The sequence below is a fragment of the Pseudomonas sp. RV120224-01b genome (assembly GCF_003208145.1).
GTDB lineage: Bacteria > Pseudomonadota > Gammaproteobacteria > Pseudomonadales > Pseudomonadaceae > Aquipseudomonas > Aquipseudomonas monteilii.
Map to the genome: position 1 here is coordinate 285,758 of NZ_QKMQ01000002.1, position 108,131 is coordinate 393,888.

At 61.8% G+C, this 108,131-nt stretch carries 106 protein-coding genes, 1 other RNA gene and 1 pseudogene (1 of these 108 cut by a window edge); 47 read left to right on the top strand and 61 right to left on the bottom strand.

The window, feature by feature from the left end; translation table 11 throughout:
* The 4 genes from rsmH to rsmI form a co-directional block, all read right to left on the bottom strand.
* Positions 1–100: the start of a 16S rRNA (cytosine(1402)-N(4))-methyltransferase RsmH gene (rsmH, locus tag N436_RS04540; RefSeq protein WP_019097348.1), read on the bottom strand. It extends 848 nt beyond the left edge of the window; the window shows 100 of its 948 coding nt (coding positions 1–100); it begins with the start codon at positions 98–100; its stop codon lies beyond the left edge, outside the window.
* Positions 97–552: a division/cell wall cluster transcriptional repressor MraZ gene (gene mraZ / locus N436_RS04545; protein WP_004575120.1), complete on the bottom strand. Its 456-nt coding sequence runs from the start codon at positions 550–552 to the stop codon at positions 97–99. Before mraZ ends, rsmH begins: the two co-directional genes overlap by 4 nt.
* 308 nt (positions 553–860) lie before the next feature.
* Positions 861–1,235, bottom strand: an RNA gene (rnpB, locus tag N436_RS04550) — RNase P RNA component class A.
* Between the two features lie 67 nt (positions 1,236–1,302).
* Complete coding sequence (rsmI, locus tag N436_RS04555; RefSeq protein ID WP_016713554.1) at positions 1,303–2,178, bottom strand: 16S rRNA (cytidine(1402)-2'-O)-methyltransferase; 876 nt, start codon at positions 2,176–2,178, stop codon at positions 1,303–1,305.
* Between the two features lie 186 nt (positions 2,179–2,364).
* Between rsmI and N436_RS04560 the strand changes: the two genes are divergently transcribed.
* From N436_RS04560 to N436_RS04580, 5 genes are all read left to right on the top strand, one after another.
* Positions 2,365–4,182: a penicillin-binding protein activator gene (locus tag N436_RS04560; protein WP_105945739.1), complete on the top strand. Its 1,818-nt coding sequence runs from the start codon at positions 2,365–2,367 to the stop codon at positions 4,180–4,182.
* Entirely contained in the window at positions 4,182–4,553 is a 372-nt protein-coding gene (locus N436_RS04565) for a YraN family protein (protein WP_110740497.1), read from the top strand. The genes N436_RS04560 and N436_RS04565 overlap by 1 nt, the downstream gene beginning before the upstream one ends.
* Before the next feature lie 86 nt (positions 4,554–4,639).
* Positions 4,640–5,233, top strand: a complete 594-nt coding sequence (locus N436_RS04570; protein ID WP_016713550.1) for a phosphoheptose isomerase — start codon at positions 4,640–4,642, stop codon at positions 5,231–5,233.
* Positions 5,230–5,808 (top strand): BON domain-containing protein, encoded by a 579-nt coding sequence (locus N436_RS04575; RefSeq protein WP_016713549.1) that lies wholly within the window; start codon positions 5,230–5,232, stop codon positions 5,806–5,808. The genes N436_RS04570 and N436_RS04575 overlap by 4 nt, the downstream gene beginning before the upstream one ends.
* 131 nt (positions 5,809–5,939) lie before the next feature.
* Entirely contained in the window at positions 5,940–6,158 is a 219-nt protein-coding gene (locus N436_RS04580) for a YgdI/YgdR family lipoprotein (RefSeq protein ID WP_012274072.1), read from the top strand.
* Between the two features lie 50 nt (positions 6,159–6,208).
* Here N436_RS04580 and N436_RS04585 read toward each other — a convergent pair whose 3' ends face one another.
* The 7 genes from N436_RS04585 to rplM all read right to left on the bottom strand — a co-directional run bounded on the left by N436_RS04585 (position 6,209) and on the right by rplM (position 11,073).
* Complete coding sequence (locus N436_RS04585; protein WP_082426418.1) at positions 6,209–6,637, bottom strand: ClpXP protease specificity-enhancing factor; 429 nt, start codon at positions 6,635–6,637, stop codon at positions 6,209–6,211.
* A 10-nt stretch (positions 6,638–6,647) separates the two neighbouring features.
* Positions 6,648–7,271 (bottom strand): glutathione S-transferase N-terminal domain-containing protein, encoded by a 624-nt coding sequence (locus N436_RS04590; protein ID WP_105945738.1) that lies wholly within the window; start codon positions 7,269–7,271, stop codon positions 6,648–6,650.
* 119 nt (positions 7,272–7,390) lie between these two features.
* A complete protein-coding gene (locus N436_RS04595; RefSeq protein WP_110740498.1) occupies positions 7,391–8,170 on the bottom strand; it encodes a cytochrome c1 in 780 nt (259 codons plus the stop codon).
* Entirely contained in the window at positions 8,170–9,381 is a 1,212-nt protein-coding gene (locus N436_RS04600; RefSeq protein ID WP_003251825.1) for a cytochrome bc complex cytochrome b subunit, read from the bottom strand. The genes N436_RS04595 and N436_RS04600 overlap by 1 nt, the downstream gene beginning before the upstream one ends.
* Positions 9,381–9,974, bottom strand: a complete 594-nt coding sequence (petA, locus tag N436_RS04605; RefSeq protein ID WP_003251823.1) for a ubiquinol-cytochrome c reductase iron-sulfur subunit — start codon at positions 9,972–9,974, stop codon at positions 9,381–9,383. The genes N436_RS04600 and petA overlap by 1 nt, the downstream gene beginning before the upstream one ends.
* Positions 9,975–10,237: 263 nt before the next feature.
* A complete protein-coding gene (gene rpsI, locus N436_RS04610; RefSeq protein WP_003260797.1) occupies positions 10,238–10,630 on the bottom strand; it encodes a 30S ribosomal protein S9 in 393 nt (130 codons plus the stop codon).
* 14 nt (positions 10,631–10,644) lie between these two features.
* A complete protein-coding gene (rplM, locus tag N436_RS04615) occupies positions 10,645–11,073 on the bottom strand; it encodes a 50S ribosomal protein L13 (protein ID WP_003251819.1) in 429 nt (142 codons plus the stop codon).
* Positions 11,074–11,330: 257 nt separating this feature from the next.
* On the opposite strand from rplM, the gene N436_RS04620 reads away from it, so the two are divergent.
* Together N436_RS04620 and N436_RS04625 are read left to right on the top strand one after the other, a co-directional pair.
* A complete protein-coding gene (locus N436_RS04620; protein WP_110740499.1) occupies positions 11,331–12,371 on the top strand; it encodes an NADP(H)-dependent aldo-keto reductase in 1,041 nt (346 codons plus the stop codon).
* Positions 12,372–12,583: 212 nt separating this feature from the next.
* Positions 12,584–13,504 carry a GlxA family transcriptional regulator gene (locus N436_RS04625; RefSeq protein WP_174442268.1) on the top strand — a complete coding sequence of 307 codons (921 nt, stop codon included), beginning with the start codon at positions 12,584–12,586 and terminating at the stop codon, positions 13,502–13,504.
* A 132-nt stretch (positions 13,505–13,636) separates the two neighbouring features.
* Here N436_RS04625 and zapE read toward each other — a convergent pair whose 3' ends face one another.
* From zapE to N436_RS04640, 3 genes are all read right to left on the bottom strand, one after another.
* Positions 13,637–14,731, bottom strand: a complete 1,095-nt coding sequence (gene zapE / locus N436_RS04630; protein ID WP_060499786.1) for a cell division protein ZapE — start codon at positions 14,729–14,731, stop codon at positions 13,637–13,639.
* Between the two features lie 199 nt (positions 14,732–14,930).
* Positions 14,931–16,280, bottom strand: a complete 1,350-nt coding sequence (locus tag N436_RS04635; protein WP_110740500.1) for a tryptophan--tRNA ligase — start codon at positions 16,278–16,280, stop codon at positions 14,931–14,933.
* 25 nt (positions 16,281–16,305) lie between these two features.
* Positions 16,306–16,941 carry an alpha/beta hydrolase gene (locus tag N436_RS04640; RefSeq protein WP_105945734.1) on the bottom strand — a complete coding sequence of 212 codons (636 nt, stop codon included), beginning with the start codon at positions 16,939–16,941 and terminating at the stop codon, positions 16,306–16,308.
* Between the two features lie 135 nt (positions 16,942–17,076).
* On the opposite strand from N436_RS04640, the gene N436_RS04645 reads away from it, so the two are divergent.
* A complete protein-coding gene (locus tag N436_RS04645) occupies positions 17,077–17,514 on the top strand; it encodes a YhcB family protein (protein ID WP_016713539.1) in 438 nt (145 codons plus the stop codon).
* A gap of 69 nt (positions 17,515–17,583) precedes the next feature.
* On the opposite strand, the gene N436_RS04650 is transcribed toward N436_RS04645, so the two are convergent.
* Both N436_RS04650 and N436_RS04655 read right to left on the bottom strand, forming a co-directional pair.
* Positions 17,584–17,970, bottom strand: a complete 387-nt coding sequence (locus tag N436_RS04650) for a tail fiber domain-containing protein (RefSeq protein WP_110740501.1) — start codon at positions 17,968–17,970, stop codon at positions 17,584–17,586.
* A 142-nt stretch (positions 17,971–18,112) separates the two neighbouring features.
* A complete protein-coding gene (locus N436_RS04655; protein ID WP_105945732.1) occupies positions 18,113–19,312 on the bottom strand; it encodes a methionine gamma-lyase in 1,200 nt (399 codons plus the stop codon).
* A gap of 127 nt (positions 19,313–19,439) precedes the next feature.
* Here N436_RS04655 and N436_RS04660 point away from each other — a divergent pair, with 127 nt between their 5' ends.
* The 4 genes from N436_RS04660 to N436_RS04675 all read left to right on the top strand — a co-directional run bounded on the left by N436_RS04660 (position 19,440) and on the right by N436_RS04675 (position 21,269).
* Positions 19,440–19,919: an Lrp/AsnC family transcriptional regulator gene (locus tag N436_RS04660; protein WP_016498026.1), complete on the top strand. Its 480-nt coding sequence runs from the start codon at positions 19,440–19,442 to the stop codon at positions 19,917–19,919.
* Positions 19,920–20,031: 112 nt separating this feature from the next.
* Complete coding sequence (locus N436_RS04665) at positions 20,032–20,352, top strand: S-type pyocin (protein WP_105945731.1); 321 nt, start codon at positions 20,032–20,034, stop codon at positions 20,350–20,352.
* Positions 20,346–20,612 (top strand): bacteriocin immunity protein, encoded by a 267-nt coding sequence (locus N436_RS04670; protein ID WP_105945730.1) that lies wholly within the window; start codon positions 20,346–20,348, stop codon positions 20,610–20,612. The genes N436_RS04665 and N436_RS04670 overlap by 7 nt, the downstream gene beginning before the upstream one ends.
* A 12-nt stretch (positions 20,613–20,624) precedes the next feature.
* Positions 20,625–21,269: an RES family NAD+ phosphorylase gene (locus N436_RS04675; protein WP_105945729.1), complete on the top strand. Its 645-nt coding sequence runs from the start codon at positions 20,625–20,627 to the stop codon at positions 21,267–21,269.
* 34 nt (positions 21,270–21,303) lie between these two features.
* On the opposite strand, the gene N436_RS04680 is transcribed toward N436_RS04675, so the two are convergent.
* The 4 genes from N436_RS04680 to N436_RS04695 all read right to left on the bottom strand — a co-directional run bounded on the left by N436_RS04680 (position 21,304) and on the right by N436_RS04695 (position 25,984).
* Complete coding sequence (locus tag N436_RS04680) at positions 21,304–21,936, bottom strand: hypothetical protein (protein WP_177410250.1); 633 nt, start codon at positions 21,934–21,936, stop codon at positions 21,304–21,306.
* 197 nt (positions 21,937–22,133) lie between these two features.
* Positions 22,134–24,035 (bottom strand): sulfate adenylyltransferase subunit CysN, encoded by a 1,902-nt coding sequence (gene cysN, locus N436_RS04685; RefSeq protein WP_105945727.1) that lies wholly within the window; start codon positions 24,033–24,035, stop codon positions 22,134–22,136.
* 15 nt (positions 24,036–24,050) lie between these two features.
* Positions 24,051–24,968 carry a sulfate adenylyltransferase subunit CysD gene (gene cysD / locus N436_RS04690; protein ID WP_013974136.1) on the bottom strand — a complete coding sequence of 306 codons (918 nt, stop codon included), beginning with the start codon at positions 24,966–24,968 and terminating at the stop codon, positions 24,051–24,053.
* Between the two features lie 257 nt (positions 24,969–25,225).
* A complete protein-coding gene (locus N436_RS04695) occupies positions 25,226–25,984 on the bottom strand; it encodes a Nif3-like dinuclear metal center hexameric protein (protein ID WP_105945726.1) in 759 nt (252 codons plus the stop codon).
* Positions 25,985–26,141: 157 nt separating this feature from the next.
* Here N436_RS04695 and algW point away from each other — a divergent pair, with 157 nt between their 5' ends.
* On the top strand, positions 26,142–27,302 hold the full coding sequence (algW, locus tag N436_RS04700; protein WP_019098030.1) for a Do family serine endopeptidase AlgW: 1,161 nt from the start codon (positions 26,142–26,144) through the stop codon (positions 27,300–27,302).
* 31 nt (positions 27,303–27,333) lie between these two features.
* Here the strand turns inward: algW and N436_RS04705 are convergent, their stop codons facing one another.
* From N436_RS04705 to N436_RS04720, 4 genes are all read right to left on the bottom strand, one after another.
* A complete protein-coding gene (locus N436_RS04705) occupies positions 27,334–28,098 on the bottom strand; it encodes an amino acid ABC transporter ATP-binding protein (protein ID WP_003251792.1) in 765 nt (254 codons plus the stop codon).
* Between the two features lie 10 nt (positions 28,099–28,108).
* Complete coding sequence (locus tag N436_RS04710; RefSeq protein WP_016713533.1) at positions 28,109–29,206, bottom strand: amino acid ABC transporter permease; 1,098 nt, start codon at positions 29,204–29,206, stop codon at positions 28,109–28,111.
* Between the two features lie 10 nt (positions 29,207–29,216).
* Positions 29,217–30,395 carry an amino acid ABC transporter permease gene (locus N436_RS04715; RefSeq protein ID WP_110740502.1) on the bottom strand — a complete coding sequence of 393 codons (1,179 nt, stop codon included), beginning with the start codon at positions 30,393–30,395 and terminating at the stop codon, positions 29,217–29,219.
* A gap of 67 nt (positions 30,396–30,462) precedes the next feature.
* Positions 30,463–31,491: an amino acid ABC transporter substrate-binding protein gene (locus N436_RS04720; RefSeq protein WP_016713531.1), complete on the bottom strand. Its 1,029-nt coding sequence runs from the start codon at positions 31,489–31,491 to the stop codon at positions 30,463–30,465.
* Between the two features lie 332 nt (positions 31,492–31,823).
* Here N436_RS04720 and N436_RS04725 point away from each other — a divergent pair, with 332 nt between their 5' ends.
* Together N436_RS04725 and rhlB are read left to right on the top strand one after the other, a co-directional pair.
* Positions 31,824–32,480: an alpha/beta hydrolase gene (locus N436_RS04725; protein WP_060499778.1), complete on the top strand. Its 657-nt coding sequence runs from the start codon at positions 31,824–31,826 to the stop codon at positions 32,478–32,480.
* Between the two features lie 101 nt (positions 32,481–32,581).
* The gene (gene rhlB, locus N436_RS04730) at positions 32,582–34,045 is read left to right on the top strand and encodes an ATP-dependent RNA helicase RhlB (RefSeq protein ID WP_105945724.1); all 1,464 of its coding nucleotides are present in this window, start codon (positions 32,582–32,584) and stop codon (positions 34,043–34,045) included.
* Between the two features lie 161 nt (positions 34,046–34,206).
* Here the strand turns inward: rhlB and moaE are convergent, their stop codons facing one another.
* The 5 genes from moaE to N436_RS04760 form a co-directional block, all read right to left on the bottom strand.
* Positions 34,207–34,653, bottom strand: coding sequence for a molybdopterin synthase catalytic subunit MoaE (gene moaE / locus N436_RS04735; protein WP_105945723.1), 447 nt, complete (start codon positions 34,651–34,653; stop codon positions 34,207–34,209).
* 2 nt (positions 34,654–34,655) lie between these two features.
* Positions 34,656–34,901, bottom strand: a complete 246-nt coding sequence (gene moaD / locus N436_RS04740) for a molybdopterin converting factor subunit 1 (protein WP_105945722.1) — start codon at positions 34,899–34,901, stop codon at positions 34,656–34,658.
* Positions 34,901–35,371, bottom strand: a complete 471-nt coding sequence (moaC, locus tag N436_RS04745) for a cyclic pyranopterin monophosphate synthase MoaC (protein WP_105945721.1) — start codon at positions 35,369–35,371, stop codon at positions 34,901–34,903. The genes moaD and moaC overlap by 1 nt, the downstream gene beginning before the upstream one ends.
* A 224-nt stretch (positions 35,372–35,595) precedes the next feature.
* On the bottom strand, positions 35,596–36,990 hold the full coding sequence (locus tag N436_RS04755) for a PhoH family protein (protein ID WP_012274097.1): 1,395 nt from the start codon (positions 36,988–36,990) through the stop codon (positions 35,596–35,598).
* Positions 36,991–37,262: 272 nt separating this feature from the next.
* Positions 37,263–38,399 carry a polysaccharide deacetylase family protein gene (locus N436_RS04760; RefSeq protein WP_105945719.1) on the bottom strand — a complete coding sequence of 379 codons (1,137 nt, stop codon included), beginning with the start codon at positions 38,397–38,399 and terminating at the stop codon, positions 37,263–37,265.
* A gap of 138 nt (positions 38,400–38,537) precedes the next feature.
* Between N436_RS04760 and yaaA the strand changes: the two genes are divergently transcribed.
* The 13 genes from yaaA (at position 38,538) to N436_RS04830 (ending at position 56,230) form a co-directional block, all read left to right on the top strand.
* Positions 38,538–39,317: a peroxide stress protein YaaA gene (gene yaaA, locus N436_RS04765; RefSeq protein WP_110740503.1), complete on the top strand. Its 780-nt coding sequence runs from the start codon at positions 38,538–38,540 to the stop codon at positions 39,315–39,317.
* 798 nt (positions 39,318–40,115) lie between these two features.
* A complete protein-coding gene (locus N436_RS04770; RefSeq protein ID WP_016713524.1) occupies positions 40,116–41,432 on the top strand; it encodes a nucleotide sugar dehydrogenase in 1,317 nt (438 codons plus the stop codon).
* Between the two features lie 74 nt (positions 41,433–41,506).
* The gene (locus tag N436_RS04775) at positions 41,507–42,988 is read left to right on the top strand and encodes a glycosyltransferase family 2 protein (protein WP_025753970.1); all 1,482 of its coding nucleotides are present in this window, start codon (positions 41,507–41,509) and stop codon (positions 42,986–42,988) included.
* Positions 42,989–43,024: 36 nt separating this feature from the next.
* Positions 43,025–44,191, top strand: a complete 1,167-nt coding sequence (locus N436_RS04780; RefSeq protein WP_110740504.1) for a PilZ domain-containing protein — start codon at positions 43,025–43,027, stop codon at positions 44,189–44,191.
* A 12-nt stretch (positions 44,192–44,203) separates the two neighbouring features.
* Positions 44,204–45,631 carry an alginate biosynthesis TPR repeat lipoprotein AlgK gene (algK, locus tag N436_RS04785; protein WP_110740505.1) on the top strand — a complete coding sequence of 476 codons (1,428 nt, stop codon included), beginning with the start codon at positions 44,204–44,206 and terminating at the stop codon, positions 45,629–45,631.
* On the top strand, positions 45,628–47,106 hold the full coding sequence (locus N436_RS04790) for an alginate export family protein (protein WP_110740506.1): 1,479 nt from the start codon (positions 45,628–45,630) through the stop codon (positions 47,104–47,106). Before algK ends, N436_RS04790 begins: the two co-directional genes overlap by 4 nt.
* 16 nt (positions 47,107–47,122) lie before the next feature.
* Complete coding sequence (gene algG, locus N436_RS04795; RefSeq protein WP_105945715.1) at positions 47,123–48,682, top strand: mannuronan 5-epimerase AlgG; 1,560 nt, start codon at positions 47,123–47,125, stop codon at positions 48,680–48,682.
* A 13-nt stretch (positions 48,683–48,695) separates the two neighbouring features.
* Positions 48,696–50,138, top strand: a complete 1,443-nt coding sequence (locus tag N436_RS04800) for an alginate O-acetyltransferase (protein ID WP_110740507.1) — start codon at positions 48,696–48,698, stop codon at positions 50,136–50,138.
* An 8-nt stretch (positions 50,139–50,146) separates the two neighbouring features.
* The gene (locus N436_RS04805; protein ID WP_110740508.1) at positions 50,147–51,250 is read left to right on the top strand and encodes a mannuronate-specific alginate lyase; all 1,104 of its coding nucleotides are present in this window, start codon (positions 50,147–50,149) and stop codon (positions 51,248–51,250) included.
* Between the two features lie 196 nt (positions 51,251–51,446).
* Entirely contained in the window at positions 51,447–52,904 is a 1,458-nt protein-coding gene (locus tag N436_RS04815) for an MBOAT family protein (protein ID WP_105945712.1), read from the top strand.
* Between the two features lie 10 nt (positions 52,905–52,914).
* Positions 52,915–54,072, top strand: coding sequence for an alginate O-acetyltransferase (locus N436_RS04820; protein WP_110740509.1), 1,158 nt, complete (start codon positions 52,915–52,917; stop codon positions 54,070–54,072).
* 14 nt (positions 54,073–54,086) lie between these two features.
* Complete coding sequence (locus N436_RS04825) at positions 54,087–54,740, top strand: alginate O-acetyltransferase AlgF (RefSeq protein WP_177410868.1); 654 nt, start codon at positions 54,087–54,089, stop codon at positions 54,738–54,740.
* Positions 54,741–54,775: 35 nt separating this feature from the next.
* Entirely contained in the window at positions 54,776–56,230 is a 1,455-nt protein-coding gene (locus N436_RS04830; protein WP_110740511.1) for a mannose-1-phosphate guanylyltransferase/mannose-6-phosphate isomerase, read from the top strand.
* Positions 56,231–56,291: 61 nt separating this feature from the next.
* Here the strand turns inward: N436_RS04830 and N436_RS04835 are convergent, their stop codons facing one another.
* Positions 56,292–57,083 carry a hypothetical protein gene (locus N436_RS04835; RefSeq protein ID WP_110740512.1) on the bottom strand — a complete coding sequence of 264 codons (792 nt, stop codon included), beginning with the start codon at positions 57,081–57,083 and terminating at the stop codon, positions 56,292–56,294.
* A gap of 137 nt (positions 57,084–57,220) precedes the next feature.
* A complete protein-coding gene (locus N436_RS04840) occupies positions 57,221–57,670 on the bottom strand; it encodes a hypothetical protein (RefSeq protein WP_110740513.1) in 450 nt (149 codons plus the stop codon).
* A 192-nt stretch (positions 57,671–57,862) separates the two neighbouring features.
* Here N436_RS04840 and N436_RS04845 point away from each other — a divergent pair, with 192 nt between their 5' ends.
* Positions 57,863–58,327, top strand: a complete 465-nt coding sequence (locus tag N436_RS04845; protein WP_110740514.1) for a multidrug transporter — start codon at positions 57,863–57,865, stop codon at positions 58,325–58,327.
* A gap of 142 nt (positions 58,328–58,469) precedes the next feature.
* Entirely contained in the window at positions 58,470–59,294 is an 825-nt protein-coding gene (locus tag N436_RS04850) for an SDR family oxidoreductase (RefSeq protein ID WP_110740515.1), read from the top strand.
* A gap of 129 nt (positions 59,295–59,423) precedes the next feature.
* On the opposite strand, the gene N436_RS04855 is transcribed toward N436_RS04850, so the two are convergent.
* The 4 genes from N436_RS04855 to N436_RS04870 form a co-directional block, all read right to left on the bottom strand.
* The gene (locus N436_RS04855) at positions 59,424–60,875 is read right to left on the bottom strand and encodes an efflux transporter outer membrane subunit (protein ID WP_110740516.1); all 1,452 of its coding nucleotides are present in this window, start codon (positions 60,873–60,875) and stop codon (positions 59,424–59,426) included.
* Positions 60,872–61,933 (bottom strand): HlyD family secretion protein, encoded by a 1,062-nt coding sequence (locus N436_RS04860; protein ID WP_019098854.1) that lies wholly within the window; start codon positions 61,931–61,933, stop codon positions 60,872–60,874. The genes N436_RS04855 and N436_RS04860 overlap by 4 nt, the downstream gene beginning before the upstream one ends.
* Before the next feature lie 28 nt (positions 61,934–61,961).
* Positions 61,962–63,503 carry an MFS transporter gene (locus N436_RS04865; RefSeq protein WP_110740517.1) on the bottom strand — a complete coding sequence of 514 codons (1,542 nt, stop codon included), beginning with the start codon at positions 63,501–63,503 and terminating at the stop codon, positions 61,962–61,964.
* Between the two features lie 116 nt (positions 63,504–63,619).
* Positions 63,620–64,525: a LysR family transcriptional regulator gene (locus N436_RS04870; RefSeq protein WP_019098852.1), complete on the bottom strand. Its 906-nt coding sequence runs from the start codon at positions 64,523–64,525 to the stop codon at positions 63,620–63,622.
* A 260-nt stretch (positions 64,526–64,785) separates the two neighbouring features.
* Here N436_RS04870 and N436_RS04880 point away from each other — a divergent pair, with 260 nt between their 5' ends.
* Positions 64,786–65,235 carry a universal stress protein gene (locus N436_RS04880; RefSeq protein WP_110740518.1) on the top strand — a complete coding sequence of 150 codons (450 nt, stop codon included), beginning with the start codon at positions 64,786–64,788 and terminating at the stop codon, positions 65,233–65,235.
* A 15-nt stretch (positions 65,236–65,250) separates the two neighbouring features.
* Here the strand turns inward: N436_RS04880 and N436_RS28670 are convergent, their stop codons facing one another.
* Both N436_RS28670 and N436_RS28675 read right to left on the bottom strand, forming a co-directional pair.
* A complete protein-coding gene (locus N436_RS28670) occupies positions 65,251–65,700 on the bottom strand; it encodes a hypothetical protein (RefSeq protein WP_256589886.1) in 450 nt (149 codons plus the stop codon).
* A 120-nt stretch (positions 65,701–65,820) separates the two neighbouring features.
* Positions 65,821–66,036 (bottom strand): annotated as a pseudogene (locus N436_RS28675) (RHS repeat-associated core domain-containing protein); the annotation flags it as partial.
* 235 nt (positions 66,037–66,271) lie between these two features.
* Between N436_RS28675 and N436_RS04890 the strand changes: the two are divergent.
* Together N436_RS04890 and N436_RS04895 are read left to right on the top strand one after the other, a co-directional pair.
* Complete coding sequence (locus N436_RS04890; protein WP_019098850.1) at positions 66,272–66,598, top strand: type II toxin-antitoxin system PrlF family antitoxin; 327 nt, start codon at positions 66,272–66,274, stop codon at positions 66,596–66,598.
* A complete protein-coding gene (locus N436_RS04895) occupies positions 66,595–67,065 on the top strand; it encodes a type II toxin-antitoxin system YhaV family toxin (RefSeq protein ID WP_110740520.1) in 471 nt (156 codons plus the stop codon). The genes N436_RS04890 and N436_RS04895 overlap by 4 nt, the downstream gene beginning before the upstream one ends.
* 7 nt (positions 67,066–67,072) lie before the next feature.
* Here the strand turns inward: N436_RS04895 and N436_RS04900 are convergent, their stop codons facing one another.
* Genes N436_RS04900 through N436_RS04915 form a run of 4 tightly spaced genes read right to left on the bottom strand, consistent with a single transcriptional unit; the run spans position 67,073 to position 71,837 of the window.
* Positions 67,073–67,933: an HlyD family secretion protein gene (locus N436_RS04900; RefSeq protein ID WP_016713502.1), complete on the bottom strand. Its 861-nt coding sequence runs from the start codon at positions 67,931–67,933 to the stop codon at positions 67,073–67,075.
* 10 nt (positions 67,934–67,943) lie between these two features.
* Positions 67,944–68,144, bottom strand: a complete 201-nt coding sequence (locus tag N436_RS04905) for a DUF1656 domain-containing protein (protein ID WP_009685040.1) — start codon at positions 68,142–68,144, stop codon at positions 67,944–67,946.
* Positions 68,134–70,311, bottom strand: coding sequence for an FUSC family protein (locus N436_RS04910; RefSeq protein WP_016713501.1), 2,178 nt, complete (start codon positions 70,309–70,311; stop codon positions 68,134–68,136). The genes N436_RS04905 and N436_RS04910 overlap by 11 nt, the downstream gene beginning before the upstream one ends.
* A complete protein-coding gene (locus N436_RS04915) occupies positions 70,308–71,837 on the bottom strand; it encodes an efflux transporter outer membrane subunit (protein WP_110740521.1) in 1,530 nt (509 codons plus the stop codon). The genes N436_RS04910 and N436_RS04915 overlap by 4 nt, the downstream gene beginning before the upstream one ends.
* A 191-nt stretch (positions 71,838–72,028) precedes the next feature.
* Between N436_RS04915 and N436_RS04920 the strand changes: the two genes are divergently transcribed.
* Together N436_RS04920 and N436_RS04925 are read left to right on the top strand one after the other, a co-directional pair.
* On the top strand, positions 72,029–72,976 hold the full coding sequence (locus tag N436_RS04920; protein WP_016713499.1) for a LysR family transcriptional regulator: 948 nt from the start codon (positions 72,029–72,031) through the stop codon (positions 72,974–72,976).
* Positions 72,977–73,054: 78 nt separating this feature from the next.
* Positions 73,055–74,029 carry a D-glycerate dehydrogenase gene (locus N436_RS04925; protein ID WP_110740522.1) on the top strand — a complete coding sequence of 325 codons (975 nt, stop codon included), beginning with the start codon at positions 73,055–73,057 and terminating at the stop codon, positions 74,027–74,029.
* Between the two features lie 134 nt (positions 74,030–74,163).
* Here the strand turns inward: N436_RS04925 and N436_RS04935 are convergent, their stop codons facing one another.
* Complete coding sequence (locus N436_RS04935) at positions 74,164–75,066, bottom strand: DMT family transporter (protein ID WP_110740523.1); 903 nt, start codon at positions 75,064–75,066, stop codon at positions 74,164–74,166.
* 275 nt (positions 75,067–75,341) lie between these two features.
* Between N436_RS04935 and N436_RS04945 the strand changes: the two genes are divergently transcribed.
* Both N436_RS04945 and N436_RS28365 read left to right on the top strand, forming a co-directional pair.
* Entirely contained in the window at positions 75,342–76,217 is an 876-nt protein-coding gene (locus N436_RS04945; RefSeq protein WP_110740525.1) for a helix-turn-helix domain-containing protein, read from the top strand.
* 146 nt (positions 76,218–76,363) lie between these two features.
* Complete coding sequence (locus tag N436_RS28365) at positions 76,364–76,771, top strand: hypothetical protein (protein ID WP_146232411.1); 408 nt, start codon at positions 76,364–76,366, stop codon at positions 76,769–76,771.
* A 123-nt stretch (positions 76,772–76,894) separates the two neighbouring features.
* Here the strand turns inward: N436_RS28365 and N436_RS04950 are convergent, their stop codons facing one another.
* The 6 genes from N436_RS04950 to N436_RS04975 form a co-directional block, all read right to left on the bottom strand.
* Positions 76,895–79,285, bottom strand: coding sequence for a TonB-dependent siderophore receptor (locus N436_RS04950; protein WP_110740526.1), 2,391 nt, complete (start codon positions 79,283–79,285; stop codon positions 76,895–76,897).
* A gap of 136 nt (positions 79,286–79,421) precedes the next feature.
* Positions 79,422–80,402, bottom strand: coding sequence for a FecR family protein (locus N436_RS04955; RefSeq protein WP_110740527.1), 981 nt, complete (start codon positions 80,400–80,402; stop codon positions 79,422–79,424).
* Positions 80,399–80,974 carry an RNA polymerase sigma factor gene (locus tag N436_RS04960; RefSeq protein WP_060499754.1) on the bottom strand — a complete coding sequence of 192 codons (576 nt, stop codon included), beginning with the start codon at positions 80,972–80,974 and terminating at the stop codon, positions 80,399–80,401. Before N436_RS04960 ends, N436_RS04955 begins: the two co-directional genes overlap by 4 nt.
* A gap of 4 nt (positions 80,975–80,978) precedes the next feature.
* Positions 80,979–81,305 carry a DUF3325 domain-containing protein gene (locus N436_RS04965; RefSeq protein ID WP_110740528.1) on the bottom strand — a complete coding sequence of 109 codons (327 nt, stop codon included), beginning with the start codon at positions 81,303–81,305 and terminating at the stop codon, positions 80,979–80,981.
* Complete coding sequence (locus tag N436_RS04970) at positions 81,305–82,879, bottom strand: PepSY domain-containing protein (RefSeq protein WP_110740529.1); 1,575 nt, start codon at positions 82,877–82,879, stop codon at positions 81,305–81,307. Before N436_RS04970 ends, N436_RS04965 begins: the two co-directional genes overlap by 1 nt.
* A complete protein-coding gene (locus N436_RS04975) occupies positions 82,876–83,181 on the bottom strand; it encodes a DUF3649 domain-containing protein (RefSeq protein WP_019098838.1) in 306 nt (101 codons plus the stop codon). Before N436_RS04975 ends, N436_RS04970 begins: the two co-directional genes overlap by 4 nt.
* Before the next feature lie 139 nt (positions 83,182–83,320).
* Here N436_RS04975 and N436_RS04980 point away from each other — a divergent pair, with 139 nt between their 5' ends.
* From N436_RS04980 to N436_RS05000, 5 genes are all read left to right on the top strand, one after another.
* On the top strand, positions 83,321–83,833 hold the full coding sequence (locus tag N436_RS04980) for a sigma-70 family RNA polymerase sigma factor (RefSeq protein WP_177410249.1): 513 nt from the start codon (positions 83,321–83,323) through the stop codon (positions 83,831–83,833).
* Positions 83,830–84,756: a FecR domain-containing protein gene (locus N436_RS04985; RefSeq protein WP_110740530.1), complete on the top strand. Its 927-nt coding sequence runs from the start codon at positions 83,830–83,832 to the stop codon at positions 84,754–84,756. Before N436_RS04980 ends, N436_RS04985 begins: the two co-directional genes overlap by 4 nt.
* Positions 84,757–84,850: 94 nt before the next feature.
* A complete protein-coding gene (fecA, locus tag N436_RS04990; protein WP_110740531.1) occupies positions 84,851–87,175 on the top strand; it encodes a TonB-dependent Fe(3+) dicitrate receptor FecA in 2,325 nt (774 codons plus the stop codon).
* A gap of 178 nt (positions 87,176–87,353) precedes the next feature.
* Positions 87,354–87,701 carry an HPF/RaiA family ribosome-associated protein gene (locus N436_RS04995; protein WP_105945688.1) on the top strand — a complete coding sequence of 116 codons (348 nt, stop codon included), beginning with the start codon at positions 87,354–87,356 and terminating at the stop codon, positions 87,699–87,701.
* A gap of 121 nt (positions 87,702–87,822) precedes the next feature.
* Entirely contained in the window at positions 87,823–88,113 is a 291-nt protein-coding gene (locus tag N436_RS05000; protein WP_105945687.1) for a DUF3509 domain-containing protein, read from the top strand.
* Positions 88,114–88,116: 3 nt separating this feature from the next.
* On the opposite strand, the gene N436_RS05005 is transcribed toward N436_RS05000, so the two are convergent.
* Positions 88,117–88,587 (bottom strand): phosphate-starvation-inducible protein PsiE, encoded by a 471-nt coding sequence (locus tag N436_RS05005; RefSeq protein ID WP_016713487.1) that lies wholly within the window; start codon positions 88,585–88,587, stop codon positions 88,117–88,119.
* Between the two features lie 222 nt (positions 88,588–88,809).
* Here N436_RS05005 and N436_RS05010 point away from each other — a divergent pair, with 222 nt between their 5' ends.
* Entirely contained in the window at positions 88,810–89,073 is a 264-nt protein-coding gene (locus tag N436_RS05010; RefSeq protein WP_105945686.1) for a YebG family protein, read from the top strand.
* A gap of 127 nt (positions 89,074–89,200) precedes the next feature.
* On the opposite strand, the gene N436_RS05020 is transcribed toward N436_RS05010, so the two are convergent.
* A complete protein-coding gene (locus N436_RS05020) occupies positions 89,201–90,220 on the bottom strand; it encodes a Glu/Leu/Phe/Val dehydrogenase dimerization domain-containing protein (protein WP_025753991.1) in 1,020 nt (339 codons plus the stop codon).
* A gap of 123 nt (positions 90,221–90,343) precedes the next feature.
* Here N436_RS05020 and N436_RS05025 point away from each other — a divergent pair, with 123 nt between their 5' ends.
* On the top strand, positions 90,344–91,150 hold the full coding sequence (locus N436_RS05025) for a SirB1 family protein (protein WP_105945685.1): 807 nt from the start codon (positions 90,344–90,346) through the stop codon (positions 91,148–91,150).
* On the opposite strand, the gene maiA is transcribed toward N436_RS05025, so the two are convergent.
* From maiA to hmgA, 3 genes are read right to left on the bottom strand one after another with little or no spacing between them, the layout of a single operon-like run.
* Entirely contained in the window at positions 91,144–91,776 is a 633-nt protein-coding gene (gene maiA / locus N436_RS05030; RefSeq protein WP_105945684.1) for a maleylacetoacetate isomerase, read from the bottom strand. The two genes, N436_RS05025 and maiA, sit on opposite strands and share 7 nt — an antisense overlap.
* A 12-nt stretch (positions 91,777–91,788) precedes the next feature.
* Positions 91,789–93,081 (bottom strand): fumarylacetoacetase, encoded by a 1,293-nt coding sequence (gene fahA, locus N436_RS05035; protein WP_105945683.1) that lies wholly within the window; start codon positions 93,079–93,081, stop codon positions 91,789–91,791.
* Between the two features lie 3 nt (positions 93,082–93,084).
* Positions 93,085–94,386, bottom strand: coding sequence for a homogentisate 1,2-dioxygenase (gene hmgA / locus N436_RS05040; RefSeq protein WP_060499739.1), 1,302 nt, complete (start codon positions 94,384–94,386; stop codon positions 93,085–93,087).
* A gap of 174 nt (positions 94,387–94,560) precedes the next feature.
* Between hmgA and N436_RS05045 the strand changes: the two genes are divergently transcribed.
* A complete protein-coding gene (locus tag N436_RS05045; protein WP_060499738.1) occupies positions 94,561–95,343 on the top strand; it encodes an IclR family transcriptional regulator in 783 nt (260 codons plus the stop codon).
* A gap of 305 nt (positions 95,344–95,648) precedes the next feature.
* Here N436_RS05045 and alaC read toward each other — a convergent pair whose 3' ends face one another.
* From alaC to hmpA, 8 genes are all read right to left on the bottom strand, one after another.
* Entirely contained in the window at positions 95,649–96,857 is a 1,209-nt protein-coding gene (alaC, locus tag N436_RS05050; protein WP_105945681.1) for an alanine transaminase, read from the bottom strand.
* Between the two features lie 328 nt (positions 96,858–97,185).
* Positions 97,186–98,073: a heme o synthase gene (gene cyoE / locus N436_RS05060; protein WP_110740533.1), complete on the bottom strand. Its 888-nt coding sequence runs from the start codon at positions 98,071–98,073 to the stop codon at positions 97,186–97,188.
* An 11-nt stretch (positions 98,074–98,084) separates the two neighbouring features.
* Positions 98,085–98,417: a cytochrome o ubiquinol oxidase subunit IV gene (gene cyoD / locus N436_RS05065; protein ID WP_003248599.1), complete on the bottom strand. Its 333-nt coding sequence runs from the start codon at positions 98,415–98,417 to the stop codon at positions 98,085–98,087.
* Entirely contained in the window at positions 98,417–99,043 is a 627-nt protein-coding gene (gene cyoC / locus N436_RS05070) for a cytochrome o ubiquinol oxidase subunit III (RefSeq protein ID WP_012051225.1), read from the bottom strand. The genes cyoD and cyoC overlap by 1 nt, the downstream gene beginning before the upstream one ends.
* 3 nt (positions 99,044–99,046) lie before the next feature.
* The gene (gene cyoB / locus N436_RS05075; protein ID WP_016713238.1) at positions 99,047–101,065 is read right to left on the bottom strand and encodes a cytochrome o ubiquinol oxidase subunit I; all 2,019 of its coding nucleotides are present in this window, start codon (positions 101,063–101,065) and stop codon (positions 99,047–99,049) included.
* A gap of 3 nt (positions 101,066–101,068) precedes the next feature.
* Positions 101,069–102,010: a ubiquinol oxidase subunit II gene (gene cyoA, locus N436_RS05080; RefSeq protein ID WP_012270558.1), complete on the bottom strand. Its 942-nt coding sequence runs from the start codon at positions 102,008–102,010 to the stop codon at positions 101,069–101,071.
* 559 nt (positions 102,011–102,569) lie between these two features.
* Positions 102,570–103,076 carry a disulfide bond formation protein B gene (locus tag N436_RS05090; protein ID WP_016713239.1) on the bottom strand — a complete coding sequence of 169 codons (507 nt, stop codon included), beginning with the start codon at positions 103,074–103,076 and terminating at the stop codon, positions 102,570–102,572.
* 430 nt (positions 103,077–103,506) lie between these two features.
* A complete protein-coding gene (hmpA, locus tag N436_RS05095) occupies positions 103,507–104,685 on the bottom strand; it encodes an NO-inducible flavohemoprotein (protein WP_110740534.1) in 1,179 nt (392 codons plus the stop codon).
* 154 nt (positions 104,686–104,839) lie between these two features.
* On the opposite strand from hmpA, the gene norR reads away from it, so the two are divergent.
* Positions 104,840–106,396, top strand: coding sequence for a nitric oxide reductase transcriptional regulator NorR (gene norR, locus N436_RS05100; protein WP_110740535.1), 1,557 nt, complete (start codon positions 104,840–104,842; stop codon positions 106,394–106,396).
* Positions 106,397–106,587: 191 nt separating this feature from the next.
* A partial coding sequence (locus N436_RS05105) for an Ig-like domain-containing protein (protein ID WP_146232675.1) occupies positions 106,588–108,131 on the top strand: 1,544 nt, incomplete at its 3' end.

Sequence of the window (108,131 nt, forward strand, 5' to 3'; positions counted from 1 at the left end):
AGGTGCCGTCCAGATAGCAACCGTCGGCGCGCAGGGCCAATGCCTCGACAGCTTCGTCGAGCAGGACGGTAATGTGGTTGAAGCCGCTATCTATGGTCACAGGATCAGGTCACGCAATTCGTCGGGCATGGCGCCCGGTTGTTGAATAGCTGCAAGGTCGGCTGCCGAAACCGCGTTCCAGGCATCTTCATCCCACAGCTGGAATTTGTTCAGCTGCCCCACCAGCATCGCCTTCTTGTCGAGCTTGGCGTACTCACGCAGGCGGGGCGGTACCAGGAAACGGCCACTGCCATCGAGCTCCAGGTCAACCGCATTACCGATCAGCAAACGCTGCAGGCGACGGTTTTCCTCACGCAACGACGGCAAGGCACGCAACTTGGCTTCTATCTGCTCCCACTCATCGAGGGGATAAACACACAAGCAGGGGTCCACGGCGTCGATGGTCACGATCAGCTGACCATTGCAACGCGAATCGAGCTCGTCACGGTACCGGCTCGGCATGGCGAGACGGCCCTTGGCATCGAGGCTGACGGCGTTGGCTCCGCGGAACACGGCTGCGATTCCCCACAATGTTAGCTTTTTTGTGCCAGAAAACCCACTTCATCCCACTTTCTGCCACTTGCGCACACTATAGGAATCCGCCCGCAGCACCGTCAAGGCACGTTCATAAGGAAAAGCCTTACAGGACCGAGATTTAGCGCGTTAAGAGAAGGTGGAAGCACTACCAAGGAGAAAAAAAGACGAGAAAAATCAAACCCACGCAAGCGAATGGAGTTCGAAGTTAAAGTGATTTATCAAGAGTAAGATTTTTTCGGTATTACCAGAGAGGATCTGCTATCGAATGAAGCAGAGAAGGAAAGGTGGAGAGTCGATCTGTAAGCCGGGTTTTGTCGAGGACAGTCATTCCTCTACGACGGCCATCACTGGACGCCTCTAGCAACCTACCCGGTTCCGACGCGGGCCACGCCTGATGGAACCCTATTTGGTCTTGCTCCGAGTGGGGTTTACCTAGCCACGCACTGTTGCCAGCCGTGCGGTGCGCTCTTACCGCACCTTTTCACCCTTACCGGCACCGAAGTGCTTAGGCGGTTATTTTCTGTGGCACTTTCCGTAGGCTCACGCCTCCCAGGCGTTACCTGGCACTCTGCCCTATGGAGCCCGGACTTTCCTCCCCCTGCTGCTCACACAACAAAAGTTGCGGAACAAAAACAGGCAGCGACTGTCCGATCGACTCTCCGCCGACAAGGTTACCGGCACGCGCGCTTGAGAACAAGCAATACCGGCATTTATATCAATTTGCCACTATTCGGCTTTCTGCTTTTCAAGGGCAAGTTGATACAACAGGTTCTTGCGCACCCCGGTAATTTCAGCCGCAAGTGCAGCCGCCCGCTTCAGCGGCAACTCGGCCAACAACAGGTCGAGCACCCGCTGGGCCTCGGCACTGATGGCCTGCTCGCCCTCCGGCGCACTCCAGCCACCCACCAGTACCACGCACTCACCGCGCTGCTGGTTGCTGTCGCCGGCCACAAAGGCACGCAACTCAGCCAGCGGCAGGCCCTTGAGGGTCTCGAACGTCTTGGTCAGTTCGCGCGCCAGCAATGCCGGGCGGTCGCCACCAAAAACCGCTTCCATGTCTTCAAGGCACTCCAGGATTCGGTGCGGGGCTTCATAGAAGATCAGCGTGCGCGGCTCTTCCTTTACCTGCTCCAGGCGTGCCCGACGCCCCGCCTGCTTGGCAGGCAGGAAACCTTCGAAGATGAAGCGATCCGACGGCAAGCCGGCCGCCGACAGCGCAGCGATCAAAGCACAGGCACCCGGCACCGGCACCACATTCACCCCAGCGGCCCGCGCCTGGCGCACCAAGTGGTAGCCCGGGTCGGAAATCAGCGGCGTACCGGCATCAGAGACCAATGCCACGTTCTCGCCAGCCAGCAGCTTGGTGAGGAAACGCCCGCCTTCGTCGCGCTCGTTGTGCTCATGACAGGCCGCCAGCGGCGTGTCGATGCCAAAGTGCTGCAGCAGCCGGACCGAATGGCGGGTGTCCTCGGCGGCGATCAGCGCCACGTCCGCCAGCACCTTCAACGCCCGGGCGCTCATGTCATCGAGGTTGCCGATAGGGGTTGCCACCACATACAGCGTCCCCACCGTGGATTTCGAAGCCCCTGCCACATCAGTCACTGCGCACACCTGTCATTCGGATCAAAGGCGCCATTGTAGCCCGAGCGCCTGCAACAGGGCGCAAAGAACTTCACCAGCGACCAGCGGCAAGCCACCTATAGTGAAGGATCTATACGGCGACATCGCGCCCCGGCCAGTGCTTGGGTACAATTGCCGGCCAACTTGATCGAGTAACAGGACCTTTACATGATCGCTTGCCTGCGGCTGCTCACAGCCCTCTGCCTCGCTGCCCTGCTGGCGGCCTGCGCCAGCTCGCCCTCATCCAGCCTGGGCGAACTGCCACGCACCCCGGATGCCAGCATCGAGCAACTGCTCGAAAAGGCCGCTTCCAGCAAGTCTGCGGAAGACGCCGCCCTGCTGCGCCTGAGCGCAGCCGACCTGGCCTACAAGCAGAAGGACTTCCCACGCGCCGCACGCATTCTCGAGCAAGTCCCGCTGGACACGCTCAAGCCGGCCCAGCAAGTGTTCGCCAGCACCCTCGCTGCCGAACTGGCCATGAGCCGCAACCAACCCAAGGCCGCCCTGACTGCACTGGCTCACCCTAGCCTGCAGCGCGTCGCCGAGCTTCCGGCAGAGCAGCAAGCACGCACCTACAGCGTGCACGCCGCCGCCCTCGAAGCCGACGGCCAGGCCCTGGCTGCTGCGCAACAGCGTGTACTGCTGGCCCCGCTGCTCAGCGGCCAGGCCGCCAGTGCCAACAACGATGCCATCTGGGCACTGGTCGCCTCGCTGCCGGCAGAGCAACTGCAGCAGCCAGCCAACGACCAGACGCTGAGCGGCTGGACCAGCCTGGCCTTCGCCGTGAAAAGCGCCGGCACCCTGGAGCAGCAACAAGCGGCTATCGAAGCCTGGGTCAAACAGCACCCGGACCACCCGGCAGCCCTGCAACTGCCGCAGGCACTGACCAAGCTCAAGGAACTGGCCAGCCAGCCGCTGACCAAAATTGCCCTGCTGCTGCCGCAGGAAGGCCCGCTGGCCGGTGTTGCCCGCGCGTTGCGCGACGGCTTCATGGCCGCCCACTTCCAGGCCCAGCAGGCCGGCCAGCCAGCGCCTGCAGTGCAGGTGTTCGACAGCTCGCGCATCGGCTCGCTCGATGATTTCTATCGCCAGGCACAGGCCGCTGGCGTGCAACTGGTCATCGGCCCGCTGGAAAAACCGCTGGTGAAGCAACTGGCCGCCAAACCTCAGCTGCCCATTACCACCCTGGCCCTGAACTACGCCGACGCCGGTCAGAAGGCGCCACCGCAGCTGTTCCAGTTCGGCCTGGCTGCCGAAGACGAGGCCCGCGAAGTTGCCCGCCGCGCACGCGCAGACGGCATGGTTCGCGCCGTGGCCCTGGTACCGAGTGGCGAATGGGGTGACCGCGTACTGGCCGCCTTCCGCCAGGATTGGGAAGGCAATGGCGGCACCCTGCTCGCCGCCGAGCGCATTGCCCAACCCGTCGCCCTGGCCCAGCAAATTGCCGACCTGTTCCAGCTGCGTCAAAGCGAGGGCCGCGCCAAGAGCCTGCAAAGCACGGTAGGCGGTAGCATCGCAGCACAACCGTCGCGCCGTCAGGACATCGACTTCATCTTCCTCGCCTCGACCCCACAACAGGCACAGCAGATCAAGCCGACCCTGAACTTCCAGTACGCCGGTGACGTGCCTGTCTACGCGACCTCGAACCTGTACAGCGCCAGCGGCGACGTCAACCAGTACAATGACATGAACGGCATTCGCTTCTGCGAAACGCCGTGGTTGCTCGACTCCAGCAACAGCCTGCGCCAGCAAGTCGTGCAACAGTGGCCGCAAGCCGCTGGCAGCCTGGGCCGCCTGTATGCCATGGGCGTCGATGCCTACAGCCTGGCACCGCGCCTGGGCCAGCTGAAAGCACTGCCAGACAACCGCGTAATGGGCCTTTCGGGCAGCCTGAGCATCAACGCCAACCAACGCGTCGAGCGCCAGTTGCCATGGGCCGAATTTGCCGGCGGCCAGATCAAGCGCCTGCCTGACACCGCGCGTTGATGGCCGCAGCATCACCAACCCGCGCCGGGCAAGCGGCAGAAAACCAGGCCCTTGAGTACCTTCAGGGGCAAGGTCTGCAGCTGCTGGCGCGCAACTGGCGATGCAAAGGCGGTGAGCTTGATCTGGTCATGCTTGACGCCGATACAGTAGTATTCGTCGAAGTCCGCTACCGGTTGCACGCGGGCTTCGGAGGCGCCCTCGACAGTATCGACGGGCGCAAGCAGAAACGGCTGGTGCTTGCCGCCACCCTGTTCCTGCAGAAGGAGCACCATTGGGGCAACCACCCCTGCCGCTTCGACGTAGTCGCCCTGCAGGGCAGCCACCATGCAGGCAGACCGCTTCAATGGCTGAAAAACGCCTTCGAATGCTGAACCCACTTCGTTTTTTTTGCTCTATGTATCGCGGGCCGGTCGTTGTTGCGCGTAGCAAAGGCCACCGCCCTACTTAAGGTCACCAGATGGACATGCAATCCCGAATTCGCCGGCTGTTTCAGGCCAGCATCGATACCAAGCAACAGGCAATGGACATCCTGGCACCGCACATCGAGCAGGCCAGCCTGGTCATGGTCAATGCGCTGCTCAACGAGGGCAAGATGCTCGCCTGCGGCAACGGCGGATCGGCTGGCGATGCCCAGCACTTTTCCTCCGAGCTGCTCAACCGATTCGAACGTGAACGCCCGAGCCTGCCTGCCATCGCGCTGACCACCGACAGCTCGACCCTGACCTCGATCGCCAACGACTACAGCTACAACGAAGTCTTTTCCAAGCAGATCCGCGCCCTGGGCCAACCCGGCGACGTTCTGCTGGCGATTTCCACCAGCGGCAACTCGGCCAACGTGATCCAGGCGATCCAGGCCGCACATGACCGCGAAATGATTGTCGTAGCATTGACTGGCCGCGACGGCGGCGGCATGGCTTCGCTGCTGCTGCCCGAGGACGTGGAAATCCGCGTACCTTCCGCCGTTACCGCGCGTATCCAGGAAGTCCACCTGCTGGCGATCCACTGCCTGTGCGACCTGATCGACAGCCAACTGTTCGGGAGTGAAGAATGACCCCAATGCGCCTCGGCCTGATGGCCCTGACCCTGTGCCTGAGCGTCACCGGTTGCAGCTCGGTACTTACCTCTACACGCAATTCGCCGATCGAGGACGATCGCGGCACGCGCACCATCGGCAGCAAGATCGACGACTCGCTGATCGAGACCAAGGCCGCCGTGAACATTTCCAAGGCCAGCCCTGACCTGGACAAAGGCTCGCACATCGTTGTCAGCAGCTACAACGGCATCGTCCTGCTGGCCGGGCAAACCCCGCGCGCCGACCTCAAGAGCCTTGCCGAGCAAACCGCCGGCCAGGTGCAGCGGGTCAAGAAAGTGCACAACGAACTGCAGGTGATGCAGCCCTCCTCCATCCTGGCACGCAACAATGACGCCTGGCTGACCACCAAGATCAAGACCCAGATGCTGACTGACAATGCCGTGCCCAGCTCGCGCATCAAGGTGATTACCGAAAACGGTATCGTCTACTTGCTCGGCCTGGTAACCCAGCAGGAGGCCAACTCGGCCACTGCCGTGGTACAGGGCGTGTCGGGCGTGCAGAAGATCGTCAAGCTGTTCGAATACATCGACTGACTCACTGGCCTCTTCGCGGCTAAAGCCGCTCCTACAGAGGTACGCGATACCTGTAGGAGCGGCTTTAGCCGCGAAGAGGCCGGCACAGACAACATCAATGCCCCACCTTCAAGAAACCCAGGAAACACTGCATGAAAAAGCTTCTGCTGCCTGCCCTGTTGATCGGCACCTTCGCCACCCTGGCCGGCTGCTCCACCCCAAGCCTGATCACCCTCAACGATGGCCGTGAAATCCAGGCTGTCGATGCACCGAAGTTCGACCGCGACGCCGGCTTCTACGAGTTCCAGCAACTCGATGGCAAGCGCACCCGCATCAACAAGGACCAGGTCCGCACCATCAGCGACCTGTAATCCCGCGCTGCAACAAAGAAAAAGGCGATCCGGTTGGATCGCCTTTTTTGTTACTTGACCACTTTCAGGCTCGGTCGGCCACTTGGGCGTGGCGGCTGCCCACCACCCTCTGGCGGCCCGTCGTCGTCCGGCTGCACGTCATCGTCTTCCGGCTCGTCGCCATCCATTGGCGACTCCAACTCGAAGACCATGCCCTGGCCATTTTCGCGGGCATAGATACCCAGAATGGCGCCAACCGGCACGAACAGCGAGTGGGCCACACCACTGAAACGGCCCTCGAAGCTGACCGCTTCATTGTCCATGTGCAGGTGGCGCACGGCACTTGGCGAGATATTCAGGACAATCTGGCCATCACTGGCGAAACCATCCGGCACCTGAACTTTCGGGAATTCGGCATTGACCAGCATATGGGGCGTGCAATCGTTGTCGACGATCCACTCGTACAGTGCTCGAACCAGATAGGGGCGACTGGAGTTCATCAACGGCTCCTTAAAGCTTGCGCATTTCACGTTCTACGGAGGACAGGCTCGCCTGGAAAGGCTCGCGGGCGAACTGACGCTCCATGTAATCCAGCAGCGGCTTGGCTTGCCGCGGCAACTCGATACCCAACACCGGCAAACGCCAGAGTATGGGCAGTAGACAGCAATCGACCAGGCTTTGCTCATCGCTCATGAAACAGGCGAATTCATTGAACAGCGGCGAAACGCCGGTCAGGCTTTCGCGCAAGGCCTTGCGCGCTTCGGTTCTGGCAGCCTCACTGCTGCGCGAATCGAGCACGGTATCGGCCAGGGCACACCAGTCGCGCTGAATGCGGTGCATCAGCAAACGGCTGTTGCCGCGCGCAACCGGGTATACCGGCATCAGCGGCGGGTGCGGGTAACGCTCCTCCAGGTATTCCATCACCACGGTCGACTCATACAACGCCAGGTCACGGTCGACCAGGGTCGGCACGCTGCCGTAAGGGTTCACCTCGGCCAGCTTGGGCGGCAGGCGGGCGGGGTCGACATCAATGACCTGTACGGTAACGCCCTTCTCGGCCAGCACCAGGCGTACCCGATGAGAATAGTGATCAGCGGGATCGGAATAGCAGGCTAACCTGTTGGTTGCGCCCATGTAGCGGCTCCTCGCACGGGATGCTTGTGCAACTGTAAATGAAAACGCGCCCGGGGCGCCCCCGGCATTTCTGCTGGGGGCGCCCCGGGCGCGTTCAACAACCAGAAACTACTGCGTGATCAGTGCACGTCCTTCCAGTATTCACGCTTGAGCAAATAGGCGAATACGAAGAAGAAAGCCAGATACAGCAACACATAGGTACCGATGCGCTGGCTTTCCAGTTTGACCGGGTTGGCCGAATAGGCCAGGAAGGTCACCAGGTTCTTGACCTTCTCGTCGAACTGCTCGGTCGTCAGGGTACCGGATTTCGGCGTAATGGTCAGCTGGTCGCAGGCTTCATGGGTGATCGGGCTACCGGTCAATGGGTCGAACTGCTTCTTGCCATCGGTCACGGTCTGCACCTGCTTGCAACCAATCACCTGATTGCCTTGCAAGCCAACCAGCACGTTGGGCATGCCGACGTTCGGGAACACCTTGTTGTTCACCCCATAAGGCCGCGACGGGTCCTCATAGAAGCTACGCAGGTAGGTGTACAGCCAATCGGTACCGCGCACCCGAGCCACCAGCGTCAGGTCGGGCGGCGCGGCGCCAAACCAGGTCTTGGCGTCACTGGGTTTCATGCCGATCTGCATGTGGTCACCAATCTTGGCACCGGTGAACACCAGCTTCTCCAGCATCAGTTCGTGAGGGATGCCGAGGTCATCGGCCACACGCTCGTAACGCTGGAACTTGGCACTGTGGCAACCCATGCAATAGTTGGCAAAGGTGCGCGCACCGTCCTGCATGGCGGCCTTGTCGGTCAGGTCGATATCGACCTTGTCCAGCTCCAGACCGTGTTCGGCAGCGAAGGAAAAGGCAGGCATCACTGCCAGCAAAAATACTGCAATCAACTTTTTCATCAGCCAGTCACCCTTTCCGGAACCGGTTTGGTCTTCTCGAGCCTTGTGTAGAACGGCATCAGCAGGAAGTAGGCGAAGTACAACACCGTGCATACCTGCGACAGCAAGGTGCGCCCAGGTGTCGGCGCCAGTACGCCCAGCACGCCGAGAATGACGAAGGCCACGCAGAACACCAGCAGGAAGACCTTGCTGATCCAGCCCTTGTAACGCATGGAACGCACCGGGCTACGGTCGAGCCAGGGCAGTACGAACAGCACGGCGATGGCCGCACCCATGGCGATGACACCCATCAGCTTGTCAGGCACCGCACGCAAAATGGCGTAGAACGGTGTGAAGTACCACACAGGCGCAATGTGCTCAGGCGTCTTGAAGGCGTTGGCCTGCTCGAAGTTCGGTTTCTCCAGGAAGTAACCACCCATTTCAGGGAAGAAGAACACCACGGCACAGAACACGAACAGGAACACCACCACGCCGACGATGTCCTTGACGGTGTAGTACGGGTGGAACGGAATGCCGTCCAGCGGAATGCCGTTTTCGTCCTTTTTCTTCTTGATGTCGACGCCATCGGGGTTGTTCGAACCCACTTCGTGCAGGGCGAGGATGTGCAGCACCACCAGGCCGAGGATGACGATGGGCAGTGCAACCACATGCAAGGCGAAGAAGCGGTTCAGGGTGATACCCGAGATCAGGTAGTCGCCGCGGATCCACTGAGTGAGGTCGTCGCCAATCACCGGAATGGCGCCAAACAGCGAGATGATCACCTGGGCCCCCCAGTACGACATCTGCCCCCACGGCAGCAGGTAGCCCATGAAGGCTTCAGCCATCAGCGCCAGGTAGATCAGCATACCGAACAGCCAGACCAGCTCGCGTGGCTTCTGGTAGGAGCCGTACAGCAGGCCACGGAACATGTGCAGATAGACCACGATGAAGAACGCCGACGCACCGGTGGAGTGCAAATAGCGCAGGATCCAGCCGTATTCCACGTCACGCATGATGTACTCGACCGAGGCGAATGCCTCTTCCGCCGAGGGCGTAAAGCTCATGGTCAGCCATACGCCGGTGACGATCTGGTTGACCAGCACCAGCAGCGCCAGGGAGCCGAAGAAGTACAGGAAGTTGAAGTTCTTGGGCGCGTAATACTTGCTCAGGTGGTCTTCCCACATCTTGGTGGCGGGGAAGCGAGCATCAATCCAGTCCATGAACTTGCTCATCATGCGTTCTCCTGGTCGACGCCGATGACGATGATCTCGTCCGACTCGTAAGAGTGCGGTGGCACTGGCAGGTTGAGAGGCGCCGGCTGCGACTTGTAGACGCGGCCAGCGAGGTCGTAGTGGGAGCCGTGGCACGGGCAGAAGTAGCCACCTACCCACTTTGGACCGAGATCGGCAGGCGCCACTTCCGGGCGGAAGGTGGGCGAACACCCCAGGTGCGTGCACAGGCCGACGAGAATGAGGATTTCCGGCTTGATCGAGCGAACCTCAGGGTCGACGTAGGCCGGCTGCACCGAGGCCTTGGACTCTGGATCAGACAGGTCGCCGGTGATTTTTTTCAGGTTACCGAGGATCTCCTCCGTTCGCCGCACAATGAACACCGGCTGGCCACGCCACTCGGCCACCATCTGCTGCCCGGCCTCGACCTTGGCGATATTGACCTTCACCGGTGCACCCGCGGCTTTCGCCTTGGCACTGGGAAACCATGACCCCACGAACGGTACCGCAGCCCCCACTGCTCCCGCTGCCCCGACCACGGATGTCGCGGCTACGAGGAAGCGGCGCCGGCCTGCGTTGACGCCGTCATTGCTCATTCAGTCCTCTCCCATCAGCTTGCTTGGCCTGTTGAACCAGGCTTGTACTTAGGTTGTGTCAATGGCACTAAAAATTGGCCGCCATGTTAAGAAACAAATCCACACACTGACAAGGTGATTACCCCGGCAAGGGGCGACAACCCGCGCTTTGCTTGATCTGCGTCTATGCGACAAGTGGCCACTGACATGCTGACAGGTTAGTTCAAGCCAAAAAAAAAGCCCGGTTCCAAGGAACCGGGCTTTTCTCAACTGCCGAAGCGGTATTAACGCTTGGAGTACTGAGGACGCTTACGCGCTTTACGCAGACCCACTTTCTTACGCTCGACTTCACGAGCATCGCGGGTGACGTAGCCAGCACGACGCAGAGCGCCACGCAGGGTTTCGTCGTATTCCATCAGAGCGCGGGTGATACCGTGACGGATCGCACCGGCCTGACCGCTGACACCACCACCGGAAACGGTGACGTAGATGTCGAATTTCTCAACGGTTTCGGTCAGCTCGAGTGGCTGGCGAACAACCATGCGAGCGGTTTCGCGACCGAAGAACACGTCCAGAGAACGGTTGTTGATGGAAATGTTACCAGTACCCGGACGCAGGAATACGCGAGCGGTTGCGGTCTTGCGACGGCCAGTGCCGTAGTTTTGAGTCGCCGACATAATGAACCTTCCCGTTAGATCTTCAGTTCTTGAGGCTGCTGAGCAGTGTGTGGGTGAGCAGCACCCGCGTACACTTTCAGCTTGCGGTACATGTCGCGACCCAGCGGGTTCTTAGGCAGCATGCCTTTGACCGCGGTTTCGATAACACGCTCAGGGGCCTTGGCGATCAACTTCTCGAAGTTGATTTCCTTGATACCGCCCGGGAAGCCGGAGTGGGAGTAGTACATTTTGTCGGAAGACTTGGCACCAGTCACACGAACCTGCTCGGCGTTGATAACGACGATGTAGTCGCCGGTGTCAACGTGAGGGGTGTATTCTGGTTTGTGTTTGCCACGCAGACGGGTAGCGATTTCGGTAGCCAGACGACCCAGGGTCTGGCCAGCGGCGTCAACTACGAACCACTCGCGCTTTACTGTTTCCGGTTTAGCAGTAAAAGTTTTCATTCTCTAAAGCCTCAGAGGCCGCCCAGCGAAAAATAGACGGCGAATCTTACTGGATAGTGCACAGCTTGCCAAGGGCAAACGCGCAGCCGAACGCTGACGCTTTTGGGGGCTCGGGTCGGGCACGCCAATGTTCGACGGGGTTCTTCCTGCGTGGTGGTGCATCACTTCCGCCACACGGAGAGGGGCCGAATTATCCAGATTGCGCGAAAAATTTCAACCTGCTTTGATGGGCTTCTTTGCCAAGGAGTGTCTACCTGATGGAATACCGCCAGCTCGGCCGTACCGACCTCAACGTCAGCGCCCTGTGCCTGGGCACCATGACCTGGGGCGAACAGAACGTTCAGGCCGAAGCCTTCGAACAGATCGCCCGGGCCAAGGCCGCCGGGATCAACTTCATCGACACCGCCGAGATGTACCCGGTGCCGCCCCGCCCGGAAACCTACGCGGCTACCGAGCGCATCATCGGCAACTGGTTCCGTGAACATGGCGACCGTGACGACTGGGTGCTGGCCAGCAAGGTCGCAGGCCCCGGCAACGGCATCAGCCACATTCGCGACGGCCAGCTCAAACACAACCGTCAGCACATCGTCGCAGCACTGGACGAGAGCCTGAAGCGCCTGCAGACCGACCGCATCGACTTGTACCAGTTGCACTGGCCGGAGCGCAGCACCAACTTCTTCGGCAAGCTGGGCTACCAGCACCTGCCACAGGACCACTTCACCCCGCTGGAAGAAACCCTCGAAGTACTCGACGAACAGGTACGTGCGGGCAAGATCCGTCACGTCGGCCTGTCCAACGAAACGCCGTGGGGCACCATGAAGTTTCTGCAACTGGCCGAAAGCCGTGGCTGGCCGCGGGCGGTATCGATCCAGAACCCCTACAACCTGCTCAACCGCAGTTTCGAGGTGGGCCTGGCGGAAGTGGCCATCCGTGAGCAGTGCGGCCTGCTGGCCTACTCGCCGCTGGCCTTCGGCATGCTCTCGGGCAAATACGAGAACGGTGCACGGCCGGAAAATGCCCGCCTGACCCTCTTCAGCCGCTTTGCCCGCTATTCCAACCCGCAGACCGTGGCGGCCTGCAGCCGCTACGTGCAACTGGCCCGCGAGCATGGCCTGGACCCGGCGCAGATGGCCCTGGCATTCGTGACCCGGCAGCCTTTCGTGACCAGCAACATCATTGGCGCGACCAGCCTCGAACAACTGGAGAGCAACCTGGCCAGCGTCGAGTTGAGCCTGAGCGACGAGCTGCTGGCAGGGATCGAGGCGATTCACCAGGAGCAGCCCAACCCTGCGCCTTGAGCGCAATCCTGTAACGCCCTCTTCGCGGGTAACCCCGCGAAGAAGCCGCGTGCTGTACCGGGGTAGACACCATCGCCAAAAAATAAGACGATCCAGCCGGTGATTGACCACTCTACCCTATAAGAACAATGACAATGATGTTTACCCAACCCTCCGCGTCGCTGCGGCGCGTCAGCATCCTGGCCATTGACAAGGTGTTCGCTTCGACCTTGATGCAAGCCAAGGATTTCTTCCACCTCGCCAGCCTGCGCTACAGCAAGCAGCTGGGCCTGGGCCTGCAGCCCATGTTCGAAATCCGCCTGGTGAGCCCCGACGGCCAGCCTGTGGACAGTTTCAGCAATGTGCAGCTACCGGTCGACGGTGGCCTGGACGACGCCGATGTGATCATCCTCCCGGCCTACTGGGACGACTTCGACAACCTGCTGCAACGCTACCCACAGGTGCTACCGTGGCTGCGTGACCAGCATGCGCGCGGCGCGGTGCTGTGCGCCGAGGCCAGTGGAGTGTTCTGGCTGGCCGAGTCCGGCCTGCTCGATGGCAAGGAGGCGACCACCTACTGGCGCTTCTTCAACAGCTTTGCCGAGCGCTTTCCGAAGATCCGGCTGAACCAGGACAAGCACCTGACCGACGCCGACAATATCTATTGCGCGGGCGGCGCTACCTCGGCCTGCGACCTGTACATCTACCTGATCGAACGCTTCTGCGGCGCCAACGTGGCCCGTGCCGTGGCCCGCGACATCCTCTACGAAGTCCAGCGCAACTACACCCCGGGGCGTATGGGCTTTGGCGGGCAGAAGCTGCACCAGGACCTGATCATCCTGCAGATCCAGCATTGGCTGGAAGAGCACTTCGCCGACAAGTTCCGCTTCGAGGATGTGGCCCGCAACCACGGCATGAGCATCCGCAACTTCATGCGCCGTTTCCAGGGCGCGACGGGCGACAAGCCGCTGCACTACCTGCAACGGCTACGGATCGAGACAGCCAAGGGGTTGCTGTCGAGTACGCGCAAGAGCATCAAGACCATCAGCTATGAGGTCGGTTATGACGATGCCAGTTTCTTTGCGCGGCTGTTCCGTCAGCACACCGAGTTGTCGCCGAACCAGTATCGGCAACAGTTCATGCAAGAGGCTTGAGGCCAATGGGGCTGCTTTGCAGCCCATCGCCGGCAAGCCAGCTCCCACAGGTATTGCACACACATCAAGGGCTGCGCTGAACCTGTGGGAGCTGGCTTGCCGGCGATGGGCCGCAACGCGGCCCCAAAAAACTTACGGCTTGTGCGCGCGCGACAGGAATTCGTGCGACTGCATCTCCAGCAACCGGCTCAGGGTGCGCTGGAACTCGAAGCTCAGACGCCCACCGGTATACAGATCCTTCAGCTCCACCTCAGCCGAAATGATCAACTTGACGTTACGGTCGTAGAACTCGTCCACCATGTTGATGAAACGGCGGGCGATGTCGTCGGTGGTCACGCCCATCTGCTCCACGTTGCTCAGCAGCACGGCATGGAAAATCTTGCCCAGCTCGATGTAGTCGTTCTGGCTGCGCGGCCCGTCGCACAGGGCGCGGAAGTCGAACCAGGCAACGTCATCGCAAGTACGCAGCGCATTGATCGGGCGGTTCTCGATCATCAGCACATCGTTCTCGACCGCCTGGGTGCACTCAGGGGTCAGCGCCTTGAAGCTGGCGCGCATGCTCTGGTGCGCCGCATCGTTGAGCGGGAAGTGGAACAGCTCGGCCTGCTCCAGGTGACGCAGGCGGTAGTCAACGCCGCTGTCGACGTTCACCACGTCGGTATACTGCTTGATCATGGCGATGGCCGGCAGGAAGCGCGCACGTTGCAGGCCGTCCTTGTACAGGCCGTCCGGCACGATGTTGGAGGTGGCCACCAGCGACACGCCGTTCTTGAACAGCTCTTCCATCAAGGTGCCGAGAATCATGGCATCGGTAATGTCCGACACGAAGAATTCGTCGAAGCAGATTACCTTGGCTTCTTCGCTGAAGCGCTTGGCAATGATGGTCAGCGGGTTCTTCTCGCCCTTGAGGGTTTTCATTTCCTCGTGCACACGCTTCATGAAGCGGTGGAAGTGCGTACGCATCTTCTGCTTGAACGGCAGCGCTTCGTAGAAGGTATCGACCAGGTAGGTCTTGCCTCGCCCTACCCCACCCCAGAAGTACAGGCCCTTGACCGGGGTCTGCTCCTTCTTGCCGAACAGCTTGCCGAACACGCCCGGCTTGTTGTTCTGCGCGTGCACCAGGTCGTCGTACAGGCGCTGCAGGTGACGCACCGCAGTTTCCTGCGCCGCGTCATGGAAGAAGTCGGGACGTTTCAGATCTGCTTGATAGCGTTCTAAGGGAGTCATGATTCGTTAGCGAGGCAACAAAAAACGGGCCGTCACTGTAGCGACAGGCCCGCTTAATGGCAATGAGACTTGCGTCAATATGCCTCAGCCCGAGTGGAATACCTGTGGGAGCGGGCGCGCCCGCGAACACCGGCGAAGCCGGTGCCACGCACCGCGGTGCCTGCTTCGCGAGCTTGCCCGCTCCTACAGATAAACATCCTCAGTCCTGCTGGGGTGCCAGGGCATCACGCAGGCTTTGAATGGCCGCATCACGGGCCTCGGCGCTGTCGAACTGCGGCCCGTCGGCAACCTGTTCGCCGTTCAGCCACAGGCCGAAGCCCAGGCCTTCGACGCGCACATCCGCCTCGCCACCTTGTTGCAGTTGCTTGCTGACGGCACCGGCGCTCTTACCGTCGGCGAAGCTGCGCGACAGCAGCAGTTGCTCGCCATCAGCGGCCAGCAGGCGGAAGCGGAAGCTGCCGTCTTCGTCACGGAAGCTGACGAAGCGCGCGCTCTTGGCGGCTTTCTTCTTCACTTCGGTATTGGCCTGCACGCCACTGCGGAACGAACGCAGGCCAACGGACTCGCGCAGTTGTTCGAGGAACGGCGTGGCGATCTTGCGGGCCTTGGCGGCGCCGGCCAGCAGGATGTCTTCCAGGTCCGCCGGGCGGGCGATCAACTGGTGGTAGTACTCGCGTTTTTCGGCCAACTGGCCGTCCAGCAGCTGGAACAGGCGTTGCTTGGCATCACCCCAGCCCAAGCCCTGCAACAGCTCTTCGCGGAACCCGGCACATTGTTCAGGCGTCGAGAAGGCCTGGAACAGGGTGAACAGGTGCGAATTGTCCGGGTCTTTCGCTTCGCCTGGGGCGCGCGAGTCGGTGACGATGCGCGAGATGGCGTCTTTCATGTCCTTGGCGCTGGTGAACAACGGGATGGTGTTGTCATAGCTCTTGGACATCTTGCGCCCGTCCAGGCCCGGCAGGGTCGCCACGCTTTCCTCGATCACCGCCTCCGGCAGGGCGAAGAAGTCCTTGCCTTGGCCGAACAGGTGGTTGAAGCGCTGGCCGATGTCACGGGCCATTTCCACGTGCTGGATCTGGTCGCGGCCGACCGGCACCTTGTTGGCGTTGAACATCAGGATGTCGGCAGCCATCAGCACCGGGTAGCTGAACAGGCCCATGGTCACGCCAGCGTCCGGGTCTTCGCCGGCCTCGACGTTCTTGTCCACCGAGGCCTTGTAGGCATGGGCACGGTTCAGCAGGCCCTTGGCAGCAACGCAGGTCAACAGCCAGGTCAGCTCGGGGATTTCCGGGATGTCGGACTGGCGGTAGAAGGTCACTTTGTCCGGGTCCAGGCCACCGGCCAGCCAGGTCGCGGCGATTTCCAGGCGCGAACGCTGGATGCGCAGCGGGTCGTCGCACTTGATCAGGGCGTGGTAGTCGGCCAGGAAGTAGAACGAGTCGACACCGGGCTGCTGGCTGGCACGGATCGCCGGGCGGATGGCGCCGGCGTAGTTGCCCAGGTGCGGTGTGCCGGTGGTGGTGATACCGGTAAGAATGCGCGTGGTCATGGGTGTTCGCTTATTCAGGCTTGGCTCAGTTCGAAAGGCGCGGCAGCAGCAGATCCTTCAGATCGGTCAGCTTGCCATGGAAGAAGTGTCCGCATTCTGCCACTTTCAGCAGCTCATGGGGGCGCGACAGGCTGTCGGACCATTCGTAAACCAGCTGCGGCGCAACGACTTCGTCGGCATCCGGCTGCACCACGGTGATCGGGCAGCGCTGCGGCAGCGGGAATTCGGCCGTCAGGCGCATGACTGCCGGGGCGATCATGAACAGGTGCTGCAACTCGGTGCCTGCAGCCTCCAGGCGGCCGGCCAGGCTGGTGGCGACGAAGCCGCCGAACGAGAAGCCCATCAGCACCAGCGGCAGTTCAGGATGTCTGGCCCGCAGCCAGGCTGCGGCAGCCTCGGCATCGGCCACTTCGCCTGCGCCCATGTCATGGCTGCCGGCGCTTTGGCCAACGCCACGGTAATTGAAACGCAGGGTGACGTAACCGGCATCGCGGGCGGTGCGTTGCAGCGTCGAGACCACCTTGTTGAGCATGGTGCCGCCCTGAACCGGGTTGGGGTGGCAGATCAGCACCGCGCCACGGGCATCGGCCACATCAAGGTACAAGGCTTCCAGCTGGCCACTGGGGCCATCGATGAACAAGGGGGTTTCGCGGACAAGCAAGGCACTACTCCGTGACCTCGGGAGGGGTCGATTCGTCTAGGTGAGGAATTCTGTTCTGATTTGCGATCGCTCGCGGTATACAGCGCAGGTCTGAGCCGTTAACGTAAAGCAAAGCCGTTTATAGAGGAAGGACTCGTGGAACTCTCGCTCCTTGTTTGGTTGTTGCCAACCCTGGCCCTGGTCATTGGCGTGGTCGTCGGTTTCGTCGTGGCCCGCCTGCTGCCCAATGCCGCGCCCAGCAGCACACAGCGTCAGCTGGATGACATCCAGAAGCGTTTCGACAGCTACCAGAACGAAGTGGTCACCCACTTCAACAGCACCGCCGTGCTGGTCAAGAAACTGACCCAAAGCTACCAGGACGTGCAGGATCACCTGGCCGAAGGCGCCAACAGCCTGGCCCTGGATGAAGTCACTCGCCAACGCCTGCTGGCTGCACTGCACTCCGAAGCGCCGCAAGGCCCACGTGACCGTCTGACCCCGCCGAAAGACACCGCCGAAGTGCCACGCGACTATGCGCCCAAAGCGCCCAACTCGCCGGGCATGCTGGATGAGAGCTACGGGCTCAAGCGTTAATCCGCTGAACATGAAAAAGGCCTCGCAAGAGGCCTTTTTTGTGCAACCTGCATTAACCAGATACGCTTGTTACAGCGCCTTGGCTTGACTCTTTTCCAGCACGTCGATGCGCTGATTCAGCTCGCGTATCGATTCAATCAACGGCGCCACCAACTTCTGGTAGTCCACAGTTAACATTTCACTCTTTTGATGAACGAGCTCTGGATAAACCGCTTGGACATCTTGAGCCATCAAGCCAATATCTTTTCGCCCCGTTTCTTTCCAGGTGAACGTTACGCCTTGCAGCCTCAGCAACTGCTCAGTAGCCCCCTGCAAGACCTCGGGAGAGGTCTTCAGCCGTGCATCACTGAAAGGACAGCATGGCTGGCCTACATCACCGCTGGCCAGAACCGCTCCGCTGGCAGCGACAGATACGAGAACCAGAGCGATGCGAGAAACTGCATTTTTAAACTTCATGATTATGCCTTCAGGTGATCAACGGATACGGAGTAATTTCCGTCTGCACACCCAAACTAAGCCCCCACTTTAACTTCCTCCATGAGAGCATTCTTAAGATACTCGTGAAAAACGAAGCGATTACGTAGGAATTTTATGGGGCTCAAGCGACACAGCAGCTGAGCGCCTGCTCCACATCAGCCAGCAAATCGTCGATATCCTCTAACCCAACCGAAAGCCGAACCAGTCCCTCGGAAATACCATGATGCTCGCGCTCTTTAGGCGTATAGCTAGAGTGCGTCATGCTCGCCGGATGCTGCGCCAACGACTCGGCATCCCCCAGGCTCACCGCCCGTGCAAACAGCTGTAGCGCATTCATGAAGCGCCGCCCCGCCTCGATACCGCCCTTGAGCTCGAAAGCGATCATGCCGCCCGGCAAACGCATCTGCCGTTGCGCCAGTTCGTACTGGGCGAACGACGGCAAACCCGGGTAATGAATCAGCTCCACCTGCGGCTGCCGGGCCAGAAACTCGGCCACCTGCCGGGCATTGCTGCAATGCCGGTCCATGCGCAGGGCCAGGGTCTTGATCCCGCGCATCAGCAACGCCGCATCGTGTGGCGACATTACTGCCCCGGTCATGTCTTTCAGCCCTTCCAGGCGAATACGGTCGACCAGCGCCTTGCGCCCCACAACCAGGCCGGCGGTGATGTCACCATGGCCACTGAGGTACTTGGTTGCCGAATGCACCACTAGGTCCGCACCCAGTTCAAGTGGCCGCTGCAAGTAAGGCGTGCAGTAGGTGTTATCCACCACGACATGCACATCATGCCCCTGCACGGCCTGGGCGACCGCCGCGATGTCCACCAGTTGCATGTTGGGGTTAGCCGGTGTTTCGAAGTAGATCATCCGTGTTTTACTGTTGATCGCCGCTTTCAATGCCTTGGCATCGTTCAGGTCGACATGGCGGACCTTCACCCCGAATTCACCAATACCGTGGTGCAGAAAAGCGAAGGTACAGCCATACAAGGTGCGCCCGACAATCAGTTCATCACCCGGCCGCAACAGGGTCCAGATGGTCGAGGTAATAGCGCCCATACCCGACGCCAACGCCAACCCCGCCTCACCGCCCTCCAGTGAAGCCATGCGTTGTTCCAGCAGGGCCAGGGTGGGGTTGGAGATGCGGCTGTAGAAATGCCCCGCCTCCTCCCCAGCAAAGCACGCAGCGCCGTATTCAACAGTGGGGAAGGCATAGGTAGCGGTCTGGTACACCGGCGGCACCAACGCACCACCGTGGGAAAGCGGGTCGTAGCCATGGTGAATGGCCCGTGTGGAAAAACCGGTGTTGTTATGGGAGTCGCGCATGGCAACAGCCTCTTGTGGTTTGCTATAAGCTTATGCCACCGAGCTGCCCGATTTTTTCCAAAGTAGCCCACGCATCTGCGTGCATACTGGAACAAAAACAATAAATAACGGATCAGGAGGGCAAAATATGCCTTCAAGCCTCGACCGCACCGACCGCGCCCTGCTAGCCGCTCTGCAGGACAACGCCCGCCTCACCGTCGCCGAGCTCGCCGACCAGGTGGCACTCACCACCTCGCCCTGCTGGCGCCGGGTAAAGCTGCTGGAAGACAACGGCTACATCACCGGCTACCAGGCCATCCTCTCGCCCAAGTCGCTGGGGTTTGGCGTGACCGCGTTCGTTAGCATCATGATGGATTCGCACACCAAGGACATGGCACTGGCGTTCGAGCAGCGGCTGATGGAAATTCCCGAGATCGTGGCCTGCCACAACATCTCCGGGCGCTATGACTTTTTGCTGGAAATTCTGGCTAGGGACCTGGAGTCGTTCGGGGAATTCACCCGGGAAGTGCTGCAGCGGTTGCCGGGGGTGAAGGAGATCTATTCGAGTTTTTCCTACAAGGCGGTGAAGGAAAGACGGGTGATACCTGTGTCGGAGAAACACATCTAGGACAGCTCCCTCCAATCACCAGGAACGTTCCTACTGACATACAGCCTGCATCTGACATACAGAAAACTCGCCCCCGGGCACACTTCCCTGCCTTTCACCCAGGGACGACTCCATGGCCAGCCTTCTTCCAGAATTCATCATCCGTAAACTCGAAGGTCGAACATTCGACAGCTTCGACCATTTCTCCCAATGCTTCTGGCTGGCGATCGCAGAGGACCCAATCTACAGCCAGCAATTCATCCCCGCCCAACTCAACCGCCTCAAGAAAGGCTGGCCCCCTCGTGCGCCATTCCATGAGACGGCAAAGGGTCTGCGCTCCTATCAGCTATGCCACCTGAACCCGCCCGAGTGGGGTGGGTTGATGTACGACGCTGAAAACCTACGGATCATGAGCGCCATGCAATACGCGCTTTCATCGGAGACACCATGGTGATCAGCCTGAAACCTTGCCTCGCCGACTATTCATACGATGAGTTCCGGTCGATTGTTGAGGCGTTGATTCAGGCGACAGGCTCACGTGATTGGCAGGACCGATTGCTGGAACACTTTATCGAAGTGGTTGCGCACCCTGAGGGCTCTGACCTTATCTATAACCCAGAGCAGCAGCAGGCTAGCTGCGCCGAGCAGATAGTGGCGCGCATCGTGGCGTGGCGCAGGTCAAAAGAGCTCTCCGTATTCAGTGACTTGCGGTGAGCAACCCAAGCCATGAACGAGTTGACTGATCAAGTACTCGAAGCGTTGTACAAGTACCCGGAACTGCTGAAGCAGGTACCTGCGGGTTCACTTCTGCACAGGGTTCAAGCGTCTCGCTACGATACCAACCCAGTGAACTACCGCGCCGATTCCGATACCCGCTACGCCGACCCTTCCAAACAGGTTGGCGTCTACTACTTGGGCTGTTCTGCAGAAGTTGCCGTCGCCGAGTCGTTCCAGCCGGGCCAAGGCATTGATGATCAACCGGTACGTCTTTCGCGACTGGAACAGACGTCGCTACATTTACTCAGGACGGCACGCGAATTGTACGTGGTCGACGTTGCTGCTCTGGCGAACCGAGCGACTCATCACAAAATACGGGATATCGTTCAGGCTAAGGGCCAAGGCAAAGAAGGTTATGCCTTCACACGAAAGCTCAGCCAAGTGTGCATGAGCCAAGGGCAAGTTGATGGCCTGCTTTATCCGTCAGCGGTCTATAGCGTTACCGGGTCCATGGACGGATGCAACATCGTGCTGTTCGAAGGTCGCTCAATCCAGATCGAAGCGATACGCCATCAGGCTGTGAGCTTGGCAGTGTTGCAAAATGGTGAAACGGTAGTAGAGTTTCTTTACAGCCTGGGCGTAGCGCTGGAGTAGACGCGAAGCCCGACTTTCCTTGAAAGATCAGAATTCACTGCCCAGCTTCGAATGCGTTCAAAAAGTCGCGCTTGATGACTTCCACTGCCGCAGTGTTATCCAGCAAATGAAAGCGTGGCAATACGTTGCTCGGTTCACCGGGCTCTGAATAATCCATGTTGCCGACCAGGTGCTGAACCAGAAAATTCATGGCTTCGGTATCCGCAGGGTCCACTTCGAGCGACTGAATCAACCCGTCGACAAATGGCCTCGGCTTGTTCTCGGCGAACTGGAAAGACGGGTAGTATTTTCTGCGATTGCCAGTGTTCGTGTATGCGAGCAACTTACCGGCTTTTGTCTTCTGACTCAGTGCCTGCTTGGAAATGCCCAGTATTTCACAGGCCGTTCTGGCATCCAGCAACTCGCAACGGCTGATCACACGCTCGAACGCGCGTGCTTTCATCTTGGCCATGGCCTCCTGGTTACGTGTTGCAACACTGCGCTTCGCTTCGACGTCCACCTTGGCGAGGGCAGCAAAAGCTTTTTCGTCTGCGAGGGCCACGGCTTTCAGCACTACAGCTTCCGACGCACGTGCAAGGTGCTCCTCAAAGCGCTGTCTTAGTGCGTCTTTGGCAGCCTCTAGGCAAGCGAATGCAGGGTGAGTCGCTGTGTGGGTAGCGGTTGTCATCGGGCCTCCTCCAGCCTGAGCAGCCTTCTTGCACACAAAGTATGCTTACAATCACGAACTGTCAACTTGTCAACAAGTCAATATGTAAATAGATCGCTACTCGTCGCGATGCAACGCCGCTACAAGGGACCGAGCAGACCTTTGGGACAAGAAATAAAAAACCCCGCCGAAGCGGGGTTTTTATTGCAGGCCAGCGCTTAGATCGCGCCACGCTGACGCAGCACGTCCAGCACCAGCTTCACGCCTTCATCCACGCTGGTGGACTGGGTGTCGATCACCAGGTCAGCATCCAGCGGCACATCGAACGGGAAGCTTTCGCCCGGGATGTTGTCGCCGCCGGCAGCATACAGCCCTTGCGGGTCGCGCTCGCGGCAGGCCAGTGGCGAGGCCTGGACGTAGACGGTTACCAGACGGTCTTTGCCGATCAACGCCTTGGCCTGTTCGCGGCCTTCGGCGTCCGGAGCCACGAACGCAGCCAGGGTCAGCAAGCCGGCTTCGTTGAACTGGCGCGCCACATGGGCGGCGCGGCGCCAGTTCTCGGTGCGGCCGGCGCGGTCCTGTGGCAGGCCCTTGTTCAGGTCGTGGCGCAGGTTCTGGCCGTCGAGCACGTAAACCGCACGGCCCATGTCGAACAGCTTGCGCTCCACGGCGTAGGCCAGGGTGCTCTTGCCGGCGCCAGACAGGCCGCTGAACAGCACGGTGGCTGGCTGCTGACCGAAGCGCAGTGCACGCTCTTCAGTCGACACGTGAGCCTGCTTGCCATGCTGGCCGGTGCTGCCGTGCGGCAGTACTGGCGGGGCGATGATCATGCCGGCGCCGACAGTGCCGTTGGTCAGGCGGTCGATGACGATGAACGCACCGGTGGTGCGGTTGCTGTCGTAACCGTCCAGCGCGATCGAAGCGTCCAGGGCAACCTTGACGCGGCCGATCTCGTTCAGTTGCAGTGCGCTGGCAGCGCCCTGCTCCAGGGTATTCACATCAACCTTGTGGGTGATGCTGGCAATCGAGCCCGGCACGTAGCTGGTGGCGCGCTTGATGTCGTACTTCTTGCCCGGCAGCATCGGCTCTTCGGCCATCCACACCAGCATGGCGTCGAACTGGTCGGTTACCGGCGGTACGTTGTCGGCGTGTACCAGCAGGTCGCCACGGGAGATGTCGATCTCGTCTTCCATGGTCAGGGTCACGGCCTGGCCTGGGCCTGCGTTTTCCAGTTCACCCTCATAGGTGACGATGGACTTGACGCGGCTGCTCTTGCCCGACGGCAGCACGACGATTTCGTCGCCCTTGTGTACCACGCCGCTGGCGATGGTGCCGGCGAAGCCACGGAAGTTCAGGTTCGGGCGGTTCACGTACTGCACCGGGAAGCGCAGGTCGGTGAAGTTGCGGTCGGCCGACACTTCGACGGTTTCGAGGATTTCCATCAGCGTCGGGCCGGCGTACCACGGCGAACGCTCGCTGTGGTTGACCACGTTGTCGCCCTTGAGCGCCGACATCGGCACGAAGTGCAGGCTGCTCGGGGTCAGGTTGATGGCGTCGGCAAACTTCAGGTAGTCGGCCTTGATGGATTCGAAGACTTCCTGGTCGAAGCCCTTCAGGTCCATCTTGTTGACCGCGACCACGATGTGCTTGATGCCCAGCAACGAAGCAATGTAGCTGTGGCGGCGGGTCTGGGTCTGCACGCCGTAGCGGGCATCGACCAGGATGATCGCCAGGTCGCAGGTGGACGCACCGGTGGCCATGTTGCGGGTGTACTGCTCGTGGCCCGGGGTGTCGGCGATGATGAACTTGCGCTTGGCAGTGGAGAAGTAGCGGTAGGCGACATCGATGGTGATGCCCTGCTCGCGCTCGGCCTGCAGGCCGTCTACCAGCAGCGCCAGGTCGACTTCTTCGCCGGTGGTGCCGACTTTCTTCGAATCACGGGTGATGGCCTCGAGGTGGTCCTCGTAGATCATCTTCGAGTCGTGCAGCAGGCGCCCGATCAGGGTGCTCTTGCCGTCGTCAACGTTGCCGCAGGTCAGGAAGCGCAGCAGTTCCTTGCGCTCGTGCTGGGCCAGGTAGGCGAGGATGTCCTCGCTGATCAGATCAGATTGGTGCGACATGGAGTAACCCTGAAATTAGAAGTAGCCTTGGCGTTTCTTGTCTTCCATGGAACCGGCGCCATCGTGGTCGATGACACGGCCCTGGCGCTCGGACGTACGGGTCAGGAGCATTTCCTGAATGATGTCCGTCAGGGTCTCGGCTTCCGACTCGACAGCACCCGTCAACGGGTAGCAACCGAGGGTACGGAAACGCACCTTCTTCTTGACGATGCGCGCTTTCTCTTCATCGGTGAGATGCTCGAGGATGCGCTCGTCGTCGATCATGATCAGGGTGCCGTTCTTCTCGATCACTTCGCGCTCAGCGGCGAAGTACAGCGGCACGATCGGGATGCCTTCGAGGTAGATGTACTGCCAGATGTCCAGCTCGGTCCAGTTCGACAGCGGGAAGACGCGGATCGACTCGCCCTTGTTGACCTTGCCGTTGTACACGTTCCACAGCTCGGGGCGCTGGTTTTTCGGGTCCCAGCGGTGCTTGCTGTCCCGGAACGAATACACACGCTCCTTGGCCCGCGACTTCTCTTCGTCGCGGCGCGCGCCACCGAAGGCGGCGTCGAAACCATGCTTGTCCAGTGCCTGCTTCAGGCCCTGGGTCTTCATGATGTCGGTGTGCTTGGAGCTGCCATGGGTGAACGGGTTGATGCCCTGCGCCACACCCTCGGGGTTGACGTGGGTGATCAGTTCCAGGCCCATTTCCTCGACCATCTTGTCGCGGAAGCTGTACATCTCCTGGAATTTCCACTGGGTGTCGACGTGCATCACCGGGAACGGCAGCTTGCCCGGGAAGAAGGCCTTGCGCGCCAGGTGCAGCATCACGGCGGAATCCTTGCCGATCGAGTACAGCATCACCGGGTTATCGAACTCGGCGGCCACCTCGCGGATAATGTGGATGCTCTCCGCCTCCAGCTGTTTCAAGTGCGTCAGTTTGTCGACCATGGCTACTCACGAAAAACGATCTTATGGACGGCCTGCGGGCCGTGTTCGAGCGAGCCACTTTATCACAGCGGCTTCTTCTATTTAGGCGGCGGGCTAGATCGAAAAGGTCTAACGATATGACTGGGGGTTTGGGCTGAAACGGGGGCCGCCCTGCGGCCCTTCGCGGGCATGCCCGCTCCCACAGAGACCGCATCGCTCTCAAATCCTGTGACGATCCTGTGGGAGCGGGCGCGCCCGCGAAGAAGGCAACATCGATCTCAGATGGGGTTCGGGCAATCGATGAACAGGTGCTCCACGGCAAAGCGCCGCGCCAGGTAATCACCCAGTGCCTGCACCCCGTATCGCTCGGTCGCATGGTGCCCGGCCGCGATGAAGCTGACGCCGTTCTCGCGTGCACTGTGGTAGGTCTGCTCGGATGCCTCACCCGTCAGGTACAGGTCCACTCCGGCCGCAATCGCCGTATCGATGTAACCCTGCCCGCCCCCGGTACACCAGCCGACCCGACGGATCATCTCGTCGCCTTCGATCAGCAACGGCTCACGTCCCAGCACTTCCTGCACGCGCCGGGCAAAGTCGCGGGCCGTCATCGGTTCGACCAGCGAGCCGACCAGTCCCACCACCTTGGGGTTTTCCGGGTCCAGCGGCCCTTCGACGGTGATGTCCAGTTGCCGTGCCAGCTGCACGTTGTTGCCCACGTCCGGGTGCACATCCAGCGGCAGGTGAAATGCCAGCAGGCTGATATCGTTGTTCAGCAGGGTCTTCAGCCGACGCTGACGAATGCCTGTGATGCACGGGTTCTCACCCTTCCAGAAGTAACCATGGTGCACCAGTACCAGGTCGGCCTCGGCCTCGACTGCGGCATCCAGCAACGCCTGGCTGGCGGTAACACCGCTGACGATGCGGCTGACCTGCGGCCGGCCTTCGACCTGCAGGCCATTGGGGCAATAATCCTGGATCTTCGCGCTGCCCAGGTAGCGTTCGGCTTCCTCGACCAGGGTGTTGAGAGCGACGGCCATGAAAATCTCCTCGAAAACTGCGCTTTTCTCGGGCGCAACGCCCGTATAATGCCGGCCATTATGGGCCGTCGCCGGCACTGGGGGAACCGGTGTATGATCGCGCGCGCTCATGCCCCACTGCGCGGCCAATGGCCCCTGCTCTTTCCAGGATTCGTTCATGTTCAAGGCGTTTCGTTACTTTGGCTGGCCCCTGCTCACCGGCGTGCTGATCGCCATGCTGATCATCCAGCGCTTCCCGGAATGGGTCGGCCTGCCCAGCCAGGACGTCAACCTGCAACAGGCGCCGCAAACCACCCGCATCATGCAGGGCCCGGTATCTTACGCCGACGCGGTGACGCTGGCCGCGCCTGCGGTGGTCAACCTGTACACCACCAAAGTGGTGAACAAAAGCGCCCACCCATTGTTCGAAGACCCACAGTTCCGCCGCTTCTTCGGCGACAACCTGCCCAAGCAGCGCCGCTGGGAGTCGAGCCTGGGCTCGGCAGTGATCATGAGCCCCGAGGGCTACCTGCTGACCAATAACCATGTCACCAGCGGGGCCGACCAGATCGTCGTGGCGTTGAAGGATGGCCGCGAAACCCTGGCCCGAGTGATCGGCAGCGACCCGGAAACCGACCTGGCAGTGCTGAAGATCGACCTGAAGAACCTGCCGGCGATCACCATCGGCCGTTCTGACACCATTCACATCGGCGACGTGTCGCTGGCCATCGGTAACCCGTTCGGCGTCGGCCAGACCGTCACCATGGGTATCATCAGCGCCACCGGCCGTAACCAGCTGGGCCTGAACAACTACGAAGACTTCATCCAGACCGACGCCGCCATCAACCCGGGTAACTCGGGCGGCGCCTTGGTCGATGCCAATGGCAACCTGGTCGGTATCAACACCGCCATCTTCTCCAAGTCGGGCGGTTCGCAAGGCATCGGCTTCGCCATCCCGGTGAAACTGGCATTGGAGGTGATGAAGTCGATCGTCGAGCATGGCCAGGTGATCCGTGGGTGGCTGGGCATCGAAGTACAGCCGCTGAGCCAGGAACTGGCCGAGTCGTTCGGCATGAAGGACCGCCCGGGTATCGTGGTGGCGGGCATCTTCCGCGAAGGGCCGGCGGCCAAGGCCGGGCTGCAACTGGGTGACGTGATTCTGAGCATCAACGGGGAACCGGCCGGTGACGGGCGCAAGTCGATGAACCAGGTGGCACGGATCAAGCCCAACGAGAAGATCACCATCGAGGTGATGCGCAATGGGCAGCAGTTGAAGCTGATTGCCGAGGTGGGGCTGCGGCCACCACCTGCTCCGGCAGCCACACAAGAAGAGAAGTAAAAAATGGGGCCGCTTAGCGGCCCCATTTGCATCAGTGCAGGATCTGGCTGAGGAACAACTTGGTCCGGTCACTGCGCGGCCGGTCGAAGAAGTCATCCGGCGCCGCCTGCTCCACGATCTCCCCCTTGTCCATGAAGATCACCCGGTTCGCCACGGTGCGGGCAAAGCCCATTTCGTGGGTTACACAGAGCATGGTCATGCCATCCTCGGCCAGGCCCACCATGGTATCGAGCACTTCCTTGACCATTTCCGGGTCCAGCGCCGAGGTCGGTTCGTCGAACAGCATGATCTTCGGCTTCATGCACAGCGCACGGGCAATCGCCACGCGCTGCTGCTGGCCACCGGACAACTGCCCCGGGTACTTGTGCGCCTGCTCCGGAATGCGCACGCGCTCCAGATAATGCATGGCAATTTCCTCGGCCTTGCGCCGTGGCATCTTGCGCACCCACATCGGTGCCAGGGTGCAGTTTTCCAGAATGCTCAGGTGCGGGAACAGGTTGAAGTGCTGGAACACCATGCCCACCTCGCGGCGGATGGCCTCGATCTGCTTGAGGTCGTTGGTCAGCTCCACGCCATCCACCACGATGCGCCCCTGCTGGTGTTCTTCCAGGCGGTTGAGGCAACGGATAGTGGTGGACTTGCCCGAACCGGACGGCCCGCACAGCACGATTCGCTCGCCCTGGCGCACGTTCAGGTTGATGTCCTTGAGCACATGGAACTGGCCATACCACTTGTTCACACCCTGCATCTGGATGATGCCTTCGGGGCCAGCAGGCTGCTTGATCGCTTCACTCATTTCGAAACTCCTAACGCTTGTGGCCAGTGTCCAGCTTGCGCTCCAGGTGCATGGAGTAGCGGGACATACCGAAACAGAAAATCCAGAACACCAGGGCGGCGAACACATAGCCCTCGGTGGCCATGCCCAGCCAGGCCGGGTCGGCGGCGGCTTGCTTGACGCTGTTCAGCAGGTCGAACAGGCCGATGATGATCACAAGGCTTGTGTCCTTGAACAGGGCAATGAAGGTGTTGACTATGCCGGGGATCACCAGCTTGAGCGCCTGCGGCAGAATCACCAGGCCCATCGCGCGCCAGTAGCCCAGGCCCATGGCCGCAGCGGCTTCGTACTGGCCCTTGGGAATGGCTTGCAGGCCCCCGCGTACCACTTCGGCGATGTACGCCGACTGGAACAGGATCACGCCGATCATCGCCCGCAGCAGCTTGTCGAAGCTCATGCCTTCAGGCAGGAACAACGGCAGCATCACCGACGACATGAACAGCACGGTGATCAACGGCACGCCGCGCCAGAACTCGATGAAGGTCACGCACACCACCTTCACGGCCGGCATCCGCGAACGCCGGCCCAGGGCCAGCAGGATGCCCAGCGGCAAGGCGCCGACGATGCCCACGGTGGCGATCACCAGGGTCAGCATCAGCCCGCCCCACTGGCTGGTGGCCACGGTTTCCAGGCCAAGCACGCCGCCATGCAGCAGGGTGTAGGCCAGGATCGGGTACAGCACCAGGAACCCCAGGCCATAGAAGGCCTTGCGCGGGAAACGCTTGATGAACAGCGGTGCAGCGCCGAGCACGGCAAGCCACACGGTCAGGTCCACGCGCCAGCGCAACTCAGCCGGGTAATAGCCGTACATGAACTGGCCGAAGCGCTGCTGCACGAACACCCAGCAGGCGCCTTCCTTGGTGCAGTCGGCGCGGGTGGTGCCGACCCAGTTGGCATCGATCAACGCCCACTGGATAAGCGGCGGCACGATCAGCCACACCAGGTAGATGGCAAACAGGGTCAGCAGCGTGTTGAGCCAGCTGGAAAACAGATTGGCACGCATCCATGCGAGCACGCCGACGGTTTTCACCGGTGGCGGCATGTCGGGTTTGAAAACATGGGCATTCACGGGCGTATCCTCACCGCTCGATCAGCGCAATGCGCTTGTTGTACCAGTTCATCAGCAGCGAAATGCTGATGCTGATGGCGAGATAGACACTCATGGTGATCGCAATCACCTCGATGGCCTGGCCGGTCTGGTTGAGCACGGTACCGGCGAACAGCGAGACCATCTCCGGATAACCGATACCGGCCGCCAGCGACGAGTTTTTCGCCAGGTTCAGGTATTGGCTGGTCAGCGGCGGAATGATCACCCGCAGTGCCTGGGGGATGATCACCTTGCGCAGGGTCGGCCCCTCGCGCAGGCCCAGCGAGCGTGCGGCTTCGGTTTGGCCGTGGCTGACCGAACGGATGCCGGAACGCACGATTTCGGCAATGAAGGCGGCCGTATAGATCGTCAGGGCCAGGGTCAGCGCCAGCAGCTCGGGGATCAATACCCAGCCACCGACGAAGTTGAAGCCTTTCAGTTGCGGCACTTCCCAGGTCACCGGGCTGCCGAACAGCAGCACGCTCAGGCCCGGAATGGCGACGAACAACGCCAGCCCCACCCAGAACTTGTGAAACGGCACGCCGGTCTCGTCGAAGCGCTTGTTGGCATAACGCACCATCACCACGATCGCCATCACCGCCACGGCCAAGGCAACGACGAACGGCCAGAAGCCGTCGGCCATCGAAGCGCCGGGCATGTTCAGGCCACGGTTACTGATAAAGAAGGTGTCGTCGATGTTGATGCTGCCCCGCGGTCCCGGCAGGGTCAGAAACACGGCGAAGTACCAGAACAGGATCTGCAACAACGGCGGAATGTTGCGGAAGGTTTCCACATACACGGTCGCCAGCTTGTTGATCATCCAGTTAGGCGACAACCGAGCCACACCGATGATGAACCCCAGGATCGTCGCCAGAATGACACCGATGAAGGTCACCAGCAGGGTATTGAGCAGGCCGATGACGAACACCCGCGCATAGCTGTCGGATTCGACATACGGGATCAGGTGCTGGGCGATGCCGAAGCCGGCACTGCGGTCGAGAAAGTCGAAGCCCGAGGTAATCCCCCGGTGTTGCAGGTTGGTTTGCGTGTTGTGGAACAGGTACCAGCCCAGGCCGACCACGAAAACGATCGTGAGGATCTGGAACAGCCACGCGCGCACACGCGGATCGTTAAGGGACAAGCCCTTGGGTGCGCCGATTTGATTTTGCATGAAGTGCCCCGGACAGTAGGGATTCGAACAGCCTGCGGCGGCGGGATGCCGCCGCAGGGTGCAGCCATCAGCGCACAGGTGGCGCGTACTGGATGCCGCCGTTGTTCCACAGGGCGTTCATGCCACGGTCGATCTTCAGGTCGGTGCTCTGGCCCAGGTTCTTCTCGAACACTTCGCCGTAGTTGCCGACTTGCTTCACGATTTGCACTACCCAGTCTTTGGGCAGCTTGAGGTCCTTGCCGTACTCACCGTCCGCGCCCAGCAGGCGAGCGACGTCCGGGTTTTTGGTGGCCTTGGCTTCGGCCTCGACATTCTTCGAGGTGATGCCCGCCTCTTCGGCGTTGAGCATGGCGAACAGGGTCCACTTGACGATGCTGAACCACTCCTCGTCACCTTTACGCACCACCGGGCCCAGTGGCTCCTTGGAGATGGTCTCCGGCAGCACCACGTACTCGGTCGGCGCGGCCAGCTTGGAGCGCTGGGCGAACAGCTGCGACTTGTCCGAGGTCAGCACGTCGCAACGGCCCGATTCCAGCGACTTGGCGCTTTCGTCCGAGGTGTCGAAGGTGATCGGCGTGTACTTGAGGTTATTGGCGCGGAAGAAGTCCGACACGTTCAGCTCGGTGGTGGTACCGGCCTGGATACAGATGGTCGCGCCATCGAGCTCCTTGGCGCTGGAAACACCCAGCTTCTTGTTGACCAGGAAACCTACGCCGTCATAGTAGGTGACACCGGCAAACACCAGGCCCATGCCGGCATCGCGCGAGCTGGTCCAGGTGGTGTTGCGCGACAGCACGTCGACCTCGCCCGACTGCAGGGCGGTGAAGCGTTCCTTGGCGTTGAGCTGGCTGAACTTGACCTTGGTCGCATCGCCGAACACGGCGGCGGCCACGGCGCGGCACACATCGGCGTCGATACCGACGATCTTGCCCTGTGCATCAGGGACCGAGAAGCCCGGAAGACCGTCGCTCACGCCACACTGGACGAAGCCCTTCTTCTTTACCGCATCGAGGGTGGCGCCAGCCTGGGCGTTGCTCACGGCGCCCAGCGCGGCGGCAGCGGTCAGGACTGCCAGGGTGGTTTTCAACATCTTCATTCACAACCTCCAAATCGCTCTTGTTGTATCGAGCCGGAATTGCACCGCACCCTTTTGAGGCGTATCCGACCCGTATTGGCTTGTTATTGGGTCAATTGGCGCAATGGGCTGTTCTATGACAGCCTTCGCGTGCAAAGGGTGTTACCGTCACGGCCTGCCCTTTGCATCACAGGTTGAATTGCAAAGCGCGTACCAAAATTTCTGGCAGTAGCGTTTAAGCGCTCGTCAAGTAGGGAAAGTTGTATCGTTGCGACATTCTTTTTCCGACAATCATTTCCAGTGCCTTCTTTTCACGCACGCCATAACAAGACCCGCACACTTTCGGAGCAGTCATGACCAACCCGCTGATTCTCGAACCGCAGAAAACCGCTGATGCCTGTGTGATCTGGTTGCACGGTCTGGGTGCAGACCGTTACGACTTCCTACCTGTGGCCGAATTCATGCAGGAGCGCCTGGCCACCACCCGCTTCATCATGCCCCAGGCCCCAACCCGCCCGGTGACCATCAATGGCGGCTACGCCATGCCCAGCTGGTACGACATCAAGGCCATGACCCCGGCCCGCGCCATTGACGAAGCGCAGCTGGAGGAATCGGCCGAACAGGTGATTGCCCTGATCAAGGCCGAGCAGGCCAAAGGCATCAACCTGTCGCGTATTTTCCTGGCCGGTTTCTCCCAGGGTGGCGCGGTGGTGCTGCACACTGCCTATATAAAGTGGCAAGAAGCACTGGGCGGGGTGATTGCCCTGTCCACCTATGCCCCCACCTTCAACGACCAGCACCAGTTGAGTGCGTGCCAGCAACGCACCCCGGCCCTGTGCCTGCACGGCGTGCACGACCCGGTGGTCATCCCGTCCATGGGCCGCACCGCCTTCGAGTACCTGAACACCTGGGGCGTGGCCGCCCGCTGGCACGAGTACCCGATGGAGCACGAGGTGGTGGTCGAGGAGCTGAACGACATCCACGAATGGCTGGCCAAGCAACTGCAATAAGCGAGGGCCGCCTGTAGTTGTAGGGCTATTCCACTACGCCGCGCCCGGTTCTTGCATTACACTGCCCGGCGTACATTCCTTAACCAGTTGATGAGACGATCGTGCTCAAGGCACTCAAGAAAATATTCGGCAAGGGAGACGCCGCGCCACAAGCCGCCGCTCCTGCTGCCAGCGTGACGCCGCCTGCGCCCGCCCCGGCCACAGAGGCCCGGCCCGCGCCCAAACCGGCCGCCCCACGCGCCAAACCTGCCCCTAAGGCCGAACAGCCAACCGCCGCCACGCCAGCCGCCGACACCCCGGCCAAGGAAAAACCGCGTCGCGAGCGCAAGCCCAAGCCGCAGGCCAGCCTGTGGAAGCCGGAAGACTTCGTGGTCGAGCCACAGGAAGGCAAAACCCGCTTCCACGACTTCAAGCTGTCCAACGAGCTGATGCACGCCATCCACGACCTGGGCTTCCCGTACTGCACGCCGATCCAGGCGCAAGTGCTGGGTTACACCCTGCGTGGCCAGGACGCCATCGGCCGGGCGCAGACCGGTACCGGCAAAACCGCCGCGTTCCTGATTTCGATCATTTCCCAGCTGCAGCAGACGCCGCCGCCCAAAGAGCGTTACATGGGTGAACCGCGTGCGCTGATCATCGCGCCCACCCGCGAGCTGGTGGTGCAAATCGCCAAGGACGCCATCGCCTTGACCAAGTACACCGGTCTGAACGTGATGAGCTTCGTCGGCGGCATGGACTTCGACAAGCAGCTCAAGGCCCTGGAAGCGCGCCACTGCGACATCCTGGTCGCCACCCCGGGTCGCCTGCTGGACTTCAACCAGCGCGGCGAAGTGCACCTGGACATGGTCGAGGTGATGGTGCTGGACGAAGCCGACCGCATGCTCGACATGGGCTTCATCCCGCAGGTACGCCAGATCATTCGCCAGACGCCGCCGAAAAGCGAGCGCCAGACCCTGCTGTTCTCGGCCACCTTCACCGACGACGTGATGAACCTGGCCAAGCAGTGGACCACCAACCCGGCCATCGTCGAGATCGAGCCGGAGAACGTGGCCAGCGAAACGGTCGAGCAGCACGTGTATGCCGTAGCCGGCAGCGACAAGTACAAGCTGCTGTACAACCTGGTGACCCAGAACAAATGGGAACGGGTGATGGTGTTTGCCAACCGCAAGGACGAAGTGCGGCGCATCGAGGAAAAACTGGTACGCGACGGCATCAATGCCGCCCAGCTGTCGGGCGACGTGCCGCAGCACAAGCGCATTCGTACCCTGGAAAGCTTCCGCGAAGGGCGCATTACCGTGCTGGTGGCGACTGATGTGGCGGGGCGTGGTATTCACATCGATGGCATCAGCCATGTGATCAACTTCACCCTGCCGGAAGACCCGGATGACTACGTGCACCGCATTGGCCGCACAGGGCGTGCGGGAACCAGTGGCGTGTCGATCAGCTTTGCCGGGGAGGATGACTCCTACCAGCTGCCGGCGATCGAAGAATTGCTGGGGCGCAAGATCAAGTGTGAGATGCCGCCGGATGAGCTGCTGAAGCCGGTGCCGCGCAAGCATCACTGACCTGTCAGTGGGCTACATACCCCCTGTGGGAGCGGCCTTGTGTCGCGAAAGGGCCGCAAAGCGGCCCCATCAATTTTTGCATCATCGCTAATATCCTGGGGCCGCTTCGCGGCCCTTTCGCGACACAAGGCCGCTCCCACAAGGGGCCAATAATGCCTTGACTACCAGCGCCCCGCCGCATCCTGGTCACTCTGCCTGCCTTCAACCCACCGCGGCCCTTCCTGGGTATTCTCCTTCTTCCAGAACGGCGCCCGGGTCTTCAGGTAGTCCATGATGAAGTTGCAGGCATCGAACGCCGCCTGCCGATGGGCACTGGCCACCCCCACGAACACAATCGGCTCGCCCGGCTCCAGCGCCCCTATGCGGTGCAGCACCTCTACCTTGAGCAACGGCCAACGCTGCTCGGCCTCGACCACGATCTTGGCCAAGGCCTTTTCGGTCATCCCCGGATAGTGCTCCAGGAACATCCCTGCCACCTCGCGACCGTCGTTGAAATCCCGCACATACCCGACAAAACCGACCACCGCGCCCACGCCGACGTTGGCCGCATGCATGGCATTGATCTCGGCGCCCGGGTCGAACGCGCCTTCCTGCACTCGCACTGCCATGTTCAGCCTCCGGTCACCGGCGGGAAGAATGCCACTTCATCACCCTCTTCCAGTGGTTCATCCAGCCTGCACAGCTCTTCGTTGCGCGCACACATCAAGTTTTGCTCAGCCAGCAGCTCATACTTCCCACCCTTGGCCACCAACGCCTTACGCACATCGTCGAGCACATTGAACGCACCTTCCACGCACTCGGCATCCACGCCCAGCTGTTCGCGGTAACGGGCGAAGTACATCACCTTGACCTTCATCATGCCTCCACCTTGTAGTGCCCGCTCTTGCCACCGAGCTTTTCCAGCAGGCGTACCTGCTCGATGACCATGCCCTTGTCCACGGCCTTGCACATGTCGTAGATCGTCAGCGCAGCGACGCTGGCGGCGGTCAGCGCCTCCATCTCGACGCCGGTCTGCCCGGCGAGCTTGCAGCGGGCGACGATGCGCACGGCGTTCTGCCCTTCTGCACTGAGTTCGACTTTGACGCTGGTCAGCATCAATGGGTGGCACAGCGGGATCAGGTCGCTGGTCTTCTTCGCTGCCTGAATCCCGGCAATACGCGCCACGGCGAACACGTCGCCCTTGGGGTGCTCACCGTCGACGATCATCTGCAAGGTCTGCGGCAACATGCGCACCCGCGCCTCGGCAGTGGCCTCGCGCTCGGTCACGGCCTTTTCAGTGACGTCGACCATATTGGCCCGCCCCTGGGAATCAAGATGTGTCAGCACTGCTCTGCTCCTGTGAAGGGAACAGCCAGTGTAAACCTGTGGGTCAGGTTTGAGCAGTGGAATGTATCTGCCAGGAATGCACGGGCCAACTGTGGGAGCGGCCTTGCGTCGCGAAAGGGCCGCAAAGCGGCCCCAGGATGTCAGCACTGATACTGAGAATGCTGGGGCTGCTTCGCAGCCCTTTCGCGACGCAAGGCCGCTCCCACACGGCCCGGCGGTGAGGGTTACAGGTGCGACTCGGCGTACTCGGCCAGCACCGAACGTGGCACACCCTGCAAGGTGATGTGCACGCCGTGGGGGAAGTCCTTGAAGCGCTCGGTCAGGTAGGTCAGGCCCGAGCTGGTCGCGGACAGGTAGGGGGTGTCGATCTGCGCCAGGTTGCCCAGGCAGACCACTTTGGAACCCGAGCCTGCACGGGTGATGATGGTTTTCATCTGGTGCGGCGTGAGGTTCTGGCACTCGTCGATCAGGATCAGGCTTTGCTGGAAGCTGCGACCCCGAATGTAGTTAAGCGACTTGAACTGTAACGGCACGCGTTCGAGGATGTACTCCACACTGCCATGGGTACTTTCGTCATCCATGTGCAAGGCTTCGAGGTTGTCGGTGATGGCACCCAGCCAAGGCTCCATCTTCTCGGCCTCGGTGCCCGGCAGGAAGCCGATTTCCTGGTCCAGCCCCTGCACGCTGCGGGTGGCGATGATGCGGCGGTAGCGCTTGCTGACCATGGTCTGCTCGATGGCTGCAGCCAACGCCAGAATGGTTTTGCCGGAACCGGCGGCGCCGGTCAGGTTGACCAGGTGGATGTCCGGGTCGAGCAGGGCGAACAGCGCCAGGCTCTGATGGATATCGCGTGGTTTCAGGCCCCAGGCTTCCTGGTGCAGCAGCGGCTCCTGGTGCAGGTCGAGCAATAGCAGCTCGTCGTTGCGGATACCCTTGATCCAGCCGACGAAACCCTGCTCATCGATGATGAACTCGTTGATGTGCACCGCCGGCAGGTTGTCGATCATCTGCACCCGATGCCAGGTGCGGCCGCGCTCCTGGCGGGTATCGACTTTGCTGACGCGGTCCCAGAACGAGCCGGTAACCGAGTGATAACCCTTGGACAGCAAGGACACGTCATCGACCAGCTGGTCAGTGCTGTAGTCCTCGGCCGCAATGCCGCAAGCGCGCGCCTTCAGGCGCATGTTGATGTCTTTGGTGACCAGCACCACGTCCAGGTCGGTGCGCCGACTGCGTACGTCGAGCAGGGTGTTGATGATGATGTTGTCGTTGAGGTTTTCCGGCAGCAACTTGCTCGGTTCGTTGCGCGGGCTCATCAGGATCGACAGGAAGCCCTTGGGCCCACTCTTGTTACGCTGGATCGGCACGCCCTGCTCGACATCGCTGGGCGAAGCGTCACCAAGGGTCTGGTCGATCAGGCGGATGGCCTGGCGGCATTCCGCGGCGATGGTCTGTTTGCCAGTCTTGAGTTTGTCGAGTTCCTCCAGCACCGTCATCGGGATGGCGACGTGGTGCTCCTCGAAGTTCAGTAACGCGTTGGGGTCGTGAATCAGGACGTTGGTATCGAGCACATACAGGATTGGCTTGCTGGAGGAAGGGTTGCGTCCTTGGTCATCCATACTCGGTCACCTTATGTCGAAGCCATACGGCGCGGTCTGTTGCGCCGCAAAGTGACTACCGCTCTCCCCGTATCCGCGTTGTTACGGGCGGGAAGCGAACCTGGCTAGGTGGGCCTGGATGACGCCACCTGTGCTGCAGGAATCGGCTGTCTGGTTTCTTCATACCGCAAAAACCATGACCGAAAAAAGCATTTTTACGTCTTTTTGAAGTTTATTTTTCCGATTGACGAAGAGGCCTTGGCGGCGAGGCCAGAGGGGACTACGCTCAGAAGTCATACCCCTTGTTCGCTATATCCATATTCCCGGCAATCTTCCCAGCCAATCCCGCTTTGGGCGGTATTGCGCAGCAACCATTCCACCGCCGGCTGGGCCTTGGGCAAGCTGTCGTGGAACTGGATCACCCCTTTGCGCCACAACAGCATCAGGGTCAGCACCCGCTGCGCCGAGGCCTCGGCGCTCAAAGCGCCATCGTCCTGGGCATCGATATCCCACAGCGATACCCGCAACTGCTGGCTGGCCATGAACGCCTCGCCATCGGCACGGCGCTGCCCATAAGGCGGGCGGAACAGCGGCACGTACTGGTCCGGCAGGTCAGCCTGCACCCGCGCCTGGCTACGCCGTAGCGAGTCCTGCCACTCCGTCCACTGGGCATGGGAGCGGTATTCCCAGCCTTGAATACCCACACACTGCCCACGATACAGTTGGCGCAAGGCATTTGCCGCTCCCGCGTCGCGGCGCTGCTGCACGCGGTTGCCCAGCACGAAGAACGTGCCCTGAAGTTTCTGCCGACGCAGGTAATCCGTGAGCAAGTCGGTATTTCCGCCGTCCGGCCCGGGCCCACCGACGAAGGTAAGCAGGAACATGCGGTCGTTCAGTTCATCGCCGTTGCGTTCGCGCGAAGACAACCGCTCTACCTCGCTGCTGGTTTGCGGCAGCAATGCCGCCTTGCGCAATTGCTCGTCCAGATAGCGCACATGGAACTGATGACTCGGCTCAATCCAGTTGGTATAGAACGTGCCTACATCCGCCGCGAACGTCGCTGCTTGAGTGCGCAAATCCGCCATTGATGTTACCGGATAGCAGAACGACGCATCCTGCTCGCAACTGCGCTGGGCTTGTGCATAACCCTCCCACAGTCGCTGCCACATGCGCGCCCGCACCTGGCGCACCTTCTGCAAGTTGATCTGCCGCAACCCCAGCCGCGCCGCCAGCGCCGCATCGTCCAGCAATTCGCTCTCATGCAGCACCTGGGCGAACGAAAGAATCTCGGCCCGCGAGGCCACATCGAACAGCGCGGGGCTATCCAGCTGCTCGGGCCACAGGCTGCGGTCCAGGCTGACCTGGGGTGAAGGGGCGGCTTGCACGGCACAGCTCAACAGAGCAGCCAGCAAGGCAAAGGCGATGCGCACGGTGGAAGGCTCCGCAACGGCAAAACGCGAACTATAGCGCCTGCACCGTCCTATGGTCTGTGACTATCGTCGCCATAGTTTGGACTTGCACCGCCCAGCCCGTAGAATCCACGGCCAACGATGCCAGGAGCCGACCCGATGCTGACGGTGATTTCCCCCGCCAAGACCCTCGATTACGACACCAAGCCGGTGACCGAGCGTTTCACCCTGCCCCAGTACCTGGACGACTCTCAGGAATTGATCCAGCAGCTGCGCGAACTGTCGCCAGCGCAAATCAGCGAACTGATGCACCTGTCCGACAAGTTGGCCGGCCTGAACGCCGCCCGCTTCGGCAGCTGGACCCCAGACTTCACCCCGGCCAATGCCAAGCAGGCGCTGCTGGCGTTCAAGGGTGACGTATACACCGGCCTCGACGCCGAGAGCCTGGGTGAAGACGACTTCAGCTATGCGCAAGACCACCTGCGCATGCTCTCGGGCCTGTACGGCCTGCTGCGCCCGCTGGACCTGATGCAGCCCTATCGCCTGGAAATGGGCACCAAGCTGGCCAACGCCCGCGGCAAGGACCTGTACGCCTTCTGGGGCACGCGCATCAGCGAATGGCTGAACCAGGCCCTGGCCGAACAAGGTGATGACGTGCTGCTGAACCTGGCCAGCAACGAGTACTTCAGCGCGGTGAAACGCAGCGCATTGAAGGCCCGGGTGATCAACGTCGATTTCAAGGACCTGAAGAACGGCCAGTACAAGATCATCAGCTTCTACGCCAAGAAAGCCCGCGGCATGATGAGCCGTTTCGTCATCCAGCAACGCATCAGCGACCCGGAGCAGCTCAAGCAGTTTGATGTGCAGGGGTACTACTACAGTGCCGAGCAGTCCAAGGCTGATCATCTGGTGTTTTTGCGGGATCACCCGACCGAATAAACCTGCAAGGCCCCTTCGCGGGTTTACCCGCGAAGGGGCCGATAGCCCTCGCGCATACCCTCCGCCCTGCAACAGGGCATGACTCATTTCGCCATAACGACAAAAAACAGACGCCAAAAAACCACCAACCCTACCTTTATCGCAAAACGCCATAAGACCGTTCATAGCTTTTTTGACGTTTTTTGAAAAATATTTTTCGATGCTGGCATAAAAACATCTAGCAACAGTTTCGTCCTTTATATACGGGGACCAAACACTTGCGTGCTATCAAATTGAAACTGTCCGCCACTGAAAAAATATTTAGAAATCTTTCATCCGGACGAAACCCACTCAGGAACTTCTCCTGCGACCTGCCGCTCATAGTGCCGTAACGCATTTCCTGCCTCCGGGTTGTGAGAGATGACTTACAGATGACACGGGCAGGTATCCACTACCCGCCTTGATAACTTCGACAGGTATCACGGAAACCCCGAAACCCTGTCCATGCAGGAGAGACGCGCCCCTTACAAATCGTCCTAGTGGTTGATTTCAAAGGATTTTTCCACTTGAAAAAACAAGCACAGCAAGGCGCCAAGTAGCGCATTGCAATAAAGACGGCTGCATTTCAGGGCACGTTTTTTACTTGATGGCTTTTTACTGCCAACTTTGAGTGCATAACTTTTTGCGCTCCGGATTTATTTTGCCTGCGCTCGGCGAAGTGTGCATTCGCCATGGATCCGTGCGCCCGAAAACTGTTGTTAATCAACCCGGCCGGCACTTTGGTAAGCGTCGGCGTGATAAACACATGAGGTGATAGCGATGCGTATCAGCATCTTTGGTTTGGGTTATGTGGGTGCAGTCTGTGCAGGCTGCCTGACGGCGCGTGGCCATGAAGTGATCGGTGTGGACGTGTCCAGCACCAAGATCGACCTGATCAACCAGGGCAAGTCGCCCATCGTCGAACCTGGCCTGGAAGCACTGCTGCAACAGGGCATCGCCAATGGCCGCCTGCGCGGCACCACCGACTTCGCCGAAGCCATCCGTGCCAGCGACGTGTCGATGATTTGCGTGGGTACCCCCAGCAAGAAAAACGGCGACCTGGGCCTGGAATACATCGAGTCGGTGTGCCGCGAAATCGGCTACGTGCTGCGTGACACCACCCGCCGCCACACCATCGTGGTGCGCAGCACCGTGCTGCCGGGCACCGTCAAGAACGTGGTCATCCCGATTCTAGAAGACTGCTCGGGCAAAAAAGCCGGCGTCGACTTCGGCGTGGCGGTCAACCCGGAATTCCTGCGTGAAAGCACCGCGATCAAGGACTACGACCAGCCACCGATGACCGTCATCGGCGAACTGGACAGCGCCAGCGGCGACATCCTGCAAGCCCTGTACGAAGAACTCGACGCCCCGGTGATCCGCAAGCCGATCGAAGTGGCCGAGATGATCAAGTACACCTGCAACGTGTGGCACGCCACCAAGGTCACCTTCGCCAACGAAATCGGCAACATCGCCAAGGCCGTAGGTGTGGATGGCCGTGAAGTGATGGACGTGGTCTGCCAGGACACCGTGCTGAACCTGTCCCAGTACTACATGCGCCCTGGCTTCGCCTTCGGCGGCTCGTGCCTGCCCAAGGACGTGCGCGCCCTCACCTACCGCGCTGCCAGCCTCGACGTACGTGCACCGCTGCTCGACTCGCTAATGCGCAGCAACGAATCGCAGGTGCAGAACGCCTTCGAGCTGATCGAAGCCCATGACAAGCGCAAGGTCGCCCTGCTGGGCCTGAGCTTCAAGGCCGGCACCGACGACCTGCGCGAAAGCCCGCTGGTAGAGCTGGCTGAGCGCCTGATCGGCAAGGGCTACCAGCTGGACATCTACGACGAGAACGTCCAGTACGCCCGCGTCCACGGTGCCAACAAGGACTACATCGAGTCGAAGATCCCGCACGTGTCGTCGCTGCTCAACGCCGACTTCCAGCAGGTGATCGACAACGCCGACATCATCGTCCTCGGCAACCGTGACGAGCAGTTCCGCGCGCTGGCCCAACAAGCGCCAGCGGGCAAGCAAGTGATCGACCTGGTCGGTTTCATGAGCAAGCCGACCTGCACCACCAGCCGCACTGAAGGCATCTGCTGGTAAGTGCCTGGCCGGGCAGCGGAAGCCTCCCCGCTTCCGTTGCCCACCCTCCCCCGAATTCTCGACGGATGCTGAACATGCAAAGGCTCCAGACCGTGCTGTTGCAGTGCGCCGGGTGGCTGCTCTACATGAGCCTGCTCATGCTGATCGCCCTGGCCCTGCCAGCCGATATCTTCGACTCGCAGTCGAAGCACTTCATCTTCCTGGTCGGCGCAGTCGGCATCTGGCGCTATTCCATGGGCGCCACCCATTTCATCCGCGGCATGATCTTCCTCTACGGCGTGTACCCGTACCTGCGCCGCAAGGTGCAGAAGATGGGCAATGCCACCGACCCGTCGCATGTGTACCTGATGGTGACCAGCTTTCGCATCGAAGCCCTGACCACCGCCCAGGTGTACAGCTCGGTGATCCGCGAGGCGATCAACTGCGGCTTCCCCACCACCGTGGTCTGCTCGCTGGTGGAAATGTCGGATGAACTGCTGGTGAAAAGCCTGTGGGCCAAATACAACCCGCCAGCCCATGTGAAGCTGGACATCGTGCGCATTGCCGGCACCGGCAAGCGCGATGGCCTGGCCTACGGCTTCCGTGCCATCTCGCGCATGCTGCCGGACGAAAACGCCGTGGTGGCGGTGATCGACGGCGACACCGTGCTGGCCGATGGCGTGGTACGCAAGACCGTGCCGTGGTTCAAGCTGTTCCCCAACGTCGGCGGCCTGACCACCAACGAGTTCTGCGAAGTACGCGGCGGCTACATCATGAGCGAGTGGCACAAGCTGCGCTTCGCCCAGCGCCACATCAACATGTGCTCCATGGCGCTGAGCAAGCGCGTGCTGACCATGACCGGGCGCATGTCGATGTTCCGCGCCAGCGTGGTGACCAACCCTGAGTTCATCGCCGACGTCGAAAGCGACTCGCTGATGCACTGGCGACTGGGCCGCTTCAAGTTCCTCACCGGTGACGACAAGTCCAGCTGGTTCAGCCTGATGCGCCTGGGCTACGACACCTTCTACGTGCCGGACGCCGCCATCAACACGGTCGAGCACCCGCCAGAAAAGAGCTTTTTCAAGGCGAGCCGCAAGCTGATGTACCGCTGGTACGGCAACAACCTGCGGCAGAACTCCCGTGCGCTGGGCCTTGGCCTGGGCCGCCTCGGGCTGTTCACCAGCATCGTGCTGTTCGACCAGCGCGTGTCGATGTGGACCAGCCTGCTGGGGTTGACCGTGGCAGTGATCGCCAGCCTCAAGTTCGGCCTGGCCTTCCTGCTGGTGTACCTGCTGTGGATCGGCATCACCCGCCTGATCCTCACCGTCATGCTGCTGTGCTCCGGCCACAACGTAGGCCCGGCCTACCCGCTGATTCTCTATTACAACCAGATCATCGGCGCGCTGATGAAGATCTACGTGTTCTTCCGCCTCGACAAGCAGTCGTGGACGCGTCAGCCCACTGCCCTCAAGCGTGACCTCGCCAGCTTTCAACAATGGTTCAACACCTGGTCCTCGCGGACCATGACCTTCTCGGCTGCCAGCATCTTCGTTGCTGTGCTGTTCATGGTCGTGTGAGCCCAACCCGGATCGGATCTAACAGGAACAAACACCATGAATACCGCCGTGAACGTCAATGTCGTGCATGAGTCCGAAGCCCAGCGCCAACACGCCCGGGTGCGCATTCCCGCCAAGCTGCGTTTCCTGGACGCCCAGCGCCAAACCCACGAAGTGAAGGTCGACGACCTTTCTGCCGGTGGCCTGAGCTTCCACACCAAGCAGCCACTGTCGGCGGGCGATGTAATGCGCGGACGCTTGCAGTTCGTGGTCGACAACCTGGGCCTGTCGTTCGACATCGAGTTCCAGGTGCGCTCGTATAACCTGGACAATGGCCGTACCGGTGCGCAGTTCCAGAACCTTGAACCACGCGACATCGCCACGCTACGGCACATCATCACCAGCCACCTGTCCGGTGAGCTGATCAGCATCGGCGACGTGCTGAGCACCCTGCAGCGCGACAACTTCACCAAGGCTCGCAAGCAGAAAGACGGCGGCTCCGGCCTGAGCGCCTTTGGCCGGCTCAAGGCGGTCACCGTCACCCTCGGCGTCTTCGTAGTCGGGGTTGCGGCGTTCGGCTTCGTCGCCAAGTCGCTGTACGGCATGTACTTCGTCAGCCATGCCGAAGCGGGCGTGGTCGCCGTGCCCACCACCACCGTCACCATGCCGCGCGACGGCACCGTGAGCAGCCTGGTCGAGGGCGGTGGGCAGATCGCCAAGGGGGCGCCATTGGCCAGCTTCACCACCAGCATGCTGGACATGCTCAAAGGCAACCTGGCCGACTCGCAGCTGGAGCCGTCGAAGATCGAAGAGCTGTTCGGCAAGCAGCTGTCCGGCACCCTCACCAGCCCCTGCGATTGCGTGGTCGCCCGCCAGCTGGTGGATGACGGCCAGTATGCCGCCAAGGGCCAGCCGATCTTCCAGCTGATCCCGCGCACCACCACGCCGATGGTCGAGGCGCGCTTCAGCTACCGCCAATTCGACGAGGTCAAGCCAGGTACCCGGGTCAACTTCCAGGTAGCCGGCGAAGACGAAGTGCGCACCGGACAGATCGTCAGCAGCGCCAGCCTCAACAGCGAAGACCTGGCCTCCGACATTCGCGTGCAGATCAAGCCCGATAGTGGCCTGCCTGCCGAACTGGCCGGCCGCCCGGCAGCGGTCAACAGCGACCGTGGCCCATCGCTGAACTGGCTGATCGACAAAGCCGTGGCCCGTGGGCTGTAAGAGGATCACAGCATGATTCCCTACAAGAAGAGCGCAAGCCTGGGCCTGTGTGCCCTAGCTGCCGCCATCACCCTGGCCGGCTGTGCCGGCCTGCCCGACCAGCGCCTGGCCAACGAGGCCATGAAGCGCGGCGACACGGCACTGGCCGAGCGCAACTACAAGGCCCTGGCCGACCTGGGCTACAGCGAAGCACAAGTGGGCCTGGCCGACATCAAGGTGGCCACCCGCGACCCGTCGCAAATCAAGGAAGCCGAGGCCACCTACCGCGCCGCAGCTGCCACGTCGCCCCGTGCCCAGGCACGCCTTGGTCGCCTGCTGGTGGCCAAGCCCGACAGCACCCAGGTCGAACGCGAAGAAGCCGAAACCCTGCTCAAGCAAGCGGCCAGGCAAGGCGAAAGCAACACCCTGATCCCGCTGGCGATGCTCTACCTCAGCTACCCGCAGAGCTTCCCCAAGGTCAACGCCCAGCAGCAGATCGACCAATGGCGCGCCGCCGGCAACCCCGAAGCGGGCCTGGCCCAGGTGCTGCTGTACCGCACCCAGGGCACTTACGACCAGCACCTGGGCGACGTGGAAAACATCTGCAAGGCTGCCCTGAACACCACCGACATCTGCTACGTCGAACTGGCCACCGTGTACCAGAAGCGTGGCCAGGCCGACCAGCAAGCCGCCCTGCTCGGCCAGCTGAAATCTGCCTACGCCGGTGGCGCCGTACCGGCCACCCGGGTCGACAGCGTTGCCCGTGTGCTGGCTGACCGCAGCCTCGGCCAGACCGACGAGAAAACCGCCAAGGACCTGCTTGAGCAGGTGGCCCCGACGAACCCGGCGTCCTGGGTCAGCCTGGCGCAACTGGTGTACGACTTCCCCGAACTGGGCGACACCGACCAGTTGCTGGCCTACATCGACAAGGGCCGCGAAGCCGAACAGCCACGCGCCGAACTGCTGCTGGGCCGCCTGTACTACGAAGGCAAGACCCTGCCAGCCGACGCCAAAAAGGCCGAGCAGCACCTGCAGGCTGCCGCCGATGCTGGCGAGATCAGCGCCCATTACTACCTGGGCCAGCTGTACCGCCGCGGTTACCTGGGCAACGTCGAGCCGCAGAAGGCTGTCGACCACCTGCTGGCCGCCGCCCGTGGCGGGCAGAACAGCGCCGACTACGCCCTGGCCCAGCTGTTCAGCGAAGGCCACGGCATCCGCCCGCAACCGGGCAACGCCTGGGTGTTCGCCCAGCTGTCGCAGGTCAACCCGACGCCGCAATCGAGCGAACTGCTGCAGCAACTCGACCAGCAACTCACGCCTGACCAACGCAGCCAGGCCCAGCAACTGCTGGCGCAAGAGAAGCAGGCACGCGGCAGCATGGCCCAGGGCAACACCAGCATCCTGGCCATCGAAGCCCTGCAAGACGACGAAAAAGAAGTAGACGGTGAGGACTCGCTATGACGCTCAATCCCTTCGTGAAAGCTGGCATCGGCCTGAGCTTCGCCCTGCTGTGGTCCTGCCCGACCCTGGCGGAAATGACCGCTGAAAAGAACTTTGGCCTGGATGTGAAAATCACCGGCCAGTCGGAAGACGACCGCGACCTGGGCACCCGCCCCGGCGGCGACGTCAACGGCCTGGGCCTGGACCTGCGCCCGTGGGTGTACGGCGAGCGCGGCAACTGGAGCGCCTACGCCATGGGCCAGGCCGTCGCCGCCACCGACACCATCGAAACCGACACCCTGCGCCAGAACGACGACGGCACCACCACCGACACCGGCGATCACGGCCGCACGCCCGATAAAAGCTACCTGGCCATGCGCGAGTTCTGGGTAGGCTACAGCGGCCTCACCGCCTACCCTGGCGAGCAACTTCGCCTCGGTCGCCAGCGCCTGCGCAGCGACGATGGCATGTGGCGCGACACCAACATCGAAGCCCTGAACTGGACCTTCGACACCACCCTGCTCAAGGCCGACCTGGGCGTGGCCCAGCGCTTCAGCGAATACCGTACCGACCTTACCGAGCTGGCCCCGGAAGACAAGGACCGCACGCACATCTACGGCAACGTTGCCACGCAGTGGACTCCTGGCCACTGGGTAGGTGTGCGCGCCCACCACACCCACGACAGCGGCAGCCTGAAGAACCCGGGTGAAACCGTCGACGCACTGGACAAGACCCGTACCGGCGACCTGACCTGGCTGGGCCTGGAAGCCAACAGCGACGCCTACAACTGGCGCAACGACCACACCGTCAACTACTGGGGCAGCGTCACCTGGCTGACCGGTGACCGCGACACCCTCAGCAGCCAGGCCGTCGGCGACGATCAGGTTGCCACCGGCACGCAGAGCGGCGACGTCAATGCCTGGGCCACCGACCTCGGCATCCGCCTGCGCCTAGACCCGCAATGGCAGGTCGGCGCGGCTTATGCCCGTGGCAGCGGCGGCGGTGGCGACGACGGTTCGAACAACTTCGAGCAGACTGGCCTTGAGAGCAACCGCTCCAACTTCACCGGCACTCGCTCGCGCGTGCACCGCTTCGGCGAAGCCTTCCGCGGCGAACTGGGCAACCTGCAGGCCGCCACCCTGTTTGCCTCCTGGCAGTTGCGCGACGACTACGACGCCAGCCTGATCTACCACAAGTTCTGGCGTGTCGACGGCAACCAGAACATCGGCTCCAGCGGCATCAATGCCGCCGTCGACGACAACGGCGTCAACCGCCAGCTGGTCGACGGTGAAAAAGACCTTGGCCAGGAAATGGACGTGGTCGTGACCAAGTACTTCAAGCAAGGCCTGCTGCCGGCTTCGATGAGCCAGGCCATCGACGAGCCGTCCGCCCTGGTGCGCCTGCGCGCCGGTGTGTTCAAGCCGGGCGACGCCTATGGCAAGGAAGCGGATTCGTACATGCACCGCGCCTTCGTCGACGTGATCTGGCGATTCTGAGGCCGGGAGAAACCTGATGAACCTTCACCCGCACTTACGTCACAGCCTGTTGGCCAGCGCCTTGCTGCTGGCCAGCGGCCTGGTCGCCGCCGCAGAACCTCAGGTCATTGCCAAGGAACTGCAGCAGGCCAAGACCTACACCGTGGCCAGCGCGCCGATCGAGCCGCTGCAGATGGACCCGCCCAAGCTGCCTGACCTGACCGGTTTCACGGCCGAGGCCGTGCAGAAGAAGATCGACCGTAGCCACAAGGGCAAGGTCAGCCTGCGCCGCATGTTCCAGGAGGACACCCTCAAGGAGTTCGTCGGTGGCGACAACAAGGCGGCCGAGTGGGTGCAGCGCCAGCACGGTATTCCGCAGGCGATCTTCGTCGATGACGGCCATGTCGACCTGGTGGAACTGAGCAAGAAGGTGCCCAGACAGTACCTCAGCGAAGTCGAGCCGGGCGTGTACCTGGCGCGCCTGCCGATTGTGGTCGGGCAAAAAGGCATCCTCGAGATCGACGGCAAGGTCAAGCAGTTGCGCCTGTCCCAGGAGGGCGGTTCGTTCCTGGTCAACGACGGCAAGCTGTTCGTCACCGACACCCAGGTGACCGGCTGGCGCGAAAAGGACAACGGCCCGGCAACCTTCCGCTCGCCAAAGGAATTCCGCCCGTTCCTGCTGTCGTGGGGCGGCACCGAGACCTACATCGTCAACACCAAAATGGCGAGCTTCGGCTACGCCAAGTCCAAGTCGTACGGTGTGAGCATCTCGCAGTACACGCCGAACATGGCCAAGCGCATGGGCCGCCCGGAACCCACCGGCTGGATCATCGGCTCGGCGTTCAGCGACATGTGGTACGGCTTCTACTGCTACGAGACCCAGGACTTCGTGGTGAAGGACAGCACCTACCACGACAACATCGTCTACGGCATCGACCCGCACGACCGCTCGCACCGCCTGATCATCGCCGGCAACACCGTGTACGGCACCAAGAAAAAGCACGGCATCATCGTTTCGCGTGAGGTGAACGACAGCTGGATCATCAACAACAAGAGCTACGACAACAAGCTCTCGGGCGTGGTGATCGACCGTAACAGCGTCAACAACCTGATCGCCTACAACGAGATCTACCGCAACCACACCGACGGCATCACCCTGTACGAAAGCGGCGACAACCTGATTTGGGGCAACAAGCTGATCAACAACCGCCGCCACGGCATCCGCGTGCGTAACAGCGTGAACATCCGCCTGTACGAAAACATCGCCATGGCCAACGGCCTGGTGGGCGTTTACGGCCACATCAAGGACCTGTCCGACACCGACCGCGACATCGCCCTGGACCCGTTCGACACCAAGGTGTCGCTGATTCTGGTGGGCGGTGAACTCACGGCCAACGGCTCCGGCCCGCTGTCGATCGACTCGCCGCTGTCGGTCGAGCTGTACAAGGTGCAGATGCTCGCCCCGCGCAAGGCCAGCGGTATCAGCCTCAACGGCATCCTGGGCGAACGCCAGGACGAAATCCTCGACCTGCTGGTGCGCCAGCAAAAGGCTGTGCTGATCGACCCGGTCGAACGCCAGACCGAAATGATCGATTAAGGAAGCCCAGACCATGACCCCACACCTGATGAAACTGCTGGGCCTGTCCGCCGCCCTTCTGGCGATCAGCCAGGGCGTGCGCGCCGATGATGTGAAGGCCCCCACCTTCAGCGCCGAGCCGTGCTGCCAGCTGTGCCCTGAAGCGCATGACGCCAGTCGCTACACCACCCGTTACCAGCAGAACTTCACCACGCTGGTGCAGGCCAAGGGTGACTGGCTGTTCCGTACCCGCGAAGACCTGCGCACCGAGTTCAACACCACCCCGGCCGGCTACAAACGCCTGCAGCAGGTGCACGACGCGTTCAAGAAGCGCGGCGTGGAACTGGTGGTGGTGTACCAGCCGACCCGTGGCCTGGTGAACCGCAACATGCTCAACCCGGCCGAGAAAGCCGCCTTCGATTACCAGAAGGCGTTGGGCAACTACCAGGCCATGCTCAAGCGCTTCGCCAGCATGGGCTACAACGTGCCCGACCTGTCGCCGCTGACCAACGAGCAGTTGGCCGCCGCCGACCAGGGCAAGGACTTCTACTTCCGTGGCGACCAACACTGGACGCCATACGGCGCCGAACGCGCCGCCAAAATCGTGGCCGACACCGTGCACCACATGCCGGCCTTCGAAGGCATCCCGCGCAAGGAATTCGAAACGAAAAAATCCGGGCGCATGGGCAAGACCGGCACCCTGCACAACGTCGCCGGCCAGCTGTGCGGCACCAGCTATGCGGTGCAGTACATGGACCAGTTCGCCACCGAGCCTAAAGGTTCCAGCGGTGGTGGCGACGACCTGTTCGGTGACGGCGGCAACGCGCAAATCACCCTGGTGGGCACCAGCCACAGTGGCAAGAACTACAACTTCTCGGGCTTCCTCGAACAGTACATCGGCGCCGACGTGCTCAACGTCGCCTTCCCTGGCGGTGGCCTGGAAGGCTCGATGATCCAGTACCTGGGCAGCGAAGAATTCCAGAAGAACCCGCCGAAGATCCTGATCTGGGAATTCTCCCCGCTGTACCGCCTGGACCAGGAAACCATCTGGCGGCAAATCCTTGGCCTGCTCGACGACGGCTGCGACGACCGCCCGGCGCTGATGAGCGCCAGCACCACCCTCAAGCCCGGCAAGAACGAACTGATGGTCAACGGCAAGGGTGGCGTGATCAAAGACCTGATCAACCGCAACCTGCAAATGGACGTGAAGTTCGAAGACCCGTCGGTGAAGGTGTTGCAGGCCACCCTGTGGTACCTCAACGGCCGCCACGAAGACATCAAGCTGGAAAAACCGGAAACCTCCGACACCGACGGCCGCTTTGTCTTCCAGATGCGTGAAGACGAGGACTGGGCCAGCCAGAGCCTGCTGGCGTTCGAGGTGCAAGGCCCGGAAAGCGGCACCCAGAAAGTCGAAGCCAAGCTCTGCAAACGCAACAACTTCGCCGTGCCCGCGCAAACCGCGCAGGCCGGCCAGTGAGGCGACCCATGACCACCTTCAAGCAAATTTTCCGCCCCGCCCTGCTCGCGCTGGCCCTGTTTGGCAGCGCCGCGCACGCCGCGCTGGTACCGCCCCAGGGGTACTACGAGGGGATCGAAAAGCTCAAGACCGGCGACGGTAACTTCCGTTGCGAAGCAACGCCCAAGCCGTACACCGGTGCGCTGCAGTTCCGCAGCAAGTACGAAGGTTCGGACAGTGCCCGGGCAACCCTCAACGAGGATTCCGAGCAGGCCTTCCGCGACTCCACCAGGGACATCACCACCCTGGAGCGTGGCGTGGCCAAGATGGTCAACCAGTACATGCGCGACGGACGCCCGGCACAACTCGACTGCGCCCTGACCTGGCTGGGCACCTGGGCGCGTGCCGATGCGCTGATGTCCACCAACTACAACCACACCGGCAAGTCCATGCGCAAATGGGCGCTGGGCAGCATGAGTGGTTCCTGGCTGCGCCTGAAGTTCTCCAACTCGCAGCCGCTGGCCGCGCACCAGGCCGAGGCCGAGCTGATCGAAAAATGGTTCGCCCGCCTGGCCGAGCAAACCGTGCGCGACTGGAGCAACCTGCCGCTGGCGAAGATCAACAACCACAGCTACTGGGCCGCCTGGTCGGTCATGGCCACCTCGGTGGCGACCAACCGCCGCGACCTGTTCGACTGGGCCGTGAAGGAATACAAGATCGGCGCCAACCAGGTCGACGAGCAGGGCTTCTTGCCCAACGAGATCAAGCGCAAGCAGCGCGCCCTGGCCTACCACAACTACGCCCTGCCACCGCTGGCGATGATCGCCAGCTTTGCCAAGGCCAACGGTGTGGACCTGCGCAGCGAAAACAACTTTGCCCTGCAGCGCCTGGGTGAAGGCGTGCTGTACGGCGCCCGCGATCCCAAGCACTTCGCGGAACGCGCAGGCGAAAAACAAGACATGAAAGACCTCAAGGTCGACAGCAAGTACGCCTGGCTCGAACCCTGGTGCGCGCTGTACCAGTGCGTGGGTGACACGCTCGAACGCAAGCACGGCATGCAGCCGTTCGACAGTTTCAGGCTCGGCGGCAACCTGACCCGGGTCTATGACCCGAGCGCAGAGAGCAAGAAATGAAGTGAACCCCGTGTGGGGTCGGAACCTGTGGGAGCGGGCATGCCCGCGAACAAGGGCGAAGCCCTTGCCATGCACCGCGGTGCCTTCTTCGCGGGCTCGCCCGCTCCCACAGGGACCTAAGTTGCCTTCCGGTTATGCACTGGGGGGTTTGGGGGGCGCTGTGCCCCGGATGCTGTGAACAAAAAGGAGAACCGGGATGGTCTTCTCGTCCAACGTGTTCCTGTTCCTGTTCTTGCCGATCTTCCTCGGCCTGTACTACTTGAGCGGGCAACGCTATCGCAACCTGCTGCTGCTGGTCGCCAGCTACATCTTCTATGCCTGGTGGCGGGTGGACTTCCTGGCCCTGTTCGCCGGAGTCACCCTGTGGAACTACTGGATCGGCCTTAAAGTCGGTGCCGCCGGCGTGCGCACCAAGCCGGCCCAGCGCTGGCTGCTGCTGGGCGTGGGCGTCGACCTGGCGATTCTCGGCTACTTCAAGTACGCCAACTTCGGTGTCGACAGCCTGAACGCGATCATCAGCTCGTTCGGCCTGGAGCCGTTCATCCTCACCCACGTGCTGCTGCCGATCGGTATCTCGTTCTACATCTTCGAGTCGATCAGCTACATCATCGACGTGTACCGTGGCGACACCCCGGCTACCCGCAACCTGATCGACTTCGCAGCGTTCGTGGCGATCTTCCCGCACCTGATCGCCGGCCCCGTGCTGCGCTTCAAGGACCTGGTCGACCAGTTCAACAACCGCACCCACACCCTGGACAAGTTCTCCGAAGGTTGCACCCGCTTCATGCAGGGCTTCATCAAGAAAGTGTTCATTGCCGACACCCTCGCGGTAGTCGCCGACCACTGCTTCGCCCTGCAAAACCCGACCACGGGTGATGCCTGGCTGGGCGCGCTGGCCTACACCGCGCAGCTGTACTTCGACTTCAGCGGCTACAGCGACATGGCCATCGGCCTGGGCCTGATGATGGGCTTCCGCTTCATGGAAAACTTCAAGCAGCCGTACATCAGCCAGTCGATCACCGAGTTCTGGCGCCGCTGGCACATCAGCCTGTCGACCTGGCTGCGCGACTACCTGTACATCACCTTGGGCGGTAACCGCAAAGGCACCTTCAACACCTACCGCAACCTGTTCCTGACCATGCTGCTGGGCGGCCTGTGGCACGGTGCCAACTTCACCTACATCATCTGGGGCGCCTGGCACGGCATGTGGCTGGCCATCGAGCGTGCGCTGGGCATCGATACCAACCCGCAGCGCTTCAACCCGGTGAAATGGGCCTTCACCTTCCTGTTGGTGGTGGTCGGCTGGGTGATCTTCCGCGCCGAAAACCTGCACGTGGCCGGCCGCATGTACGGCGCCATGTTCAGCTTTGGCGACTGGCAGCTGTCGGAACTCAACCGCGCCCAGCTGACCGGCCTGCAAGTGGCCACCCTGGTGATCGCCTACCTCACCCTGGCGTTCTTCGGCCTGCGCGACTTCTACCGCAATGCCAAGCCAGCGCCCAAGGCGACCCCGGTGCAAGTCAACGCGGATGGCTCGATCGGCCTGGACTGGACCCGGGTCATGACCCGCGCCCTGGTGCTGCTGCTGTTCGTGGCCTCGATCCTCAAGCTTTCGGCGCAAAGCTACTCGCCGTTCCTGTACTTCCAGTTCTGAGGCCGATGACATGAACCGTACTTTACGCATCACGTATTCACTGTCGTTCCTCGGCTTGCTGGTCGGCATGGGCGTGTGGTCCACCGGTGGCCTGCAAAGCTTCCAGCGCACCGAGCAGATGACCGTGCTCAACGGCAAGCTGGCCAAGGCCGCCGAAACCCACTACGACGAGCAATTCCCGATCAAGCGCCTGGGCACCAACCTCTGGGCCGCGCTGGACTTCAAGCTGTTCAACGAAGGCCGCCCCGGTGTGGTGCTGGGCCGTGACCAGTGGCTGTTCAGCGACGAAGAGTTCAAGCCCACCGCCGGCGCCGAGCAACTGATGCAGGAAAACCTGGCGCTGATCCGCGGCGTGCGCGACACCTTGCAGCAGCACGGCAGCCAGCTGGTGCTGGCCATCGTGCCAGCCAAGGCGCGTATCTATTCGGAATACCTGGGCAAAGAGCAACCGGCCAGCCTGCACGACGACCTGTACAACCAGTTCCATGCACAGGTGCGCCAGGCCAATGTGTTCGCCCCCGACCTGCAAGCGGCCATGGAACAAGCCAAGGCCCGTGGCCAGGTGTTCCTGCGCACCGACACCCACTGGACGCCGATGGGCGCCGAAGCGGCAGCGCAGGCGCTGGCTGAAGCCGTTAGCCGACAGAACCTGCTCAATGGCGAGCCGCAAACCTTCGTCACCGAAGCCGGCAACACCGCCCCCTACAAAGGCGACCTGACCAACTTCCTGCCGCTCGACCCGCTGTTCAGCAACCTGCTGCCAACCCCGGACAACCTGCAACAGCGCAGTACCCGCCCGGCAGAAGCAGCTGCTGACGGCGACGACGCGCTATTTGCCAACAACGAGATCCCGGTAGCGCTGGTGGGCACCAGCTACAGCGCCAACCCGCACTGGAACTTCCTCGGTGCATTGCAGCAGGCCCTGCGCAGCGACGTGGCCAACTACGCCGAAGACGGCCATGGCCCGCTGCTGCCAATGCTCAAGTACCTGCAAAGCGATGCCTTCAAGAACGCCGCACCGCAAGTGGTGGTGTGGGAATTCCCCGAACGTTACCTGCCCATGAAAAACGACCTCAGCAGCTTCGATCCGCAGTGGATCGCGCAGCTGAAGAACACCCGTAAATCCGAAGAAAACCTGGCCTTGTCGTCCACCCGGACGAACCCCTGAACGATAGAGAGGAAATGCACATGACTACCAAGCCTTCGATTGCCAAAGCCCTCACCCTCGCGGCCGGCCTTTCCCTTGCCTCCCTGCAGGCCTTCGCCGGTGCCGACGCCGCACTGTATGGCCCAAGCGCGCCGAAAGGTTCGACCTTCGTGCGCCTGTACAACGCCGCCAGCGCACCCGCTGCCGCTTCGGTCGGCAACACCCAGATCAAACAGGTGGGCGCCCAGGCCAGCAGCGACTTCAGCTTCCTGCCAGGCGGCGACTACACCGCCCAGGTCGGCGGCAAGAGCGTGCCGGTGAAGCTGGCCTCGGACAAGTACTACACCCTGGTCAACAGCAGCAGCGGCAACCCGCAGCTGATCGAAGAACCGCCGTTCAAGAACAAGCAGAAAGCCCTGGTGCGCGTGCAGAACCTGAGCGACCAGCAGCTGACCCTGAAAACCGCCGACGGCAAGACCGAAGTGGTCAAGCCGGTGGCAGCCAACGGCCGTGGCGAACGTGAAATCAACCCGGTGAAGGTCAACCTGGCGTTGTTCCAAGGCGACAAGAAAGTGGGCGACGTGAAACCGGTCGCCCTGGAGCGCGGCGAAGCCGCAGTGCTGTACGTAACGGGTTCCGGCAACGCCTTGTCGCCGGTGTGGGTAACTCGCCCCGTGGCTAGCAACTGATCCCTCTGCCTATTAACGACTATTGGAGAAACATGATGATCCCGGTAATTCTTTCTGGTGGTAGCGGTTCGCGTCTGTGGCCTCTGTCGCGCAAGCAGTTCCCTAAACAGTTCCTGGCCCTGACCGGCGAACACACGCTGTTCCAGCAAACCATCCAACGCCTGGTGTTCGAAGGCATGGACACGCCAATCGTGGTCTGCAACAAGGACCACAAATTCATCGTCCAGGAGCAACTGGCGACGCTGAAGCTGGAAACCCAAGGCATCCTGATGGAGCCGTTCGGCCGCAACACTGCGCCCGCCGTGGCCATGGCCGCCATGAAACTGGTCAACGAAGGCCGCGACGAGCTGATGCTGGTGCTGCCTGCCGACCATGTGATCGATGACCAGAAGGCCCTGCAACGCGCCCTGGCCCTGGCCACCGTGGCCGCCGAGCGTGGCGAGATGGTGCTGTTCGGCGTGCCGGCGACCAAGCCGGAAACCGGTTACGGCTACATCCGCTCCAGCCAGGACGCCCTGTTGCCCGAGGGCGTGGCGCGGGTTGCCCAGTTTGTTGAAAAGCCCGACGAGAAACGCGCCGCCGAGTTCGTCCAGGCCGGTGGCTACTTCTGGAACAGCGGCATGTTCCTGTTCCGCGCCAGCCGCTTCCTCGAAGAGCTGAAAAAGCACGACGGCGATATCTACGACACTTGCGTGCTGGCCCTTGAGCGCAGCCAGGAAGATGGCGACGTGCTGAGCATCGACGAAGCCACCTTCGCCTGCTGCCCGGACAACTCCATCGACTACGCGGTGATGGAAAAAACCCAGCGCGCCTGCGTGGTGCCGATGTCGGCCGGCTGGAGCGACGTAGGCTGCTGGTCGTCGCTGTGGGAAGTGCATGAAAAGGACGAGGACGGCAACGTCACTAAAGGCGACGTGGTGGTGCAGGACAGCCGCAACTGCATGATCCACGGCAACGGCAAGCTGGTGTCGGTTATCGGCCTGGAAAACATCGTGGTGGTCGAGACCAAGGACGCCATGATGATCGCCCACAAGGACAAGGTCCAAGGCGTCAAGCAGATGGTAAAGACCCTGGACGAACAGGGCCGCACCGAAACCCAAAACCACCTGGAAGTGTATCGCCCATGGGGCTCGTACGATTCGGTGGACATGGGCGGCCGCTTCCAGGTCAAGCACATCACCGTCAAGCCGGGCGCCAGCCTGTCGCTGCAGATGCACCACCACCGTGCCGAGCACTGGATCGTGGTGTCGGGTACTGCCGAGGTGACGTGTGACGAGAACGTGTTCCTGCTGACCGAGAACCAGTCCACCTACATTCCGATTGCCTCGGTCCACCGCCTACGCAACCCGGGCAAGATCCCGCTTGAGATCATCGAAGTGCAGTCCGGCAGTTACCTGGGCGAGGATGATATCGAGCGCTTCGAGGATGTGTACGGACGTACGTCCACGCCGATCGAGCGTGGGATTTCGGTGAAGACCATCGCGCAGTAAATCGCTGGCGAAAAAAGCCCCGTGGCCTTGAAAGGTCACGGGGTCTCTTTCATGACGTGCGTTACTTAGGACGCAAATCAAGCTCCACCCGCCCATTGCTCAGCACATACGTGCGACCGGACCAAGTAAACTCAAAGTTGAATTCGATCAACAGGCTTTCACCCGATTTATATTTGAAATTACTGATCGGCTCGCTTTCACCGCTTGGCCGCCCAGCATAAAGCATGTTATTGACAGCAGCGAGATAACTGGTAACACCATCAGCTGTAAACTGAAAAAAAGCGCCAAAAATACCCAGATCACCGGCCAAGTCGTGTCTTTGGCTAACATGAACGCCTGTCAGCTCTCCTACCGAGTTGTAGTACAGCCAGATGTCATCAGCATTAAACCCACTATTGCCCTCAAGGGCAGGACTTACCCGTGCCTTCGCGGCCCGAAATTCCGTCATTGCCTGCTTGTTCACAACGCTGTCTATTTCGAAGGTGCCTTGGGTCACCGAGAACGAATCGTTGCGTCCCTTGAATTTGAAGCTCGCCTTCTTCGGCTCGCCTGAACTGCCCAACGTCTCGATGGTCAGCTGGCCGCTTTCTGCGTAACCGGCTCCTTCAATGCCGAGGTGCGCCCAGACCCTATTCGCTTCCAGAGGCTCGATATCGTAGCTTTTCGCCTCTGGATTTTCGGGCAAACGAAAATAGATGAAGGGTTCGTTGCCTATTGCGTTATCGTCCACCGCAAAAACCGCATGCTCTGACAGATAGCTGATGGTGCTGGCATGGAATTTTTTTTCACGCCCGCGTATAACAGCACTCATTTGACCAGACGACCGCTCGATCTTTTCTTTGGATGAACTCACTCTCTTATCTCCTGTGGCGGCGGAAATTTATTTAGTAGGACCTTCACGTGATGGACGTGCCGCCGTGGGGAAAGGCTATGGTGAGCCCCCCCTTCCGAAACTGGCAGAAATGCTAGGTGTTCAGTCCTTTTGAACAATTACAGACGTATATCGACTTCCCCATTTCTCATTTGATGGATGACGTCGGCCTGCATGAATTCCAGCGAAAAATCAAATGCAATTTGACTACCCGGTGTCCAGGTCAAGTTCGTGATCTCGAAACTTTTGGCAAACTTCAAGGTGGGGGAATAGACCAGCGCTGAGCTGACCCAGGGGGCACCGTTTGCATCGTACTCAAGGATAAACAGTGTGCCCAGTTGTGAAGGGTCGTCGCCGTCGGAGAATCTCTGATAATTGGCAATTGAACTCGGACGCGCGCCATCACCGTTAGCCTCCAGAAAATCGGCTTTATAATTCGAACGCTTGTTTAATGGTGGGTCAATATCGGCTTTCCCAATACCTGTGGCGTGTACCGTGATGCCGGGCTCTAGAGTGAATATACCCTCTCCCATCGGCTTGGACGGCCCGCTCGCTTTGGTCTGTCTCATCTTCGATTTCTCCCAGGGCAGCTAACGTTCATGAGTGCAGAAGGTGCATTGACGCAGCGCCAAAGCTATCGCGCCCCTCGAAAACTCACTACTGGCAGAAATGTCAGGTATGGCAGTAACCCTCACCGCCTTTCAAGCATGAGCGGTTTACCGCTAGGATGGCTGAACACGCGTACTTGAGGTCACCGACTCATGCTTATCGGCGCTTTTCTCATCCTGACCTGGCTGGTGCTGCTGCTGCGCTACCCCGTCAAGGCCCTGCCGATTTCCATGGCTGCGGTCTGCGGTCTGGGCCTGGTGGCACTGTGGGTAGCCTGGCAGGACAGCCGCGAGGCGTCGCAGCTGACACGCCTGGACCTGCGCCTGGCCTACGCCCCCGAGCAATGCCCCGCCGACCGCACCCTGCGGGTGACAATGAAGAACGGCAATGACGTCCCACTGACCGAGCTGCGTTGGCGCGTGGGTGCCTATGCCCCTGGCGATACCGTGAACCTTGCAGAGAACACCTACAACGCGCCGCGCTACCGAGGACCCAGTGAGTTGCAGCCGGGGGCCGAGTGGGCTGACTGCCTGCCACTGCCGCCTCTGCGTTCGGGGTATCGACCGCAGACGCTGGAGTTTCGGGCGGAGCATCTGCAAGGTACATTCGCTAACTGACCTGTTGTCTGGTCTGCCCTCATCGCCGGCAAGCCAGCTCCCACAAATGCCCCAGCCTGCATCAAACCCTGTGGGACCCGGCTTGCCGGCGATGAGGCCGGACCAGACAACACAACCCTCACTCCAAGCAAAGGCCCACTCCATGCCCACCGTCCTGATCACCGGTTGTTCCAGCGGCATCGGCCGCGCCCTGGCCGACGCCTTTCGCGATGCTGGCTTCGAAGTCTGGGCCACCACCCGCAAACCCGACGACGTCGATCAACTGGCCGCAGCCGGTTTCGCCGCACGGCAACTGGATGTGAATGACAGCGAGGCGCTGAAGCGTCTGGCCGATGAACTGGAAGACCGCTACGGCCGCCTGGACATGCTGATCAACAACGCCGGCTACGGCGCCATGGGCCCGCTGCTCGATGGCGGCGTCGACGCCCTGCGCCAACAGTTCGAAACCAACGTGTTCGCGGTGGTGGGCGTAACCCGCGCAGTGTTTCCGTTGCTACGCCGCTCACGAGGAACAGTGGTGAACATCGGCAGTGTTTCCGGCGTACTGGTAACACCGTTCGCCGGTGCCTACTGCGCCTCGAAAGCCGCTGTACATGCCTTGAGCGATGCCTTGCGCCTGGAGCTGGCGCCGTTCGGTGTGCAGGTGATGGAAGTGCAGCCGGGGGCGATTGCCTCGCAGTTCGCCAACAATGCCCAACGCCAGGCCGAGCAGGTGCTGGCGGCGGATTCGGCGTGGTGGCCGTTGCGCGAGCATGTGCAGGCGCGGGCGCGGGCTTCTCAGGACAGACCGACTTCGGCGGCGGTGTTCGCCCAAGGGGTGTTGGCGGCCGTTGGCAAGTCCCCCGTACCCGCAGTGGTGCGGTTGGGGAATGGCAGTACGGCGCTGCCGCTGATGGCCCGGTTGCTGCCACGGCGGTTGCTGGATTGGGCATTGCGCAAGCGGTTTGGGCTACTGCGCCCGCTTTGATTTTTCTGTTGCCAGTACCGGCCCTATCGCCGGCAAGCCAGCTCCCACAGGATCCCACCAGGCCCTAGGCCTGCGCTGTGCTTGTGGGAGCTGGCTTGCCGGCGATGGGCCGCACAGCGGCCCCGCTTTTTATGCTTTCTTCACCGGCTGCTCATCAAACGCCTGCCAGCCACCACCCAGGGCCTTGTACAGCCCCACCAGCGCCTGCGACACCGCCGCCGAGCTGTCGATCCACTGCTCCTCGCTGGTCAGCAATGCACCCTGCACCGTCAGCACATTGAGAAAGTCCACCGCCCCTTCCACATACTGGCGTTGGGCAGTTTCCAGGGCGATGCGGTTCTGCCTCACAGCCTCGGCCAGGTGGTCACGGCGCAACTGGCTGGCGTTGTACAGGCGAAGCACATCGTCAATCTCATGCCAGGCACCCAGCACCACCTTGCGGTAGTTCAGCGCCGCTTCCTGCTGCTGCGCCTCGCGCAGTTCCAAGGTGCCCTTGAGCCGGCCACCCTCGAAGATCGGCAACGACAACTGTGGCCCGAAGGCAAAGCGGCGCGAATCCCAGCCGCCGAAATCAGACAACTGCATGGCCTGGAAACCGACGCTGCCCGACAAGCGGATGCTCGGATAGAAATCAGCCTTGGCCACGCCAATGCTAGCCGTGGCGGCATGCAGGCGGGCTTCGGCCTGGCGAATGTCCGGGCGACGCTCGGCCAGTTCGGATGGCAGGCCGATGGCAAACTTCTGCTGTGGCGCGGGTAATTCGCCGCCTTGCAGCAACTCAGCCTGCAGGCTACGCGGTGGTTCTGCGGCAAGCAGGCTGAGGGCGTTGATCAGGTCATCACGCCGGGCTTCGAGGCTTGGCAGGCGGGCCTCGATCGACGCCACCTGGGCACTGGCCTGAGCCACGTCGAGCCGAGTGGCAACACCCTCGGCCTGACGGTCTTCGGACAATTTCAGGCTGTGTCGGGCAACCTTGAGGTTGTCCTGTGTCACATCAATCGTGTGCTGCACCGCACGCAGCTGAATGTAGTTGCCGGCGGTTTCCGACAGCAGGGCCAGCAGTACCCCGCGGCGGTCGTTCTCGGCCACTTCGACCGTGGCATCGGCAGCCTCGACCTGGCGCCGCACGCGGCCCCACAGGTCCAGTTCCCAACCGGCCACCAGGTCGCCTTGCCAAAGGTTGTACGCCTCTTTACCCGCTTTACCGGAAGGGTCGCTCAAGCCTTCGGCGCTGTTACGAGCGCGGCTGTAACCGGCGTTGGCGTCTACTGATGGCACCTCATCGGCGGCCACGGTGCTGCGCAAGGCGCGGCTTTGCAGCAGGCGGGCGCTGGCCATCTGCAGGTCGAGGTTGCGTTCGGCAACGCGCTGGATCAGTGCGCTGAGCTGTCCGTCATGAAAGGTTTCCCACCAGCGCAGCTCCAGCGGTTCGGCTTGCGGCTGGCTGGGTGCTGCCTGGCCTTGAAGCGGCGCCCACTGTTGCGGTGCCTGGCTGTCGGGGCGCAGGAAGTCCGGGCCCATCGTGCAACCGGCCATCAACACGGCCAGCAGCAAGGGGCTCAAGCGTAATGCAGGTTTCATCGTGCACTTACCTCTTTGCCATCCAGCTTGTCGCCACGGGTATCGATGGTCGCCTCCACCGACATGCCCACCCGCAAGCGGGAGAGCAACGGCTGCCCGTCATCGAACACGATCTTCACCGGGATGCGCTGCACAACCTTGGTGAAGTTGCCGGTGGCGTTGTCTGGCTTGACCGCAGCGAAGGTCACGCCGGTAGCCGGGGCGATACTCTCTACGTGGCCTTGCAGCTTTTCACCGGAGAAGGTGTCAACGCTGATACTCACCGGCTGTCCCGGCTGCACATGGGTCAGCTGGGTTTCCTGGAAGTTGCCGACCACATAGGCCTGCTGCAACGGCACTACCGATAACAGGCGTGCGCCGGGATTGACGTAAGCGCCCACGCGCAGGGCGCGCTCGCCGACCATGCCATCCACCGGCGCCGTGATGCGGGTGTAGGACAGGTCGAGCTGAGCCTTTTCCACACCGGCTTCGGCACGCTTGAGCTGGCCATCGGCACTGGCCACCTGGGCGGTGAGGATGTCCACTTGCTTACGCGCCGCCACCAGCGCCGCCTGGGCATTGGCCAGGCGAGCGCGGGCCTGGTCGACGCCGCTGCGTGCCTGCTGGGCATTCTGAACGGTACCAGCGCCCTGCTCGGCCAGGCGGCTGTAGCGGTTGACTTCATGGTCGGCGAACGCTGTTTCGGCCTGGGCCGCTTTCACCGCCGCCTCGGCCTGGGCAATCAATGCTGCCTGGCGCTCGAGCGTGGCGCGGGCATCGGCACTTTGCGCCTGAGCCACCAGCAACTGGGCCTGAGCGGCATCCAGGGCGGCCTGGTAGTCACGGGCGTCGATGGTCGCCAGCAACTGGCCTGCCGTGACCTGCTGGTTATCTTCTACCAGCACGTCCTTGATGAAGCCTGCAACCTTGGGCGCAACTACGGTGTAGTCGGCAATGACGTAGGCATCGTTGGTGCTCTGGCGGTGGTCGCTGCCGAACATCCAGGGGCCGACAATGCCAGCCAGAACGGCCACGGCCAGTACCGAGCCAATGAACAGGGTTTTGCGGTTGTTAGTCATTTCAGCGGTTCTCGAATTCGTCCAGGGTTCAGGCCACCGCACGCGGCGGGTAGACCCGGGTAGGCACGAAAGGAATCAGGCAGATCAGGGCCACGGCGATGCCAGCCATGACCAGGTAGAGGTCGGCGGAGGTCAGCACCAGCGCCTGGTCGTGAATACGCCGGGCCAGGCCCGCAGCGCTGTCGTCGACCAGCGGGGCGTTGCCCAGGCTGTCCACCAGGTGGTTGGAATGGAAGTGCCGGCGCAGGGTGCCAAGTGCATCCAGCAAGCCACCCGCGATGACTGCAGACAGGCCTTTGACGGTGTTGAACCAACTGGAGGCGAACGGGCCTTCCTGTGGGGTCATCCCGTTGGTGGACAGCATCAGCAGTGGCAGCACCGCCATGGGCTGGCCGAACACCTGCAACAGGTAGAACGGGTAGAAGTCGCCACGGATCCACTCGCTGGTCAGCAGGCTGCTGCCGACACATGACACCGCCAGCATCGCCAGGCCGATGCCCAGCACCCAGCGGCAGTCCACTGCGCGGATGTTGCACAGGGCTGCCGTCAGCGGCAGGGCGATCAGTTGCGGCATCGCCACCAGCATCATCAGCGGGCTGGTCTGTGCCGGGCGGTAGCCCTGGATCTGCGCAAGGTACGCCGACGGGATACTGCCCACGCCCGACAGCACGATCAGCACGCCGGCCAAGGTCACCAAGGCAAAACTCAGGTTGCGCCGCTGCAGCATGCGCAACTGGAAAAACGGCAGCGGCTCGGACCACTCGTTGAACATGAACAGCACCAACAGCAGCAGGCCACCACCCAGCAGCCAGCAGATCAGCGGCGAATCGAACCAGCCCCAACGGTCACCCAGCGACAGGCCCAGCACGATGCAGCTGATGGCGGGCAGGCCGAGTAGCACACCGCGCCAGTCAAACTGCTTGAAACGCTCCAGGCGCAGCGGGTCTTGCGGCAGGCCCCAACCCACGCAGACGATGGCCAGCGCCGACGGCAGGATGATCTGCCAGAACGCCCATTGCCAACCGACGTACTCGGTCCATAGCCCCGCCAGCGGCGTGCCAAGGTTGGGGCCGAAAGTGGCAGTCAGTGCATAGCAGGCCAGGCCATAGACCTTGATGCCCGGCGGCAGAAAGCGCAGGGCCACGCTCATCAGCATCGGCGGCAAGGCACCCGAGGCAAAGCCCTGGAGTACACGCAGCAGCATCAGGCTGTGCAGGTTGGGGGCGAACGGTTGCAGCAGGCCAAGCACGGCGAACAGGCCAATGGCGCTCATGGTGAAGCGCCGCAGTGAGAAGGTGGTGGCCAGCCACGGCGCAAAAGCCATGGCCGAGACCGAGGCGGCGCTGTACACCGCCAGCAGCCAGGCACCTTCATCGGCACCGATGCCCATGGCACCGCGGATATCGGCCAGGGAAATCTTGGTGACTGACTCGTTCAGGCCCGCGCACAGCACGGCCAGCAATACACCAAACAGCCCCACCACCACCTGCACGCCGAACGCCGTCTGCGCAGGTGCAGCCGGCGCGGGGGCGGCGGCCAGCGCCGCAGAGGGTGCGGTCAGGGAACTCATGAAATTACATCTCCAGCAACAATTTCGAGGCTGGAGCAAGTTTAAGAAGGTCGAATGCTGACGAAAACTGACTTGTTGGCAGCTTTATATTGCATCAGACGCAATCGTCAGCAGCATCACGGATCAATACTGCCGCATGCTTTCAACGTCTGGCGTAGCCAACGATGCGCGGGATCGTTGTCGAACCGCGGGTGCCATGCCTGCTTCACATTGACCTTTTCCAACGGCACCGGGATCTCGAACGAGCGCAGTGGCAACTTCAGGCGCTGCACACTGTTGAGGATATTGGCCGGTATCGGCAGGATCAGGTCTGAATCGGGCAACGAAAACATGGCCGAGTGGAAGCTGGTGGTGATCAGCGCTACCCGCCGCTCCACCTTGTGGTTGGCCAGCGCCACATCGATCGGCCCATTGGCGCGGCCACGCCGGGATACGCTGATCTGCGGGTAGGCGGCGAAGCGCTCAGGGGTGATAGGGGCGTCGAAGATTGGATGCCCTACGCGCGCCAAGCCCACGAAATAGGTGTTGAACAAGCTCTGCACCTTGATTTCCGGGCCCAGTTCGACGGCCGAGCTGATGATCAGGTCGATGTGCCCATTGCGCAGCACCGCATCATCGTCGCCACTGCCCTCCGGGACGAACCGCAACACCGTACGCGGTGCCTGGGCCAGCATCATGCGCAGCAGTTGGGCGCCGTACAGGGCGATGAACAAATCGTTGGTGCGGATATTGAAGGCACGGTCCAGGTTCACCAAGTCGACATCGTCTCGGCTGCGGAACACCTGCCCGGCCTGCTCTACCAGCCCATGCACCTGCTCGCGCAGGGCCAGCGCCCGTGGCGTCGGTACCAAGCCACGACCGGCACGCACAAGAATCGGGTCGCCCATGGCCTCGCGAATGCGCCCCAAGGTCCGGCTCATCGCCGCCGGGCTCAGGTTCATGCGCTGTGCTGCGCCGACCACGCTGCCCTCGTCGAGCAGGGCGTCGAGGGCGACGAGCAGGTTCATGTCCGGGAGTTGCATGGCCGTTTTCCGTGGCAGCTGTGGGAATGGCGATGGTAGCAGGTTGGTGGATTGCACCAGACGCAATGCGCTCGTGCGTGGTGGGGCATTTATCCGATGGCCGTGTTCGGCCTTAAATGCAGCATTGGCAGGCCCGGCCTCTTCGCGGGCACGCCCGCTCCCACAGGTCCATCACAATGCCGAGGCTGGTGCGGTACCTGTGGGAGCGGGCGCGCCCGCGAAGAGGCCGGGCCTGTAGACACATCAGCCAAGGATCCAACATGCCCTCCCCAGTCCTGATCGCCATCGACGCCTCCCCCGCTTCCAGCGCCCTGCTCACCCTCGCCCGCCGCTACTGCCGCCCCAACGACCACGAACTGCACGTGCTGCTGGCCATCGATTCAACCTTCGCCGTCCATGACCAACCCGCGCCCTACACCGCCGAAGAACTGGAGGAATACCCCGCCGCCTGCGAGGAACAGCAGCATGCCGACCACGCCGTGGCCGAGGCCGTGCGCGCGTTGCAGCAAGCCGGCTTCGCCAGCCAGGGCTGCATGGTCGCGGGGCAACCGGTCGAGGTGATCGTGGCCAAGGCGCAAGAGTTGAAATGCGAGCTGATCATCATGGGCCACCGCCACCTGTCGCGGCTGGGGCGGATGCTGGACCCGTCGATCAGTGCGAAGGTGATTGACCGAGTGAAGATACCGGTTTTGGTAGGGGCAGCGGATTAGATATCACAGAGTGGGTCAACCCGCTTGTTGATTAGCCAAATAGGATTGGCGTGTAACCTTCATATCAATGCCAAGTTGCTCCATATGCATCTTTACAGGCCACAACCTGTCGTATGGCGTCTTATAGTGGCCACTGTAATTGGTCATTATTAGACGATCGTCCTTCATCGTAAACTCCCCCGCTGCAACGACGGTGGCACTGGTACGATGGTCACGGGCCGCAACTTTGGCAAAACTGGCATGAGTCGAGTAAACATGGCCATGCTCAAAGCTACCGACTATGATCTCTCCTTTGTCAGTAACCAGCCACTTATGTGTCATCGGTGACGTCTGGCTGAAAACACCACGCATAGACGCTGAATCATTTACAACCGTCAGCCTTGCCTGCTTGCGCTGGATATTCTTATCAGTTACGGGCACCTCAAATTCGATACGATCTTTATTCGTATTGACCAGCGGCGTCATAGATTGCACTTTCTTCGGCCCACCGGTCAGCCCCTGCCACAAGCGTCGCAGCCAAGAGCGCCCTGAAGGGTCCACCCGATTGACAGGGTCGCACGAACAATAGGCATAGGCGTTCAAACCACCACGGCTAAACGGGCTCATACTGTCAGCGCACTGAAATCGCATCAGTCTCGGATTGTATGCCCTATGGCCATTCCCGAGCAGATAGTTACCTGTGAACATGTCAACGAAGGCGCCATTAAACGCCAGCAGGGTTGCCGAGGTCCGTTGGACCTGGGAATGTCCATAAGCCTCATAGGCTGATCTACCCAACGTTCGAAAAGACGCTATGTGCATGGTCGGCTCCGCAGGAAGCTCATCTTCAATGACCTAGACACTATCGCCCTCCAGCCCCTCTCTTGATAACTAGCAAAAATATCAGGTAGGGGCACGCAGAGGCTGGCAGGGTGACGGACATGGCGCAATGAGTGCCGCTTGACCACCCATCAGCGTAGTAATGCATTCGCATTGACCTGACAATGCAATCGCATTACCATAGAAAAGTATCGGTGCGACCTATCGGAGTTTGCTCATGGCTACCACCCTCGACGTCGAGTCCACGCTGACCGATCGCTATCAAACCACCGTTCCCGAAACGGTGCGGCGCGCCTTGGGGTTGAAAAAACGTGACAAGATCCATTACTCGATTCGCCCTGACGGTGAGGTGATACTCACCCGTGCAGAAGCAACCGAGAGCGATCCGGTACTGGGCAAATTCCTGGATTTCCTGGCACACGATATCGCCACCAACCCTCAACGGCTGCAGGTTGTCGATGCTGACCTCATCGCGCGTCTCGACAAGCTTGTCGGCGACGCAGAGGTCGACCTGGATCAACCTCTGTCGGCGGATGATGAATGAGTGATGCGAGCAGGAAGCCTCTGGTTATTCATGGATGGACTGTATTTGCCCACCCGCTGTTCCTGGCCAAACTGGATGCACTGAGCACTCAAGTTCATGCTCAGATGCAGAAAGACCCAACGGGTTACACGAAAAGGAATGCCTATAAGCGGCTGGCGGCGATCAAGCGTTTGGCTTTTGATGTGATCCCTCAGGACCCGACCAAATCTGAATACCGCCAAGGCGCCACGCTGGGCGAGGGTCACAAGCACTGGTTTCGGGCAAAGTTCTTTCAGCAGTACCGGTTGTTCTTTCGCTACCACACCCCCAGCAGGATCATCGTGCTGGCCTGGATCAATGACGAATCAAGCAAGCGGGCTTATGAAAGTCATGACGATGCTTACAAGGTCTTCCAGAAAATGCTCGACAACGGCCACCCTCCCGATGATTGGGATCAGTTGCTGAGGGAAGCCGCACAGCAACCGTGAACAACACTTACCCCTCGCTCGGCTTCACCACCACCGTACAGGTCGTCCCCGCCGCCAGCAAAAACCCTTCCGGCACTTCATCAATGTGAATCCGCACCGGCACCCGCTGCGCCAGCCGCACCCAGTTGAACGTCGGGTTTACATCGGCAATCAGTTCACGGCTTTGCGGGTTGTCGCGGTCGTAGATGCCGCGGGCGATGCTCTCCACATGGCCCTTGATGCGCTCGCCGCTCATCATCTGCAGCTCGGCCTGGTCGCCCACTTTCACGTGTGGCAACTTGGTCTCTTCGAAGAACCCGTACACCCAGAACGAGTTCTCGTCGACCACCGCCATCACCGCTTCACCGGTACGCGCATAGTCGCCCTTGTGAATATTCAGGTTGGTCACATAACCGTCCACCGTGGCCACGATGTGGGTGCGCTTGAGGTTCAGTTCGGCGGCAGCCAGTTCAGCCAGCGCCTGCTGGTAATCGGCCTGGGCGGAGTTGGCGATGTTGCTGGCGTCGTCGCGGTTTTCCTTGGAGATCACCAGGTTGTCCATGTCGGCACGGCGCTTGGCGTTGACCTTGCGCATTTCCCAGGTCGCCTTGCGCGAGGCGACCAGTGCCTTGGCCTGGTCGACGGCCAGTTGGTAATGCTCGGGGTCGATCTGGATCAGCAGGTCGCCCTTCTTCACCCGCTGGTTGTCCTTGACCGGGACGTCCACCACGTAGCCGGGCACGTCGGCGGCAACGTTGATGATGTCGGCACGCACGCGGCCGTCGCGGGTCCAGGGCGTGGTCATGTAGTGCAGCCACAACTGGCGACCGATGGCCACGGCAGCGACCAGCACCAGCAGGGTGGCGATCAGGCTGAAGAACTTTTTCATCGAAGGATTCTCACCAGTAGACAGTAAGCGCCATGGCGCCGAACAGGCAGACGAACAGGCTCAGACGCAGTAGCGCCGGGTGCCAGAAGAAGCGGTAGCCATCATGGCTGGCGATGAACCGGTCCAGGCCCCAGGCCAGGCCCAGGGCGAACAGGAACATCAAGGTCATGGTGGGCATGTACACGCCATGGAAGGCGATTTCACGGGGCATGGTGCAGTCCTTTCGCCGGTGCCAGTGGCGATTGTGGGTCAAGCAGGGAAGAACGGATGAAATGCAGGTAGCTTTGCGCACGGCGCAGCACCGAGGTATCGAAGTGCCGGGCGAATGGCTCGTCGGTGGCTTGCACGCGGGCGATGGCGTGGTCCACCGCCACCAGTGCGCGTTCGTGGTTGCTGGCGCTGGGCTGCAAGAACAGCCTTGCCAGCGCGCGGCCCATCACGCGGATGGCCTGGCGCCACGGTTGTGACTCGGCGTAGGCCGGGTGTACCGGCGCACGGGCCTGCTCTTTGCGCAGCTCGATGACGGCGTGACCGATTTCCAGCACGGTGAACATCCACCCCATCAGCTGGCTTTGCACCTGCGGCTTGCCGGCCGCCAGACCGTAGGCCTGGTGCAACAGGTCGCGGGTGCGGCTTTCGAAGGCCGACCCCAGGCCGCGCAGGCGGCCGCTGATGGCGAACAGCACTTGCTCACGCAGTTCCTGCTCCAGCCGGCTCCACAGCCAGCGGCTGTTGGGCGGCAGGATGATCGCGCCAGCAGCAGCGCAGACGAACATGCCGATGACCATGCCGATGTAGTCGTTGATGAACGTGTAAGGGTCATACACCGTCAGGTTGTTCGGCACCGAACCGATGGCGAAGAACACCAGCAGGCCCAGGCCATAACCGGCGTAAGCCGGGCGCGAGGCAAGGAACGCGCCGAGCACGAACACCGGCGCCAGCACCATGCACAGCAGCGGAAAACCGTCGATCCAGGGGAACACGAAGAAGGTTTCGAAGAAGCCGACAAAAGCGCCGATAGCCGTGCCGCAAGCCATCTGGAACGACATGCGTTTGGGGTTCGGCGAAGCCGCCGAAAGCCCCACGGTAACGGTAGCGATCAAGGTCATCATGGCGCCGCTGGGCCAGTCGCTGAGCAGCCAGTAACTGCCCAGCAGCAACAGCACCGCCGAGGCACGCACACCGGCGGCCAGCGACACCAGCCAGCTGGTCTGCGCCACATAGGGCTCGTCCCACTGTTCACGCTCGTGCCTGTGCGCCGCCAACGAAGCGTGGGTTTCGGCATAACTGAACATTTCGTCGACAAAGCGGTACAGCAGCTCGAACGCCGTATGGAAGTCGAGCAGGTCAGCCTCGCTGGGTTCGGTCGCCAGGTACTCGGCTCGCAGCCCGCGTACCTGGGCTTGCAGGCCTTCCTTGTAGGCGGCCAGCTCCAGGGTCAGGCGCAGTGCATCGGCATCGGTCAACGCCCGGCCCACGTAGGGCTGTAACAGCTCCACCAAGGTGTTCAGGCCCGGTTCGATGGCACTGACGATCTGCAGGGGGCCACGGGCACGCAGGCGTTCGAGCAAACGGTGCAGGGCATTGAAACGTGTGGTGATGGCCATGAACTCGCTGTTCATGCGCACCAGCCGGCCACTGCGGCGGCGCATGTGCGGGTCTTCGAAGGCGGTGACGTTGCGCAGGCTCTCAAGGCCGACCGCCTCGGCAACGAAGCGCACGTTGCTGCTCTCGAAACGGTCTTTCTGGCTGTCACCGCGCAGGGCTTCCACCACCACCCCGGCGAATACGCCAAAGCGCTGATACAGGGCGTTGCGCATGGCGGCACTGGCCGACTGCGGCAGGATCGCGGCACTGACGAAGGTCGATACCAGAATGCCCAAGGCAATTTCCAGCACCCGCCATACCGCTGCCATGAACGCCTGATCGGGGTGCTGCAGCACCGGCAGGCCGATCATCGCTGCCGTGTAGCCGGCCAGCACGAAGCCATAGGCGCGGAAGGTGCGGTAGCGCATGGCGCCGGCCGAGCACAGGCCCACCCACAAGGCCAGGCTTGGCAGGAACAGCTCGGTGTTCTGCGGGAAGATAGCGATCAGCGCCACCATCATCGCCGAGCCGGCCAGGGTGCCGAGCACCCGGTAGAAGCTCTTGGCGAACACATGCCCGCTTTGCGGCTGCATGACGATGAACACCGTGATCATGGCCGTGCGCGGTTGCGGCAGCTCCAGGCGCATGGCCAGCCACAGGGTGATGAACGCGGCAGCCAGCACCTTGAAGATGTACACCCAGGTCACACCGTCGGTGCGCGCCCAGGCAAAGAAGCCCCGGCGCCATTCCAGGCTTTGCAGCCAGCGCACGGGCAAACTGGAAGTGCTCATTCGGCGTTATCCGGCTTCTTGTCGAAAATGGCCAGGGTGGCCGGGGTGGCCGGCGCGGCCTGGCGTTCCTCTTTCGGCACATCCAGCCCGGCCTGCAGGCCACCGCCCAACGCGGTGACCAGCTCGGCATGGGCGATCAGGCGGGCGGCCTGCACCTGCTGTTGCACCTGCTGCTGGCGGAACAGCAAAGTCTGCGCATTGAGCACGTTCAGGTAATCGGTAAGGCCGCGCTGGAAGGCGACCATGGCGATGTCGTAGGTTTTCTGCGCAGCAGCAACGGATTCGGCGGCGAAATGCGACTGTTCTTTCATCGACTCGCGGCGAATCAGCTGGTCGGAGATGTTCTTCAGCGCGCCAACCACGGTCTGGTTGTAGCGCGCCACGGCTACGTCATACCCCGCCGAGGCCACGCCCAGCTCCGAGCGCAGGCGGCCACCGTCGAAGATCGGCAGGCTGATGGCCGGGCCGACGTTGTAGTTGAACTTGCGCCCGGTGAGGAACTCCAGCGGGCCGCCGCCGGTGGCCATGAAGCCCAGGCTGCCGACCAGGTCGACGTTGGGGAAGAAGCCGGCATGAGCAACGTCGATGCCACGCGCCTGCGCGGCCACCTGCCAGCGGCTGGCAACCACGTCAGGGCGCTGGCCGACCAGTTGGGCAGGCAGGTTGGAGGGCAGTTTCAGCGGTGCAGCCAGGGCCAGGGTCGGGCGCTGCAACTGTGCGCCCTCCCCTGGCCCCTTGCCGGCCAGCGCGGCCAGCTGGTTGCGGGTCAGGGCGATTTCTTCGTTGAGGCTGTCGAGCTGGCGGTGGGTTTCCGGCAGCGGCGCTTCGGCCTGGCTGACTTCGAAATGGGTGCCGATACCGGCATCCAGGCGGCGCTTGGCCAGGGCCAGGATCTGTTCCTGCTGTTCCAGCTCGGCCTTGACGATATCGCGCTGGGCAAAGTGCAGGCTCAGCTGGATATAGGCACGCACCACGTTGTTCTGCAGTTCCAGCTGCGCCTGGCGGGCTTCGGCCACGCTCATGTGCGCCTGGTCCACCGCCTGCTCGCTGGCATTGCGTTCGCGGCCCCACAGGTCGAGGGCGTAGCTGAAGCCGAAGGCGGCGTTATTGTCCCAGGTGTTCGCGCCAGACAGCGCGCCAGGGCCGTAGAACTGGTCTTCAGGCCAGTTGTGGCGCTTGAGCGTGGCCTGGCCATTGACCTGCAGTTTTTCTGCCGACTCGACCACACCCGCCATGGCCTTGGCTTCGCGCACCCGCGCGGCGGCCATGGCCAGGCTTGGGCTGCCGGCTACGGCCAGGGCAACCCAACGGTCCAGCTGGGGGTCGCCATAGACGTGCCACCACTGCTGGTCGGGCCAATGGGCGTCGGTCGCGGCTTCGCGTATGGCCGCGTCGGTGGTCAAGGTATTGGCTTGCAGCGTCTTGCTTTGCGGGGCGATGCCCCAGGTTCCGATACAGCCACTCAAGGTGAGGGCAAGGGCACAGGCACTGAACGCATTGAGCGTTCTGATGATGCGACGCGGCACAGCTGCGATTTCCCGAGGAAGAGGTGAAGGGGCCGGGCAATTCTAGGGGGCGGCAGCACTGGCGATAAGCGCAGATTCCTGCGAATCTTTGTTACCAAAACAGCGATAATCCGCCTTTGGTCGAAGGCAACTTTTCAGCTTTTTATCGTTACTTCGTGACACAATTTTGTCCTCTACATCGAGAGTGACCCATGGACACCCTGCAAAACATGCGTGCTTTCAGTTGCGTAGCCCAGCTTGGCAGCTTTACTGCTGCCGCCGCGCAACTGGATACGACCACCGCGAACGTGTCGCGGGCGGTCTCCAACCTGGAAGCCCATCTGCAAACAAGGCTGCTCAACCGTACTACCCGCCGCATTGCGCTGACCGAAGCCGGCAAGCGCTACCTGATGCGTTGCGAACAGATTCTTACCTATGTGGAAGAAGCCGAGGCCGAGGCCAGCGACGCCCATGCGCGCCCCGCAGGGCAGCTGAAGGTGCACTCGATGACCGGGGTGGGCCAGCACTTCGTGGTCGATGCCATCGCCCGCTACCGCGAATCGCACCCGGACGTGACCTTCGACCTGACCATGGCCAACCGCGTGCCCGACCTGCTGGACGAAGGCTATGACGTGTCCATCGTGCTGGCCACCGAACTGCCCGACTCGGGGTTCGTGTCCCAACGCCTGGGCATCACCTACAGCATCGTCTGCGCTTCGCCCGGCTACATCGCCCGCCACGGCAGCGCGCAAAAGCCGGCCGACCTGCTCAAGCACGCCTGCCTGCGCATGGTCAGCCCGGTGATCCCGCTGGAAAAGTGGCTGTTCGACGGGCCGGAAGGCCAGGAGATGGTCAACATCACCAGCTCGCCGTTCATGGTGAACACCGCCGACGCCATGAAGACTGCTATCCGCAGCGGCATGGGCGTGGGCGTGCTGCCCATTTACTCGGCCATCGACGGCCTGCGTGATGGCAGCCTGGTACGGGTGCTGCCCGAGTACCGCCTGCAGGAGCTGAACCTGTACGCCATCTACCCGTCGCGGCAGTACCTGGATGCCAAGATCAAGACCTGGGTCGAGTACTTGCGCAATTCCCTGCCGGAGATTCTCGCCGCCCATGAGGCGGACCTGAAAACCCATCAGGTGCTGATCGCCAACTAAAAAGCTGCTGCAAGGCGGTGGTGGACAATGGTAGGTTGCTAACCAATATCCACCACCGCCTTGCAGAGAAGTTGCCCGATGAAAAAGACCGTCCTGGCCTTCAGCCGTATCACCCCGGCCATGGCCGAGCGCCTGCAGCAAGACTTCAACGTGATTTTGCCGAACCCCAAGCTCGGCGACATAAACGCCCAGTTCAACGAAGCCCTGCCCGAGGCCCATGGCCTGATCGGCGTTGGCCGCAAGCTCGGCCGTGCCCAGCTTGAAGGCGCAGGCAAGCTGGAGGTGGTGTCCAGCGTGTCGGTCGGTTACGACAACTACGACCTGGATTACTTCAACGAACGCGGCATCGCCCTGACCAATACCCCGGATGTGCTGACCGAAAGCACCGCCGACCTGGGCTTCTCGCTGATCATGGGCTGCGCCCGCCGCACCGCCGAACTGGATGCCTGGACCAAGGCCGGCAACTGGCAAGCCACCGTGGGCCCGGCGCACTTTGGCAGCGATGTACATGGCAAGACGCTGGGTATCGTCGGCATGGGCAACATCGGCGCAGCCGTTGCCCGCCGTGGTCGCTTTGGCTTCAACATGTCGGTCATCTACGCGGGCAACAGCCGTAAAACCGCGCTGGAGCAAGAGCTGGGGGCGCAGTTCCGCAGCCTGGAGCAGTTGCTGGCAGAAGCGGACTTCGTCGTGATCGTGGTGCCGTTGTCCGAGGCCACCCGCAAGTTGATCGGTGCGCGAGAGCTGAAGCTGATGAAGCCGAGCGCCTTCCTGATCAACATCGCGCGCGGGCCGGTGGTGGACGAAGCCGCTTTGATCGAAGCGCTTCAGAACGGCACCATTCGTGGCGCCGGGCTGGATGTGTACGAGAAGGAGCCACTGAGCGATTCGCCATTGTTCAAGCTGCCGAACGCCCTGACCCTGCCGCACATTGGTTCAGCCACTGCAGAAACCCGTGAGGCCATGGCCAACCGGGCGATGGACAACCTGCGCGCGGCACTGCTGGGTGAGCGGCCGCGGGATCTGGTGAATCCGCAGGTGTGGAAGGGCTGATAGTCATATTTTGCCTGCACCGGCCTCTTCGCGGGCTCGCCCGCTCCCACAGGTAAGTCACAGCCCTCGGAACCTGTGCAATACCTGTGGGAGCGGGCGAGCCCGCGAAAGGGCCGGTGCAGGCAGCACATTACCTATTTGGCCACCACCATCCCCTCAGCCACCTTGGCCTTGGGCTTGCGAAACACCAGCACATTCCCCGCCATCACCGCCACCAGCCCCAACAAGGCCGGTGCCGTCCACTGGTACCCCTCGGCTACAGCCGACACATTCAGCGCCACCAACGGGAACAGCACCGTGCAGTAAGCCGCCCGCTCCGGCCCCATGCGCCCGACCAGGGTCAGGTAGGCCGTGAAGCCGATCACCGAGCCCGGTATCACCAGGTACATCAACGACCCGATATAGCGGGTGTTCCATTCCATGTCGAAAGGAATACCGCTGGCCAGGCAATACACTGCCAGCATCATCGCCCCGTAGACCATGCCCCAGGCATTGGTGGTCATGGGCTTGAGCCCGGCCTTCTGCTGCATGCTCGACAGCATGTTGCCCGCCGAGAAGCACAGCGTGCCGAGCAAGGCCAAACCAAGGCCGTACAAGGTTTCACGGCTGGCCGCGTGGTGCGACAGCTCTGGCCAGAACAGCAGCCCCAGGCCGAGCAGCCCAAGCGCACCGCCGCCCAATACATTGGCGGCAATTTTCTGGCCGAAGAAAATCCGTGCGTTAAGTGCATTCCACAGTGTTGCAGTAGAGAACACCACGGCGATCAAGCCACTGGCAATCCACTGGCTGGCAGTGAGGAAGCACATGAAATTGACGCAGAACAGGCACAGGCCCTGAGCCAGGCAGATCTGGTGACCGCGGCGGTTCATGGGTTGCAGGCGGCGGGTGAGCAGCAGGATGGCGAACAGGATCAGCCCGGCCAGGGCAAAGCGGTAAACGATCGAGACCGGGATGGCGACCACGCCCAGCTGGAGTTTCAGGGCGATCCAGGTGGTACCCCAGATCAAAACGGTGAGCAGGTAGAGTGACAGGTTCATGGGTGGGGCTCCTCAAGCGATCGACCATGTATCCCCGGGGCCGCTTTGCGGCCCATCGCCGGCAAGCCAGCTCCCACAGGTACTGCACAGCCTTCAAGGCCACTGCTGTACCTGTGGGAGCTGGCTTGCCGGCGATCGAGGGCGCAGCCCTCGCCAGTGCTCCCAGTGTTTGCCCTCCGCGGCGTAGACCGCTTGCACAAACTTGCGCTTTTGTCCCGCAGGTAGCTGTAAGCCAGCCCAAGTGGCAGTACGATGACAGGCAAGAGGACTCGCCCATGACCCCGCTCACCCAGTTGCAAGTGTTCAACGCCATGCACGCCTCGCCCCACGCCCGGCTGGAGCTGAGCGCGCACCTGGGCGATGGGCTGGCGGCGGCGTTGTGGAGCAACCGTGACGATGCCCGCGACTACCAGGCGCCCAGCCACCACACGTTGTCGTGCTACATCGCCGATGGCACCGGCACCTTCCGCCGCCAGCGCCCAGGCGACAAAGGTGCGCCGGACAAACTGTGCGTGATGCCCGCCGGCCATGAGTCGAACTGGGTGGTCAACGGCTCGATTCGCCTGGCGCACCTGTACATCAGCGAAACCCAGTTCGCCCTCGGCTGCGTGCGCCTGCTAGACCGCGAGCCCCGTGAACTGCAATTGCAGGAAGCCACCTTCCTTGACGACCCGCAGCAAGCCATGCGCTTCCGCCAATTGATCAACCTGAGCTGGGACGAGCCCGGCGAGCGCTTGCTGGCCAGCAGCCTGGCCCATGAAATCGTCGACCATGCGGTGCTCAGCCAGGTGGGCCTACGCCAAGGTCTGCGCTTGAAGGGCGGAATCGCGCCCAGTCTGCGCCGGCAACTGATCGACTACATCGAGGCGAACCTGGACCAGCCCATCACTCTTGGCGAGTTGGCCCTTCGCTGCAACCTCTCGGAATACCACTTCGCCCGGATGTTCCGCACAAGCTTTGGCGTACCACCCCATCAATACCTGCTGGCCCGGCGACTTCACCACGCTTGCCGGTTGCTGCGCGTGGCTCAGTTACCGCTGGGGCATGTCGCCTTGCTGTGTGGTTTTGCCAGTGCCAGCCATTTCAGCAACAGGTTCCGGCAGGCGCTGGGGGCGACGCCAGGGGAATATCGGGCGGCCTTCGAGCACTAACACCATCTGCTCATTGAAAGGCAACGTCAGCTCGTCACTCAAGGCACGGACCTGATAATTATGCTAGTTGCCGCCATATCGCTGCGGCCCTACTCTTTGCGCGTAGCCCCGAACTAAACAATTCTAAATTCTTCAAGGGTAGCACCATGGACAACCGAAAAAAACGTAATAAGAGGTCACCTATATTCACACTTGAATGGAGCAAGCCAGGCGAAACAACCCGAACAGAGACAGGCACTGCTGAAGTTAAACGAGACGAACAGGCAACTCGGATAATTGGCACTATTATACCAGCCTTGCATTTCTTAGTTTTAAATGTTCCGCTGGACCTTGGAGAGACAGGTAAATATCCGATAATCACAGTGGACGAATTACAGGCAGGCAAGTCCGGCGTGGCAATCGGAAGCGTTCTGGAGGCGTTATGGTTGACTGATTACCATGGTTTCGTCTCATTGACCAAACAAGGCAAATTCATTGTCGAATTCAATGCCGAGAGCGTTGGATCAAATTACAAAATTCACAAAGGATATTTCGAGCTCGACCTGGAATCATGACTCAACACCCCAACGATAAAGCAGCGCGGTGTAGGCAACAACAGCACAACCCTGCCGTTCTCGGTAATGATACTCGAGAAAGCATCATCACCGAGAACGGTAATTCCAATCTACTCACCCAGCTTAGAATTCGAAAGTACTGGAGACGCTGACCTGACGCGCATCGCCAACAGCAACAAAATACTGATTCACCGCCGAACTGTAATACACCTTGTCGAACAGGTTCTTCACGTTCAACTGCAGGCGCACCTTGTGCTCATCCAGCTTGGTCTCGTAGCTAGCGAACGCATCAGCCACGGTGTACGACGGCAGGTCGAAGGTGTTGGTCGAGTTGCCCGCGCGCTCACCCACATAACGCGCACCTGCGCCCATCCGCAGCTTGTCGCCGCCGAACAGGCTGCCGAAGTCGTAAACGGCCGACAACGAACCGCTGTGCTTGGCCACGTTCTGCAGGCGGTTACCCTGCAGGGCGGGGTCTTCGGTCACTTTGGCATCCGTGTAGGCATAGCTGCCAATCAGGCTCCAGCGCTCGCTGAGCTGCCCCGTCAGGTCGAGTTCAACGCCACGCGAACTGACCTCGCCGGCGTTGCTGTACACCGTCTCTTTACTGATGGCGTCAAAGTTCGAAACCAGCACATTGCGCTTAGTGATATCGAACACCGCCAGGGTGCCCGTGATACGGCCCGGCATGTCGAGCTTGGCCCCCAACTCCCACGACTTGCCTTCTTCCGGTGCCACCGACGAGTCGAGCACAACATTGCCGGTCAACGGCGCGATGGTGGAGTTGGGCTTGAACGACTCGCTGTAGCTGCCATAGAACGACAGTTGGTCGTCAACCTTGTAGACGATTCCGGCATGCGGTACCCAAGCCTGGCCACTGATGTCGGTGTTGACATGGAACGGGCGGCCGCGCCCGGCGTACTGGTCGAACTGCTGGAAGCGGGCCCCCGCCACAAGGATCCAGTGCTCATCCAGGTGCAGCGCATCCTGCACGAACAGTGCGTCAGTGCGCAGCTTGTCGGTCTGGTCACTCTCTTTGGCACCTACGCTGGTGCCTTCCACTTCCTGGCCGTACACCGGGTTGACATAGCTGAACGTGGATTGTGCAGTCTGGCGGATCAGGTCACCGCGAAAAATCTTGCGGTCTTCATGGTCGACGCCGAACAGCAGGTCGTGCTGCATACCGGCCATTTCCACGTTGCCCGCCAGGCTCAAGGTGGCGAACTGGTCACGGCTCATGGCGTTGTGGGTGCCATCGATGCTTCGCGACAGTGTGCCGGTCTCTTCATTCACACCCGTCACGCGTACCTGGCTGGCATCGTAGGTCTCGCGGTTGAAGCTGTAGCCAAAGTGCAGCTTCCAGTCATCGGCCAGTTGGTGGTCGACTTCCAGGCGGTACAGGTCAGACCGCCCTTCCATGTCGTTGAACGGCTCGTCCAAGCGCCGCGTGGCGGGGATGTTCAGCGGGTGGCCGTTGTTGCCGAACGCGGTGCCGCGGTCGAAGGGCGAGAGAAATTCGCGGTGCTCGTAGGCCAGCACCACCTGGGTGTCTTCGCCTAGCCAGGCCAGCGACGGCGCCACCAACGATTCGCGGTGCACGCCGTAGTTGCGCCAGTAGTCTTCGTCTTCGTGGTCGACGATCAGGCGGTAGGCGAAGTTGCTGTCGCCCAGCGCGCCGGTGCTGTCGAACCCGCCGCCACTGCCGTTCTTGCCGCTGCCGTAGGTGGAACCACGCACGGTCAGGGCGTTGTATTGCTCAAGTTGCGGGCGCTTGCTGACCACGTTGATCACCCCGCCCGGGTCCTGGATGCCGTACAGCAGCGAGGCCGGGCCCTTGAGCACTTCGACCCGCTCGGTGCTGGCGTTGAGGCTGCGGCCCTGCACGATAGGCATGCCATCGCGCATGATCGAACCGTCGCGGTTGTCGCCAAAACCGCGCTTCATCACCGTGTCAGAGGTGCCGCCGAAGTTGTTGCCCTGGGTGATGCCACTGACGTTGTAAAGGGCATCGTCGAGGTTGCGCGGGGCCTGGTCGCGGATGACCTGGGCCGGTACCACGTTGATGGCCTGGGGAATGTCCTGGTTCGGGCCCTGCCCGCGCATGATCGAGGCGGTGGCCGGCGGTTGATAGCTGTACACGTCCATTTGCGCGGTCACGGTGGTGGCCTGCAGGTTGAGGGCGCCGGAGGTATCTGCGGTTTCGAGGGTCAGCGTGCGTGCATCGACGCGGCGCCAGGCCAGCCCGGCGTTGCCCAGCAGCTGTTGCAGGGCCTGTTCGGCGCTGAATCGGCCGTTCAGTGCCGGCGCCTGCACGCCCGGCAGTTCCAGGGTGTAGACCACGCTCTGGCCGGTGGTGCGGCTGAAGGCGTTGAGCGCCTGGGCCAAGGGCTGGGCCGGCTGGGCGAAGGCATAGGTCTGCTGTTGCTCGGCGGCACTGGCCAGGGGAGCGACAGCAACGGCCGGGAGCATGGCAAGGCCGAACCAGAGAGGGACGCAACGCGGGGTGAACTTCATGGACGCTGACCTGTGAGAGGGTGATGACTGCGAATGAATCGCACTTCCACTCATTACACGGATGCCACGTCCTGTTACCTCACCCGCTTTCTGAAAAATATTTTGCCTGTGCCGGCCTCTTCGCGGGCACAGGCGACTACCGAATCAGGGTCAAACGCCCCAGCACGGTCTGCCGCGAAAAGCCCATCACCTTGCCCAGCGAATCCAGTGCCAACAGCGGCTCGGTCACCGGGAAGCTGCCGCTTACCTTGCGCTGCCCCAGTTCACCATCCAGCAACAGAATGCGCCCCGGGTAATAGCGCCCAAGGTCTTCCACCACCTGCGCCAGTGGCACCTGGTAGTAATTCAACCAGCCCTGGCGCCAGGCCAGGCGGTTTTCACTGTCCACAACCTGGGTGTCGTCGATCCTGCCTGCGCTGTAGCTCACCTGCTGGTTGGCAGTCAGTTCACGCGCCAACGTGCCCTGCACAGGGCTAACCCCCACACGCCCACTGCGCACCGTCACCTGGGCGCCCTCACCCTGCTCGCGCACTTCGAACTGGGTGCCGAGCACTCGAACTTCGCCACCGGCAGCTTCGACCAGGAACGGCTCGCCGGTATGCGTCACCTGGAAAAACGCCGCGCCATGAAGCAACCGCACACGGCGCTCCCCCTTGGCGAAATCGACAGCAATGGCGCTACCGGCATCCAGCGTGACCTGCGACTGGTCAGCCAAGGTTACCTGGCGAATCTGCCCGGCACTGCTGTAGTCAGCCTGCAGGTCCTGCAACCAGTACCCCGGGTGCCAACCACCAGCAACACCCACGGCCAGCACCAGACAGGCCGCCATCGCCATCGCCGCCACATGCCGCCACGGACCACGGGCCGGCGGCCTGGCCATGGCATCGAGGTAACGTTGCAGGGCTTGCTGCTCTTCGTCGGCCAACCGCTGCGCCGGGCCGGCGCTTTTCTGCCACAACAGCTGAGCCTGTTCATAGGCGGCGCGGTGAACAGGGTCGGCCAGCAACCAGCGCTTGAACGCCGCCCCCTCGGCTTGCGCGGGCTGCTCGTTGATGCGGCTGAGCCACTGCAGGGCGGCCTGGGATTGCGCCTCGGTAATGGGGGGCATGCTGCTCATCGACGGGCGCTCCCTGGCCGGCGTGGAATGGGCGCGGGCTCGGCAACACTGGCCTTGCACGCTTCAAGGGCGCGCATCATATGCTTTTCCACGGCACTCTGGGACAGTTGCATGGCCTTGGCGATTTCGCCGTACTTGCAGCCGTGAATGCGGTTGAGCAAAAAGATTTGCCGGGTGCGCTCGGGCAACGCGCGCAAGGCGGCTTCGATGCGTTGCAGGTCGTGGTCCACTTCCAGAGCCTGCTCTGGCGCCTGGGCCGTGGCCACTTCGTCCACCGGCAACGCGGCTTCGGCCACGCGTTCGCGGCTGCCTTCACTGCGCAGGTGGTCGATGGCGAGATTACCAGCGCATCGCAGCAAGTAGGTGTCCAGCGCCTCGACCTTCACTTCGGGGCGCCGCCAGAAGCGCAAAAATAGCTCCTGAACCAGGTCCGATGCCGTGGCGCGGCAGCCGACGCGCCGGCTGACCAGCGCCTCCATGCGTGCACGCTGGGCCTGGAACACCTGGACGAAACGTGCACGCCCGCCGGCACTGTCGGCGTCGGGCTCGATGATGTCCCCCTGCTCGCTCACGGCTTCACACGGCAAACACGGCCAGCAACGGGCCGAGCACCACGCTGGCGGCGGCCAGGCCCAGCAGCAGCCGCGGCTGGTAAGGCAGGCCGAACACCCACAGGGTTACCCCGGCCATCATCACCGCCGTCCACTCCACCAGCCCATGGGCCCAACCACGCAGGTGCACGCTGAGGACCAGCGACAGCATCAGCAGCAACCAACCGGCGATACGCAACAGCCGCAATTGCCCAGGGCGCGGCTTGCGCCCGAGCAGGTCGCTGAAGTGTTTTTCCATGGCCAGGCACAGGGCGACAAAGCCTGCGAATGCGATCAGTGCGTTACCCAGCATCAGCTCGCCTCCGCTGTTTCAGTGCCCGGCTTTTTTGCTGCGCGTGGGCGCTTGGTAACCGGCTTGGGGCTGCGCAGCATCTTGCCGGCCAGCCAGGCCAGGAACAGGCCGGTGGCCAGGGCAGTCAGGTCGAAGCCGGCCATGGCCCAGTCACCCTCCAGCAGCGAATGGTTCAGCCCGCGGTGGGTACTCAGGCCGTTGAGCAGCGGCAGCAAGGCAAAGGCCAGCGCCCCCAACGCCAGTTGCTCGCCCCAGGCCCTGCGCCCGCTGCGTAGTACCGCATGCACCAGCGACAGGCCCCAGGCGATGAAGAAGGCATTGACCTCCCAGTCGCCCCGGCCTTCGACGCCTATCGGGACTAGGCGGTTGGCCCAGAAGAAACCTGCCACCGCCAGCAGCAAGCCGCTCATGCTGGCGATATTGAGTACCTCGACCAGGCGCAACTCACCCGGTATGCGCTCGCTCTTGGCGTGCTTGAGCTGGCGCTTGCCCAACCACATCACCAGCCCGGTGCCGATCACCGCAGTACCGGCCACACCAAAGAAGAAGTACAGCCAGCGCAACCAAGGCCCCGCGAAGTTGCCCATGTGCAGCCCGGCGAAACTGAAGGCGGTCATCATAGCCCCGCTCTCTGGCTTGCCCTGGCTCAGCAATTCGCCACTGGCGCCATCGAAGGTCCAGTTGGCGCTGCGCCTATACGCCACATGGTCGGCAGACGATTGCGTGAAGGTGACACGGGCATTGCTGTCGCCCGGGTTCTGCACCTGGATGTTGCCAATACGCGCGCCGGGTTGCAGTGCCTGCACCTGGGCATACAGGCTGGGCAACGGCACCAGCGGTGCAGCCACATGGGCCGCCTTGGGCGCATCGTCGCGGCCGAACAGGTCGTTGAAGTACTTGTCGGTGTCATTGCCATAGCTGGCCATGATGCCGGCCGGCATCACCATGTACATGAACAGCACCAGGCTGCTGTAGCTGATCATCAGGTGGAATGGCAGCACCAGCACACCGATCGCGTTGTGCCCGTCCAGCCAGGAGCGCTGGCCCTTGCCGGGGCGGAAGGTGAAGAACTCCTTGAAGATCTTCTTGTGGGTGATGATGCCGGTAACCAGCCCCAACAGCATGATGAACGCGCAGAAGGTCGACAGCCATCGGCCGAACGGGTAAGGCATCTGTAGCTGGAAGTGGAAGCGGTAGAAGAACTCGCCACCGCGGCTGTCGCGCGCCTCAACCGGCTGACCGGTCTGGGTATCGAGGGTTTTACTCACGAACCCGCGTGGCCCGCCATTGGGGTCGCGGTAGCCCACGCTCAAGGCGGCCTCGCGCGCGTTGGGCATGCGAATGAACCAGGTGCCCGAATGCCCGGCATTGTCCTGCAGGTAACGTTGGGCCACACCCAGGCTGTTGAGCGGATCCAGGGCATGGCTGCGCACTTCGGGCTGCGCCCAGTGGGTGATTTCTTCCTTGAAATACGACAGCGTGCCGGTGAGGAAGATGGCGAACAGCAGCCAGCCGAAGATCAGGCCGGTCCAGGTGTGCAACCAGGCCATCGCCTGGCGGAAGCCTTCTTTCATGGGTTTTTCATCCAGTAGGCGACGCCGCTGATCAGGCCCAACAACAGGCTTGGCGCCAGTACACCCAGCCAGGCACGCCAGGCGTTGCGGCAGGCGAAGCACCAGATGAACGCCAGCAGGTAGAAGACGAACGACAGCAACAGGCCGGTGAGCGTGGCATCGACCTTGGGCAACGGCGCCACCAAGGCAATACAGACGCTGGCCATCGACGCCAGCAAATAGCCGCCCAGCAGCGCGGCCAGGCTGCGTGAGGCAACGCCCAGCCGGTAACTGAGCGGGAGGCCGGCGGTTTTGCGCGTCATGGCGAAGGTCCGGGCGTTTTCGGGGTTGCAATACTAATGATTTCAATTCTCATAAGCAAAGCCTGCTGACAGGTGACGATTGCCGAAACAGACGGCCACCCCTACAATGCGAACAATTCTTACTACCAGTTGCGCTGTCATGCGCCGGAGTATCACGGTGACCAGCGCGCTTACATCGACGGTCGAAGGCCTTTACCACGCACACCACAACTGGCTCACCGGCTGGTTGCGTCGCCGTCTGGGCTGCCCGCACAGCGCCGCCGATCTGGCTCAGGACACCTACATGCGCCTGCTCCAGGCGCGCGAGGCGCCCCAGCTGGTGGAGCCGCGAGCGTTCCTTGCCACCGTCGCCAAGCGCGTATTGTGTAACCACTTCCGCCGCCAGGAACTGGAGCGCGCCTACCTGCAAGCGCTCGCACAGGTGCCGGAAGAAGTCGCACCGTGCGAGGAGCAGAAGGCGATCATTTTCGAGACTTTGCTGGAACTCGATCGCCTGCTGGACGACCTGCCGCCGTTGGTCAAACGCGCCTTCCTGCTGGCCCAGGTCGATGGCATGGGCCAAGGTGAAATCGCCCGGGAACTGGGCATCTCCCTGGCCACGGTCAAGCGCTACCTGAGCAAGGCGGCCATGCGCTGCTACTTCGCCCTGTGAACGCCTCGTTTTCCCCGCAAGTGGCCGAGCAGGCCGTGCACTGGCTGATCGAGTCGCAAGGCGATGATTTCGGCCAAGCGCAACAGCAGGCTTTCGACCGCTGGTTGCAGGCCGACCAAGAGCACCAGCGTGCTTGGTCGCATATCCAACAAGTGAACCAGCGGCTGCGCGGTGTGTCATCGCCAGTGGTGCACGCAACGCTGCAAGCCCCGCATTCGCCTGCCCGACGCCGGGCGCTCAAAGCTTTGCTGCTGGTGGGCGTGGCCAGTGCCACGGGGCTTGGCCTGCAACAGCACAACCCCCTTCCCGGGATGATGGCCGACTACCGCAGCCCGGTCGGTCAGCGCCGACGCATGCAACTGGGCGACGGCAGCGTGCTGCAACTCAACACCCGCAGCGCAGCCGATGTGCGTTTCGACGGGCAGCAGCGGTTGGTGCAACTGTTCGAAGGCGAACTGGCACTGCAAGTGGCCAGCGATGCACGGCCTTTGCGGCTACGTACTGGTGAAGGTGTATTGCACCTGGACAGCGGGCGCTTCAACGTACGCCAGTTCGACGGGTATAGCCTGGTGTCGGTGTTCGAAGGCGGGGCAAGCGCAGACGGGCAGCCGCTCATGGCCGGGCAACAGGCACGCTTCACCGGCGCCTGGCGCTCGGTGTCGGCACTCGACCGCAATGTCGGCGCCTGGGTCGACGGCATGCTGGTGGCGTCGCAGATGCGCCTGGCAGACTTCCTTGCCGAACTTGGGCGCTATCGCCATGGGCAACTGGGATGCAGCGAGCGGGTCGCCGACTTGCGCATTTCCGGGTCGTATCCGCTGGATGACAGTGAGCGCATCCTGCAGATGCTGGAGGTGGCATTGCCGGTGCGTGTGCGGCAGTTCACCCGCTATTGGGTGACGGTCGAGCCAAAAATCAGTTAGGGCCCGTACAGGCAAAATATTTTCATTTCGACTGAGCCATTTTCCCAACCTCGCGTGACAGACATGGCAGAACCCCTCTCTCAGGACCCGACCCATGCCGTTGCGCCCCAGCCCGTTCGTTCACGCCCTGCTGCTCACCACCACCCTCGGCCTGGCCATGCCCGCCGCCCATGCCGAAACCCGCAGCTACCACATCGCCGCCGGTTCGCTTGAAGACGCCCTCAACCAGTTCGGCCGCGAAAGCGGTGCACTGATCTCGTTCGGCTCGCAACTGACCCAAGGTATCAACACTCAGGGCCTGGACGGCCAGTACGACGTGCGCCAGGGCCTCGACATGCTGCTGCGCGGCAGCGGCCTGCAAGTACGGCAGGAAACCGACAACGCGTTCAGCCTGCAGCCCATCGCAGCCCCTGCTGCCGGCGCCGCAGTCGAGCTAGGGGCCTCCACCGTGGTCGGCGACTGGCTGGCCGAGGCGCAGCAGGACAACGTATTCGAGCACCCCGGCGCCCGTGACGTCGTGCGCCGCGAAGAATTCGAACGCAACGGTGCTACCACCGCCCGCGAAGTGCTCAACCGCATCCCCGGGGTCAACGCCCCCGACAACAACGGTACCGGCAGCCACGACCTGGCGCTGAACTTCGGCATCCGCGGCCTCAACCCGCGCCTGGCATCGCGCTCGACCGTGCTGATGGATGGCATCCCGGTGCCCTTCGCGCCGTATGGCCAGCCGCAGCTGTCGCTGGCACCGCTGAGCATGGGCAACATGGACGCCGTGGACGTAGTGCGCGGCGGCGGTGCGGTGCGCTACGGTCCGCAGAACGTCGGCGGCATCGTCAACTTCGTCACCCGGGCGATCCCTGAACAGGCCACGTTCAAGGCCGCCATGCAAAACCAGATCAGCCCGTCTTCCAGCCACGACGGTTTCAAGAACAGCGCCAACCTGCTGGTCGGTGGCACCAACGACAACGGCCTGGGCGGCGCCCTGCTGTACTCCGGTACCCGTGGAGGGGACTGGCGCGAACACAGCGACACGCAGATCGACGACCTGATCCTCAAGGGCAAGCTGCAACTGGACGAAGCCAACAGCCTGCACGCCATGGCCCAGTACTACGAGGGCGAGGCAGACATGCCTGGCGGCCTGAGCACTGCCGATTTCGACGCCGACCCTTACCAGTCCACGCGCCTGAAAGACAAGTTCTGGGGCCGCCGCACCCTGTTCAACTTCGGCTACGACTACAAGCAGGACGACCGCCAGTTCAGCGTCAACAGCTTCTTCACCAAGACCCTGCGCAGCGGCTACCTGGACCAGGGCAGCTTCGTCTCGCTGTCGCCACGCGAGTACTGGGTGCGTGGCATCGAAACCCGCTTCTCGCAGGGCGTGGCCCTGGGCGACAGCTGGCACGAGCTGGGCATCGGCTACCGTTACGTCAACGAAGCCGGCCACGAACTGCGCTTCCGCGAGCCGGTGAACGGCAACCTGCCCACCACCGCCAGCCGCAACGACCGCGACACCCGTGGCAGCACCGAAGCTCACGCCATCTACCTGGATGACCGCATCGACATCGGCCGCTGGACCATCACCCCGGGCGTGCGCTACGAGATGATCGACTCCGAACAGAGCAACAAGCTCAATGGCCAGCGCTACCAGGGCAGCTACAACACTGCGCTGCCAGCCCTGAACGTGATGTACCACCTGACCGACAGCTGGAACTTGTACGCCAACACCGAAGGCTCGTTTGGCAGCGTGCAGTACAGCCAGATGCCCAACCGGGTCAGCAGTGGCGAAGTGAAACCGGAAAAAGCGCGCACCTGGGAAGTGGGTACCCGTTACGACAACGGCGACCTGCAGGCCGAGATCGGCGCGTTCCTGATCAACTTCGACAACCAGTATGAAAGCAACCAGACCAACGACTCGGTGATCGCCCGTGGTGAAACCCGCCACCAGGGTATCGAGACCAGCGTCCGCTATGCGCTGGACGGCCTGAGCCCGGCCCTGGCCGGCTTCGACGTGCATGCCAGCTATGCGTTCGTCGACGCCACCATCCGTGAGGACGGGCCGAATAAAGGCAACCAGGTGCCGTTCTCGTCGCGCCACAAGGGCAACCTGGGCGTGGGCTACACCGAGGGCCCGTGGCAGCTGAACCTGGACGGCAGCTTCCAGAGCAGCCAGTACGCCGACAACGCCAACACCAGCACCGAAAGCGCCGATGGCAGCACCGGGCGCATTCCGGGCTACATGCTGGTCAGCACCCGCGCCGGGTACGACTTTGGCCCGCAGTTGTCGAACCTCAAGGTGGCAGTCGGGGTGAAGAATCTGTTCAACCGCGAGTACTACACGCGCTCTTACGATGACAACAACAAGGGCAAGTATGTGGGTGAACCACGTACTTTGTATGTGCAGACGTCGGTGGAATTCTGACCTGCAGCAAATGGGGGGCCGCTTTGTAGCCCCCTTTTGCAACAAGAAATTTATTTTCAAAAAGGGCTTGAATTCATTCCGCAGTTGCCTGACCTTAGAGTCAAGAGGCGCAGAAATTCCAAGGGTCTCAAGGGCCTAGGCGCGCCTCCATGCGAGCAAGCTGAATAAGGATTGAATCATGCAAATCCAGGTCAACAGCAGCAACCATTTCGAAGGCAACGCCCGGCTGGATCAGTGGGTCCGCAGCACACTGCAGAACTCGCTGGAACGTTACGAAGAAGACCTCACCCGCATCGAGGTTCACCTGCGCGACGAGAACGGCGCCAAGCCCGGACCGCATGACAAACGCTGCCAGATGGAGGCTCGCCCAAAAGGCCACCAACCGATTTCCGTGACCCACACCGCCACTTCGCTGGACCAGGCAGTCGACGGTGCCGCCACCAAGCTCAACCACGCGCTGGAACACTTCTACGGCAAGTTGCGCAGCAAGCGCGGCGCCCTGGAACTGAGTGACCCAGACGCCTGATCGGCAATGCAAAACGCCCGGCCTGAAGCCGGGCGTTTTTGTTTGTAGCGATCAACGGCAGTGAACCAACCCGCCGCGTTGCCAGTCAACTTCTGCACTCATTCGCTGCAGAAGCAAGAGCATGAACAACCCATTCGAACGAATCAGTGCTGCATTCGCCCCCGAATACCGGGTCAACCTGAGCATCACAAACCTCGACGGCAGCATCATGCTGACCCTGTCCGACGATGCCGGTGTGGTCGCCAGGCGCCTCGTCTCCCAGGCCCAGCGCAACGACCCGGTGCGCCTGCAGCGGGTGATCGACAGCATTCGCCTGGGCCTGGCCATCGAATTCAGCCAGAACCCCATGCAGGTGCTGGCCGCACTGACCCGCGACGCCCGTCACGAGCCGCGCCACTTCGTTGCCAACTGAGGGCTACTTGCCCTCCTCCACTTCCTTGCCGTTGGCATCCAGCACCTTGGTCGAGGGGTAGCGATACGAAGCGTAGCGCACCACCAGGATCGAGAACGCCAGCAGCAGGATGCCCCCGCACAGGTACAACAGCCCTTCGTCCGGCGCCTTGTGGTGCGAGACATCGCCGATCAGCAGGCGGGTCAGCGCGGTAATCGCCACGTACAGAAGGAAGCGGATCGGCATGTGGTTGGTCTTGAAGTAGATGCCAACCATCGCCCCCAGTTCCAGGTAGATGAACAGCAGCAGAATGTCATCGACACTGACCCCGCCCTTGCCAAGCATGTCCAGGAAGGTGACCACCGCCGCATAGGCGGTAATCGCGCCAATGCCGAACAGCGCCAGGTAATGGAAGGCCTCGACGCACAGGTTGCCCAGCGAGTCGGCCGAACCATGCAGGCCTTTGCGTAGCTTGTCTGCCCATTTGATGTTCACGATGTTCCATTCCCCGATACGTCTTTAAGGATGATGCGTCACCGGTGTGACGCTTGTGCCATGCAGTTAAAGGGCCAGGCCCTTGGCTTGGAAGGCGACCGATTGCCGCAAGGCACGTGTGGGTCAGGCTGAAGAATCAGGTTGCGCGATGATGGCAATGCCATTACTGTATGCGCATACAGTAAACTGCAACACAACCAGCAAAAGGCATAGAGGTGATGAATGGCCGTCGAAGTGGTGTACCGCAGCAGCCGCGACCCGGAGCGCTTGTTCATGGATAAGGCCGAAGCAGACCGTCACGACAAGATGCTCGAACTGGCCGAGCGCCTGGCCGAAGTGCTGCACAAGGCAGTGCCGTCGCTGACTGAGCAGCAGGTTGAGGAAGCCGGTATCTACATGGCCAAGAACCGCGATGTGTTTGCCCGGGCGTTCAAGAGCCAGCCGGATGCGTTGGCCGAGTTGCTGGAAGCGCCAGCAGTTGAGTGATTGCCTTCACCGGCCCTATCGCCGGCAAGCCAGCTCCCACAGGTACAGCGCCAACTTTGATGACGGCACAGTACCTGTGGGAGCTGGCTTGCCGGCGATAGGGCCAGTGCTAACAACACAAAGCCCATCAGCCATACAACAACCGCTCCGCCAACATCTGCGCCACCCGCGCCGGCGAACGCTTCTCCGCCTGGGCATGGCCAAACACTTCGGTCAGCCGTGACGGTATCCGCGCCAAGTGCGCGGTGATGGTGCCCAAATCCTCGCCACGATGAGTCAGCGCCACGTAGATCAACCCACCGGCATTGATCACGTAGTCAGGCGCATACAATATCCCGCGCGACTCCAGCTGGTCGGCCACCTGCAAGGTGGTCAGCTGGTTGTTCGCCGCCCCCGCCACCGCCGCACAACGCAACTGCATCACGCTTTGCCCGTTCAGCACTGGCCCCACCCCGCAAGGGGCGAAGATGTCGCAAGGGGTGCTGATCAACGCATCGTTGGTCACAGGCTTGGCATCGAACTGCTCCATCGCCAGCCGCACACGCCCTGGGTCCAGGTCGCTGACCAGCAACTCCGCGCCCACCGCATGCAGTTGCTCCGCCAACGCAAAACCGACATTGCCCAAGCCCTGCACCGCTACCCGCAGGCCTCTGAGGTCATCACTGCCCAGCCGGAACGAGGTGGTGGCGCGAATACCCGCGAACACCCCCATCGCCGCATGTGGCGAGGGATCACCCGATGCGGTGGTACTGGTCACATGGGGTGTGCTCTGAGCAATGCAGTCCATGTCCAGGGTCGAGGTGCCGCTGTCCACCGCGATGATGAAGCGCCCGTGCAAGGTATCGATGAAGCGGCCAAAGGCCTCGAACAGTGCGGCGCGGTTTTCCACATGCGGGTTGCGCATGATCACCGCCTTGCCACCGCCCAGTGGCAAGCCCGCCAACGCCGCCTTGTAGCTCATGCCCTGGGCCAGGCGAATGGCATCGGTCATGGCGCTTTCGTCATCGGCATAAGGCAGGTACCGGCACCCGCCCATGGCCGGGCCCAGTTGCTCACTGTGGATCGCCACAACCGCTTTCAGGCCCGTAGGCGGGTCGTTGAACAGGTGCAAGGACTGGGTACGCGTGCTTTGCATCAGAGCGAACATCGACAGGCCCCCCATGAGGTGCTCCCTCCAGTATAGGCACCGCCCTGAAGCTGATGCCGCTGCCGGACCACTGGACGAAACCGCGCGCCACGGCTAATACTCAAGCGTGTGTGGAGAAGCCCCATGAAGCCACGTCAAGCCTGCCTGGCCTGCCTGGAACGCGAGCCTGTCGCCCTGCTGGAAGCCGCATTGTGGATTGCCGCCGAGCACGACCGGAGTGTCGAGCCCGTGGCCAGCCTTGCCGTGCTGCAAGACCTGCAGCGCGATATCAGCACCAACCTGCCGATGCTGCCACTGTGCGAACTGGCCCAGCCGCTGCTGCGCCAGCTCAATGCGCTGGGCTTCCAGCAGGATGAGTACCACCCCCTGCGCCCGCAGGCAGCAATGATGGACAAGGTGCTGCAACGCCGCCGTGGCCAACCGCTGACCCTGGCCATCCTCGCCCTGGAGCTGGCCGGGCGCCTGTCCATTCCGCTGGAGGGTGTGGGCTTTCCTGGCCATTTCCTGCTGCGTGTACCGGGTGCCGACCACCTGCTCGACCCCTGCGGTGGCCGGCGCCTGTACCCCAACGATTGCCGTGAGCTGCTGGCCCGCCAATTCGGGCCGCATGTTGCGCTGACGGCCGAGCACATGCGCAGCACCACCCCGCTGCAGATGCTGCAACGCCTGTCCCGCAACCTGCGCCAGCTGCACATCAGCAACGACAACCACCTGGCGGCGTTGATCGATGCTGAACGGGTCATGCAGTTGGGGCCGGTGCAGGTCAGTGACTACATGACCCGCGCCTCGTTGTACCAGCATCTGGATTGCCCACAGGCCGAGCGCTTCGACCTGGAGCATGCGCTGCTACTGACAGAAGATCCGGCCCAGCGCCTGAAGCTGTCCGAACGCATCGGCAAGCTTCCGGCGGCGAACCGTTCGCTTCACTGAGCCGGGCTGTCCGGCTGCTGGGCGGGGTGGGCCTGTGTGAACGCCGGATGCCCGGCGGCCAGTGCGGCAACCCGCAGGATACGCGGGAAGCTGCTCAGGTCGATGTTGAAGCGTTCGGCGGCATACAGCTGCGGGATCAGGTACACATCCGCCAGCCCCGGTTGATCACCGAAACAAAAGCCTTGATCACCAATCAGTTGCTCCACTGCTGCCAACCCTTGGCTGATCCAGTGGCCGATCCATTGATTGACCTGCCCCTCGTCCTGCCCGGCCTGGCGCAGCCGGTTGAGCACGCTCACGTTGTGCAGCGGGTGGATGTCGCAGCCAATGATTGCCGCTACACCGCGCACTTTGGCACGCGCCTCGGCCGTGGCCGGCAGCAACGCGGGCTGTGGATAAACCTCTTCCAGGTACTCGATGATTGCCGGTGACTGCACCAGCAATTCACCGCCATCGGTGCGCAAGGCCGGTACGCGGCCCTGTGGGTTGATGGCAACATAGCCCGCCCCACGCTGCTCACCCTGCAACAGGTTGACCGGCAGGGACTGGTAAGCCAGCCCCTTCAGTGCCAGGGCAATGCGCACCCGGTAGGACGAGGTGGAACGGTAATAGGTGTACAGCTCCATGCCCGCCTCTCCTCAGTTGGCCGCGATGACCGTGCCACGGCATTCGCCGAAGCCGATGCTGGCCACGCCGTCGCGCGTGCAACGTGCACGCAGGATGATTTCGTCGCCGTCTTCGAGGAACTTGCGCACCTCGCCGCTGGCCAGTTCCACCGGCAGCTTGCCGCCCTCGGTGATCTCCAGCAGGCTGCCGAACGAACCTGGCGTGGCACCCGACAAGGTGCCCGAACCGAACAGATCGCCTGGTTGCAGCTGGCAGCCGTTGACGCTGTGGTGCGCCACCAGCTGCGCCACGGTCCAGTACATGCTGCGGGTGTTGCTCAGGGTCAGGCGGTGTGGGGCAACGCCCTGCTCACGCATGCGCTGGGTCAGCAGCAGCACTTCAAGCTCGATATCGTAGGCACCGGCGGCCTGGTCGCGCTTGTCCAGCAGGTACGACAGTGGCTGTGGGTCGCCTTCCGGGCGCGCCGGCTGGGCGCAGCGGAACGGCTCCAGCGCCTCGGCAGTGACCACCCAGGGGGAAATGGTGGTGATGAAGCTCTTGGACAGGAACGGCCCCAGGGGCTGGTATTCCCAGGCCTGGATATCGCGCGCCGACCAGTCGTTGAGCAGGCACAGGCCAGCCACGTGCTCGGCGGCATCGCCTACCGGGATCGCCTGCCCCATGTCATTGCCCTGGCCAATCCAGATGCCCAACTCCAGTTCGTAGTCCAGGCGTGCGCAAGGGCCGAAGCTCGGCTCGGTGTGCCCGGCCGGCAAGGTCTGGCCCTTGGGCCGGCGCACATCGGTGCCCGATGGGCGGATGGTGGAGGCGCGGCCGTGATAACCGATCGGCACGTACTTGTAGTTGGGCAGCAGCGGATTATCGGGGCGGAACAGCTTGCCCACGTTTTTGGCGTGTTCGATGCCGACGTAGAAGTCGGTGTAGTCACCGATCTGCGCGGGCACATGCAGTTGGCAGTCGCTGGCCGGGATCAGCGCCTTCTTCAACGCCGACTGGTGCTCGCTGTGCTCGCCAAGCAGCGCCTGCAAACGCTCGCGCAGCGCCACACGGGCGCTGCGGCCCAAGGCGAAGAATGCGTTCAGCGCGCCACCGCGGGTGGCTTCGACGGCAGACTTGGCAGCACCGTCGAACAGGCCGGCAGCCAGCACCGCTTCCAGGTCGAGGATTGCGTCACCGATGGCCACGCCACAGCGTTTGGCTTCACCCGGCCGGCTGAAAATACCCATCGGCAGGTTCTGCAGCGGGAAGTCGCTGTGCCCGTTGGCGTGCTCGACCCAGCTACGGGCATTGGCAGTGTGGTTCATGGGTTATCTCCGGTTCGGGTTGAAGGTGCTCGGCAAGGTGGCCCAGCAACTATCGTAGTCGGCCTGCAATTGCGGGCATTCAAGGGCTTGCTGGCTCGGGCGCAGCACTTGGCTGGTCTCGAACATGAAAGCCATGGTGTTGTCGATCTTGTGCGGCGCCAGGTCGGCGGCAATGGCCTTTTCGCAGGTTTCGGCGTCGGGGCCATGGGCGCTCATCACCCCGTGCAACGAAGCACCACCCGGCAGGAAGCCTTCGGCCTTGGCATCGTAGGCACCGTTGATCAGGCCCATGAACTCGTTCATCAGGTTGCGGTGGAACCAAGGTGGACGGAAGGTGTTCTCGGCCACCATCCAGCGTGGCGGGAAGATCACGAAGTCCATGTTGGCCAGGCCATGTACGCTGGTCGGCGAAGTCAGCACGGTGAAGATCGACGGGTCCGGGTGGTCGAAGCTGACGGTACCGATGGTGTTGAAGCGGCGCAGGTCGTATTTGTAAGGCACGTTGCTGCCGTGCCAAGCGACCACGTCCAGCGGCGAATGTTGCAGTTCACAAGCCCAGTGCTCGCCCAGGAACTTTTGCACCAGTTGCACCGGCCCTTCGGCTTCTTCGTAGTGCGCCACCGGGGTGAGGAAGTCGCGCGGGTTGGCCAGGCCATTGCTGCCGATCGGGCCCAGGTCCGGGATGCGCAGCGGCGCGCCATGGTTTTCGGCGATGTAGCCGCGGGCCTGGCCATCGAGCAGTTCGACACGGAACTTCATGCCGCGAGGAATCACCGCGATCTCCAGCGGTTCGACCTCCATCACGCCCAGCTCGGTGGCAATGCGCAGGCGGCCCAGCTCCGGCACCAGCAGCAGTTCACCGTCGGCGTTGAAGAAAACACGCTCCATGGAACGGTTGGCGCGGTAGATGTAGATACTCACACCGGCCGGCTTTTCCGCCGCAGCGTTGGCCACCATCGGCAGCCAGCCCTCGATGAAGTCGGTCGGTTCGGCAGGGATCGGCTGCGGGCTCCAGCGCAGGCGATTGGGGTTGATCCCACCCAACGGCCCGCTCAGCGGCTGGCGCGCCAGGCGCTCGAAACGTGGGTGCAGTGCAGACGGGCGAATACGATAAAGCCAGGTACGGCGTAGCTCACTGCGGGCCATGGTGAACGCCGTGCCCGAGAGCAATTCGGCATATAGCCCATAGGGCGCCTTCTGTGGCGAGTTCTGCCCGACCGGCAAAGCCCCTGGCAGTGCTTCGCTGGCAAATTCGTTGCCGAAGCCGCTGAGGTAGTGAAGGTCGGGTGAGGTGTCGCGATTCATCGATGCCTCCGGGCTCTGGCCGAGCCGTTGCGGGCAGCTGGCTGCTGGCCCGGTGTGGGGTGGCAGCGCGTCTGCATTGTTTTTATCGTAATCAGATTACGAATAACGTAATTTGCCCCGCGCTTGGCGTCAAGCTATAAAGGCCCGACTTGAAGAATCCGGAAGCAGATATCCATGACCAAAGCCAGCTCCCCCGCCGACAACGGCAAGCAGAAAGTCCGCTCGGCGGAGGTCGGCACCGACATCCTGAAGGCGCTTGCAGAGCTCTCTCCTTCCACTTCGCTGTCACGCCTGGCGGAACATGTGCAAATGCCGGCGAGCAAGGTGCACCGTTATCTGCAGGCGTTGATTGCCAGTGGCTTTGCGGAGCAGGACAGCGCCACCAACCATTACGGTTTGGGTCGCGAAGCATTGCGGGTGGGGTTGGCGGCGCTGGGCAGCATCGATGTGTTGAAGATTGCCGCCCTGCCGCTGTCGCAATTGCGCGATGAACTGAACGAGAGCTGCTTCATTGCCGTGTGGGGTAACCAGGGCGCGACCGTGGTCAGCATTGAACCGGCAGTGCGTGCGGTCACCGTGGTCACGCAAATCGGCTCGGTGCTACCGCTGCTTACCTCCTCTACCGGCCTGGTGTTCGCCGCCTACCTGCCCGAGCGCGAGACCGTGGAGTTGCGCGACCGCGAGCTGGCCGCCCTGCACCACAATGCAGAGGACTACCAGGCGGTATTGGCCGGCATTCGCGACCGTGGGCTGCACCATGTGCACGGCCTGCTGATGCCAGGTGTGGATGCGTTGTCGGCACCAGTGTTCAATGCCTTGGGGCAGGTTGTGGCCGTGATGACCGTGGTCGGGCCAACGTCGATTTTTCATGCCGACGAACATGGGCCGGCGGCGCAACGGCTGCTGGCGGCGGCCCGAGAGACCAGCTGGCGCATGGGCTATTCGCCGGCCGCGTGAGCGCCTGCAGCACTATTGCCCGATACGTAAAGGTGAATGTCATAAGCAGCTATTTTTCCTACAGGATCAAGCGCTTATTCTTAACTCACTGGCCGGCATGAAGGGCTCTTCCCCCCCCGCCTTTCAGGCCTGCGAGGTTCACCGACGTAGATTTTGAAGCTCCTTGATCTAACGTCTCGATTGGCCGCTGTGGCTTCCAGCGGCCTTTTTTTTTGCCCAGAAAAACCTGCGCTCTCGACGGGCTTGCACGGCCCCGGTAGAGCGTCCTCGTGTCGAGAAAGGGCCGCAAAGCGGCCCCAACAGGTTTACTTGCGGGCCACCCCATCGGCCCGGAACATCTGCCGGATCCCGCGAATGGCCTGGCGAATGCGATCCTGGTTTTCGATCAGGGCAAAGCGCACATGGTCATCGCCATAGTCACCAAAGCCGATCCCCGGCGACACGCACACCTTGGCCTCGGCCAGCAGTTTCTTGGAAAACTCCAGCGACCCCAGGTGCGCATACTGCTCCGGAATCTTCGCCCACACGTACATCGAGGCCTTGGGGTTCTCGACCATCCAGCCCAGTTCGTGCAGCCCCTTTACCAGCAGGTTGCGACGCTGGCGGTATTGCTCGGCGATGTCGCGCACGCACTGCTGGTCACCTTCCAGCGCAGCGATGGCAGCGACCTGCAGCGGGGTGAAGGTGCCGTAATCGTGATAGCTCTTGATCCGCGCCAAGGCACTGACCAGCTCGGGGTTACCGACCATGAAGCCGATCCGCCAGCCCGCCATGTTGTAGCTTTTGGACAGGGTGAAGAACTCCACCGCAATGTCCTTGGCGCCGGGCACCTGCATGATCGACGGGGCTTTCCAGCCGTCGTAGACGATGTCGGCGTAGGCCAGGTCGTGCACCACCAGCACGTTGTACTGCTTGGCCAACGCCACCACGCGCTCGAAGAAGTCCAGCTCCACGCATTGGGCAGTAGGGTTGGACGGGAAACCGAGGATCATCATCTTCGGCTTTGGGATCGACTCGCGGATCGCCCGCTCCAGCTCGTTGAAGAAGTCCACGCCCGGCACCAGCGGCACCGAACGCACCTGGGCACCGGCAATGACCGCACCGTAGATATGGATCGGGTAGCTGGGGTTGGGCACCAGTACCGTGTCGCCCTGGTCGAGGGTGGCCAGCATCAGGTGCGCCAGGCCCTCTTTGGAGCCGATGGTGACGATGGCTTCGCTTTCCGGGTCGATGTCGACCTCGTAGCGTTCCTTGTACCAGTTGGAAATGGCCCGGCGCAGGCGCGGGATACCGCGAGAGGTGGAGTAGCCGTGGGTGTCTTCACGCTGGGCAACCTGCACCAGCTTCTCGACGATGTGCGGCGGGGTGGCGCCATCGGGGTTGCCCATGCTCAGGTCGATGATGTCCTCGCCACGGCGGCGGGCAGCCATCTTGAGTTCGGCAGTGATATTGAAGACGTAAGGGGGGAGACGATCGATGCGCGCAAAGCGGCGCGGCGAACCTGGGTTGGCCATGGCTTCCTCTGAGTACGTAAGCGCCCGGAACCGTCCGAGCGACGTTGGCCGATGTGGCGGCCTGGATCAGAAGATAGTGCCGAAACAGGATACCTGTAAAGGACAATTTCCTGTTTTGTTAGAATTTTTCAGATGTATTTTTTGAAAATAAGAAATTTATGTTTTCAGGGCCGGCCCTATCGCCGGCAAGCCAGCTCCCACAGGTACTGCACAGGCCTTGGGAACTGCGCAGTACCTGTGGGAGCTGGCTTGCCGGCGATAGGGCCGGAACAGGCACAAAAAAACCCCGGCACAATGGCCGGGGTTTTTGGTGAAGCACTCGCCTCGATCAGCGTGCGTAGGTCATCAGCACGTCCGCAGCAGTCTGGCTGTCCACGCCCATCATCACGCTCAGGGCAGTGACGGTGAGGATGGAGAAGCCGAACACTTTACGGGCCCACTTGCTGTCGTCCTCGGCCTTGTAGCCGCCCCATGCCATGTACAGCCAGTAAAGGCCCATGGCTGCTGCCACGGCCAGGTAGCCGAGGCCGGCGTAACCGCCGAGGGTAAGCATCAAGGTGGCGAGCACGAAGGCCAGCACGTACAGCACGATCTGCTTCTTCGCCGCCAGGACGCCACGAGCCACCGGCAGGACCGGAATGTTGGCAGCGCTGTAATCCTTGAAGCGGAAGATGGCGATGGCAAAGCTGTGCGGCATCTGCCACAGGCTGAACATCACCAGCAGGGTCACTGCAGCCAGGTCGAAGCTGTTGCTCACGGCGCAGTAGCCGATCACCGGAGGCATGGCACCAGACAGGCTGCCGACCAAGGTGCCGTGCACCGATTTACGCTTCAGCCACAGGCTGTAGAAACCGACGTAGACGATGAAGCCGATCAGCGCACAGAACGCCGACAGCGGGTTGGCCTGGACATACAGCAGGCTGAAACCCGCCACCCCGAGCAGGGTGGCGTAGATCAGTGCGAAGGGCAGCGACATGCCGCCCTGCACCATGACGCGGTTCTTGGTGCGCTCCATCTTGTGGTCGATGTCACGGTCGATGCAGTTGTTGAACACGCATCCGGACGCCACCACCAGCGAAGTACCGATCACCACCGCCAGGAACAGGGCGAAATCCACATGGCCCTTCGAGGCAAGGAAGAAACCGCCTGCCACGGAAAGCACGTTACCGAAAATGATCCCCGGTTTGGTGATTTGGATAAAGTGCTTAACGGACATGCAGTCTTACCTCACTTGGCCAACATTTCGAAGTGGATGCTGAACATGATCCACAGCGACAGGCCGACAAGCAGAGCGATCACCAGGGTGGTGAACAGGAACGTCGATACGTTGTTGCGTTGCTCTTTCGAGCGGTCCATGTGCAGGAAGTAAACCAGGTGAACAACTACCTGGATCACGGCCATGGCAACGATGATCAGAACGGTCAGGTTCTTCGGCAGGCTGGCGGTCATGGCCAGGCCGAACGGGATCGCGGTCAGGATGATCGACAGTACAAAGCCGATCATGTACGACTTGACGCTGCCGTGGTTACCTTCGTGATGAGTGTCGTGTGCGTTAGCCATTACAGAACTCCCAGCAGGTAAACGACGGTGAATACGCAGATCCAGACCACGTCCAGGAAGTGCCAGAACAGGCTCAGGCAGCTCATGCGGGTCTTGGCGGTCGGCGTGATGCCGTGCTTGTTGATCTGGTACATCATGATTGCCATCCAGATCAGACCAGCAGTCACGTGCAGACCGTGGGTGCCTACCAGGGCGAAGAAGCCCGACAGGAAGCCACTGCGCTGCGGGCCGAAGCCTTCGCTGATCAGGTGATGGAATTCATAGATTTCCATCGCGATGAAGCCTGCACCGAACAGGAAGGTCACAGCCAACCAGCCCAGTACGCCTGCTTTCTTGCCATCGAACATCTTCAGCATGGCGAAGCCGAAGGTGATCGAGGACAGCAGCAGGAACAGCGTTTCAACAGCTACGAAATCGAGCTGGAAGATGTCATGACCCGACGGGCCGCCGGCAAAACTGCCGGACAGCACCGCGTAGGTAGCGAAGAGCGACGCAAACAGGATGCAGTCGGTCATCAGGTACAGCCAGAAGCCCAGTACGGTCATCTGGCCCGAGTCGTGGTGGTGGTCGTCATGCCCATGGTCGTGACCATGAGCAGCGCCGCCGTGCATTACTTGACTGGACATTGATTACACCCGCTCAAACGATTCGACACGTGCGCCGGCAGGCAGAGCACCTGCTTTGGCCAGCGCTTTCATACGCTCGCCTTCGATGCGCGCCACTTCTTCGGCTGGAACCATGTAGCCCTGGTCGTCACGTGCAGCGTGGCGAACGAAGACAGCGATGGTTGCAACCAGGCTTGCGCCAACCAGCCACCAGATGTGCCAGATGAAGGCAAAGCCGAAGACGGTCAGGAACAGGCCCATGAACAAACCGGTGGAGGTGTTGCTCGGCATGTGGATAGCGTCGAACTTGGTCGCTGGCTTGTAAGCCTTGCCGCTTTCCTTGGTTTCGTGCCAGGCGTCCAGGCCAACCTGCTCAGGCATGTGAGCGAAGTTGTAGAACGGAGGTGGCGACGAAGTGGACCATTCCAGAGTACGGCCGCCCCATGGGTCGCCGGTCACGTCCAGGTTCTGGTTGCGGTCGCGAACCGATACGTACAGCTGGATCAGCTGGCAAGCGATACCGAACAGGATCAGCACGGCGCCGACAACGGCTACGTACAGGTAGGGTTCCCACAGTGGGTTGTCGGAGTGGTTCAGACGACGGGTCATGCCCATGAAGCCCAGGGCGTACAGCGGCATGAACGCAACGTAGAAGCCCGACAGCCAGAACCAGAAGGCAGCTTTGCCCCACTTCTCGTTCAGGGTGAAGCCGAAGGCTTTCGGGAACCAGAAGGCGAAACCGGCGATGTAGCCGAATACCGCGCCACCGATGATCACGTTGTGGAAGTGCGCAATAACGAACAGGCTGTTGTGCAGGACGAAGTCAGCACCTGGAACGGCCAGCAGTACGCCGGTCATGCCACCGATGGAGAAGGTGACCATGAAGCCCAGGGTCCAGAGCATCGGTGCGGTGAAGCGCACACGGCCTTGGTACATGGTGAACAGCCAGTTGAACAGCTTCACACCGGTCGGAATGGAGATCAGCATCGTCGCCAGGCCGAAGAAGGTGTTGACGCTGGCGCCGGCACCCATGGTGAAGAAGTGGTGCAGCCATACCGCAAAGCCCAGGATGGCGATCGCGCCCGATGCGTAGATCATCGAGTGGTGGCCGAACAGGCGTTTGCCAGAGAACGTCGAGGTAACTTCCGAGAACACGCCGAAGGCCGGCAGGATCAGGATGTAAACCTCAGGGTGACCCCACGCCCAGAACAGGTTGACGTACATCATCGGGTTCCCACCAAGCTCGTTGGTGAAAATGTGGAAGTCCAGATAACGGTCAACAGTCAGCAGCGCGAGTGCAGCAGTCAGGATCGGGAACGAAGCAACGATCAGTACGTTGGCCCAGGTGCAGGTCCAGGTGAAGATCGGCATGTCCATCAGCTTCATGCCAGGTGCGCGCATCTTCATCACGGTGACGAGGAAGTTCACGCCGGTAAGCGTTGTACCCAATCCGGATAGCTGTAGCGCCCAGATGTAGTAGTCAACGCCCACCCCAGGGCTGTACTGAATGCCCGCGAGCGGCGGATAGGCAACCCAGCCGGTCTTGGCGAATTCACCAACGCCCAGCGAGATGTTGACCAGCAGCACGCCTGCCAGCAGCAGGTAGAAGCTCAGGGAGTTCAGGAACGGGAAGGCAACGTCACGTGCACCGATCTGCAGAGGAACCGCCAGGTTCATCAGGCCGGTGAAGAACGGCATCGCCATGAAGATGATCATGATCACACCGTGAGCGGTGAAGATCTGGTCATAGTGTTCAGGCGGCAGGTAGCCTTCGGAGCCACCGGTTGCGGCAGCCAGCTGGGTACGCATCATGATGGCGTCGGCAAAGCCGCGCAGCAGCATGATCATCGCGACGATGATGTACATCACGCCGATCTTTTTGTGGTCGACAGTAGTCAGCCACTCGCTCCACAAGTAGGTCCACTTGCGGAAATAGGTGATAAGACCGACGACAGCGATACCGCCGAGCGCGATCATGGCAAGCGTCACCATGACTATCGGCTCGTGATAGGGTATCGCCTCCAGGCTTAGTTTACCGAACATCTCTTACTCCTCTGCACCGGCAGCTGGTTGCATACTCGATTCCACACCCTTGGTTGTGGCCAGGTCTTTGCTGCCTGCTTCTTCGTGGCTACGACCGCGGTTCATGCCTTCGTACTTGTCGACGATCAGCTGGAACTGCTCAGGCGAAGCCTCGCTGTACAGCGCGACTGGGTTGTTTTCGCTTGGTTTGGCCAAGGCGTCGTATTCGGCCTTGTCCAGCTTCTTCGGCGACTGCTTGACCTCGGCGACCCACTTGTCGAAGTCTTCCTGGGAGGTGGCAGTAGCCTTGAATTTCATGCCGGTGAAGCCAGCACCGCTATAGTTGGCGCTGATACCGTCGAACTCGCCGTTTTCGTTGGCGATCAGGTGCAGCTTGGTGGTCATGCCGGCCATGGCGTAGATCTGGCCGCCCAGGCCCGGGATGAAGAACGAGTTCATCACGGCGTCGGAAGTGACGCGGAAGTTGACCGGGGTGTTAGCCGGGAAGACGATCTTGTTGACCGTGGCAATGCCCTGCTCCGGGTAGATGAACAGCCACTTCCAGTCCAGCGCGACCACGTCGATCTGCACCGGCTTCACATCGGAATCCAGTGGACGGTATGGGTCCAGCTTGTGGGTGGAGTGGTAGGTGACGTAACCCAGGGCGATGATGATCAGGATCGGGATGATCCACACCGCGGCCTCGATCTTGGTCGAGTGCGACCAGTCAGGGGTGTAGGTGGCTGCCTTGTTGGAAGCACGGTACTTCCAGGCGAACGCCAGGGTCATGATGATGACAGGGATTACCACCAGCAGCATCAGGCCGGTAGCGATCAGGATCAGGTTCTTTTGCTCAATGCCGACCTGGCCCTTCGGGTCGAGCAGGGTCCAGTTGCACCCACTGAGTAAAAGCATGCCTAAAAAGGGCAATATGCCAAACAGTCTGGGGTAACGCTTTTTACTCATCTCACGACCTCTAGATCAGCTTGCTTCAATGCAATTTGTGTTTTGGTAGCCAACACTTCGTCCTGCCAAGTGAGGCATTTCGCGCCCGTACTCGCTCCTGCCTGGGGTCCGACTGCAGGACCTTGGCTTCGAGCGTGTTAGCGGTGCTTATGGTTTCGTAGGCAACAGGCCTGTACTTCAGACCAAGTCCATTTGGTGCGGGAAAACGCGGAGGGGGGTCCGCCCGGTATCGCCGTTGGGCGAAACTTGACGAAGTCAGCAAAAAGGAGCGCTGGGGCTTCCTTCAATCCTGCGACTCGCAAGCAGTGCCGAACGGAAATTGGGGGCGATTGTAGTTAGGTCGCCAACCCTTGACTATGACTTATTGAGCAACAGTCTTTTACAGAATCCGTAACAATGATGCTCAATAATTCAACTTCGCGACAGTTTGTCGCACCCCGCTTGCCAGGCCTCAAAGCCGCATTCTACAAGGCTTCGGGATTGATCCAGGTCAAGCGGCGAGCAACTTTTCCCTCTTCTCATGCGGCGTAAAAGCCCCCATGCAATTCGGGACTTTTGTCTAAGCCTGGCGTCGGTTGCGGTAGATACCGAGCGGAACCAGAATGGCGGTCAGCACGAACGCTACCAGTGCCCACTGCGCCAGTGACAAACCGAGGATCGGCGGGTACGGCGTGCTGCAGAAGCCGTCGACCTGGAACGCCAGCGGCCAGAGCTTGGCCAGTGGCAGGTCGTCCACGATCGGTTGCAGGGTGTCGATGCCACAACTGACCATGGGGTTGGCGAGTATATACACATGGTTGCCCGCCGCAATGATTCCGCCAATGGCACTGAGCACCACCAGCACCTCGAAGAAGGTCAGGCTACGGCGCCCGGGCATCGCGGCGGCGATGAACGCGAACACGGCAATGAACAGCAGCGCGTAACGCTGCAGGATGCACAGCGGGCAAGGCGCCTCGCCCAGTACCACTTGCATATAGAGGGCGCCGCCGATCAGCGAGAGGCAGATCAGGCCCAACAGCACCAGAAAGCGCCGTTCCCGATTCAGGCGCGATGTTTGTTCGTTCATTGCCGGTTCCTTCGATGGATAGTGGCAGCGTGGTCCGCCTGCCTGGGCGCAAGTCTACACGCTGGGCATGGCCTGTGAGCATGCCGAGGGAGCGGCGCGGTAGCACTGCGCAGGGCTATCCGGTGAGGCTGAGACCGACCGCAACGGCGTCGGTTCAACGCCGGGCGGCAAAAAAGCGGCTGCCCGGGTGCCGCGCAGGGGCAAGCCCCTCGACACCCGGGAGTGAAGGATACCGTGATTAACGGAGGATTAATGATGAAAGCGGCGAGCCCGGTTTCATCTTTCCTTATATATAGGCAGAAGGTGTGTACTGCCTGTACCGGCCTCTTCGCGGGCAAGCCCCCTCCCACAGTGATAGCGCAGCTTTCAAAGCCTGTGCAGTACCTGTGGGAGCGGGCTTGCCCGCGAAGAGGCCGATACAGGCGCTACATCATTCCAAGGCAGCCGCCGGCCCGAAGAACTCGTAACGGCTCTGCTGCTCCGGCACACCCAGCCCTTTCAACTGACGCTTCACCGCCGCCATGAACCCCTTGGGCCCAAGGAAGTAGGCATCCACATCACGCGCCTGCGGCAGCCACTCGGCCAGCAGGTCTTCGCTCAGCAAGCCCACAGCATCCGCCGCTGCGCCCCCCTCCGGCTCGGCATAGCAGTAGAAGCGCTTGAGCTGCGGGTGACGCGCCGCCAGGCCATCGACCCATTCACGGAAGGCATGCACCGCGCCGTTACGCGCACAGTGAATGAAATGCACCTCGCGCCGGGTTTGCAGCGCCGCCTGCAACATGGCCAGCGTCGGGGTAATACCCACGCCTCCGCTAATCAGCACCAGCGGCTTGTCGCTGGCCGCCAGGGTGAAGTCGCCCGCAGGCGGGAACAGTTGCAGGGTATCGCCCACCACCAGCTCATCGTGCAGGTAGTTGGACACCTTGCCGCCCACCTCGCGCTTGACGCTGATGCGGTACTCCCTGCCATCGCACAGCGCCGACAGCGAATAGTTGCGGCGCTGTTCGGCACCGTCGATGTCCAGCTTCAGGCCAATGTATTGGCCAGGCTCGGCCTTGAGCACCGGTTTACCATCCACCGGGGCAAAGTAGAACGAAACGATTTCGCTGCTTTCCTGCTCGCGGCGCACCAGGCGGAATTCGCGGGTACCACGCCAGCCGCCCTCGGCTTCTTCCTTCTGTTTATAGAGGCTTTCTTCAGCGCCAATCAGGATGTCGGCCAGCTGGCCATAGGCCGCGCCCCAGGCCTCGATCACCTCAGGGGTAGCGATTTCCTTGCCCAGTACTTCCTCGATGGCGCGCAGCAGGCAGCTGCCGACGATCGGGTAGTGCTCCGGCAGAATCTGCAGGGCAACGTGCTTGTTGATGATCTGCCCTACCAATCCCCCCAGCTGCTCCAGTTGGTCAATGTGGCGCGCATACATCAGCACACCGTTGGCCAAAGCACGTGGCTGGTCGCCACTAGCCTGGTGGGCCTGGTTGAACAGCGGGCGTACCTCGGGGTACTCGCTGAGCATCATCTTGTAGAAGTGGGTGGTCAGCGCTTCGCCGCCGCTTTCCAGCAGGGGTACAGTGGCCTTGATGATTGCACGTTGTTCGGCATTGAGCATTGCGACAACTCCTGAGCCTGTGGCTTCAAATGACTGCCTTGGGTATTTCAGCAATCGTGCCAACTTTTATCGCCAGTAAAATCAGGAGGTTGACGCCAATCATGTCAAAACGACCCACCTCGTCGTATAGTCATATCGACCCATAGGAGTCTTTATGACCGCAAAGCCATTGCTCACCACCCTGCTGCCCCTGGTCAGCGACCTCTCCCGCGACTTGCCCGACCAGGAGCGCTACCGCCGCTTGCTGCAAGCCATGCGCGGGCTACTGCCGTGCGATGCCGCCGCGCTGCTGCGCCTGGATGGTGAATGGCTGGTGCCGCTGGCGGTGGATGGCCTGAGCCCTGACACCTTGGGTCGACGCTTCCGGGTCAGCGAGCACCCGCGCTTCCAGATACTGCTCAGCCGCCCGGAGCCCACTCGTTTCGCCAGCGACTCCGAACTGCCCGACCCTTACGATGGCCTGGTCAACGCCCCCGATGCCGACCTGGAAGTGCACGACTGCATGGGTTGCCCGTTGATGGTTGATGAGCGCCCCTGGGGCCTGGTCACCCTCGATGCCCTCACCCCCGGGCAGTTCCAGAGCCTGGAGCTGGATGCCCTGCAAGCCTTCGCCAGCCTGGCCGCCGCTACCGTTACCGTGGCCGAACGCATTGAGCACCTGGCCCTGCGCGCCGAAGACGAACACCTGCGGGCCGAAATCTACCGCCAGGCCAGCGGCCAGGATAAAGAGCTGATTGGCCAGAGCCCGGCGCATAAGCGCCTGGTGGAGGAAATCCGCCTGGTCGGCGGCAGCGACCTGACTGTTCTGATCACTGGCGAAACGGGCGTTGGCAAGGAACTGGTGGCCCAGGCCCTGCACCAGGCCAGCAACCGGGCCGACAAGCCACTGGTCAGCCTCAACTGCGCCGCCCTGCCCGATACCTTGGTGGAAAGCGAACTCTTCGGCCACGTACGCGGCGCCTTCACTGGCGCGCACGGCGAGCGCCGGGGCAAGTTCGAGCTGGCCAACGGCGGCACGTTGTTCCTCGACGAAGTGGGCGAACTGCCGCTAACGGTGCAAGCCAAACTGTTGCGTGTGCTGCAAAGCGGCCAACTGCAGCGCCTGGGCTCGGACCGCGAGCACCGTGTGGACGTGCGCCTGATCGCCGCCACCAACCGTGACCTGGCCACAGAAGTACGCAATGGCAACTTCCGCGCCGACTTCTATCACCGCCTCAGTGTGTACCCGTTGCACGTACCGCCCTTACGCGAACGTGGGCGAGATGTGTTGTTATTAGCTGGCTACTTCCTCGAACAGAACCGTTCACGCCTGGGCCTGAACAGCCTGCGCCTAAGTAGCGAAGCCCAGGCCGCGCTGCTGGCCTATGAGTGGCCAGGCAACGTGCGCGAACTGGAACACCTGATCGGCCGCTCGGCCCTCAAGGCACTGGGCCAGCACCCCGACCGGCCACGCATTCTCACGCTTGAAGCCGTCGACCTGGACCTGCGCGCGGTGCTCGTAACCCCAAACGCCCTGCCCTCCCCCGCAGCCCCTGCCCAACTGGCACCATTGCCTGAAGGCGGCCTGCGCGAAGCGGTCGACCTCTACCAGCGCCAAGTGATCGAAGCCTGCCTGCAACGGCACCAGGATAATTGGGCGGCAGCGGCCCGCGAGCTGGGCCTGGACCGCGCAAACCTGAGCCGGCTGGCCCGCCGGCTGGGGCTTCGCTGAGGCTCACCTACAAAAGGATTAACCCAGAAAGCCATCTGGTTGCTTCCCGCCTGGCTGCTATATCTCCCTAACCACCCGAATTTCGACTGCCTGGTCGAGACTGCGCGGAACGCCCCAGCAAGGGCTCTGTGACGCAGGTTGTGGCTCGAACGGTTCGGGCCGGGGGATCCGGATACCAGCAGGGAGCATCCATGGACAACATCGTCGTCGCCGATAAGCAAACCGAAGTCGCCACTCAGAGCGCCTGGGGCAATATCAACCTCAAAGGGCCAGGCGTCGTGCAGATGCCGGTAGCCCCCGACAAGGTGGCCACTGTTACCCAACGCGGGCAAGACCTGATCATCACCCTGAAGTCGGGTGAAAAGGTCACCATCGGCAACTTCTTCGCCGTGGACCAGGCCGGGGTCGGCAGCGATATTGTCTTCGTCGGCGAAGACGGCACCCTGTGGCACGCGCAATACGATGCAACGGCCTTCACCGGCTTTACCTTCGAGGACGTGACCTCGCTGGACGACCTGGTTGCGGGTATCGGCACCGCCGGTAGTGCCATGCCAACCTGGGCGATTGCCGGGCTGAGCCTGCTCGGTGTCGGCGGCGCGGCAGCAGCGGCAGATAACAACAGTGGCAGTAGCAGTGGTGGCTCGGCCCCCGATACCACCGCACCGGCCACGCCCATTGACCTGCTGGTGTCGCCGGATGGCCTGCGCCTGACCGGCCGTGGTGAAGCAGGCACCACAGTGAGCATCCGTGATGCTGCCGGCAACCTGATCGGCAGCGGCACCGTGGGTGCCGACGGCACCTTCGACGTGACGTTGAACCCGCCGCAGATTAACAGCGAAAACCTTGAAGTCACCCTGACCGATGGCGCCGGCAACGTCTCGACGCCTGGCACAGTCACCGCCCCGGACGTGACTGCGCCGCTTGCACCTGCCGACCTTGCCATCAATGAACAGGGCACCACCCTCACCGGCCGTGCAGAACCCGGCTCTACGGTTTCGGTGCGGGGGGCCGACGGGGTGCTGCTGGGCTCAGCCGTGGCCGGTGCAGACGGCCAGTTCAGCATCACCCTGCAACCGCCACAGACCGAAGGCCAGGCTTTGGAGGTCAGCGCCAAGGACGCAGCCGGCAACACCTCGCCTTCGGCCAGTATTTCAGCGCCAGACGTCGAGACACCTGATACGACCGCCCCAGACCAGCCCACCAACCTCGCCCTTGCCAGCGGCGTAACCCTCACTGGCCGCGGTGAACCGGGGACCACCGTGCAGGTGCGTGATGCCGCTGGCAACATCATTGGCACAGGCTTGGTCGGTGCCGACGGGCTGTTCAGCGTCACGCTGTCGCCCGCCCAGGCCAACGGCGAAGCGCTGGACATACGCCTGGTGGATGCTGCCGGCAACAGCTCGATCCCGCTTGAATTCACAGCACCCGACATTACCCCGCCAAGTGCAGTCAGCGACATCCTGGTCGGCAGTGGCGGCCTGGCCCTGAGCGGCCGAGGTGAACCGGGTGCCACCGTCGAAGTCCGCGATGCCAACGGCACCGTGATCGGTACCGGGGTGGTCGGGGCCAATGGCACCTTCCTCATCAACCTTGATCCGGCGGTACAACCGGGTGACCAGCTGAGCCTGGTGCAGACCGATCCCAGTGGCAACGCCTCCGTTGCCCTCGAATACGATGTGCCACTGACCACCGCGCCAGACAGCCCGAGCAATCTGGCCATCGATGCCGATGGCAC

Bases quoted from the DNA above. Each gene is read 5' to 3' on its own strand.
- fecA (WP_110740531.1), top strand. From the start codon at position 84,851: ATGCCGTTGCGCCCCAGCCCGTTCGTTCACGCCCTGCTGCTCACCACC.
- N436_RS04820 (WP_110740509.1), top strand. From the start codon at position 52,915: ATGAACCGTACTTTACGCATCACGTATTCACTGTCGTTCCTCGGCTTG.
- N436_RS04565 (WP_110740497.1), top strand. From the start codon at position 4,182: ATGGCCGCAGCATCACCAACCCGCGCCGGGCAAGCGGCAGAAAACCAG.
- N436_RS04925 (WP_110740522.1), top strand. From the start codon at position 73,055: ATGAAAAAGACCGTCCTGGCCTTCAGCCGTATCACCCCGGCCATGGCC.
- cyoD (WP_003248599.1), bottom strand. From the start codon at position 98,417: ATGGCTAACGCACACGACACTCATCACGAAGGTAACCACGGCAGCGTC.
- N436_RS04720 (WP_016713531.1), bottom strand. From the start codon at position 31,491: ATGAAGATGTTGAAAACCACCCTGGCAGTCCTGACCGCTGCCGCCGCG.
- N436_RS04635 (WP_110740500.1), bottom strand. From the start codon at position 16,280: ATGACCACGCGCATTCTTACCGGTATCACCACCACCGGCACACCGCAC.
- N436_RS04935 (WP_110740523.1), bottom strand. From the start codon at position 75,066: ATGAACCTGTCACTCTACCTGCTCACCGTTTTGATCTGGGGTACCACC.
- cyoE (WP_110740533.1), bottom strand. From the start codon at position 98,073: ATGTCCGTTAAGCACTTTATCCAAATCACCAAACCGGGGATCATTTTC.
- algW (WP_019098030.1), top strand. From the start codon at position 26,142: ATGTTCAAGGCGTTTCGTTACTTTGGCTGGCCCCTGCTCACCGGCGTG.
- N436_RS04625 (WP_174442268.1), top strand. From the start codon at position 12,584: ATGCAAGCCAAGGATTTCTTCCACCTCGCCAGCCTGCGCTACAGCAAG.
- N436_RS04620 (WP_110740499.1), top strand. From the start codon at position 11,331: ATGGAATACCGCCAGCTCGGCCGTACCGACCTCAACGTCAGCGCCCTG.
- N436_RS04905 (WP_009685040.1), bottom strand. From the start codon at position 68,144: ATGCCCCGTGAAATCGCCTTCCATGGCGTGTACATGCCCACCATGACC.
- N436_RS04725 (WP_060499778.1), top strand. From the start codon at position 31,824: ATGACCAACCCGCTGATTCTCGAACCGCAGAAAACCGCTGATGCCTGT.
- N436_RS04595 (WP_110740498.1), bottom strand. From the start codon at position 8,170: ATGAAAAAGTTGATTGCAGTATTTTTGCTGGCAGTGATGCCTGCCTTT.
- N436_RS04870 (WP_019098852.1), bottom strand. From the start codon at position 64,525: ATGCAACTCCCGGACATGAACCTGCTCGTCGCCCTCGACGCCCTGCTC.
- N436_RS04665 (WP_105945731.1), top strand. From the start codon at position 20,032: ATGGCCAGCCTTCTTCCAGAATTCATCATCCGTAAACTCGAAGGTCGA.
- N436_RS04975 (WP_019098838.1), bottom strand. From the start codon at position 83,181: ATGACGCGCAAAACCGCCGGCCTCCCGCTCAGTTACCGGCTGGGCGTT.
- N436_RS04880 (WP_110740518.1), top strand. From the start codon at position 64,786: ATGCCCTCCCCAGTCCTGATCGCCATCGACGCCTCCCCCGCTTCCAGC.
- N436_RS04695 (WP_105945726.1), bottom strand. From the start codon at position 25,984: ATGGCCGTCGCTCTCAACACCCTGGTCGAGGAAGCCGAACGCTACCTG.
- N436_RS04655 (WP_105945732.1), bottom strand. From the start codon at position 19,312: ATGCGCGACTCCCATAACAACACCGGTTTTTCCACACGGGCCATTCAC.
- N436_RS04965 (WP_110740528.1), bottom strand. From the start codon at position 81,305: ATGCTGGGTAACGCACTGATCGCATTCGCAGGCTTTGTCGCCCTGTGC.
- N436_RS05000 (WP_105945687.1), top strand. From the start codon at position 87,823: ATGAACAACCCATTCGAACGAATCAGTGCTGCATTCGCCCCCGAATAC.
- N436_RS05045 (WP_060499738.1), top strand. From the start codon at position 94,561: ATGACCAAAGCCAGCTCCCCCGCCGACAACGGCAAGCAGAAAGTCCGC.
- N436_RS04575 (WP_016713549.1), top strand. From the start codon at position 5,230: ATGACCCCAATGCGCCTCGGCCTGATGGCCCTGACCCTGTGCCTGAGC.
- N436_RS04970 (WP_110740529.1), bottom strand. From the start codon at position 82,879: ATGAAAGAAGGCTTCCGCCAGGCGATGGCCTGGTTGCACACCTGGACC.
- N436_RS28670 (WP_256589886.1), bottom strand. From the start codon at position 65,700: ATGACGCCGCTGGTCAATACGAATAAAGATCGTATCGAATTTGAGGTG.
- yaaA (WP_110740503.1), top strand. From the start codon at position 38,538: ATGCTGACGGTGATTTCCCCCGCCAAGACCCTCGATTACGACACCAAG.
- hmpA (WP_110740534.1), bottom strand. From the start codon at position 104,685: ATGCTCAATGCCGAACAACGTGCAATCATCAAGGCCACTGTACCCCTG.
- N436_RS04850 (WP_110740515.1), top strand. From the start codon at position 58,470: ATGCCCACCGTCCTGATCACCGGTTGTTCCAGCGGCATCGGCCGCGCC.
- N436_RS04590 (WP_105945738.1), bottom strand. From the start codon at position 7,271: ATGGGCGCAACCAACAGGTTAGCCTGCTATTCCGATCCCGCTGATCAC.
- N436_RS04650 (WP_110740501.1), bottom strand. From the start codon at position 17,970: ATGAAGTTTAAAAATGCAGTTTCTCGCATCGCTCTGGTTCTCGTATCT.
- N436_RS04920 (WP_016713499.1), top strand. From the start codon at position 72,029: ATGGACACCCTGCAAAACATGCGTGCTTTCAGTTGCGTAGCCCAGCTT.
- moaD (WP_105945722.1), bottom strand. From the start codon at position 34,901: ATGAAGGTCAAGGTGATGTACTTCGCCCGTTACCGCGAACAGCTGGGC.
- algK (WP_110740505.1), top strand. From the start codon at position 44,204: ATGATTCCCTACAAGAAGAGCGCAAGCCTGGGCCTGTGTGCCCTAGCT.
- hmgA (WP_060499739.1), bottom strand. From the start codon at position 94,386: ATGAATCGCGACACCTCACCCGACCTTCACTACCTCAGCGGCTTCGGC.
- algG (WP_105945715.1), top strand. From the start codon at position 47,123: ATGAACCTTCACCCGCACTTACGTCACAGCCTGTTGGCCAGCGCCTTG.
- alaC (WP_105945681.1), bottom strand. From the start codon at position 96,857: ATGGCCAACCCAGGTTCGCCGCGCCGCTTTGCGCGCATCGATCGTCTC.
- fahA (WP_105945683.1), bottom strand. From the start codon at position 93,081: ATGAACCACACTGCCAATGCCCGTAGCTGGGTCGAGCACGCCAACGGG.
- N436_RS04675 (WP_105945729.1), top strand. From the start codon at position 20,625: ATGAACGAGTTGACTGATCAAGTACTCGAAGCGTTGTACAAGTACCCG.
- N436_RS04775 (WP_025753970.1), top strand. From the start codon at position 41,507: ATGCAAAGGCTCCAGACCGTGCTGTTGCAGTGCGCCGGGTGGCTGCTC.
- N436_RS04755 (WP_012274097.1), bottom strand. From the start codon at position 36,990: ATGGATGACCAAGGACGCAACCCTTCCTCCAGCAAGCCAATCCTGTAT.
- N436_RS04815 (WP_105945712.1), top strand. From the start codon at position 51,447: ATGGTCTTCTCGTCCAACGTGTTCCTGTTCCTGTTCTTGCCGATCTTC.
- N436_RS04670 (WP_105945730.1), top strand. From the start codon at position 20,346: ATGGTGATCAGCCTGAAACCTTGCCTCGCCGACTATTCATACGATGAG.
- N436_RS04585 (WP_082426418.1), bottom strand. From the start codon at position 6,637: ATGAACTCCAGTCGCCCCTATCTGGTTCGAGCACTGTACGAGTGGATC.
- rpsI (WP_003260797.1), bottom strand. From the start codon at position 10,630: ATGTCGGCGACTCAAAACTACGGCACTGGCCGTCGCAAGACCGCAACC.
- rplM (WP_003251819.1), bottom strand. From the start codon at position 11,073: ATGAAAACTTTTACTGCTAAACCGGAAACAGTAAAGCGCGAGTGGTTC.
- N436_RS04600 (WP_003251825.1), bottom strand. From the start codon at position 9,381: ATGAGCAAGTTCATGGACTGGATTGATGCTCGCTTCCCCGCCACCAAG.
- N436_RS04910 (WP_016713501.1), bottom strand. From the start codon at position 70,311: ATGAGCACTTCCAGTTTGCCCGTGCGCTGGCTGCAAAGCCTGGAATGG.
- N436_RS04705 (WP_003251792.1), bottom strand. From the start codon at position 28,098: ATGAGTGAAGCGATCAAGCAGCCTGCTGGCCCCGAAGGCATCATCCAG.
- N436_RS04660 (WP_016498026.1), top strand. From the start codon at position 19,440: ATGCCTTCAAGCCTCGACCGCACCGACCGCGCCCTGCTAGCCGCTCTG.
- maiA (WP_105945684.1), bottom strand. From the start codon at position 91,776: ATGGAGCTGTACACCTATTACCGTTCCACCTCGTCCTACCGGGTGCGC.
- N436_RS04715 (WP_110740502.1), bottom strand. From the start codon at position 30,395: ATGCAAAATCAAATCGGCGCACCCAAGGGCTTGTCCCTTAACGATCCG.
- N436_RS04780 (WP_110740504.1), top strand. From the start codon at position 43,025: ATGAATACCGCCGTGAACGTCAATGTCGTGCATGAGTCCGAAGCCCAG.
- N436_RS04805 (WP_110740508.1), top strand. From the start codon at position 50,147: ATGACCACCTTCAAGCAAATTTTCCGCCCCGCCCTGCTCGCGCTGGCC.
- cysD (WP_013974136.1), bottom strand. From the start codon at position 24,968: ATGGTCGACAAACTGACGCACTTGAAACAGCTGGAGGCGGAGAGCATC.
- N436_RS04790 (WP_110740506.1), top strand. From the start codon at position 45,628: ATGACGCTCAATCCCTTCGTGAAAGCTGGCATCGGCCTGAGCTTCGCC.
- N436_RS04770 (WP_016713524.1), top strand. From the start codon at position 40,116: ATGCGTATCAGCATCTTTGGTTTGGGTTATGTGGGTGCAGTCTGTGCA.
- N436_RS05090 (WP_016713239.1), bottom strand. From the start codon at position 103,076: ATGAACGAACAAACATCGCGCCTGAATCGGGAACGGCGCTTTCTGGTG.
- N436_RS04580 (WP_012274072.1), top strand. From the start codon at position 5,940: ATGAAAAAGCTTCTGCTGCCTGCCCTGTTGATCGGCACCTTCGCCACC.
- N436_RS04825 (WP_177410868.1), top strand. From the start codon at position 54,087: ATGCACATGACTACCAAGCCTTCGATTGCCAAAGCCCTCACCCTCGCG.
- cysN (WP_105945727.1), bottom strand. From the start codon at position 24,035: ATGTCGCACCAATCTGATCTGATCAGCGAGGACATCCTCGCCTACCTG.
- N436_RS04890 (WP_019098850.1), top strand. From the start codon at position 66,272: ATGGCTACCACCCTCGACGTCGAGTCCACGCTGACCGATCGCTATCAA.
- N436_RS04800 (WP_110740507.1), top strand. From the start codon at position 48,696: ATGACCCCACACCTGATGAAACTGCTGGGCCTGTCCGCCGCCCTTCTG.
- N436_RS04995 (WP_105945688.1), top strand. From the start codon at position 87,354: ATGCAAATCCAGGTCAACAGCAGCAACCATTTCGAAGGCAACGCCCGG.
- N436_RS04860 (WP_019098854.1), bottom strand. From the start codon at position 61,933: ATGACTAACAACCGCAAAACCCTGTTCATTGGCTCGGTACTGGCCGTG.
- N436_RS04865 (WP_110740517.1), bottom strand. From the start codon at position 63,503: ATGAGTTCCCTGACCGCACCCTCTGCGGCGCTGGCCGCCGCCCCCGCG.
- N436_RS04950 (WP_110740526.1), bottom strand. From the start codon at position 79,285: ATGAAGTTCACCCCGCGTTGCGTCCCTCTCTGGTTCGGCCTTGCCATG.
- norR (WP_110740535.1), top strand. From the start codon at position 104,840: ATGACCGCAAAGCCATTGCTCACCACCCTGCTGCCCCTGGTCAGCGAC.
- N436_RS05025 (WP_105945685.1), top strand. From the start codon at position 90,344: ATGAAGCCACGTCAAGCCTGCCTGGCCTGCCTGGAACGCGAGCCTGTC.
- zapE (WP_060499786.1), bottom strand. From the start codon at position 14,731: ATGACTCCCTTAGAACGCTATCAAGCAGATCTGAAACGTCCCGACTTC.
- N436_RS04895 (WP_110740520.1), top strand. From the start codon at position 66,595: ATGAGTGATGCGAGCAGGAAGCCTCTGGTTATTCATGGATGGACTGTA.
- moaE (WP_105945723.1), bottom strand. From the start codon at position 34,653: ATGGCAGTGCGAGTGCAGGAAGGCGCGTTCGACCCGGGCGCCGAGATC.
- N436_RS04560 (WP_105945739.1), top strand. From the start codon at position 2,365: ATGATCGCTTGCCTGCGGCTGCTCACAGCCCTCTGCCTCGCTGCCCTG.
- N436_RS04955 (WP_110740527.1), bottom strand. From the start codon at position 80,402: ATGAGCAGCATGCCCCCCATTACCGAGGCGCAATCCCAGGCCGCCCTG.
- cyoC (WP_012051225.1), bottom strand. From the start codon at position 99,043: ATGTCCAGTCAAGTAATGCACGGCGGCGCTGCTCATGGTCACGACCAT.
- N436_RS28365 (WP_146232411.1), top strand. From the start codon at position 76,364: ATGGACAACCGAAAAAAACGTAATAAGAGGTCACCTATATTCACACTT.
- N436_RS05010 (WP_105945686.1), top strand. From the start codon at position 88,810: ATGGCCGTCGAAGTGGTGTACCGCAGCAGCCGCGACCCGGAGCGCTTG.
- N436_RS04830 (WP_110740511.1), top strand. From the start codon at position 54,776: ATGATCCCGGTAATTCTTTCTGGTGGTAGCGGTTCGCGTCTGTGGCCT.
- N436_RS04900 (WP_016713502.1), bottom strand. From the start codon at position 67,933: ATGAAAAAGTTCTTCAGCCTGATCGCCACCCTGCTGGTGCTGGTCGCT.
- N436_RS04845 (WP_110740514.1), top strand. From the start codon at position 57,863: ATGCTTATCGGCGCTTTTCTCATCCTGACCTGGCTGGTGCTGCTGCTG.
- N436_RS04855 (WP_110740516.1), bottom strand. From the start codon at position 60,875: ATGAAACCTGCATTACGCTTGAGCCCCTTGCTGCTGGCCGTGTTGATG.
- N436_RS04570 (WP_016713550.1), top strand. From the start codon at position 4,640: ATGGACATGCAATCCCGAATTCGCCGGCTGTTTCAGGCCAGCATCGAT.
- N436_RS04680 (WP_177410250.1), bottom strand. From the start codon at position 21,936: ATGACAACCGCTACCCACACAGCGACTCACCCTGCATTCGCTTGCCTA.
- cyoB (WP_016713238.1), bottom strand. From the start codon at position 101,065: ATGTTCGGTAAACTAAGCCTGGAGGCGATACCCTATCACGAGCCGATA.
- N436_RS04945 (WP_110740525.1), top strand. From the start codon at position 75,342: ATGACCCCGCTCACCCAGTTGCAAGTGTTCAACGCCATGCACGCCTCG.
- N436_RS04980 (WP_177410249.1), top strand. From the start codon at position 83,321: ATGCGCCGGAGTATCACGGTGACCAGCGCGCTTACATCGACGGTCGAA.
- petA (WP_003251823.1), bottom strand. From the start codon at position 9,974: ATGAGCAATGACGGCGTCAACGCAGGCCGGCGCCGCTTCCTCGTAGCC.
- N436_RS04840 (WP_110740513.1), bottom strand. From the start codon at position 57,670: ATGAGACAGACCAAAGCGAGCGGGCCGTCCAAGCCGATGGGAGAGGGT.
- cyoA (WP_012270558.1), bottom strand. From the start codon at position 102,010: ATGAGTAAAAAGCGTTACCCCAGACTGTTTGGCATATTGCCCTTTTTA.
- N436_RS05020 (WP_025753991.1), bottom strand. From the start codon at position 90,220: ATGTTCGCTCTGATGCAAAGCACGCGTACCCAGTCCTTGCACCTGTTC.